Below are 110,084 nucleotides of genomic sequence, written 5' to 3' on the forward strand. Positions count from 1 at the left end.
TTTTGGTGTTTGCCTTATTCCGTTTTTTAATTGTCTTTTCTGTTTATTACATATGAAACAATGGAATATTCTGTTCGAAAGTCAGCAGATGAAAACTTTGGAGCTTATGATTTAATTGTGGGTTATGAAACAATTGATAAAACATTGAGTGAAAGCGATGTGGAGTATATTAGCCATCTATCAGGGGTAAAAGAAAGTGCCCCTATATTGTTCCCATACATAGGAGATAGAATGCTAGATATGGAAACTTATCCTATGTATATTGGAATGAGAGACGTTCCACTCTCTCAAGAATTTGAACATTACAGGCTTGCTAAAGGAACATTTCCTAAAAATGGAGAAGTTGCACTTTCTAAAAAATACATGATAAGAAATAATATCGATATAGGTTCAACGATCCGCATGGATTTCCCTTCCTATGGGATTCACGAGGTGCGTGTTTCCGGTGAGCTAGTGGATATCGAAAGAATGAGAAACGAGAGGGCTTTATTTCATATTGACTGGTTACAGGAGATAACGAAGAACCCAGATCAAGCTACCGCATTAATGCTATCCATAGATAAAGGGGTATCTAAAGAAGAGATTCACACACAAATCAAGTATCGTTTTCCAGATATAGAGGAAAATTTACAAATTGAAAAAGACATGGAATTAGAAAGCTTAGGCGGAATGAAGCCAATGATTCAAGTTCTATCAGCAATCACAATTTTTTCTAGTCTGTTTATTGTGGTAAGTACGCTACAAATTTCGGTTCATGAGCGTCAAAAGGAATATGCTGTCATACGATTAATAGGTGCTTTTAAGAAACAAATTAGTAGAATGGTTATGTTTGAATCGTTATTCATTGGAGTTTGTGGTTCTGTAATGGGAATGATCATGTCGTTAGGAATTACTTATTTGTTTAAAGGTCCAATTTCACTGTTCCTTGGTTTAGAAGCCACTGCCATGATTGTCCCTTGGAATATGTTACTTCTCAGTGGTGTATTAGGAATTGTAGTTACAATCATTGCGGGTATGTTTCCTTCCTATTTGGCAAGTAAAGTCTTACCTTTGGAAGCCTTACAAATGTCTAAAGCAAGCATAGCTACACAGAACACACACATCCCTTTTTGGTATCCGATACTATTAACGTTTTTCATTGTAGTTTCCTCCTTAACGCATTATTATTTGCAACAAACTTGGTTAACTGTGTCCATGATTGTTGTTTTATTTACCTTGTTTTTCTTTGGTATTCGTCATCTTTTAGTGCTTATCATTAAAATGCTTAGTACTATTTTACAAAGAGTTTGGAAAACAGATGGATGGATAGCAAAACTTTATGTTCTTAAGCATGTAAAGCGAAATGTAAAAATTGTTGGGGTGCTTATGTTAGCATCCATAGTAGCTATAAATGGAGTCATTTTACTATTAACCGTATACTTTAATTTAAATAAAGATTTAGAGCAAGAATTTCCTTTTGAAATGCTCATAACAACCGTAGAAGGAAATAAAGGTGGTTTTTCTGGAAGTATACTTGAGTCTATTCATGATCTGGAAGGGGTAAGTCCACTTCCAATCAGTTCATATGTAATGGCAATGATTAAAAATTTGAGTGAAGTAGAGCATAAAAGAGAAGCTAGCGATATATCTATAACTCTAGGGATGACGGTTGTTGGAGTTGATCTGAAAACATTACTCGAGCATTTTCCTATTACGGCAATAGAGGGTGATATGAACAAGGTTTTCAATGGTGGGGTTATTATAAGTAGAGAAGATGCCGAAAAGTTCGGGTATGGAATTGGTGATGAAATTGAACTATCACCAGTATTTTTGGAGAGTGAAAGTACACGTTTAGAGGTTACTGCTATCGTAGAAGAGTTCCCATTATACTCTAAGTCCTCACAATGGATTTTTACCGACATATCTACGATTGAGAGAGTATTTAATGTAGATGCGCTTCACTCGATTCATCTAAAATTTGATTCAAACTACGATCAGGAAAAACTGAAAGAACAAGTATATTTAATACAACAACATCCTGAAGCATCAAACATTATTATTTATGATCGGGTAGAAGAAATGAGTAAAGTATTTAATCAAGTGTTCCAAAGAATCTTGATTCTTTGTTCTGCAATTGCTGTTTTAGTGTTGATTGTCCTATTAGGTTTATCTAATAATATGGCTGCTAGTATACGTGAAAGAGTCACGGAGTTTTCAATCATGCGTGTTCTTGGAAGTCCTAACCGTCAGATTTTGAGGCTGCTACTAATGGAGGGGGGAATTCTTACATTTGCGGGAACGATTATTGGTATCACTGCTGGTATCATTCTTGGATGTCAACTGATAGCCATTCTAGAAAGCCCAATATCTTATAGCTTTCTGCTCTGGTTTTTGGTTCCAATAATAATAAGTCCTTTTGTGGGATTGTTTGTTTCTCTGTTTCCAGCACTATGGTTGATTAGGTTAGATCCTAATGCAACTTTGAAAGTGGAGTAATATCGAATTTATACTGGTGAGGAGTAGTTCAAAAAATCGTAATTACCAATGGCCCGAGTATAGGAACATCTTACGAAAGAATGGCAAGAAGCAGAGTTCTATGTGATATAAAGCCTGAATGCAGTGAACTTAAAATTTCGGTAAGCATAAGTGGATCATTTCCTTCCTCATTTTCTGCAATAGAGGAAGTCGATCATGGTAAATTCTTATATATGGATGCTTACCCAAGAGTGGAAATCACAGGTTTTCTGTTGAAAAAAGAGATTGGTTAAGACGCTGGAAACAAGTTGGAAGTGGTTCAACTTGGAGAGCTGTGAGCAATGATGTTGACTTTGTAGTATGGAAAAACTAATTTTGGGAATATAAAGGGATATTCAGAAGTTGTAAAGGTTTTTTCAACAAGTTGGTGAAATTGTTTCTGTCATGTAAAGGGAAATAATAACAACGGTTAAACGTGGCTGTCCATTAAGTCCTTAAAATAAAGCAAGTGGAGAAAAACGAACTGTCTTTCTCCACTTGCTTTTGTATTTTTCGGTTCTTCTTTGAAAGTAGCTGTCGGATACCTGCTACTTTCAGTATGTTGTGGACCAACGCGGCAACCCCAATTTGGATATGGACTATGTCGAATTTGAAGATTTCCTTTTGCCTTTCTTTATACACTTTGCGTTTAGTGGGCAATCTGTACAATCCTCACATTCGTATATTTTGAAACTGTGCTCATAACCAGATTGGTTCTTCTTGTTTTGATATTTTTTAAACGTATTTTCATTCCATTCGGGCAAATAAAATAATTCTATTGTTCATGATAGACCCTGTTTTTTGTATTTTTAATGTCCGTTTAATATTTGCGAGTTTTTCTTGCATATAGGTTCGGTAAGGAATGAGAAATTAGTAGATATATGTATTTACATGCATTCACATGCATTATTGTTTGGATAGCAAGGTACCGTCAAGAATTTTGTGTAAGCCCGTAGCTTCGGAATTGCTTGTTTAGTTTTTAACTTTCATCAACCCTAATTACCATATAAAAAATGTCAGAAGAGTTCAGTCAAGGGCGAGGTAAAAGCGAGGGCGTAGCCGAACTTGACGGGTTTTTCTAATTTTTTACAATATAGGATGGGTGATGAAGCTTATGATATGCACTAGCAAACCCTCTAAGCTTTCTAGTAGACCATTTAGAATTCATATCCTGAATCGTTAAATATACAATCTTTTCAGCTGCACTAACATCAGGAAGGCTATTCATCGGTCTTAGTCGTTTGCGTATATCCTTAATAGATCTCTCAATCCAGTTGGTCGTATAAATGACCCTACGTATGGCTGAGGGGTAATCCAAAAAAGTTAACAGCACAGGTAGATCCTTTTTCCCAAGATTGAATTTCTTTTGGATATTTCTTGGACCATTTACCTTTAAAAGATTCGAATTGAGAATATGCAGCTTCCTTGGTAAAGGATTTATACACTGCCTTGAGATCTTCAGCAATTTCAAATTGATCCTTTTTACGTACATGGTTTAACGTATTCCGTACCTTATGGATAACACAACGTTGGACATCTGCTTTAGGATAGACTGATTTAAAAGCTTCTTCTAGATCAGGTAGACCATCGAAACCCCCAAGTAAAACTTCTTGAACACCTCTGGTGTATAAATCCTGTAGCATTTCACGCCAACCTAGAGCACTTTCTTGACCACCGACATAGAAACCAAGGATCTCACGGTATCCATCTTCAGTAACACCAAGAGCAAAGTAAATAACTTCTTTACCAACGACATCGCGACGGAGCTTAATATACATTCCGTCTAGATAAAGGACTGAATATCTCTTGTTTAGTGCCCTTTGATGCCATTTGTGAATATCTTCTAAAGCAACATCTGTAATGTTACTAATCGTGGTGGGGGAGTATGTAGAGCCTAAGATTCTCTCAACAAAATTTCCGATTTCACTTGTGCTCATGTCACTTTGATACATCTTAATGATAGCTTCTTCAAGCCAACCATCACGTCGTTTATATGGCTCGAAAAGCTGGGTTTGAAACTCACCCATACGATCACGAGGAACCGCTAGGTTTTCTACTTTCCCATAATGTGTGTCTAGTGAGCGTTGGTAATAGCCATTTTTGCTGTCTTGAAGATCAGGTCTTTCGACCTGAAGAAAGTTATTTAGTTCTTCTTTCATGAGTATTTCTAGTTTTTCTTTGATAAAGTCTTTTAAAATATTATCCAGTTGATATAGGTGGTCGGAATTGTTTATACTTGATGACATAGGTAGGGTTCTCCTCTCTTTATGGAATGTCGACAATTCCGAGGATACCCTACTTTTTCTATGTTTTAAAGACTTTACACAAAATATTTTACGTCATCAAACTAATTATCTACTATATTTTAAATCTATTTAGCATTATCCCGTTTATTTTAGCAACTGTAATTACCATTACAGCTATTGGTTTTTTTCATAGGCCGAATGGAGATAATATAATCGTAGTCATTGCTCTTTCATTTGTGTTTTACCAATTCCTACTCTTTCAATTAATTAAAGGATTACAACATAAATGGATACATTTATTTACATGTATCACTGTTTGGATAGCAATTATATACTTATGGTATTTTTGATCAATTCCCAATCCTATAGTAAAATCATAATGGTGAACGTGAAGAAAGGTGAGTAGATGGAAAATTCAATGAAAGTCAGGAGAAGAGAATGAAGTTTTCTGCTATCTTGTATTTGTGTGGATGCCTGGTTGTCTTTTTTAGTGTAGTAGCTTTGGTTATGACGTTCTTTTCAGAAGGAACAGATGGAATGATGATCATTATTTCTATATTTGGAATTACAAATGGACTTATTTCTATAGGTGTTGGAGAAATCTTACATAGAATAAATAATAATGAGCGGGGGAAATCACTTAATGATTAATGTACCTAATTGTCCACAATGTCAGTCGACCTATACATATGAAGATGGAAACTTATTTGTTTGTCCAGAATGTGCTCATGAGTGGAACATGGAAGTAGAAACGACAAACGAAGAAACAAAGGTAATCAAAGACGCAAATGGACATGTCCTGAGTGACGGTGATTCTGTAACGGTTATCAAAGACCTTAAAGTAAAAGGAAGTTCATCTGTTATTAAGATAGGCACAAAAGTAAAGAACATACGCTTAGTGGATGGAGATCATGATATAGAGTGTAAAATAGATGGTTTTGGTGAGATGAAATTGAAATCTCAATTTGTTAAGAAGGCATAAATTCAGATATTTTTCTTTCCTCACATTATTGACAGAAAATTTAAACTATCTTATACTATTTTATAGCTTGATCAGTTAACCGGTTAAAAATATATAAATGAAAACGCTTAAAGGAGGTGGGACAAATGTAACAATGCAAGCAAAAAAGTATAGAAAAGATGAAAAGAAAAATGAGACTTTAAAGTTTATAAAGTTAACCGGTTAAAATGAAAATGATTACAGTGGTCCTATTTAGAGCAATGCGTTCAATATATACGATTTAATCTACAAATGTTCTATATAAGTAAAATAAGATGTAGAAGGTTAACCGGTTAGAGTGCGTGGGTATGCTCCATAAGAAGTGGATACAGCATGAACCACACGAGTTAAAGTGCAGATGGTGGACAAGAGTTGATTACAAAATAGGGGGTCTATGAAATGAAAATAGGTAGAAAAGTAACAGTAGCACTGATCGCCTTGGCTTTATTGCTAGCGGGCTGTACATCAAACAATGTGGATAGTGTTGCAGAACCTGTAGGAAATAACGAGGAGAATAAGGAAGTCATTACGCTCACTTATGCTCGGGGAGCAGACACAACGGGTACAGTAGACGCACTCATTAAAGCATTTAATGAGAAACATCCCCATATTCAAGTCGAGTATTTAGAGATGCCTAATGATACGGGAGCACAGCATGACCATTATGTAACGACATTTAGTGCTCAGGGTACTGAAATCGATATCTTCAGTGCCGATATTATTTGGCCGGCAGAATTTGCCCAAGCGAACTATGCTTTGGAACTGGATCGTTTCATTGAGAGAGATGGGGTGGACTTGAATACGTTCTTCCCTGGAACGGTTGAAGCTGTCACATTCAAAAATCGGGTTTGGGCGCTTCCTATGCTTACAGACGCGGGATTACTGTACTACAGAAAAGATATCGTTGAGCATCCTCCTAGTACATGGGATGAATTAATTGCCCTAGCTCAAGCGCATCAAGGGCAAGAAGAAACTGAATTTGGTTATGTGATGCAAGCCAATCAGTATGAAGGGCTGATCTGCAACGCGATTGAATTTATTGAATCTTATGGTGGTAAGGTGATTGATGAAGATGGCAAAGTGGTTGTCAACAGTCCCGAAACGATTAAAGGAATTGAAAAAATGATAGAAATTGCTAACTCCTTCATTGTTCCTAGTGACATTTTTAGCTTTAAAGAAACAGAAACGGAGAATGCCTTTATTGAAGGGAAGGCTGTCTTTGCAAGGAATTGGACGTATATGCAATCAATGGCAGCTAATCCAGAAGGCTCTAAGGTGGTAGATAAAGTAGGTTTTGCCTTACTCCCTGCTGGAGATGCGGGCTCGGCAGCCACATTAGGTGGTTGGGTTACTATGATTAATCGATATTCCAAGCATCCAGAAGAGGCGTGGGAGTTTGTTAAATTTGTCAGTAGTCCAGAAGGGCAGAAGATCTCAGCACTAATAGGTGGACTAGCGCCTACATTACCAGAGCTATATGAAGATGAAGAAGTAAAAAGTGTAGCCACATTATTTGCTAACGAGGAGTTTGTCGCAACACTTCAAAATGCTGTACCACGTCCAGTGACCCCTATTTACCCTCGTATTTCTGATATTATGCAAATTGAGCTTTCAAGAGCTCTGGCTGGACGGATTAGCGCTGAAGAAGCGACAAAAAACATGCAGGAGAAGATGGAAAACGCCTTAGCAGAATGATGATATGAGTAGGGAGAAGAGGTTCTCTTCTCTCTTTTTCACTAACGAAATAAGGAGAATCTTCATGGAGAGAAATAATAATAGGTATTTTCGATTGAATGAAAAACAACTCGGCTATATGATGGTTCTTCCATCTATTCTACTTATCGTTTTTATTGCTTTATGGCCAGTTGCGCAATCCTTCTATAATAGTCTATTTGATTATAGGTTAAATGATCCTAATCGTTCACAAAAAATGATCAGTGCTAATGTCGATCTAGAGCGGTATATAGACACTCATTATTATCTGCAAAAATCAGTAGAAAACTTGAAGGGGACTGTAGAAGGGGAACATGAAGTATTGATAGAATCGTTCATTCAATCCCTCCACGGGTTACATGAGCAGTTACGGCAAGAGCCGAATGTAACGGAACGCTATGAAAAAGTACAGGAGATTATACAAGCGCTGCAACCTGTAAGAGATCGTGATTTAAAATATGCCAAGATAGAGAATCAACTGAGTGAGGAGTATATGGCTTTCTTACTTACAACGGAAGAAGAATTTAGGCAGTTAGCTGAACATAGCAAAGATGAAGAGGTAGCTAGTAGCTTTATTGAAACTGCGGAAGAGCTTGTCCGCTTAGAAGATTCGATCTTATCCTCCAACTTTATTGGGCTGGCAAATTATCAGCGATACCTTCAGGATGACAGGATGTGGAGATCCTTATGGAACACGCTGATATTTACTGTTGTTTCCGTATTTTTTGAACTTATTCTTGGTCTATTTATAGCTCTATTGATCCATCGAGCTTTTATTGGGCGCAGCTTGGTTCGAGTTTCTGTCTTGATTCCCTGGGCAATACCCACAGCTGTATCTGCAATGATGTGGAGATATCTCTATGATGGACAAACTGGAATCGTAGCTCACTATTTTCATCAAGTAGGATTCATTTCAGACGCTAGTGTATTGCTATCGACGCAGCAGGGGGATTGTTTTCTATTATATTTGCAGATGTCTGGAAAACCACGCCATTTATGGCGCTTTTGTTGTTAGCAGGATTACAAAGTATTCCTCATTCTCTTTACGAAGCTGCTCAGGTTGACGGAGCTAGTCGAACTCAACAATTCTTTCGGATTACATTGCCTTTGTTGAAGTCAGCTATTCTTATCGCTCTTTTGTTTAGAAGCTTGGATGCTTTCCGAGTTTTTGATCTGATCTTCGTCTTAACAGGGGGAGGTCCTGCTAACGCGACAGAGTCCATATCTATTTATGCTTACAAAACGTTATTTTCACAACAGAATTTCGGGGCAGGCTCTGTGTTATCCGTCATTGTGTTTCTGTGTGTGGCTTTGATCAGCTTTTTATATATTCGATTTATCGGTTCTGAGCTTTTTGCTGGAAGAACAAGACACTAGGAGGTGCACTAAATGAGTAAAAAAGCAGGGATTAGTTTCTATGTTGCCTTAGCTGCTTTTGTTTTTATTGTGATGTTTCCGTTCATTTGGGTGTTTCTCACCTCAATCAAACCGCCAGGAGAAATTACATCATTTTCGTGGTTTACGAAGAATCCTTCATTAGGGTCCTATGAGGCAGCATTAACAAGTAGACCCTTATTAACCTATATGAAAAACAGCTTTATGGTAGCTACATTAACCACCATTCTTTCGATTACGTTAGCATCCTTATCTGCCTATGCCTTAACAAGACTGCCCATACGTGGAAAAGGAGTGATTTTTGGCGTCATACTTGCAGCATCTATGTTCCCGCAAATCGCGATTATTTCTCCAATCTATAACTTTATTACTGGACTTGGCTTGCGTAATACCTATACGGGATTGGTCATCCCTTATATTACGTTTAGTTTACCTATTGCCATCTGGATTTTATCCACATTTTTTAATAAGATTCCTTATGAATTAGAGGAAGCGGCTAAGTTAGATGGAGCGTCACCCTTCCAAACGTACCGAAAAATTATCCTTCCATTGGCAGCACCAGCGATATTCACTACAGCAATCCTTGTTTTTATTGGTGCTTGGAATGAGTATTTGTTTGCTTTTACCATTAATACGGCAGATGCTGCCCGAACGGTTCCTGTGGGGATTTCCATGTATCAGAGCCAGTTTAGCATCCCTTGGGGTGATATTAGTGCCGCTACAGTTATCGTCACACTGCCTATTGTTCTGGTTGTTCTTCTCTTTCAGAAGCGAATTGTATCAGGTTTAACAGCAGGTTCGGTGAAAGAATAGATTGAGCATGAAACAGAAGAATTGTGCAAGAATAGAGAATAAGGAGATGATAAGCATGACAAATGTAATGAAGGCAGCCATCTTAGATCAGCCTTTTTCTATAGAGGTTAAAAAAATATCCATACCAGAACCTAGACCTAATGAAGCTTTGATTAAGGTACATTGTATCGGAATCTGTGGTTCTGATGTGCATTATTATGAGCATGGAAAAATTGGGAGATATGTGGTCCAAGAGCCTATTGTTTTAGGACATGAGGTGGCAGGGACCGTTGTTCGTATAGGAGCTGAAGTGAAAAATGTAGAAGTGGGTGATCGGGTAGCGATTGAGCCAGGGGTTACTTGTGGACAATGCAAATATTGCAAATCAGGCCGGTACAATCTCTGCCCTGATGTTTCATTTATGGCAACTCCTCCCGTGGATGGAGCTTGGTCCGAGTATGTAACGATTCGCAGTGACTTTCTTTTCAAACTGCCAGAGGAAATGAGTTTTGAAGAAGGAGCTCTTTTAGAACCCTTATCGGTTGGCTTGCACGCCATGAATCGTGGGAGAGTGACCCCAAGTGATCGTCTGCTAATTACTGGATTGGGACCGATTGGACTGCTAACGATCCAAGCGGCAAAGCTTTATGGAGTAACTGAAATCTATGCAAGTGATGTGGAGCCTTTTAGACTAGAAAAAGCGCTTGAGCTTGGGGCTACAGCTGTTTTTAATCCGCTTAAAGAGGATCTTAAAGAGGGAATTCATTTGCAGACGAAAGGAGAAGGCGTCGATGTCGTTATCGAAACATCGGGAAACAGCAGAGTGATTTCCGAAACGATGACGATGGTAAATCGAGGGGGAAGGGTTGTACTTATTGGTCTTCCCATAGAAGAGCAAATTCCCGTTCATGTGCCTTATTTAATTGATGCTGAAATTGATATTTATGGCGTGTTTCGCTATGCCAACACGTATCCAGCAGCCATTCAGGCGCTAAGTAGATCCAACATTGATATTACGCGAGTCATTACGCAAAGCTATTCGCTCGATGAAATTAAAAAAGCTGTTGAATGTACGAGAACACAAAAAGACCGAAGCATAAAAGTGATGATTTATCCCCACAGGTAACCACAGTATTTCATTGACAGAAAATTGTAACTAGCCTATAATATTGTTGAGAGTTAATCGGTTAACAGGGGGCATTATGAGCAAAAAAACAACAATGCGTGATGTAGCAGAATATGCAGGTGTTTCTAAAGCAACCGTTTCTTATGTATTGAATGATGTGAAGAAAGTATCAGAAGAAACAAAGGAAAAAGTCCTTCAAGCCATCAAAGAACTAAATTATTCGCCTGATTTTACCGCCATTAGCTTATCGAAAAAAAGATCCATGTTAATTGGAATTATTTTGCCCTTAATCAACGAGTCCTTAATCTCTGTTATGAAAGAAAATACGTACTATAACGAGATGCTCAGTGGTATTGAACTGGTTGCTAGGCAAAATAACTTTGATATTCTTATCTCGGGAATAGGGAAGATTGAAGAATATAGAAATTGGGTACAAAAACGGAACTTAGATGGACTTTTATTCCTGGGACTCTTTCCCGAAAGTCTATATACCGAAATGAAAAATATAGATGTACCTACTGTCTTGATTGACACCTATGAAGAGTATACCGATATCTATCCTAATGTAAATATTAAGGATGAATTAGGTGGATACTTGGCTGTTCAACATCTAATTCAGTTAGGTCATCGTCATATTGCTTTTGTTGGTACAAATAACGAGAGTCCAGTAGATAAAAGACGCTTTGAGGGGTATCGCAGAGCCTTGCAGGAAGCGGGGATCTCACTGAATGATCAACTGATTTTTGAAGTCAAAGACCATTCTTTTGAAAACGGTTTTAAGATTGGAGAGAAGATTTTAAAGAGCCAGGAAAAGATTACGGCGATTTTTAGTATCTCCGATATCTTGGCGATAGGAATGATTAGTTCTCTTCATCAACATCAAAAGCGTGTGCCAGAAGACTACTCAATCGTTGGTTTCGATGATATCAGTGCAAGTCAATATATTGTCCCTAGTTTAACCACAGTAAAGCAGAATATTGTGTATAAAGGGCAAGTAGCGACGGACTTATTAATAGACATTATCGAAAAACGAATCGTTAAACCAAAGAAGATGGAGCTAGATGTTGAGTTGGTTGTCAGAAATTCAACAAAAAAAGTCAGATAGATAAAATAATATTTTTTCTATCTGACTGTATATAATAAATGTTAACCGGTTAAACTACCTCAAAATACTACAATGGCAAAGGGAGTGCACCTTATGAACGTAACCATTTGGAACGAGAATAGACATGAGCAGAAAAATCCCGAAGTAAAAAAGATTTATCCGGAAGGAATTCATGGACAACTGGCAAGCGTTTTAAATCAAGAGTTTGAGGTTAAGACCGCAACACTAGATGAACCAGATCACGGGTTAACGGATGAAGTCCTAAATAATACAGATGTTCTTCTATGGTGGGGACATTTGGCACACGGTGAAGTGAAAGATGAAATTGTTGAAAAGGTTCATCAACGTGTTTTAGAAGGAATGGGACTGATCGTTCTGCACTCTGGACACTTTTCGAAGATATTCAAAAAGCTAATGGGAACAACGTGTGATCTTAAATGGCGTGAAGCAGATGAAAAAGAGCGTCTGTGGGTAGTAGATCCAAGTCACCCTATTGTAGCAGGAGTAGGGGAGTATATTGAGCTTGAAAAAGAAGAGATGTATGGAGAGCATTTTGATATTCCTGCTCCAGACCAATTGATTATGGTCAGCTGGTTCGAAGGTGGCGAAGTATTTAGAAGTGCTTGCACGTACCAACGCGGGAAAGGGAAAATATTCTATTTCAGACCAGGACATGAAACCTATCCAACATATTATCACGAGGGTGTTCAACGTGTGATCAAAAATGCGGTGTACTGGGCAATGCCAACCGAGCGCCCAATGCCTGTCTATGGCAATGCCAAACCGCTAGAAGAAATTAAACCAAAAAATAAGGGTAGTAGGAGGAAATGAACATGAGCAAGCTTAAAGTTGGAGTGATTGGCTGCGGGAGTATTGCCAAACATCGTCATCTTCCCGAATATGCCAATCATCAAGAAGTAGAAATTATCGCTGTGTGCGATATTGTAGAGGAACGTGCTCGTTTTTTTGCGGAGGAATACAAGGCGAAATTCTATACAAAGTATCAAGAGTTGCTGGCAAATCCTGAAATTGATGCTGTTAGTGTGTGTACCCCTAATTATTTGCACGCTCCTGTTTCGATTGCAGCACTTGAGGCTGGTAAGCATGTTCTATGTGAAAAACCAATGGCTACTTCGCGAAAAGATGCAGAAGAAATGATTGCAACAGCGAAAAAAAACAACAAGAAGCTTATGATTGCTCATAATCAACGCTTTGTTTCTTCCCATCAAAAAGCCAGAAAGATGATTGAAAATGGGGAGTTAGGAAAAATCTATAGCTTCCGTACAGCCTTTGGGCATGGTGGACCTGAGGGATGGAGTGCAGATGGCAAGGAAAGCTGGTTCTTTAAGAAAGAAGAAGCCTTCATCGGAGCTATGGGAGATTTAGGAGTTCATAAGACTGATTTACTAAGATTTGTACTTGGTGAAGAGTTTGTTGAAGTAGGAGCTTTTGTAGAAACGAGTGCGAAGGAATTTGCTGATGTAGATGACACAGCCGTATGTATTCTAAAAACCGAAAGTGGAATCATCGGAACCTTAGCTGCAAGCTGGTCTTATGTATCAAGTGAAGATAACTCAACCCTGATTTACGGTGAAAATGCCATTCTTCGCCTCGAGGATGACCCTACGTATTCCCTGATTGTTCAATATAAGAATGGAGAGGTTGTTAAATACGAGCTAGGTGGTATTCAAACCAATGAGTCGGGTGGACAAAACAACTCCCATACCATCGATCAATTTGTTTCTTGTATTGTTCACAACACAGAACCTCCTGTATCAGGAGAAGAAGGAATGAAGTCTCTTCAAGTGGTTTTATCTGCTCTTGAATCAAAGGACACGAAGAGGATTATCAGAGTGCAACAATAACCACATCAATTTCAAAGTCCTTACCTGTGGGAAGCAGAGGTGATCTGTTTCCTATGGTAAGGACTTTTTTGTGTTTACCTGCTCAATTCTGCGATCGCTTTTGGAAATAAGATATCAGTTTCTAGATGAATATGTTCGAGCAAATCTGCTTCCAGCTCTTCTAATCGTTGATACGTCATTCGATAAGTCATGCAAGCATTAGGAGGTAGGGAAAAATCCCTAGTCACACTTCGCAACTCCCTTAACAGTAGTCCGACGTTTTCGTGATCATTTTCCAGTTCAGCTAAGAGCTGAGAAAGCTTTTCTGCGTTGGTAGCTGAAGGGGTCCTTTCCCATGCTTTTATGATTGGGAATACTTCCGTTTCTTCTATTAGAGAATGCTGCTCCAGCTCTGACTTGATTTGCTGAAAGAGGGTCTGAACATGAAAAAGCTCTACATGTACTGCCCCATGTACATGATGAATTTTGCTGACATAGGGACTTAATGCAGGAAGTTCAGTGTGTAAATACTCATGATGCTTACTTACGATATGATCAATCAGTTCTGAACAAGACTTCTCCTTCCACTGAGTGTCTTCCTCTCTTCTCTCCTGATTCTCTAAAAGATTTTCGTTTCCCATAGGATGTCCTCCTTTCTTTACTCCATTTGGCTAGTTATCTTCATAGTAATGGAATAACCTTCCTGAAAGCTGTGATTTTTGTCACATTGTGGTAAATGGAAGGGCTTCCGTTCTAAAATAAGGGTTTTTACGAAGGAGGATAGGGAAGTTCCCCGATAACCAAAAAAGCGCGATTCCTTTACGATAAGAATAAGAAAAAAAGCTATGGAGGAGGAAGCGAACATGCAACCCATTCAAAATCGGCAACACGAACAAATCGAAAGCAAATTTGATCGTGCTTTTGCCTCGAAATTTGCCAAATCAATGTTTTTAACTGTGACGGGGATCATTATTTTATCTTTTATTGCCACAAGAATGTTTACCCATGTTGACTTAAATCTATATGGATATATGGTGGGAACGGTTGTTTTTCTAGGAGGCTTCTTTTATCGATTTATTTCTTGGGGAGAAAGACCTCCAACCAAAATCATTATAAAAAAAGGGTTGAAATTACTTTTTAGAAAATCGACTCCTAAAACGTCAGCCGAACAGCTGGTGACGTACAGATTTATTTGGAATCGCGGCATCTTTCGTTGGACACAACATCTTTTGATCGGTTTAGGCTGTATCTTATCCTGTCTGGTGACTTTTCCCTTAGTGTTTGGCTGGATGTACTTCACGATGAGTGTGAATGGTTACTATACAGTCGTTGGGATGGGTGTTGATATCATGTCTGTCAAAGCGGATGGAATCATGGCTTTCTTCTTTTATAACGCCTTAAACATTTCCGCCTTTATGGTTATTGCAGGAGCCTGTATGGCGCTATACCGTCGCATCAAGAGCATGCAAGCCAGAGCAGAGCAAACCTTTGTCTATGATTTCATGCCCTTATACCTTTTGTTGTTTATCAGTATCACAGGGTTATTATTAACCTTCAGTAATGTCTTTTTAGCAGGATGGGGTCATCCGACTATGTCCCTGATTCATCAGTTTTCCGTTATTGTGACGCTGATTTACCTACCATTTGGAAAGCTGGCTCATATTCCTTTTAGACCTTTAAGTGTTTTTGCTAGAAACTATCGTGAGCATTATGGAGAGCAAGCGATGAAGGCATGTAAAGTGTGTAATAGTGAATTTGTTTCTACAGAACAATCAGCAGATGTCATCGAAGTTCTGCAACAAAACCAGATTCAATTTCAAACAGAAGAAGGCTATCATTTGGCAGAACTATGCTTACCTTGTCGTCGAAAATATCGGATCTCAAGATTTACAGGCATTCCTAGACACGAAATAAAGGTAAAGGAGTCGAATCAACATGCACAGGGATAAATTCTTTAAGGAAATAGAAAACCTCAATCACCCAAATGAAAAGCTGGTCAAGACTCATTGTAGTTATTGCGGAATGCAGTGCGGAATGAACCTACGAGTGGATACAAAAGAAAATAAAATCATCGGGGTAGAGCCAAGATACGACTGGCCTGTTACCTTAGGGAAGATGTGTCCGAAGGGAGTAACAGCGTATCAGCAAGTCAATCATCCTGATCGCCTTCTTCGCCCTCTTATTAGAGATGATGCTTCGAAGAAAGGAACAAAGGAAGGCTTTCGTGAAGCAAGCTGGGAAGAAGCGTATGACTTGATTGTGAATAACTTCAAGAAGCTTCAGGAGCAATACGGCAAGGATACTCTCTCCGTATTTAGTGGGGTTTCCATGACAAATGAAAAATGCTACCTCACAGGAAAATTTGCTCGAGTAGCCTTGCAGACACGATACATTGACTATAACGGACGTTTCTGTATGTCTAGTGCAGCAGGTGGATTTCTACGCTCCTTTGGAGTGGATCGCGGCTCAACCTTACCTTGGACAGATATTCATGAAACAGATTGTTTATTTGTAGCAGGAAGTAATGCAGCGGAATGTCATCCAACCTCTATGTTTCGCTTCTGGGAAGTGCAAAATCGAGGAGGGTATCTCATTGTTGCTGACCCTAGAGAAACGCCCGTGGCGAGAAGAGCCGATGTGCATCTCGATTTAAGACCAGGAACAGACTTAGCACTAGCGAATGGAATGCTTCATCTCCTCATTAAGAACGGCAAGATTGATGAAGCCTTTATCCAAGAGCATACCAATGGTTTTGAAGAAACGAAGGAAATCGTCAAAGAGTTTACTCCAGAGTACACCAGTGAAATAACAGGAGTGAGCCCAGAAAAGATCATTCGAGCAGCCGAAATCTACGGCAAGGCACCTAATGCCATCATCCTCTTTGCTCGTGGGGTTGAACAGCAGCATAAAGGAGTAGAAAATGTGAACTCCTATGTGAACATGGCTCTAGTTACAGGGAAAATTGGTCGCCCAAAAGCAGGAGTAGCCACTCTAACAGGGCAAGGAAACGGGCAGGGTGGACGTGAGCATGGACAGAAATCTGACCTATTACCAGGTTACCGTAAAATCACCAACCTGAGCATGTCAAGGAAATCTGTGAGATTTGGAACATGCCAGTGGAAGAGATGCCTAAAGAGGGCGTATCCGCTTATGAAATGATTGAACTGATGATGGATAAAACAATTCGAGGCTTGTTCCTCTTATGCTCTAATCCAGCTGTTTCAGCTCCAAACCTGAACTTTGTTCGTGAAGCATTTAGAAATTTAGATTTCATGGTTTGTAGTGATTTCTATCTGTCAGAATCAGCTGAATTTGCCGATGTCATCCTTCCGGCAACCACATGGGCTGAAGATGAAGGGACTGTAACCAACCTAGAAGGGCGTATCATCAAGATTAATAAGGCGCAAGAACCACTCGGAGAATCCAAGCCAGATTGGCAGATACAAATCGAGCTTGCTGAACGCTTAGGAAGAGGACAGTACTTTAGACACCTTACGACAGCAAGAGAGATTTCAGATGAGTTTAGATTAGCAACCAAGGGCGGCTATGCCGACTACTATGGAGCAACGTGGGAGAAAATTGATGAGCAGGATGGAGTCTTTTGGCCTTGTAAAGATGAAAAGGATGCAGGAACTCCACACATGTTCTTAGATAAAAAATTCTATCATCCAGATGGGAAAGCCAAAATCTTTGCCTTACCATACAGACCACCAGCAGAAGAGCCGTGTCAGGAATATCCGCTCCGCTTAACGACGGGTCGAGTGGTGTATCACTATCTATCTGGAAATCAAACAAGAAGAATTAAGTTCTTAAAAGATATGTGCCCAGAGCCTTATGTAGAAGTACATCCAGAGCTCGCGAGCAAATATCACATCCAGCATGAGGATAAGGTTCGTTTATATACTCGCCGTGGGGAAGCGATCTATAAGGTGAAAATAACAGAAGCGATTCGCAAGGATACGGTGTTTGTCCCTTATCATTTTGGACATGATGAGTCGATCAATCTTTTGACCATCGCTGCTTTAGACCCATTCTCCAGAATGCCTGAATTCAAAGCATGTGCAGCCGAGATGGAAAAGGTCGAAGAAACTATAGCGCAGAGAACAGAAGGATAGGAGGGCAAGCCATGAAAAAGCTATTGTTTATCGAAATGGATAATTGTATTGGATGTCGCTCATGTTTAGCCGCTTGTACACAATGTGGCGGTCATGAGGAGAGAAATCGAAACTATGTCATTGATGTTAATCCCTTAGTGAATCACCAAACCATTCCCTTAATGTGTTTACACTGTGTGAACCCAGCTTGTGCCAGAAGCTGCCCTGCTCAAGCCATTCAGATTCATGAAACAGGAGCGGTCTTATCGGCACTGGTTGAAAAGTGTATCGGCTGTCAGAACTGTACGATTGCCTGTCCGTATGGAATTCCTAAATTTGATGAAGAGCAAAATTTAATGTACAAATGTGACTTGTGTATCGACCGAACAAAGGATGGAATTCCTCCAATGTGTGCTAGTGTCTGTCCGACGAACACGTTGCAATGGATTACAGAGGATGAGCTGGCTCAAAAGAAAGAAAGCCATACCTTACAAAATGGAGAGTGGCAAGCAAGTCATCCGTTTTTAGAAAATGAAACGAATGTCAAAATGAACCTACCGGGAATCTTGCAAGGAAAAGTAAAGTTATTTTAAAGGATTGACCATCATTGTAATCAAGAGGAGCGTGAAAAATCATGGGAGATAAAAACAATCGAATTCCGTTTGGAGAGGACAATTATACTCACAACATCGATCGGAACAATGAACGGAGTCTTGATCGTCGAGGATTTATGAAAACAATGGTTGGTGCCGCAGGTTTATTTGCTTTATCGACTGTGCCATGGGGAGCTGTTGCCGCCAAAGAATTATTAGGACTTGGCAACAAAGAATATCCCGAGAAAGCCATTGCGAAGGTAAGTGAAATGAAGGTTGGGGATGCAGTGAATTTCACTATCCAGGCGATCATGATAAAGCATTGCTTGTGCGCTTAGGAGAAAATGAATACAAAGCGTATCAGAATGCCTGTACTCACCTGCTATGCCCTGTGTTCTGGGATCAGGGAGAAGGAGATTTAATCTGTCCGTGCCACAAAGGAAAATTTGATGTTCAGACAGGGGCGCCGACAGCAGGTCCTCCAACCAGACCTCTTCCTGAGATCGTCGTTAAGGTAGAGGCGGGAACAATCTATGCGACAAGGGTGAAGCGTTATGAAGAGAAGCTATAGAGGAGTCTTGTTGCTATGTGTTGTGTTGATGCTTAATATTATTTTTACACAAAAGGCAGTCCATCAATATTATTTTGAAAACTATGAGCAAACCATTATCTATGCGCTTTTAAACATCTTGATGTTTCCCATTGCTCTGTTCATTTATAAGAAAGAGAAGGGGAACGGAGCATCCAAGGAGGAGAAACGATGAAAAGCGAGGTCATGTTAGATTTATGCTTCATACGAGAACAGCAAGGTGACTTTGATATGGCTATTCAAGATGAACTGATGACCATCTTTGGAAATAAGCTGCATTGGTATTTAGATGCTAAAGCAGGTGAGGAAATTGACATTGTTGTAGCTGAGGTTCGTGGCATGGGACCATGGGCTTCTGAAGATGAAATCATGTATTTTATCGAGGGGAAAGCAAGTGAACATTTTTTCACTTGGCTTCAAGGGTATCGAATTCAAGTATTTCCGAAAGAGAAGGGGAGTGCATGCCGTGCATGTGCCAAGCATTGAGCAACTGGAAGGCTTTATCAATCAAAGAATCGAGATTTCAATCTATGGTGGAGAAGAGGAGGAAGTCCCGCCTGCTGTAGAGAAGAAGCTGTATAAATTAGAACACTGCCCAGATCAAACGCATCTTCGTTTCTATTTTGACCCTCATTATTTTATTGCCATTCCACTTGATAGCAGGTGCGAATATACAGAAAAAGAATGGTTGGCTTTCGACTCTGTCCAAGGGTTGCATTATAAGATTCGAAAGGTATAACCTAATGGGAGGAAGGAGGGATATAGATGGAACCTCTCGCAACAAATAAGAAAGTGACCTCGTATATCATTCAAGCTCAGGAAGAAGAGCTCAAGCGCATTGCTCATGAGCTTCACGAGGGTATTGCTCAAACCTTATATAGTACAGTGACGGGGCTTGGTGTCATCGAAGGTGTCTTGGACAATCAAGAGCTAAAGCATTATACTCATGATATGATCAATCAGCTGACACGTACCATCAATGAACTAAGATGGCTTTCGACAGAGCTATATCCTCCTTCATTAGATAGTATGGGACTTGTGTCCGCTTTAAAAGCCTATATGAAGGTCTACATCTCAACCTATGGTATTCAAATTCATATTCAATCATCAGGTGCTGAAAGAAGACTGCCGCTATTTCAAGAAATTACCCTACTTCGAGTCTGTCAGGAGGTGCTTAATAATAGTGCTAAGTATGCAGATACTAGCTCTATTCAAATCTCCTTTGCGTGGAAGGAAGAGGAACTAGTGGTGAGAATTCAGGATTTCGGTATAGGGTTTGACCTTCAAAAAACCTTAGAGAATAAAGAGTTATTAGGGATACCGGGAATGAAGCAACGAATGGAACTGATTAATGGCGAGTTCGAGATTGCATCCAAGCTCGGTAATGGAACGGTTGTTACATTAACTCTTCCATGTGAAAAGTAGGAGGGGATAAGATTGACAAAAATATTGTTAGTGGATGACCATGCAGTCGTTCGAATGGGACTCACTATGTTGCTGAATGCTCAGGTCGATTTTGAAGTAATTGGAGAGGCTTCAGAGGGGAATGAAGCCATTCAAAAAGCGTCTGAGCTTCATCCAGATGTCATTCTCATGGATTTAAGCATGCCCCATGGAAAAGATGGCTTAACTGCCACGATTGAACTGAAAAAGCAGCATCCTCAGATTGCCATTCTTATTTTGACCATGCATGATGATGAAGAATATCTCTTTCGAGCGATACAAGCAGGGGCTTCTGGTTGTATCTTAAAAAGCGCTCCGCATGATGAACTTCTTCAAGCCATTCGCTCTGTGGCGACAGGCAATGCCTACCTCTATCCTACTGCTACCAAAAGATTGATGGAAGAATATCTAGAGAGGCTGAAACACGGGGGAAATAAGGATAGCTATATGCAGCTCTCCGACAGGGAAAAAGAAGTGTTAACCTTTATCGCTAAGGGATATTCAAATAAAGAAATTGGAGAGCAGCTTATTATCAGTGTGAAGACGGTCGAAACGCATAAAGGAAATTTGATGGAAAAGCTAGGGCTAAAAACGCGGCCAGAATTAGTCAAATATGCTGTGAAAAAAGGTTTATTGGACTATGATGTTTAAATTTTAACGAATCGATGTGATGATCATGAATTTTGAAGAGCAAGTGATAAACGAGTGTCATCAATTAGCTCTAGAGATCCCTTGTGACTTTGTGGGAGTAGCAATCTATAACCACACACAAAAAGAACTGCAATGGAAATATGTTGTAGGAAATCGCAATGACAAGTACAAGCTGATTACTGTCCGCTATGGGAAAGGAATTGCAGGTACTGTTGTTCGAACGGGGCGTCCACTATCCATTTCTAATTTTCCAGAGGGCATCATCGGCAAACCCACTGAATATCCAATTATGCTAGCGGAAAAATTAGTGGCAGCGATGGGAACACCTATTGTCTACCGAGGAACACCATGGGGCGTACTTTTAGTTGGAAATAGGAATCAAACCGCGTTTACTTCTGACCAGTTAGAAGTAGTGAAAAAAAGAGCGGATCAAATCAGTCAGGGTTTGAGGGACGAATCAAGCTTAGATGTGTCTTCTAAATGGGGTAGTTAATATCAAAAGCATTAAAGGTGTGATGGTAGCCAATGACCAACGATAAGAGAATAATCGGGTATGAAGAAGGGACACTAAAAGGGAATTTTAGACAACCAACGACAGATTTTAGCACCATGATTAATGCCATGGATCAATCCGCCATCATTGCTGTGACAGATAAGCATGGAACGATCCAGTATGTGAATGAAAAGTTTTGTGAGGTTTCTCAGTATTCCAAGGATGAATTAATTGGTCAGAATCATCGAATTATTAACTCAGGGAATCACCCTAGAGAGTTCTTTCAGAATCTCTGGCAGACGATTAAGAATGGGCAGGTATGGAAGGGCGAAATTAATAATAGGGCAAAAGACGGAACGTTGTATTGGGTAGATACAACGATTATTCCATTTCTGGACGAAGAAGGGAATCCTTATCAATACTTGTCTGTTCGTCATGAAATTACAGAACATAAGAGAAATGAAGAAGAGTTGAAGAAGCTTCTTAACCAACTCCTAGACATAAAGTATGCCCTTGATGTTTCATCTATTGTGGCGATCACGGATACGAAGGGAGTGATCACTTACGTAAATGATACCTTCTGTAAGATCTCACAATACAGCCGAGAAGAATTAATTGGCCGTACTCATCGTGTCATTAATTCGAGATATCATTCCAAGGATTTTTTCAAAGACTTATGGCTGACGATTTCAAGTGGGAAGGTGTGGAAAGGGGAAATTAGGAATGAAGCCAAGGATGGAAGTTATTATTGGGTTGATTCCACGATTGTTCCTTTTCTAGATCAAAAAGGGAAGCCGTACCAGTACTTATCTATTCGTAATGATATTACAGACCGTAAAAGAGCGGAAGAAGAATTAAAGAAAATGATGACTAAGATCATCGATATTCAAGAAGAGGAACGCAAGAAATTATCCAGAGAGCTGCATGATGGACTGGGTCAGAACTTATACAGTTTATTAATTAGTATGAATATCCTTGAAACACAGGTAAGCCATCCCTTTATTGACACATTGAAGGATGAAGTGACCTCTCTTATTGAGGAAACAAGAATGCTAGCTTGGGAATTGCGTCCCTCTATTCTAGATGATTTAGGTCTAATCCCAGCGATTCGCTCCTTTGCTAAGCGCTATTCTGATTATTATCGAATTTATGTTCAGTTTGAATGCAATTTAAAAGAACGAATTCATATTCAAATAGAAACGGTGATTTATCGAGTGATTCAAGAAGCTTTGACCAATATTCGCAAGTATGCGAATGCCGATATGGCGATCGTCAGTGTCATAGCAGAAGGTGATCATATTGATGTTCAAATCGAGGATTTTGGTCAAGGATTTGATGTGAATAATAAAGTGAAGGGGATTGGATTATTTAGTATGGAAGAAAGGGCTCGATCGGTAGGGGGCACCTTAACGATCCAGTCTGCGATCGGTGAAGGAACCAAAGTAAGAATGAGGATTCCACTCCCCTTTCAAAATCATAGGATTTAAATAAGCTCAAATGAAAGGGAGTATGAAATCAAAATCAAATCAAATCAAAATAAAATCAATGAACCCCTGGCTAAGGACGCTGAAAACCTCACGTCTTCTAGCTCAGGGTTTTTTAGTATAGACATCAGAAAAGAGAACAGAATGGTCAGGGTTATCGCGAAGTGAAAATCAGCTATTCCCTCGTTAGATCTAAGGGTTTTCCCCGAATTACTTTTTTCTTCCTACCCCCTAAAATGAAGATATAAGATGCAAGTTTCTAGAGAGGAACTTATTGTAAAGAATACGAATTTGGGAGGAAATAGAGATGGGTAGAATTAGACAAGATTGGAACCCAGAAGATAAAGTGTTTTGGGAAAAGGAAGGTAGAAGACATGCCAGACGTAATTTATGGATTTCTGTACCAGCCTTATTGCTAGCTTTTGCTGTATGGCAAATATGGTCTGTCGTAGCGGTTAGCTTAAATGATATTGGTTTTAACTTTACCAAGGGGGAGTTGTTTACCCTCGCTGCCTTACCAGGACTTACAGGTGCGACATTACGATTATTTTATTCCTTTGTTGTCCCGATCTTTGGAGGACGAAACTGGACGGTCATTAGTACAGCGTCTTTATTGATTCCAGCACTAGGAATTGGTTATGCCGTACAAAACCCAGAAACATCGTTTATGACTATGGCGATTTTAGCTGCACTCTGTGGTTTGGGGGGAGGAAACTTTGCTTCTTCCATGGGGAATATTAGTTTCTTCTTCCCTAAGAGTGAAAAAGGAACAGCGTTAGGAATTAATGCAGGGATCGGGAACTTAGGGGTAAGTGCTGTTCAATTCCTAGCCCCTCTTGTGATTACAGCGGGTATTTTTGGAGCCGTAGCAGGAGCCCCACAACAACTAGCCAGTGGAGATGCAGTATGGATGCAAAATGCCGCCTTTATCTGGGTTATTCCTATCGTTCTTACTGTGATTGCTGCTATCTTCGGGATGGATAATCTGCCTACAGCCAAAGCATCTGTAAGTGAACAGGTTGCCATCTTCGGCAACAAGCATACGTGGTTAATGACCTTCTTGTATGTGATGTGTTTTGGTTCTTTCATCGGGTACTCTGCAGCATTTCCATTATTAATTAGAACAGAGTTTCCAGAGGTGAATGCCTTACAATTTGCTTTTCTAGGGCCGCTGGTTGGAGCATTAATTCGTCCGATAGGTGGTTGGATTTCAGATAAATTTGGTGGAGCGATTGTTACCTTTATCGATATTATTATCATGATCTTGGCTACACTTGGTGTTATTTACTTCTTAAATGCAGGTCATTTCACGGGATTCTTGATCATGTTCCTAATCCTTTTCACTACGACAGGGATTGCCAATGGATCGACTTTTAGAATGATTCCTATTATTTTCCCACCGATTCAAGCGGCACCTGTTCTAGGTTTCACTTCCGCCATTGGTGCATATGGAGCGTTCTTTATTCCTAAAATCTTCGGTTGGTCTTTAGAAACCACTGGATCAGCTACCTTAGCGTTATACTTGTTCATCGGTTACTATGTTGCCAGCTTATTTATTACTTGGTACTGGTATTCTCGTAAAAATGCTGAAATTAAATGTTAGTACAACTGGTACTTCAACATGATTTATCTGACATCATAAGGAGGACCTAGAGATGAGTGTTCGAGAGATCTTTTATTTTAAAAACCAAAGAACTAAGGTGTTGCACCTGACATGGATTGCCTTCTTCATTTCTTTCTTTGCCTGGTTTAATATGGCTCCTTTGGCGGCGACCATGATGGATTCGCTTGGCTGGCTGACCAAGGAGCATCTGGCAGCTCTTGCGATTCTCAATGTAGCTTTAACCATTCCGGCACGTATTGTGATCGGAATGGTTCTAGATAAATACGGGCCAAGGAAGGTATTTTCAAGTCTGCTTGTAGTAATGTCCATTCCTACATTTGCATTTGCTTTTGGGGATAGCTGGACACAATTGTTAGTCACCAGACTTCTTATAAGCTGTATTGGGGCGAGCTTTGTGATTGGCATTCGTATGGTGTCGGAATGGTTTCCACCGAAAAGTGTAGGATTTGCGGAAGGGTTTTATGCCGGATGGGGTAATTTTGGCTCAGCGGTAGCTGCAATGCTCTTACCTTGGATGGCGATTACGATGTTTGGGGGAGCAGATGGCTGGCGTTATGCCATTGCTTTTTCCGGAGTATTATGCTTGATTTATGGTGTGATTTACTTTTTCAGTGTGACAGATACACCACCAGGAAAGGTCTATAGAAAGCCGCGTAAAATAGCGGCAATGGAAGTGAGCAGCTGGGGAGATATGTTTCAATTGATTCTGTGGACTGTTCCATTAGTAGGAGCATTAGGTCTTCTTTCCTGGCGTTTAAAGGGATTGGGCTTTATTTCAGAAAGTTCACTTATGATCATTTATGGAATATTGGTTCTTGTGTTTCTGTATCAGGTGATTCAGATTCTACGTGTCAATGTGCCCATACTAAAAGCAGGTGTACCAGAGGACGATAAGTATAAATTTAAAAATGTGGCTGCTTTAAATACGACGTATTTTGCTAATTTTGGTGCTGAATTAGCCATTGTGTCGATGCTGCCCTTGTTCTTTCTCGTTACTTTCTCTCTAACCCCTACTTCAGCAGGGATGATTGCTGCTTCGTTCGCTTTTGTGAATCTTTTCGCAAGACCATTAGGAGGGTGGCTATCTGATCGAATGACGAGTCGCAAGAAAGTCATGCTCATGTATATGTTTGGGATTGGACTGGGCTTGATCGGTATGGGCTTGATTAATTCGGAATGGCCCCTTGTTTTAGCGATTGCTGTTACGATTATGACTTCCTTATTTGTTCAAGGAGCGGAAGGAGCAACGTTCGCGGTGATTCCTCTCATCAAGAAAAGAATCACGGGACAAATTTCTGGAATGTCAGGAGCTTATGGGAACGTAGGAGCTGTGGTTTATCTGACCATTTTCACCATGGTAAGCCCGCAAACCTTCTTTTTTATCTTAGCGGGGGGAGCCTTTGCCAGCTTCTTCTATTGCCTAATCTTCTTGGATGAGCCAAAAGGAGCTCACGGAGAAGAATATGTACTTTCTTCAGTAGATCGTGAAGCTTCTTAAGGAAAAAACAACATAGAAACGATGGTCTATCGTGGATAACTCTTTCTCTTCTCTATAGGAAAGGGTTATTTCCTTTTTGGTCAGGATGTTAGGGAATCGGATACATGAGATGAAAATATAGAAATTTCAGATAACTATTGACAATCCTTGCGAGGGAAGATATGATAAATCCAATAAAGGTATATACCAATTAGGAGAATAATCGGATGAGTGGATTCAAGAGAGAAGATGAAGTTCCCTTCTATAGACAACTCAAAGATAAAATCATCAATGATATTGAGAGTGGAAGGTTAGGCTATGGTGATAAGCTGCCCTCTGAGAGAGAGCTAGCTGACCAATTTAAAATAAGTCGTATGACAGCAAGACATACCTTGTCTATTTTAGAACGAGAAGGCATTGTGGAACGCAGGGTTGGAGCAGGGACCTTTATCACAAACAAAAAGATCGAAATCGATTTTATTACCTTTAACAGTTTTACGAAATCAATGCTAGGAAAAGGGTTAACTCCCAGCACTCAGCTCCTGTCTATCTATAAGCAACAAGCGAAGCCGTTATGGGTGAATAAGCTGCGTATTCCAGCAGAAGAAGAGGTTATTGTCATTAAGCGCCTAAGGCTAGTGAACGAAATGCCTGTGGCGATTGAAGAATCCGTTATTCCTTATCGCTATTGTGAGGGAATAGAGAAATATATGGAGGATGATCAATCCCTCTATCAGATCCTAGAAGAGAAGTACGGGATTGTCCTAGTCAAAGCCAAGCAATATATTCGAGTTGCCTTCTCTGATGATACAGAAAGTAAGCTGCTCAAAATCAATTGGAAGAGCCCTTGTATTCTACAAGAGGCAGTTGCTTTTGACAACAAGGGGAAGGAAATGGAGTTTTCTAGCTCTATCACACGCAGTGATATCGTGAATTATTATTCAGAACTAAATCTAAGAGAGTAGAATAGGCTGTCCATGTTTTTTCAGCCTATCTTTTTTTCAGGTAAAATGGTATATACCATTTAAGGGGGGAGGGGTAAAAAATGAAGGTCTTAGGAATTGGGGATAACGTTGTCGATACATATTTGGATCAAAAAATGATGTATCCTGCGGGAATGCCTTGAACTTTAGTGTGTATGCCAAGAAACTGGGAGTTAAGGCGGCTTATCTTGGAGTATTTGGTAGTGATCAAGCAGCGCAGCATATTCAGCAGACCCTGCAAAGCCTCAGGATAGATCTTTCTCAGTGCAGACAATACGAAGGGGAAAATGGCTATGCCTAGTAGACTTAGTAGAGGGAGATCGAGTGTTTATCGGAGGGAATCAAGGAGGGGTGCAGCAGGAGCATCCCATCCAGCTAGACACAAGAGATATAGCCTATATTCAGACCTTTGATTTGGCTCATAGTAGTATTTACAGTGGGATGGAACAAGAAATATATAAGCTGAAGGAAGCAGGGATCTTGGTTTCTTTTGATTTCTCTAATGAGTTTGATGAAGCTATTTTAGAAAGCGTTTGCAAACATGTGGACTACAGCTTATTATCCTGCGGAGAGCAGACAGAGGAAGAAGTAAAGGAATGGCTGGTAAAAGTCCATCGCTATGGAAGTAGATTAGGAATAGGGACCATGGGCTCCCGCGGTGCACTGCTTTACGATGGGCACCGCTTCTATAAGCAAGCTCCTCACTATGTACAGCCTGTGGACACCATGGGCGCAGGGGATTCTTTTTTTACCGCGTTTATTCTTCATTATGTGCAGGAAAAGAGCTTGGGATCGAAGGGGGATGAGGCTGTCCTTTTGACAGCCTCACTAGAAGCAGGAGCACGTTATGCCTCAAAAACCTGTTTGGTGGAAGGGGCTTTTGGTTACGGGATTTCATTCTAAACCTCAAGGATAGAGGTTGATGAATTCTATAAAAAACGTGAGTGAAGAAAAAAAGGAGGGATCAAGATGTTCAACAGTAAGAGCAGAGTAAGATGGGTCATAATCTTGATGGTAGGGCTCGTGTTGAGTGGTTGTTCAGGTTTTACTTCTAGTACAGGTTCGACAACAGCAGAAGATGGGATTGTAGAGCTGAAATTTTTGCACAAATGGCCTCAGCCTGAGTTTTCCCCTTATTTTGACGAGGTGATAAAAGAGTTTGAGAAGCAGCATCCCCATATCAGGATTGCGGTTGAAGCGGTAGCGGATGAACCAATCAAAGACAAGCTTCGGGTCGTGATGGGAGGAGGAGCTGTCCCTGATATTACCTTCTCGTGGTCAGGGGAATTTGCGAGGAAGTTTGTGCGTTCTGGTGTCGCCATGGATTTAACGGAGTATTTGGATGCAGACCCAGAATGGAGAGAGCGCTTTATTCCCGCCTCTTTGCAGTCCTTTTCGTTGGAGGGACGCAACTATGGAATTCCACTGCGCTTTAATGGAAAGTTTTTTGTCTATCACAAGGAAGTGTTTGAGCGGTATCATCTGGAGAAACCAACGACTTGGGCTGAGTTTATTCATGTCTTAGAAACATTGAAAGCAGCGGGAGAAACCCCGATTGTTCTAGGTAATTCCAGCTCTTGGGCAGCTATTCACTACCTAACAGGCTTCAATCAGATGCTAGTAGATGAAGATGTGATAACGAAAGATTATCATCCAAGCTCAGGAGAATTTACAGACCCAGGATACGTAGCAGCCTTGCGCTATTTGAAGGAGTTCCAGGATCAAGGATATTTCAATTCGAATGTAAATTCTAGCTCACATGATATGGCTACACAGCTATTTTTCTCAGGACAGGGTGCCATGATGTACCTTGAATTAGAAGAATTTCAGACAGTGGAACAGATGATTCCGGGGAAGTGGGATTTCTTCCAGATGCCTGATCTAGCAGATGGGAAAGGACACCAAAGTTTTGTAACAGGAGCCCCAGATGGATTTATTGTTTCTGCTCAGACAAAACATCCAAAGGAAGTCATGACTTTTTTGAAGTTCTTAACGAGTCAAGAAAATGCCGGAAAAATGGTCAACCAGCTGGGATGGCCCAGCCCAATTGATGGAGCAACGAATCCGACGAATACTCTTAAACAAGTAGCAGAAGGGGTCGAAGTAATCAAGGGGGCAGAGAGAATGGCAGAATGGCTAGATACGGATGTTCATGCAAGAGTCGCCGATGTCTATTTAACCAACATTCAATTGCTGCTTGATGGAACGAAGTCACCCGAGGAGATTATGCAAGAGGTGCAAAAGGTAGCGAAAGAAGTGCAGCAGGAAGTGGATTGAAGTGAAGACGTATCAAAATGCCAAATCAGCTCTGCTCTATATTCTGCCAGCCTCCCTCCTTATTCTAGTGTTCGTATTTCTGCCTATTGTGTTGAATGTATATTATAGTTTTTTTAGGTGGAGCGCTTTTGAGATGAACCGAATGTTTGTTGGTTGGGAGTATTATATCAGACTCATTCATGATCCAGTCTTCTATATCGCACTGAAGAATAATACCCTATTTGCTGTGATTTCCATCGTCTTTCAAGTGGGAATGGGATTAGTGATCGCTGCCATTCTAGAGGATAAGCTCATTCGAAGGTGGCAGCCTTTTTTTCGGACGGTTTTCTTTATTCCCTCCGTGATTTCCATAGCGGTAGTTGGCTTGCTTTGGCAATTGTTATATCATCCTGAGATTGGCTTGTTGAATCATACGCTACGGTTCCTTGGGCAAAGTGAATGGACCTATGCTTGGTTGGGAAATAGCACCACCGCTATATATGCCGTGGTGGCTGTGTCACAGTGGCAATACACAGGATACATGGTCATGCTCTTTCTCATTGCCATGCACAAAATTCCCGAAGAGCTTTATGAAGCGTCGATGATCGATGGTGCTAATCGACGGCATACTTTTTTTCATATCACCCTTCCTCAGCTGAAGGAAATGATCCTAGTCGGGATGATGATTACAGTCATTGGCGCCTTCAAAGTATTCGATGAGGTCTATATTATGACTTCAGGAGGACCGGGACGTTCCACTGAAGTATTGGGTACGATGCTCTATAGAGCTGCTTTTCGGAATGATGAGATGGGGTATGCTTCGACCATTGCCACGATTGTTTTTATCATTACCTTGGCTCTATCTCTGTTCCAAATGAAGCTTGTAAAGTCTGGGAAGGAGGTGTAAAAGAGATCAATGAAGTGGAGAAATCAACTCTTTCGTACAGGGGTTCTGATCTGGTTTAGCTTATACGTGATCGCTATCATTTACCCTCTGCTCTGGCTGACCATAAATGGTTTGAAGTCAAATCGAGAGTTTTTCTTGGATACATGGTCTCTGCCCCAAGAATGGCTTTGGGAAAACTATCTTGTAGCATGGAAAACAGGGATTGAGCAGTACTTTATGAACAGTGTTCTAGTTACTGTCATCTCGGTATCCCTTGTCCTCTTTCTTGGTTCCATGGCAGCGTATGGACTGAGTAGATTTCGTTTCAGAGGAATGAATATAGTGCTTTTGCTCATTCTAAGTGGTCTTATGCTTGCTCCACAGGTGAGCTTGATTGCACTCTATCAAATGCTTCAGTTCATAGGGATCTATAATACCTATTGGGCTTTGATTCTACCTTATGTTGCTTTTCAATTGCCGTTTGCCATTTTTTTAATGAGAGCTTATTTTCTTTCCATACCACGAGAGCTAGAAGAAGCCGCCATCATAGATGGGTGTAATACCTGGAAGGTTTATTGGCATATTATTCTCCCGATGGGGAAACCCATCCTGGCTTCAGCGGCGCTATTAACGGGAATGAATGTCTGGAATGAATTTATGTTTGCCCTGGTATTTGTAGAGGATTCGGCATTGAGAACAATCCCAGTGGGTTTAATGAATTTACGTAGCCAGTTAAATACCAATTTCGGAGTGCAATTGGCTGGATTAGCGATCTCAGCTTTGCCGATGATCATTGCCTTTATCATTTTTCAGAAGCAATTTGTTCGAGGATTATCTGCTGGGAGTGTAAAAGGCTAGGACAGTAAATGCGTAGTGTTATTTCATCTATCTAAATTGCATGCTAGCTAAAATGCACACAAAATGGTATATACCAAAAGAGGGGGAAGAGAAGATGTTAAAGTTTGATTCAGAATTATTCTGTCAGATCGTTGAGCACGATGCTCTAGCCATGAGAGAGCAAATTGAACGTGCGGTTGATGAAGTGAGTAAGCAGGGGTTTAAGAATATATTTCTTATTGGCGCAGGAGGAACCATTGCTCTCATGTATCCCTATGAATATATTTTAAAATCTAGCTCCTCTATAGAGGTTCATGCTGAAATTGCTGCTGAATTCTTGGTGATGAATCATCAGCATTTTGGCAAGGATTCTGTATGTATTTTTGCCTCGGTCACAGGGACGACAGAGGAAACGGTTGCTGCTGCTAGGTATTGTAAGGAGCAGGGAGCCACAACGATTGGCTTGGTCGCTGAACCGAATACACCCCTCACTGAATGGGTAGACCATTGCTTCACTATAGGGACGGAGAAGCATTCCTTCGACACATTTTTTATTCATTTGTATATGCTTGTTTTTCGCTTTATGTACAATCAAGATGAGTTTCCCCACTATGAGAAGTTTACTCGGGAAGTGGCGCTGCTTCCTCAAGGAATGCTGGCTGCCATGAAAGCTTTTGACACCCGAGCAGAGGCATTTGCGCAAGAGCATAGGGAAACGAAGTATCACATGCTGGTTGGGTCTGGAAACCTATGGGGCAACACGTATTCCTATGCCATGTGTATCTTAGAGGAGATGCAATGGATTCACGCGAAGTCGATTCATGCCGCTGAATTTTTTCATGGAACCCTGGAATTAGTGGAAGAGGGCACAAGTGTCATTATTCTCAAAGGGGAGGATGAAACCCGTCCTTTAGCGGAGCGTGTCGAAAAGTTTGCCCAGGAAATAACGAAGAACCTATTGGTCATAGACACCAAAGATTTTGATCTGCCGGGTATCAGCCCGGAATTCAGAAAATATTTTGCCATTAGTATCAATTGGGCGCTTCTAAGCAGGATTAGTGTATATCTTGAAAGAGAGCGAAACCATCCCTTAGATACAAGGCGGTATTATCGCAAGATGGAGTATTAAGACAGACAATGAACCTTGATCCCTCGTGGATGAAGGTTTTTTCTTCTTGTGCAGATTGGATTCACTGGGTATGATGAAGAAAATGAATTCTTGTATTAGCATTGTATTAGAGAGAATAATGAGGTGAGTAAATGATGAACATAGACATCCAACTTCTTCAAGAACAGGATGCTGAAGAATTGTATCAATTTGAATGCAAGTATAGAGCTTTTTTTGAAACAATGGTTCCAAGTCGGGGAGAGGATTACTATCATTTTGAATCTTTTTTGGGGAAGCATCAGGAATTATTGCAGGAGCAGCAGCAAGGGATCTCCTTCTTCTATTTAATCAGAAATGATGCTGGACAGATTGTCGGAAGAATGAATCTAGTAGATATTCATCCTATAGAACAAGTGGCATCTATTGGATACCGAGTGGGAGAAGAGTTTACTGGACAGGGAGTTGCTTATCAAGCGCTCAAACAACTGATTGAACGAGTGCAAGAGTCAACAGCCATTCAACAATTACAAGCAAAAACCACCATAAACAATATCGCTTCACAAAAAGTATTAGAAAAGAACGGCTTTCGGCAGGTTGTTGTGGATGAAGAGGAATATGAAGCCAATGAGGGAATCAGATTCGTGTATTATTTGTGGGTGAGAGAACAGTAGGAAAAAAGAAGAGCTCTTTCATCATATTTTTTTCTTGACTTACGATGATAATATTGTAAAATGATGGTATATATTTTGTAATACAAAGTTAATTAAAAAACATAGTTTATTGTTTTTTAAAGTAAAAAAAGAGAGGTGTTCGTGTATGAATGTAACAAAAGCGCTCGATGATATTTCCTACATTAAATCACTGTGTAAAGAAGCGAGAGATAACCTGTACGTTTCTCGTCCCTATTTTTTGTTGTTTGCTGTTCTATGGATGATTGGAAGCCTTATTCCCTTGATACCTGGAATTACCACAAGGTTTAGCTTGGATGGAAAGCATTGGCCGCTGTTATTTTTAATCGGATTAGTCGGTACACTGATCCTAAAAAGAATGAAGAAAGCAGAGCAAGTTCCCTTTATGATGCGTGTGTTAATTGGCAATTGGTCCCTATTATTTGTTTTTGCTGTAGCTGTCTTGTTTTGGAGTCCGGGAGGATATTATTCTTCTGTGCATATGTACGATTTCTGGCTCATGGTGGTAGGAGTTGCTTATCTTATGACAGGAGTCACTCTTCAAACCAAAATAGGTTGGGTCGGTGTAGGTTTTTTTGCGGTTTCAATGCTGTCTATGAATTTTGTTTTATCTATTTGGTATACAATCTTTTCTCCAGCGTACGGCACTTCAGTTGAACCGATCGTTTTCGGTACGAAGGCTTTCTTTTGCGGGATATTATTGCTGGTGACCTGGTGGTTATTGAATCGTCAGAAGGCTGGTGCCAGAGTTGAGTAATGAATTATTTGCCTCCCTAGATGACACGATTCACGCTAAGGCAAGGCTAGGATTATGACTTTGCTAGTGACCCAAGGCGAATGTGATTTTACCCAACTGAAGAAATTACTTGAGTTGAGTGATGGAAACTTATCTGCACACTTACGCATTCTGGAAGAGTCAGGGTATATTTCTGTTCAGAAATCTTTTATGGGCAGGAGACCAAAAACAACTCTTTCCTCTACTCCCAAAGGGCGTGAAGCTATTCTGCCTATCTAAACCAGCTAGAGGCTATTCTGAATCTACACAAAAAAGAAACCGAACAATAGCAAGACAATATAGTGAGCTATAAAAATAAAAGATTGATGAATGCTTCTCTTTCATCTATGATAGGTACGTAAGATTTGTTTGCTATATTATAGCTTTATTTTATAGTTTGGAAGTATAGGTGTCTGATCAAGACTTAATAGGGAATCTGGTGAAAATCCAGAACTGTCCCCGCAACTGTAAGTGTGGATGAAATGAGAATACCACTGTATACACGGCATGATGTCGTTATATGGGAAGGCTCAAAGTAAGAGGAAGCACAAGTCAGGAGACCTGCCTATTTTCCACTCGTTTCGTTTCTTCGGGGGGTGAGAAGGTGAAGCGGCAGAGTCTTGTACTAGATGATGATATCATGGGCGATTGATATTATCATTGTTGCGTAAGGTGATTGCCGTTCCTAGCTCTTTCTCCGTATTTGGAGGGAGAGCTTTTTTGTGTTAAGTCATGTTATGAAATGAAAAAGGGAGGGGAAATACATGTCCAACTATCAATGTAGCTACTGCGGATTTCAATATGATGAATGGTACGGAGATTCCAAAAACGGCGTCCCCACCAAAGTCCCCTTTCAACAGCTAGCAGGGACATTGTGTTCGCGCTGTGGAATCCAAGGAGAGCGGCACGTGAGACAACAGGGTCCAAAATACGAAGGGATTGAAGCAGAATACTATGATATGTTTTGTGGTAAAGCTGGTCATGCCTTTTATCTTCAATGGTTAAAGGAAACGAAAGCAGAACATGTTCTAGAGCTGGGGACGGGTACGGGTCAACTTGCTTTGGAGCTTCTCAAGCATGGGTTGTCGATAACGGGAGTGGATTGGAGCCCGGAAATGTTAACAGTGGCGAAAAAGAAGCTAGCTCGCATGAAAGAGGTTAACAGCGAACAAATTTCGTTCATTGAAGAAGATGTATTAGCGCTACAAGTAAATAAAACATTCTCCCATCTCATCATCCCTCATGGACTCTTTCAGCACTTTGTAACCGTCGAGGAGCAGAAGGCGTTGCTTGATGTGGTTCGCAGGCATCTTCATCCTAATGGAATGGTGGCTATTGATCTGGTGCTCCCACCTAGTGAAAAAAGATGGAGAAAAAGGCAACGAAAACAATTAGTCCAACAGAACCCTGTGTATCTGACAATCGAAAGTGAACTAGCATTAGCGCAACAGCTTGTGCATTACTCGATTACCTATGAGGTATATAAGAAACATGTTTTGGAGGCGCAATACAGGGTTGAAAGGGAGATGAGTGTCATCCATCCTAGAGAGCTTACGTATTTGCTTACCTTAGAAGGCTTTGAAGTGCTTGATGTAAGGATGAACTATCAGCCTATGAAGGATAGAAAATCCCACCACTTGCCAGAGTCAATGGCTGTCCCTCTAGAACGGACAAAAGCATTCTCTTTTAGCAAAACAGAAACTCTTGAGCAGATGTCAGAGGCGATAGAAGCCGGACTGCTTGAAGCGTATAGAGAGCATGCTTGGGAGGCAGGAGGCTACCCTTTTTTTAGAAATGTTCCAGATGAAGAAATAACAACCTATACTATTATTGCCAAAGGCAAAGCATAAGGAGAATCAATCAAATGAATAGAATGAACAAGTTCAAAATAATAGGGATTCTATGTATTATTTTCTTATTGTTAACGGCGTGTGCAACTAAGGAAACGGCAAGTGAGCCTGAGAAAATCACCGATTCCGTGGAAGAGGAAGTAAAGGATTACGGAGTTGTAGAAATTGAAAATAATGAACAAGTGTTGGTCTTCCATGAAGTGCCGCAAAGGGCGGTTTCATTAAATCAACATGTAACAGAGATTATGCTGGCATTAGGCTTAGAGAAGCATATGGTAGGAACGGCATATTTGGATGACGAAATATTACCAATCTATCAGGAAGCCTATAGTAAAATACCTGTTTTAGCGGATAAATATCCTTCCCAAGAAGTATTGTTAGGAGTAGAACCTGATTTTGTCTATGCAGGATGGAAAAGTGCCTATCTTGAAGATAATGTAGGAACAGTTGAAGAACTGGATAAATTTGGGGTGAAGGCATACCTACACCATTCGTCGACGAAAGTAGGGCCGACCCTAGACGATATTTTCTTAGATATACGTCATATCGCACGTATTTTTGATGTCGTTGAACGTGGTGAAGAAGTCATTGGAGAGATGACCAGCCAAATAGAGCAAATCAAACAGAGAATCCCGCAGGATAAAGAAGCTCTGAAGGTGTTTGTATATGACAGTGGAAGTGAAAATGCAGCATTTACAGTAGGACAAAACTTTTTAAATGCGATCATTAATATGGCTGGTGCAACGAATATCTTTCATGATTTAGAGAAAAACTGGGCTGAGGTGAACTGGGAGGAAATTGTGAATCGAAACCCTGATGTGATCATTATTGTGGATTATGGCGACGTTTCAGCAGAAGAGAAAAAAGCCCAGCTTCTTAAGCATCAGGCTCTCAAAAATGTGACCGCTATTCAACAAGAAAAATTTGTAGTCCTGCCGTTATCAGCAGCGGCAGAAGGAGTACGTGTCCCACAGGCACTCGATATTCTAGTCAGTGGGTTGTATCCGTGATTGTTAATAGGGTTTGCAAGTATATTCTTGTCATGATATCATAAAAATAGAAATAAGGACGGTGAGCCACACCGTCCCAAGTACAACACTTGGATGGGATTACCTCCAAGACTAGTAGAAATAACCCGTTCCTTGGCGACTAACCTGGGCGGGTTATTTTCGTTTCAAATAAGTAAGAAGTGCCAAGAAGAACAAACCAAGCATAATCACTTCTGATAACGAAAATTGCATAAATATCACCTCCAGATCGGAGGTTCTTTATCCCACCCAAGTTCAGTTGTACAAGGAATATTATACCATGGTAGGCATTAGGGAAAAAGGAATAACACCGACTATCTTTAGGTGATTTTGATATGAAAAGTACGAGTGCGCGGTCCATCAAATTCACAGAAGTAGATGCCCTGCCAGGTTCCTAGTAGCAAGCGTCCATTATGGACGATAACAAATTGGGATGCTCCCACTGTGCTAGCCTTCAGATGCGCCGCCGTATTTCCTTCCATATGTCGATCAAGGTCATGATGCCATGGATAGACTTCGTCAAAGCGGCGAATCATGTCCTTTTTTACATCTGGGTCCGCATTTTCATTAATCGTAATTCCTGCGGTGGTATGTGGGCAATAGACAACCACAGCTCCTTCTTGGATTCCATTTTCTAATACAAAGCTCTGCACCTGTTGGGTAATATCAATCATTTGGTCACGGTTATTAGTTTTTAGTGTGAGGGTTTTCAGCATGGGTTTCTTCCTTTCGTTCTAAGTATGTATAGATTATCATACCATCGATAAGCGCTTGCATACTAATCTGCACGGACTATCTGTCAAGTGACGAAAAATGTTCTTTTTTGAAAGCGTTATGAAAAAATGTATTGACTTCATTTCGCATTGTACATATAATCAATTCTATACTTATTATGGACTTGTTTAGATCAGCATTGGTGGGTAAGATACGATGACGAACAACGAAAGAATACTAAACGAATTAAAAGAGCAACGTATGATAGCTGCCATTAAAGATCCAAAAAGTCTTGATAAATTTCTAGAATCTAATCTAAAGGTTTCCTTTCTATTAACAGGAAACATTAATGTTATGAAAAGCTATGTTTCTCACTTGCAGAAGCATGACCGGATCGTGTTTCTTCACTTAGAAAAAATAAGAGGAATTAGCAGCGATCGAGAGGGTCTGAAGTTTATCTCTAATTATGTGAAGCCTGATGGCATTATTAGCACCAAGGCGAATATTATAAAACTAGCAAAAATTCTCGGAATCGTGACGATCCAACGCCTTTTTCTCATTGATACAGAAGCCGTAGAAAAAGGAATGATCGAAATTAATGAGAATAAGCCAGATATTATTGAAGTGTTACCAGCTTTGGCTCTTGTTCCTCCTGTCATGGAGAGCATTAGAGAGCAAACCAATACTCCCATTATTACGGGAGGCTTGTTATCGAATAAGGAGCAAATGCTACAGGCACTAGAAAACGGTGCGATGTGTGTTTCTACTGGTAATAGTAAGCTTTGGAATATTCGGTTCTAAATCACAAGTAAATAACTATGGAAATCGAGATCCGCAATTAGTACCCCTGAAAACAACAGGGGTAGCTAGTTGTGGATCTTTTTCATTATATATAGACAAGGAAAAGGGGGTGTTACCATGGCGTATCTGGGATATTTTTATGATGTAGAACTATACTTCAAAATCATTTTAAGTGCGGGCTTGGGGTTTTTGCTAGGTTTAGACCGCACGACAAAGAATAAGCCGGCTGGGATGAAAACCTACACGTATGTGTGTGTCGCTTGCACCTTGATCACCATTATCTCGATTGAGAGTGTTACTGCTTTTAGCGGGAGTACCAATAAAACGGTGATGGACCCCATGCGTCTAGCTGCACAAGTGGTATCTGGGCTAGGGTTCTTAGGAGCAGGTGTAATCTTAAAAGACGGTTTGCGAGTCAAAGGCTTAACCTCTGCCGCCATCATCTTTTTTTGTGGAGGTGTGGGCATTGGTATAGGGGCTGGATTCTACGGTATTGTTATTTTTTCCGTTGTAATGACCTATCTCTTTTCTGTAGTAGGCAACTTCTTCTGGAAAAAAAGCAATCAAAGGTTGAAAAAAGCTGTTTCTACTGAAAATACGCTGACGTTGTAAGAAATCATAGTCAACGAGATGAAGAAAGAGATAGAGCAGAAAAACAAATAAAGGATGGAGCATATGATACTAATTGGTCATAGAGGAGCTGCCATATGCGCTCCTGAAAACACATTACGATCTTTTGAAATGGCAATAGAAATGGGATGTAAAGGAATTGAGCTTGACGTGCAAATGACGAAAGATGGAGAATTTGTCGTGATTCATGACTACAGCGTGGATCGAACCACTAATGGGAGTGGCTATGTAAGTGAGCTGACCTATAAGGAGATAAGACAACTAGACGCTGGTTCATGGTTTGGTTTAGAATTTGCAGGTCAAAAAATCCCGTCTTTAGAAGAGGTTCTGACTATCATGCCACCCGATGCGTTGGTCAATATTGAATTGAAAAAAGAGCTGCATGAAGAAAATCATATGGAGGAGAAGCTAGTTCACCTCTTGAGGAGAAGCAATGCCATAGAAAACGTTGTGGTTTCTTCATTTGATCACATGTCCATAAAAAAAGTGAAGGAGATCGATCCAGAGGTGAAAACGGGATTGCTTCTCTATTCAAACCTCATCGATGTTTTTGCCTATCTGGAACAGAATCAATTAGAGGTGTATAGCATCCATCAAACGGAGGAATTCATTACCAACAAGTTTGTTCAGGAAGCACACAACAAGGGCTACAAAGTGTATGCCTATACAGTCAATGCAGCTCGAGCATTTAAAAAATGCATAGATGTGAATGTTGATGGGGTTATTACAGATGATCCACATATTGCCCAGCGTTTTGGGCAGAAAGCCTCATTAAAGTAATATATACAAAAATAAAATATACATTTTTGGGGGTTGAATCAATTGAATAAGTTATTTAAAGGACCAAAAGTTGATTTATCATTGTTCTTAACATCGTTTGGAATTACCTTGTTTTTGGCTGTATATATGGTGTTAAACCCAGAGGAAAGCTATAACAAGCTTATTTCTATTTTTAATTATATGACGCAGGAGCTAGGCTTTACTTATCTTTGGTTTACCTTTGGTGCCTTGGTCTTAGCACTGTACTTAGGATTTGGAAAGTATTCAACGATGAAGATGGGCTCTCAGACAGATACACCAGATTTCTCTACCTTTTCATGGATTGGCATGATCTTCACTGCTAGTACAGGCTCTAGTTTACTCTACTGGGGGATGATTGAATGGGTTTATTACATGCAGGCTCCTCCTTTTGGCGCTGAAGTTGGCTCATGGCAGGCGGCAGAATATGCTTCTGCTTATGGGATGTATCACTGGGGATTTTCGGGTTGGGCATTATATGCTATTATTGCGATCCCGATCGCTTATGTATATCATGTGCAAAAAAAATCAGTTCTGCGAATCTCAGAAGCTACGCGTGGTGTCTTAGGAGACCGTGTCGATGGGTGGTTAGGTAGATTTATAGACTTAGTCTTTGTCTTTGGTTTGATTGGTGGAGTCGCCACTTCAATGGGCTTAGGTACACCTATGCTCACAGCAGGAATCTCAAAACTACTCAACATCCCTCACACTCAGCAGCTAGAGATTATCATTATTACAGGTTGGACACTGACCATCGGTTTCTGTTTATATTTTGGCTTGAAAAAAGGGATTAAACTACTATCTGACTTAAATATTTATCTTGCTTTCTTTGTAATCGGTTTCATTCTATTAGCTGGTCCAACTATTTTTATTATCAATCAGAGTACGAGTGCCATTGGTCTATTAATGCAGGATTACATCCGTATGAGCTTCTGGACGGATGCTGTTGGCGGCTCTAATCATCCACAGGATTGGACCATCTTTTACTGGGCTTGGTGGGTGGTCTATGCACCTGCCATGGGCTTGTATCTAGCTAAGATTTCGAAAGGGAGAACGATACGACAAATTGTCTTAGGCTCTGTGTTATGGGGAACAATTGGATCGTGGGTTTTCTATGCCGTATTAGGAAATTATGCTATGGACTTGCATCTTACGGAGAAACTCAACATCATGCACATTTTCAGTGAGAGAGGGGCAGAATGGGCGATTACAGAAGGGATTGCCGCAGCACCACTAGGTACACTTTTGCTATTCTCCTTTGTTGTCCTCGCCTTTATTTCTATGGTGACAGGACAAACAACCATTGCCTTCACGCTAGCCTCTGTGACATCTAAGAACCTAAAGGATGATGAAGAACCAGCAAGATGGAACTCCTTGTTTTGGGCTTTGTTATTGGGAGGAATCTCGGTTTCCCTTCTCCTTATGCAAGCGTTAAAGCCATTACAAACGGTTTCTATTGTCACAGCCTTTCCATTAATGGGGGTCTTAGCATTGATTGTTCTTGCTTTCTTTAAGAACATAGAACAAGATTCTATAACGAAAAGGAAGGAGGAACAAAAGGACAGGATCACAAAAGAGAAGGTATCTTAATCTAGAAATTGACAATGAATGTGAAATGTCATATAGTATTACAAATTAATAAGAAAACATAAATTGAAACAATGATGAGGAATAGTAAAGTCATACTTAGTCTTTTACAGAGAGGGAGCCATAGGTGCAAGGTTTCTAAGGACGATGACTTGAACCCACCTCTGAGTTCTGTATCGAAAGATAGCAGCGGATCGAATCCGTTATCATGGAAAGAGAATAAAGCAGTGCTATCAGGCGGAGTAAAAACTCTATCTGATGGAAGTCTACTTTATTAATGTAGGGTGGTACCGCCAAAGCCTTGGTCCCTTTGTGGATGAAGGCTTTTTTCTGTTCATATTTTGTTTTACGAGTGTGACAATCAAATGGAGGTGTAGCAAATGACAAAAGAATTTGTTCAAGAAATAACGGATATGAATGAGGATTTTGCTAGGTGGTATACCGATGTAGTTACCAAAGCGGAACTCATTGATTATTCCAGTGTGCGTGGCTCCATGATTTTTCGACCCTATGGCTATGCTTTATGGGAAATGATCAAGAACGAATTGGATCAACGATTTAAAGAAACAGGACATGAAAACGTATATATGCCTTTATTTATTCCTGAAAGTTTGCTCCAGAAAGAAAAAGACCATATCGAAGGATTTGCTCCAGAAGTAGCATGGATCACTCATGGTGGATCAGAGGAGTTAACGGAACGCTTATGTGTACGCCCCACATCTGAAGTTCTTTTTTGCGATCATTATAAAAATATCATTCATTCCTATAGGGATTTGCCCAAACTATATAATCAATGGGTCAGTGTGGTTCGCTGGGAAAAAACAACCCGTCCTTTCCTGCGTAACATGGAATTTCTATGGCAAGAAGGGCATACCTGTCATGAAACGTCAGAGGAAGCACAGGAAGAAACGCTCCAAATGCTTGACATATACACTGAATTCTGTGAACATATCTTAGCCATCCCTGTTATAAAAGGAGTAAAAACAGAAAAAGAAAAATTTGCTGGAGCAACCTTCACTTATACAATTGAAAGCCTGATGCATGATGGAAAGGCATTGCAAAGCGGTACGTCGCATTATTTAGGAGATGGATTTGCCAAAGCTTTTGGAATTCAATTCACAAATCGAGAAGGGCGGCTCCAATATGTTCATCAGACATCTTGGGGACTGAGCAACCGAGTGATTGGAGCTTTAATTATGGTCCACGGAGATAACCGCGGATTGGTTCTTCCTCCGAAAGCGGCTCCTATTCAACTTATGATTGTTCCTATTGCTCAACATAAAGAAGGGGTTTTAGAACATGCCTATGCTTTAAAACATAAGCTTTCCACGATTGTACGTGTGGATATTGATGCTTCAGATAAAAAGCCGGGTTGGAAGTTTAACGAGTATGAGATGAAGGGGATTCCTATACGTTTAGAGGTCGGTCCAAAAGACATAGAGAGGCAGCAAGTCGTTCTAGTCAGAAGAGATACTGGGGATAAAATAGTGGTCCCTGTTGCAGAGCTTGAAACAAAAATAACAGAACTGCTGGAAGAGATTCAGAATCATTTATACCTCAAGGCGAAGCAGCATCGTGAAACAAAGACATCTGTAGCTGTTACGTTCAAGGAGTTCCAAGATCTACTTGAAAACAAAGCAGGATTTATTAAGGCGATGTGGTGTGGAGAGGATGCCTGTGAAGAAAAAATAAAGCAAGAAACGGGCGCGACTTCCAGATGTATCCCTTTTGAGCAGGAAGATCTGTCTGAGAAATGTGTTTGCTGTCAGAATAAAGCGAACCATATGGTGTATTGGGCAAGAGCGTATTAATTATAGAAGTAAAAAAGAAGTGTCAGATGAAGAGGTTCCTCTTTTCATCTGGCACATATGTCATTCCTTTGTTAGCACAATATCATATTTCGTGAAGAGCTTTGTAGTATAATTGAATGGTATTGTGAAAAGGGAGGCTTACGATGATCATAAAAGAATCACCCCTATCTAGAACAAAAACGAGAACAAAAAAGCTAGTGATACTGATCAGTCTTATGCTTGTTTTCTTAATGGGTAGTGGTTACGTGCTATTTGAAGTTTCCAAATCGAGAAGCTTTCAATTTTTTGGCGGATTAATAGGGAAGGTAGAAACCACAGAAAAGGTTGTCGCCTTAACCTTCGATGACGGTCCTGGTCCATACACAGAGGAGATCCTTCATATTCTACAGGAAGCAAATACGAAAGCTACGTTCTTTCTAACGGGCTTAGAAATTGAACAAAATAGAGAAGCGGCAGAAGCCATTGTTCAAGCTGGTCACGAGATAGGGAACCATTCTTACTCCCATCAGCGCATGGTCTTAAAATCACCTGCCTTTATTAAAGAAGAAATAGAAAAGACAGATGAATTGATACGTGAAGTGGGTTACGAAGGAGAGATTCATTTTCGCCCGCCTTATGGCAAAAGGTTATTGCTTCTGCCCTACTATTTAAAACAGACTGAACGTAAAACAATTTTGTGGAACATCGAACCAGAAACGTATCCAGAGATTGCGGTAGATTCTGGTAAGATTGTCGATCATGTGGTTGAAAATATTGAGCCAGGCTCTATTATTTTATTGCATGTCATGTACGAAAGTCGGAAGCCGAGCCTTGATTCCGTAAGAGAAATTATTCGCAAGTTAGAAGAGCCAGGCTATACATTTGTTACTGTTTCTGAACTATTGGAATTTGAGAAATAAATTCAACTTGACTTCACTCTCCTGTTGTAACTATAATAGTTACAACAGGAGAGTGAACCCTATGAAGATTAGCAGTCGTTTCACAATTGCTGTACATATTTTATCTCTGATATCCCTTGATCAAACCAATTCGTGTACCTCAGAATGGATGGCAGGGAGCGTCAATACCAATCCTGTGATCATACGCCGAATAACGGGTCTGCTTAAAAAAGCGGGTTTAGTCAATGTGCGCCCGGGAACAGGTGGAGCCTATCTGTTGAAGGATTTAGAGGAGATTACATTGCTGGATGTCTTTCGGGCAGTTGATGTGGTGGAGGAAGGTGAAATGTTTCATTTTCATGAGAATCCGAACCCGCAATGTCCGGTGGGAGCTAATATTCAATCTGTGCTTGAGCTTATTCTACTTAGAGCACAAAATGCAATGGAACAAATCCTAGCAGACATCAACATGAAGGAATTGGTAACGGATCTAAGTAAAAAAATTGGATAGAATTCATGTTCAATTTTTTTTATACTAGTTGTAACTTAAATGGTTACAACAAAGGTTTGAAGAGAGATGATGGAGCAAGTGTGCGAAGCAGCGAAAGATAGATACGGGCTTATCTCCTAGTAAAAATAGAAAAAGGAAAGGTAGATGATTTAGATGAAAATAGCTTTAATTGGAGCAACAGGAATGATTGGACAACGTGTTTTGGAGGAGGTGTTAAGTAGAGGGCATCATGTAACAGCCATCGTTCGTGATCCTGCGAAACTCAACAAAAAAGACGAGAATCTGCAAGTGGTGACGGGAGATATATTTAATGAAGAAAGTGTAGCCCAAGCGGTAGCTGGAAGCGAAATTGTGATTAGTGCTTTTGGTCCCCCTTTTGGAACAGGTGAAGAACATACCTTAGTTGACGCGACTCACTCTTTAATCAAGGGAGTCAAACGTTCAAGAGTTCCGCGTTTAGTAGCTGTAGGAGGTGCTGGGAGCTTAGAAGTTGCACCAGGAGTACAATTAGTGGATACTCCAGAGTTTCCTGATTTCGTTAAACCCACAGCATTGGCACATAGAGATGCTTTAGCCCTGTACCTTCAAGAAACGGAGCTGAATTGGACCAATTTAAGTCCAGCTGGCATGATTGAGCCTGGCGAGCGAACAGGAACCTACCGTATTGGAACAGACCAACTGGTGGTTAATGAAAATGGGGAAAGTCGTATTTCTGCTGAAGATTATGCTGTTGCTTTATTAGATGAAGTGGAAAGCCCTCAGTTTAGCCGTAAGAGATTTACAGTTGCTTATTAAATATATTGGTGGAGTTACTGCGGCTTTATTACCCTAATGAAAGGTTCCTCTAGAGGGATCTTTTTTTATCTTTTTGGTGATAGTAAAGAGCTAGGAGAGGCATTAACAGAACATGACTTGAAAATATAATTAATAAACTTGTATACTCTGTGATAATCTCAAAGCTTGCTAATAGCAGAAAAGTAGCTAATATGATGATGCTAAAAAGATAAGCAAAATATCCACTCTTCATTTTTAGGATGGTGCTTTAGTTTCTTTTATACGCAAACTTTGAAATATTAGTGAGCTAAGAGCACCGATAATAATAATAGCAAGAAGTGAAACTTCGTATTTCTCTAATTCAGAATAATTTACATACGTGTACGTTCCCATTGTCACAACGATTAAGAAACTTAGTATCTGCCCAATCATAATTTTCATGTTAAACCTCCTTTCTAAATACTAATATAATGACATAAAATTTTCCTTACAAAAGTATAAAGGATGGTAGCACTAAAGTAAAGAACAATGTCTTGGAGGTTTCTGATACACAAAAATCAAACCCTTCTTTAGACAAAAACTCCCTCCTCACCAATGGCAAATGATAAGGTGAAGGGGGAGTTTTAAGGTCTTTAGAGTTCACAAATCTTTGAGATACTTGTTATTAGAAACTTGCTTCTTTTTGGTTGCTTCCCTTCTTTTTCCTTATCAAGGAATCAAGAGAAAGCCATGAACTACCATTTAATACAAGGTGGATTGACATAGCTAATAAGGTTAAGTCAAATTCATATCCTGCCATTTCACCATTTCCAGTAAGACCAGCAGGAAATTTCACAGTAGCAATGGCTCCGATCATAATGATTCCAAATAGAAGGGAGAAAAGACGTGTTCCTAGACCTAGAATTAAGGCGAGTCCTCCTACAAGTTCACCATATGTGACGACATAAGCTAGGAAACCAGGAATACCAATACTTCCAAACCATCCTGCAAGGTTTTCTACCCCATTTTGAAACTTTTCTAATCCATGAATGAAGAATATAAGTCCTACGACCACTCTTAAAATAAAGGCACCAATCTCATACTTTTTTGTCATTTAATTTTTTCTCTCCTTTAATTACTTTAGTTTTTTTACGTACATGGCATTTATCTTTTCATATCTCACTTCTCACATCTCGCATCTCACTTCTCATATTATTAGAGTATTGGGATGCCTAGAATTGTATTCCTAGATAGCTTAGTGTTCCTAAATCATAGCTGCGATGGAGTACCTTGGGGGTAGAAGCTGGATCACCACTGCCAAAAGCAAGGAACAGCGGAACAAAATGCTCTGCTCTTGGCACAGCTAATTGGGCATGAGGAGCGAGTTCGTCATAGTTGAATAAGGAATCCAAATCTCTCCTTTGGATTTTGTTGATCAGCCATGTATCAAATTCAACAGCCCAATCCTCTGGGGTCTGCTGTCCCCACTTTATCTTTCTTAGGTTATGCACCGTTCCCCCACTTCCAACAACCAAAATATCCTCTTTCCCTAAGCCACGCAAGGCTTCCCCTATGCGGAATTGTTCCTTCATAGGAAGGGCTGGATTGACAGAAAGCTGGATCACAGGGATATTCGCCTCAGGATAGACTCGATGCAATAGGGTCCAAACACCATGGTCTAAGCCGCGTGTTGTATCTAATTGAACAGGAAGCCCTTGTTGTTCGAAGCGTTCTTTGAGCCTCAAAGCAATTTCGGTAGAGCCGCGGGCAGGGTATTGAATAGCATAGAGCTCATCAGCAAAGCCTCCAAAATCGTATATGGTATCATATTGATCCTCTCTAGATGAAATATGGATGAGATCACTTTCCCAATGAGCCGTAAAAATAACAATAGCTTTGGGACTGAATTGAGAGGATAAAGTTCCTAAAAACTGAGTATAGGGGGTATCTTCAAGTGCAATCATGGGCGATCCATGGGCTAGAAATAAAGCGGGTATCATTTGTACACCTCCTTTTAGTTACTTAATGTAAGTAAGTATAATAAAATTATTAATTTACGTCAAGTTAGTAATTTATTATATGTAATTAAGTAATCGAATACGTCTTTTGTGGTATGATAGAAATCATAGGGGGTGTGTACATTTGAATCAATCATCATTGTGTCCAAAACTGGAAAAAGGCATGCAAATCATAAGTAAACGTTGGACAGGATTAATTATTTATCAGCTTCTTTCTGGACCCCAACGCTTCTGTGCCATTGAATCTGCTTTTCCCATCAGTGGAAGGCTGTTATCAGAGCGCTTAAAGGAATTAGAGCAGGAAGGAATTGTTAAGCGGGATGTATTTCCGGAAACACCGGTACGAATAGAATATTCTTTGACAGACAAAGGGTTAGCTCTTGAGCCCATTATTCGAGATATAGAAAAATGGTCGCATACTTGGCTAGAACTGTAATGACTGGGGGAGAAGAATGAAGAATACATGGTTTTTTATGATCATTGTAGTCCTTGTTGTGGGCTATACTATTTATCAGGGGCAGACGGAAAAGAATCTGGAAGTGGATCAAAAGCCGCAAACAGGTTTTCAATCACCTTATTTTGAGTTAGAACAGCTGCATGGTGCCGAAAAGATTCAGCTTGCTGATTTGCAGAAGCCTGTGATGATCAATTTTTGGGCTTCATGGTGTGGACCCTGTCGCATAGAAGCTCCAGATTTTACGGAGGTTTATGAGAAATATCAGGATGAAGTAGAGTTTTACGCGATTAATATCACCAATAAAGATAAGCTAGAAAATGTAAAAAGCTTTGTAGAGGAATTTACTTTTACCTTTCCTATTCTCTTAGATCATGATGGGGCAGTAAGTGAGAGATATCAGATTTTTTCGATTCCAACGACCTTTTTTGTCAATAAGGACGGGATGATCGAGCATCGAGTGAACGGCATTATTTCCAAGGCAGAGCTGGAATTGCAGCTTAAGAATTTGGTGGGGAGATAAGATGTTTACGATACCTGAAAGCATTCAAGTAGGCCCCTTTGTTTTGCCCCTGCCGTTCCTTTTGTTGGTCATGACGGCTTTACTCTCCACCTATTTCATCTATAGAAAGTGTCAGCATAAGGATCTGACCTATAAACAATGGTTTGATATTGTCACGAGCGGGATTGTGGCGTATCTTTTGGTATGGAAGCTCTCTGCCCTCTTATGGGACCCCATGATGCTAGTTAGAGATCCGTGGATGGTGCTGGTTCAGGATGGAGGAGTGGCAGGGAAAATAGGAGGGGGTGTGATAGGGCTTTATGTGCTGCACCTCTCTACTAAAAAAGAAAAGGTTTCCTTCCTTCTGACCCTTGATCTCTTCGCCTATTGGTTGTTGATCACCTATACTCTCTATGCGCTTCTACTGCCAAACTATGGCTACCCTACTTCGCTTCCTTGGGGTGTTCATTTCGAAGGTTCACAATATGCCTACCATCCTGTTCACTGGTATTCATTCATTGTTGGAGGACTTCTCTTAACCTATCTTCATCGTCAGCAATCCACTTTTGGGACAGGAGAATATACCTCTTATGTTCTATTATTAAGCGGTCTAGGTTCTCTATTTATTTCAAACTTCACCTTCCAGAGCGCTTTTCTGTTGGGACTTTCGATGCAGCAATGGATGTTTATGAGTATGGTGCTTTTCGGAGTAGGCTTCAGGCTGGCAATCAAAAAGGGAAGCTAGCTGCTTCCCTACGAGTTTTTGGGACGAATCATCAAGAGCAAAATAGTAATCAGGGTGAAGGCTGTTAAGGCGAGGAAAGGTATCGTGATAAAGCCCAGCCAATTGATATATTGAGCATGGCAGGGAACGCCTTGTGCACAGGGTTTGATGGCAGCAAAGCCGGGAACCTTTTGAACTAAATAATGGTACAAGGAGATGCTTCCTCCAATAATGGAGAGAGGAAGGACATATTTCTTGATCCTAGTATCCTCATAGAAAGCGGCAATACCCAGAAACACAGCTAAGGGATACATGGCAATCCGCTGGTACCAGCAGAGTTCGCAGGGGATAAACAAACGAATTTCACTAAAGTATAGACTTCCTAGAGTAGCGACTGTTGCTACTAACCAGGCTAGATACAAGTAGAGGGACGAACGATTGGCAGAGGATCTCATCTTATTTGCTCTCCAATCCTTGCTCAATAAGCTCCACAATTCGTTCATAGTCGAAAGGATTTTCAACCATCGTACCATTAATGAAGATGCTTGGAGTTAACTCAATCTGATATTCATCAACCAGTTTTTGGTCAAGCTGTACCTCTTGCAGAAAGGTTTGCTTCGCCAGATCATCCTTGAAGGCCTGGATATCAAGATCAGGTACGGACCTCTGAGCAATTTCTACGAGTTTCTCAGGGGTTACCCATAAATCATCGTGATTGATATGATCAGGTTGTTCATGAAACACCTCTTTATGGAAGCTCCAGAAGGATTCAGGAGAATGCTTCCAAACCGATTCACTAGCTAGAGCAGCCAAGGTAGACTCTTCCCCATGGAACAAGACATTAATGTAGGAAAAGCTTATTTTTCCTTGATCGATAAAATCTTTTTGTAATTGAGGAAACACATTCTCACTCCATGCCTTACAAGCTGGACATTTGTAATCTCCAAATTCCACAACCGAAACCAAGGCATTAGGGTCTCCTAGCGTGGGTTGATTTTCAATAGGAGGAGGGGTGTCGAAGCTGATTTCGTTCTTTTTCTCCTCTTCCTGGGAGTTTAGAATGACAAAGGCGGAAAGGGCGATAATGATTCCTAGGGTAATGAAAATTAATAATTTCGTATTCACACTGCTTGTTGAACGGTTATTTGACACTAGACGTACACCTCTCATTACTAGATCGTAGTTTTATCTTATTTTTACATCAAGTTCTACCAAAAAAGTCTACAAACAAAAAGAGAAACTTCCCATAATATAGTATACAAGAAATGAGTAGGAAAAGCATACCCTTTATCAAGGGGGGATTACACAATGGGGAACATGGTCTTTATTGCCCTAATTGGGTTTGTATCATGCTGTGCGGGAATGATCATAGGAGGCATTTTTTCTACATTATTTAAGAACCTTCATCCAATCTTTATTCCTATTATTTTTTCTCTTTGTACAGGTTTTATCGTAGGTTTAGTCACGATAGATATTTTGCCAGAGAGCATCCATATAGGAGGATATTCACCAACGATCATCGGGTTGCTCTTAGGAGGCTTTTTCTACAAGTACTTACATAAGATCTCTCATATCATTTCGATCAATACCAAGGATTCATTACTAAAAACGGGACTTGTCATGGCACTTAGCATTTCTCTGCATAATTTTCCGAGCGGGTTAGCGTTAGGGGCAAGTGCCAATGATACGTTTATCCACTCGATGATTATGACCATGATTTTACATACCATTCCTGAGGGGATTGCAATCATGACTCCCATACTACTTGCAGGCTATTCGATCGCAGCTCTGATTCCTATTAGTCTCTTTGTTTCGTTTCCTGTAGGACTTGGAGCTTTGTTAGGGAGTACCGCTTTATTTGAAGCAACGTGGGTTTTTTCCATTCTGATTAGCCTGTCTATGGGCATTGTTCTTTTTATGACGATCAAAGAAATCTTTCTAGAATCCTTGAAGAAAATGAATGTCTGGCTCTGTCTGTTTTTTGGCATGAGCGGCTTTCTGCTTATTGTGTGGCTATCTAGTCATCATCACCATATGTAACAATTGAAATGATTTTACTATAGGAGGCAATCATCGATGAGTTTGACTCAACACTCTATTTCAAGAATTGAATTAGTAAACTACGAAGAGAAGCATAATGAGGTCCTTTATTCTTTTCAGCTACCACCAGAACAAGGGCAATTTACGGGACTACCCCAGGAGATGCTTCCGGTAATAAAAGAAAGTGCGTGGAAGGTTCCTATTGTTATTATGCACAATGAGATTCCAGTAGGTTTTTTTATCTTAGAAACAGGACAGCGGGTAAAGGATCATACAGATGAAGCACATGCCATGCTACTCACTGCGTTTTCTATAGATCATCGTCATCAAGGACAAGGCTTTGCCAAGCAAGGGTTGTTGCTCTTACCCGACTTTGTATCCCGCCATTTTGCGGAGATCAGAGAGGTTGTCCTTGCGGTGAATCATAAGAATACAGCGGCTTTTCACCTCTATACCAAGGTAGGCTTTCAAGACCAAGGAAAAAGAAGAATAGGTCCACTAGGCGAACAAATTATTTTGCATCTACCTATCACAAAAAATATTTAACTGTCTAAATCCTTTGAGATCAAGGAAATGAACCTTGATAGTAAGGGATTTTTTACTGAATAAGAAAGTATAAATTTTTGTATAATCTTTAATAAAAATTTATACTTTCTGGCAGCATGAAAAGCTTCCTCTAAAGAAGGACTAGAGGACCTCTTCGAAAGGGCTTCGATAGAAGCTTTTTTTATTTTTTTAAGGCTTTGTAAGAGGAATGTAAACGGGATGTTAATTTTCTGTAAATCTATCATAATTTGCTAGGTTGAGGCATATGATTATGATATGTTTTTAACATATAAGGCAAAAGGGGGATGAAAGATGTCCAAGGCATCCTTGGAAGAAATCACACTTAGAAGGACGCTATCTAAAGAAATAGAGCGAAAAAGAGCTCTAAAAAAAGAATGGAGGTTGTTTTTCGAAGGTCTATTGTACATGCTTCCTGCACTTATGATTCTGGGCTTGTTTTTGTTTTATCCCATGTTAAAAACCTTGTATTACAGCTTCTTCATTACCAATCCAAGGGGAGATACGGTGCTGTTCGTGGGCTTGGAGCATTATCTTCATTTGCTTCAATCGGAGAGCTTTCGTCAGAGCATGATTCAGACGTTTCTTTTTGTTCTCTATACCGTACCCACAGGCGTGATACTTGCCTTGTTTCTAGCGGTGATTGCGAATGAAAGAGTACGGGGAATTGAGTTTTTCAGAGTTATTTTTTCCTCCACCTTAGGGGTATCGGTGGCGGCGGGGGCGACTATTTGGCTCTTCCTGTTCCATCCCAGTATCGGATTATTTAATCAGGTACTGCAAAGCATTGGGCTGAGTCCCGTTGCCTGGTTAACCTCGAAAGACTGGGCTTTATTTTCCGTCGCGATTCCAACCATATGGATGAGCGTAGGGTTTAATTTTATTATTCTGCTGGGAGGACTACAAAACATTTCAGATGAATTGTATGAGAGTGCTCGGATAGATGGAGCGGGATATTTTACCCAACTATTTAAGATTACGCTTCCGATGCTTTCTCCCACCTTATTTTTTATTGTGACGGTCACCTTAATAGGTTCGTTTCAATCCTTTGGACAAATTCATATTCTTACAGGTGGAGGACCAAATGAAGCGACAAATATTATTGTCTATTCCATCTATAAGGAAGCTTTTGAATTTTCAAGGTTTGGGACCGCCAGTGCACAAGCGATTCTCTTATTTATCATAATCTTGGTGTTCACAATTCTACAGTTCAAGGTCGGAGAACGGAAGGTGCATTATCAATGATACGAAAACTAGTGATCTATAGCTTGCTCTTCATATCTGCCTTTGCTCTTTTTTTTCCCATCTTGTTTGCTTTGCTTGCCAGCTTTTTAAGCTCGGCAGAATTGCATAGCGGAAACTATCTTCCTTCCAGCTTGCATTTAGATAATTATCGGAATGCCTTTGCCAGTGTTCCGTTGACTAAATTTCTAGTGAATAGCTTTATCGTTTCATCGACGGTGACGATTGGACAAGTGATCATTTGCAGTCTGACCGCCTTTGCGATTGTCTTTATTCCTTTTCGAGGGCGCAATTTCTTTTTCTTTTTGTTTATTTCTACGCTGCTCATCCCGTGGGAAGCTGCCATGATCCCCAATTTTGTCACGATCTTAAAGCTACAGTGGTTAAATACCTATTCAGCTATGACTCTTCCTTTTTTAACCACGGCTTTTGGGATCTTCTTGTTAAGACAGCATTTTATGACCCTTCCAAAAGAGCTATATGAATCCTCTCAATTGGATGGTTGTTCCCGTTTTCGATTCTATCTTTCTTTTGCTTTACCCTTATCAAAACCGATGATCATAGCTCTGGCGATTTACTCTTTTTTGACGACATGGAATATGTACCTGTGGCCTTTGTTAGTAACGAGCAATGAGTCAGTACGTACTGTACAAATTGGAATTAAAATGATGATCTCTCAAGAATCATCCACCTCGTGGAACATGGTCATGGCAGGAGTTATTATTATTCTTATTCCAACCTTGCTTTTACTCATGCTAGGAATCAAGCATATTCGTCGAGGCTTAATGTCTGGAGCGTTAAAAGGATAATCATTAAACTGCTTTGCTAAAAATAAGGAGGAAATCAAAATGAAAAAATCAATTCAAACTTATGGACGCTGGGGATTTATTAGTATGCTGGCTCTTATTCTTCTTGTAACCACCGCTTGTAGTGCTAGTACGAGCGGAGAAGTGAAGAAAACAGAGGATGGGCGAGTCGTTGTTGATTTATGGTATGCCTTAGGAGGAACAGCAGGAGAAGCAGTGGTAGAGATGGTCCAAGCGTTTAACGAATCTCAAGACAAGTATTATGTTGAGGCTGCTTTCCAAGGGAGCTATGAGGAATCTCTGACTCAATTAAGACAGGTAGGAGGAACAGCTCAGGCTCCGGCGCTCGTACAGGTCTTTGAAGTGGGAACGAAATATATGATCGAAAGCGGATTTATTGAGCCTATGCATACCTTCATTGAACGAGATCAATTTGACCTAAGTGGATTTGAGCAAAATATACTAGGCTATTATCAGGTGGATGGGAAGCTTTACTCCATGCCATTTAACTCCTCTAATCCAATCATGTTCTATAATAAAGAGTTATTTAGAGAAGCAGGGTTAGACCCAGAAAACCCGCCAAAAACCTATAGCGAAGTACGCGAAGCAGCGAAAGTGATTCGAGATCATTTCGGAGGAAAAGTAGATGGTTTTTCAGTAGTTACTCATGGTTGGTTTACAGAGCAAATGATTGCTAATCAGGGAGCGCTTTATGTTAATAATGAAAATGGGCGTGGTGGTGAGCCAACAGAATCCTTGATTCATCAAGAAGCGGGTCAACATTGGTTTGGTTGGTTAGCAGCGATGAAGCAAGATGGCACCTTAGGGAATTATGGGCGTAACTGGGATGATCACCGTGCGGCTTTCAAGGCTAGAACAGTAGCTATGTACTTAGATTCTTCAGCTTCTACAGCGGGCAATGTGATGGAAGCGGAATTTGAAGTAGGAACAGCGTTTTTACCTGTTCCAGATGGAATGGAACCCCAAGGAGTGATTGTCGGGGGAGCAGCGCTATGGATGATGAAGGGAATCGCAGAGGAAACACAGGAAGCAGCGTGGGAATTTATTAAGTTCTCTGCTCGTCCCGATGTACAAGCGAAATGGGCTGCAAGCACAGGATATTTCCCTATTACAAAAGCAGCTCATGAAGAGCCTGTCCTACAAGATATTTATGCCAAGCATCCACAGTTTGTCACAGCCGTTAAGCAATTACAAAACACGACGTTAACACCTGCTACACAAGGAGCGTTAATGGGAGTCTTCCCTGAAGTGCGTGAGCATGTTGTGAATGCTATTGAAAGCTTACATGATGGAGCCGATCCAATGAAAGCCTTAGAGAAGGTACAAGAGGAAATCAATAGAGAATTAGAAAACGATAGGAGGACGAAGAAATAATCTTCATCCGCCGACAGAGTTCTGTGAAATCGTTTCTTTCCCTTGGACAGCGTTTGTGTCCAGGGTTTTTTTTATTCTTTTTCCAGTTAGATTGGTTCCAATGACCCCTACGAGAATGACAATGGTTCCTATCACATGATAGTAGTGCATGGCTTCCTGTAGAAGCAGGACGCCAGCAAATAAGGTGATCAAGGTGGCTAGATTGTTGAAGACACTCACTTTGAAGGCTTCCATCTTAGACAAGGCATAATTGGTTAAAAAAGAAGTACACAATGTAGAGAGGATGCCAAGATACAGAATGGAGAAGAGAAATCCTCCGTTCGATAGTGGAGTAAAGAAACCAGATAAAGTGCCCTTGATGACATGCTGTACAATCGCCATCGTATTAAACGCAATGAAACCAATCCCTGCCATGATATAGGTCAAAGGAAAGAGAGAATACTTCTGGGTTAACTTTCGAGCTAAGACACTGTAGGCAGCCGACGATAAGGCAGAAAGCAGGATGAGAATTGTTCCAGTCATACTAGACGAAGAATGAACGTTCACTCCATTCATCACCGAAATATAGAGGACTCCACTGACCGAGAGACAGATAAAGAAGATTTGCCACCCCGCAGAACGTTCCTTGAGAAAGAGGGCGGAGAGAATCATGGTCAGAATAGGAATGGTAGCAAAAATAATCCCTGCTTCCGAAGAAGTGGTGTAGACCAGCCCATAAGCCTGAAAGGTAAAAAATAAAGTGGGGTAGAGGAGGGCTAATGGTAAAATGAGTAGAAAATCCTTCACTTGGATGCGAAACCTAGCTTTGCTGGAAAAAAGAAAGAGGGACGCCACTAGGAAAGATGCAGTGAACCTGTGGGCTAAGGTATCCATTGGTGTAGCTGATTCTAAAGCGATTTTTACAAACATAAAAGAGAAACCGATAATAATCGAATACCCTAGAGCTGCGACATACACTTTTTGATTTATTTTCATTTCAAGCACTTCCTCCGTTTTCTGTTTTTTTGCGTATTTCTATCGTAACGGGTAGAAGATTCCTATACAATGAGGATATAGTATAACTGTACCGGTACAGATGGGAGGGTGAGATGTATAAGTATCAAGCCTTATTTCAAAGAATGGAAGAATTAATTCAGAACGAACAATATAAAACAGGAGCAAAACTTCCCTCGATTCGCTCCTTGGCTGAGCAATATGTCTGTAGTAAAAGTACGGTTATTAAGGTATTTCAAGAGCTAGAAAAGAGACATTTGGTCTATTCTGTACCTAAAAGTGGCTACTATGTTGTCAAAAGAAGCTTTGAAGGAAAGGAGTCCAAGGGAACAAAGATCGATTTCGCGACTTCGGCTCCAGATTGGAGTCACTTCCCTTATGTCGACTTTCAACATTGTATCAATAAAGCGATTGATACCTATCAGCATGAATTATTTGTCTACGGTACTCCACAAGGTTTACCGTCATTGATTGAGATCGTTCAGAAGCAGCTTGAAGGCTATCAGGTGTTTGCGAAGTCGGAACAGATTTTTATTACCTCAGGTGTACAACAAGCGTTGGCGATCCTTAATAGCTTGCCTTTTCCTAATCGTAAAACCAAGATTCTCATTGAGCAACCGAGCTACCATTTGTTAATTCAGCATGCTGAGATGAACAATCTTCCTATGCTAGGTATCCGTCGTTCAGCAGAAGGGCTTAACTTCGCAGAGCTAGAAAAGCTGTTTCGTGAGGAGGATATCAAATTTTTCTATACCATGCCTAGATTCCACAATCCTTTAGGAACCTCCTATTCCCAAAAGGAGATGAAAGAGCTGGTACGCCTTGCAGATCAATACGATGTCTATCTTGTTGAAGATGATTATTTAGCAGATTACGAGCAGGATTCGAAGATTGACCCGTTGTATGCGTATGATGTAAATGAACGTGTCATCTATCTGAAGAGCTATTCCAAAATCATGTTTCCTGGCTTGCGTGTGGGGGTAGCAGTCGTACCAAGAGCCATCATGGAAGCCTTTCAGCAGTACAAAAAAATACTAGATATTGATAGCTCTATGATTTCACAAGCAGCGCTAGAGATTTATATTAAGAGCGGAATGTTCGAGCGCCATAAAAAAAGAATCCGAGAGTCCTATATCTCTCGGGCTAGGCTGCTTTATGAAGCGTTAGTGAAGCATCAGAATGATCGCTTTACTATGGGAAATAGAAACCCTTCCTCTTCCCTCTGTATGCATACACATATTGTGTTACCTTCAACAACGAATATGAACCAGTTTATGCGTAGATTAGAGAAAGAAGAAGTCCTGATTGAATCTGTGAATCGGAATTATATGAACGGCTTCCCTCAGGAAAAAATCGTGAAGATCAATGTATTCAATGTAGAGGAGTCTATGATTGAAGAAGGGGTGAGGAGGTTGGTACGGTCAAGGTGAGTAAAAAAAGTAGCTCTTCTCCTTTGGGCAAGGTTGAGCTACTTTTTTCTTGATGTAAAGTGGAGCAGGAGGTTGGATGGATGAGAATTTAATGTTAAGGACTTTTCATAATCCTAATCTTTTCAACAGGGTTGAAATGAACCGCCTTATTTTTCCCACCTCTTCAAATCTACAACTCTCCCATTTAAGACAACGGAGGGAAGAGCTTGAATTCCATAGGTCTTGGCTAGAGCTTCCCATTCAGGCTTACTCTGTTTTTGATTCAAGTCATATTCGATCACTTCACACTTAGGACAAGCTAATGTATTGACTTGTACAAGAATCTCCTGACATAGATAAGATCCTGCTGTAAATACCTCGATTTTTCCATTCATGTTTGTTTCCCTTCTTTCCCATGTAATCTAGTTAAAATAGGGCATGTTTCCTTAGAAAGGGGCAACTCCGAAGCAGGGTGATGGGTAATAAGCTCTAATAAGGCTTTGAAGTTTTGCAGTTGCTTGATTTGTTCCTCAATAGCTTGAACCTTCATTTGGGCTGCATGGTACATTTCTTCTGTTGGAGTGAAGGAGGAACTCTTATGTAGGGCTAGCAGCTCTTTAATTTCATGAAGAGTAAAGCCAACCCGCTGAGCGTTTTTTATAAAATCAATATCCTCTACTGTTTCGGCTGTGAACATTCGATAGCCTGCTTCCGTTCGTTCAGCCGTTGGAATAAGTCCCTTTTTTTCATAGTATCTTACCGTTTCAATATGCACATTGGCAGCCTTAGCCACTTGACCAATGGTTAAACGCTTCATGATGTGTAGCCCCCTTCTATGTATAGTATCTACTGTACTATGGTTTAGGGTCAAGGTTAACTTTTATGGTTTACTTTACTAGAGGGTTTTTAAACACTTTGTTAATCTTAATATCAAAGGATACTATAGAAGTCGGGTCTATCTCATTCTTAGTAGCTTTTAAATCATTTTCACCACTAATAAGGGACGCATCCATTTCAGGAGTTATAGAGTTTTCTTTACGATCTTGATCATTTTCGTCACTAACATGCTGAACACCAATTCCATATTCCCCTAATTCGGGTACAATAAAAGATAACTGTTGCCCTTCTGAATTTACATCAATTTTTTTATGAATGAACACTCCATAGCCGTTATACTCAAACCCGTTGTCGCTGTCCATACTTTCGGCTGGAAGTATTCCTATATTGAGTTCCATATTTTTGTCAGCACTAATGTTAAATATAACTTCCTCACCTTTGTTCCATGTTTCTCTTCCAATGACAAAAACCCCTCCCTCTATCAGTTGTACATCAAAATGTGTTCCATCGGATACAATGGTGGGAATGATCGTTGCACCAGTTGTTGTAATAATGGAATCTTGCGTAGAAGGTGTTGTAGTAGCCGTAGTCGCACAAGCAGTTGCCACCAAAGCTACCAAAATAATTGCCAACACTGTCACCAAAGAGGTTGATTTTTTCATTTTCATAATAGACACGATCCTTTCTTCAAGTGCATTTCTGCTAAAGCCGCTTATTAATGGAATAAAGTAACGCTTTTTTTCTTCCAATTCAATCAAGGTCAAGGCATAAGCTGTTTTTTTTGTTTCTCCCAGTTTCCGCATGACCGTTTCATCACAGCATAATTCAATGTCGCGGTTTACCAGCACATACATTAACCACACAAAAGGGTTGAACCAATGCACACATACGGCGGCGATCAGCACCAGTTTTGTAAGCGTATCAAAGCGGCGAATATGCACAAGCTCATGGGTAAGGACATACTGTAATTTTGTTTCTTCTGTCCAGTCGGTTTTCTTCGGAAAAAGGATCACAGGGTGGAATACGCCATAGGTCAGCGGAGTTATTATCCGGTCACTCTGCCGTATTTGAATAGATCGACGCAAAGGATGCTCCCGCAACCAGCGAACGGCAAAGTCATTTTCAACGGGAAGGGACATTCTAAATTCCCTATAGTAATAGATGTAGGCTACAGTGAAAAACAACACGCAAGCGCACAACCCTGCAAACCAAACAATTTCAATAGGTGAAATGGATACGGCTACTGTGCCAATTTCAATAGGTTCCGCCGTGCTCAGAATACCCGCTACATTTTGGGTGCTTGTCATCCTGGCAGAAGAGGATTCGGGGATAAATATATGATTTATCATATCGATCCCGGTGTAGAAGCTAAATTGGGATGGAATCGAGAACGGTACAAGCAAGCGGAGAATGACAACGCCCCATAAAAAAAGGAAAGTCTTTTTCGGAAGCTTATGTAAGGTAAAGGAGCGGATGAGTACAATTGCCACAATTAGAACAGATGCAGAAAGGCTCATTTGAACAATACTCATAATTTTGCACCTCACTCCAAATCATTGACAATCTGCTTTAATCTTTCGATTTTCTCTGCGGATAGTTTTTTTCTGTTCAGAAGGGAAGCAAAAAGTAAATCCACAGATCCATCAAAAACTTTGTTAATTAGTTCGGTTGTTTCCTGTTCCTGCACCTGCTCCTTTGGAATTAAGGCATGGCACAGAAAATTTGGTTCCCTGCGTTCAATCGCTCCTTTCGCAATACACCTCTTGATAAGCGTATAGGTGGTATTCTTGTTCCAGCCTACCTGCTCTTTGAGAATGTTCGAAATTCCCTTGGCGGTCAAATCCCCCTTCTTCCACAGAACCTCCATTATCTTCAATTCGGAGTCAAATAATTTAATGTCCATAGCAACACTCCTCTAAACTACTGTAGTAGTTTCTATTATGGCTACATACTACTACAGTAGTCTATTGTTGTCAACAAGAGATAACTAAAACTCCAACGTTTAACTACAGGAGATTCTCCTTCACAGTAAAGTAAGCGAATATGTTACACTTAAACTGCAAAATATCGAAAAAAAACTTCCTTCTTTCAATGAGGTGTATGATGGAAAATAATCCAGCAAAACAAATCTTTGTAGAAATTGAGTTGGGTCATGGTAATCCGTCGCTAGCACAGATCTTATCTGAAACAGCTCTATACGAACGGGAATATGAAAACGATAAGCTTCTTGTCCATCAAATACTAAATATATCTAGTACGAGCGAAAAACACAGCAAATTTTTAGTCATCTTTAATCTTTACCGCGATAGCAATCATCTCGGAGAAAAAATCTCGTATTAAGTCCAGTGAGGTTAGATACATGAAAAAGATGCGAATCAAAGAAATGGCTGAGAAATTAAATATCTCTGCACGAGCCATCCGTTTTTATGAAGAGAAGAGTCTATTAACACCGCTGAAGGATCCTCAGAATCAATATCGCTTATTTACTGAAATGGATGCTCGACGCTTGCAGGCAATTTTGTCCCTAAGAGAAGTCGGGATGTCCATTGAAGAGATTAGAACTCTATTAGAGGAAATCGATCGAGGGGAAGATGATGAGCTCCTCTACTCTTTAGAGCTTCAACGCTCGATGATGTTTTCCCAAATGGTTGAATTAAAGCAGCATATTGATACGACAGATCGCATGATTGAGCATTTGAAAGCACAACGTTCTCTGGATTGGGAGCATATCTTTGAACTGGCGAATGGGGTAAAAAGGTTGCGTGATGTACGTGCCAACTGGAGAGATCAATGGGATTTTGATCGTCAGGCAGCGATTCACGATGAATTAGTCTTCAACCACAGTGAAGGGTTTAATAAGCATCCAAGCTATGAACAAGCCCTGCGAATGGTGGTAGAGTGGGTGAAGCCTCATGAGAGAGAACGTGGCTTAGATATTGGAACTGGTACGGGCAATTTAGCTGGCTCTTTTCTGGCAGCAGGAATTGACATGGCGGGGATTGATCAGTCCAAAGAAATGCTAAAGCACTGTCAGCAAAAATTCCCTCATCTAGAAACTAAATTAGGAAATTTCCTAGCGATTCCTTATCTTGACCACAGCTTTGATTTCGTTGTCACAAGCTATGCTTTGCATCATCTAACGGATGAGCAAAAGCTATTTGCTCTTGTTGAAATGAAAAGAGTGCTCAAGCCTCATGGACGCATTTGTATTGTGGATCTGATGTTCGAGAATGAAAAGAAACGAATAGAGCATCTAGATAAGCTTAGAGGAGAGGGGCATGAAGAGGTCATTGCAGAGATTGAAGATGAGTATTTTGCTGATCGTTCGATCCTGCTCAACTGGTTTGAACAGAATGGCTATTTGACGAAGATGCAGCAGCTTTCAGAGCTATTGCATATCCTGTATGCTGTTCCTATTCGACCGGGTTACTAGAGTCGGATCATAAAGTCTTTCAAGCTTGAGTGCTCACTAGAATGTTCAATTTGTATTCTTTCTTTTTAAATATGTAATGATGAATTGCAGAAACATGCCCAGAACAAACCCAACGATACTTGCGACCAATAAAGTGGACATAAAATCATGAATAGTAGGATTAATTAAGTTAGCAAGCATGATTACATTAAGTAGAGTCACAAATAATAGTACAAATTTGTGTTTCATTATGAATGTTTTCAATGTGCTCCCTCCTTCTTTTTTCAGATCAATTTTATAACATTATCAAAATTTATTCAAAATAGAGAGTAAATAGGCTGTTTTTCTCTTGACCTTTCCTTTACGTGATCGTTTATCCTCCAATGTGTAAGACACATTCAAGGAGGGTTTTTTTTATGAGAACATTAATCAAGGGAGCTATGATTCTAACGATGGAAGAAGGAGTCCCGCCTTTTCAGGGCGATCTATTGATCGAAGGGACACAAATTGCAGAAGTGAAGGAGAGCATCACGGCAGACGTAGATGACGTGATCGAAGCAGAAGGAATGGTGGCAATGCCGGGCTTGGTGAATGCCCATCAGCATTCCCCTATGAGTTTATTGCGAGGATTTTCGGATGATCTCAAGCTCATGGACTGGTTAGAGCAGAAAATGCTACCGGCTGAGGCGAACATGACTCCTGAGGATATTTACTGGGGGCTCAGCTTTCCATGGCGGAAATGATCAGGTCAGGAACGACGACATTTGCCGATATGTATCTACATATGGATCAGATCGCCTTGGCAGTAGAAGAAGTAGGGATGCGTGCTTCGCTAACAAGGGGCTTAATCTTCCTAGAAGAGGATCAAGGAAGAAGAATGGAGGAGGCACTGGATTTAGTCGAGCGTTGGTCAGGTCAGGCAGAGGGCAGGATTACAACGATGCTCGGACCTCATGCGCCCTTTACGTGCCCACCTGAACCTTTACGTGAGGTCATTCTTTTAGCTCAACAGAAAAAGCTGCCCATTCACATCCACCTAGCGGAAACCAAGGAGGAAGTGCAGAAGATGAGAGAAAAGTACAACAAGACTCCAACGGAATACTTGTATCATCTGGGCTTGTTTGACCAGCTTCATGTGCTGTTAGCGCATGGTGTCCATCTCCATCATCGAGATATCCAACGGCTCAAAGGATGAGAGGCGGTGTGGTTCATAATCCTGTGAGCAATCTTAAGCTAGGGTGCGGTATTGCCCCAATCAAGGAGATGCTTGATCAGGGGATTACGGTTGGGTTAGGAACAGATGGGGCTGGAAGTGCGACCACCCTAGATATGTTCGAAGAGATCAAAGCAGCGACATGGCTGCAAAAAGTGGACTATGGAGATCCCACCATCCTCTCGGCTCAAGAGGTCCTACGCCTCGCGACAATCGAAGGGGCGAAATTATTACAGATCGATGATCAAGTGGGAACTCTTCAGGTGGGCAAAAAAGCAGATATGATCCTAATTGATATGAAAAAACCGCATTTACAGCCCATTCATCATCTAGAGTCTTTATTGGCGTATAGTGTCACTGGCGCTGATGTAGATACCACTATTGTGAATGGAAGGATTCTCATGAAGCATCGCAGGCTTCTTACGATCAAGGAAGAGGAGCTATATAGACAGGTAACCGAACGAGCCAAGAGAATCGTGTTCGGCATTTAATTCCTGATTCACTCCATCTTTTGAATCCATCTCCACATTTTTGAGCAACCTAGTAAAAATTGGAGAATCGATGAAAGGGATGGAGCAACGTGAGGCATATGAGGCATGTGTATCTACTATTGATCTGTATGATCGTTCTAAGTGGCTGTCAAGCTTTGCTTCAGGATGAGCAGAATAGGCAGGAATTCCACGGCACGGCTCTTGATGCTGAACCAGAAGAGGACCGTTATCTTGTTGTGTATAAAAAGAAGCAACATCGTGGGTTAGTGCAACGGATGGGAGGGAGAGTGCTAAGAGGTACGAAGCACCTTCCTCTGGAGATTACTCGTATGCCAGAACAGACAAGAAAAGCCTTAGAAAAAAATCCAAACATCCTCCTTATAGAGAAGGATCAGAAAGTGAAACTGGTGAATGAGGTTCAAGATTGGGGAATAGGAGCACTCGCAGTTCAAGTGCCTGGGGGTATCAATATAGTGGAAAAGGAGTTAAAGTAGCTGTACTTGATACAGGAATTGAACGAGAGCATCGAGATTTGAAGATTGCTGGAGGGGTTTCATTTATTACGAAAGAAGGAGAAGGGAATGCTTTTTTGGATCACCATGGTCATGGCACTCATATAGCGGGAATCATTAGTGCGCAACATAATGGATTTGGCGTCAAGGGGGTCGCTCCAGATGCGGAAGTCTATAGTGTGAAGGTCATTGATGCCAGTGGTACAGGATATTTATCTGATGTATTAGCTGGTGTGGATTGGTGTATTACGAATAAGATGGATGTCATTAATATGAGTTTTGGGCTGGATTCACATTCAGAGGTATTGCAGCAGATTCTCGATACGGCGTATCATTCAGGGATGGTGATTGTAGCCGCTGCGGGAAATGAAGGAAACCAACGGGGAACAGGAGATAATGTCGCTTACCCCGCGAGACATGACAGTGTTATTGCCGTTGCTGCCACAACAGATCGGTATGTTCGAGCCAGCTATTCTTCAACGGGTCCAGCTGTTGAATTAGCAGCCCCTGGAGAAGAAGTTTTATCTACCTATATTAACGGACAGTATGCCTATTCAAGCGGAACCAGCATGGCGGCTCCCTATGTCACAGGAATCGTAGCTCTGCTGAAGGAAGCAAGACCGCAGTGGACTCCAGAGCGTTTGCGTTCATTTCTTCATGAAACAGCGCTTGATTTGGGCACTCCCGGGGTTGATAATAGATATGGACATGGCTTCGTACAATTTGTTCTACCACCAGAAGAATCCAAAGATCCTCCAGTGGTAGAAGAACCTGTTCAGCCTCCCAAAGTCGTGCTTCCTTCACCACCTTCCAATGTACAAGGAATGGCATACGAAGGGAGGGTAGAATTGTCTTGGAATCCTTCGCCAGAAGAACATGTGGCAGGATATTTTATTTATATAGACGGAGTACGGTATAATCAAGAGCCTGTTCAAGCTAGCCACATAGAGGTTTCCCCTCTAACCAATGGCAAGACGTATCGTTTTACGGTGACAGCAGTGAATACTGAGGGGGATGAATCAGATCCATCTGGGGGAATTGATCTTAAACCGATGATTCCTGTGACCTTTCATGATCTTTCTGTTTTGCATTGGGCTTATGCTGATACCATAGAAGTTGGTGGACGGGGCTGGATGACAGGAACAGCTCCACATATTTTTTCACCCAACAAAGGATTAACACGTGCCGAGGCGGCGATGATTCTAGTCCGCGCTCTACAATTAGAACCGCTAGCAGGAAAAAACGTTCATTTTCGAGATGTAGGGGAAAAATATTGGGCTCGAAAAGAAATTGAGATTGTCGCTCAGCATGAAGTGATGACGGGCAAATCCAGCGATCAATTCGCTCCCCTAGACATCGTGACCCGAGAAGAAATGGCTCTTATTTTGTATCGGCTCTTTTTCAAGGATCAGAAGGGTGGAGAAGAGCTTCCATTTGTCGACGTTCAGATAGGGCATTGGGCATATAATGCCATTAAGGTAACGGTGCATCATGGAATATTTGTGGGGAATCAAGATGGGACCTTTGCACCCAAGGAAACCCTGTCACGTGTTCAGATGGCAGCCTTGCTTTATCGAGTGTCCCCTTACTTTTTTTAAGAGATATTGGAGAGGAAGAAACACATGCGTTTGTCTACTTTGTTGATCAATTGTCTGGCGGTCGGAATAGGGGGAGCCTTAGGAACTCTATTCCGATATGGCTTAAATGTATATACATTGAGCAGTGAATACCCACTAGGGACCTTATTAGAAAATGGAATAGGCAGCTTCTTATTAGGAGTGCTTGCTGGCTGGTGTCTGCATCAAAAAGTGGCAGAATGGCTTAGAGTAGGGTTAGGAGTAGGGGTGTGTGGAGGATTTACCACCATGTCAACCTTTGCAGCAGATACCTTTTTCCTTGCTCAATTCGCGTCTACTCCAATGGCCCTCTTGTATGTTCTTCTTTCTCTATTTGGTGGAGTGATTCTAGCCATGCTTGGAATGGTCTATGGAGAAAGAAAGAGTCTACAAAGCACGAAAAGAACGGAGGAAGATTCTTAAATGAACTTATTGTATATCATGTTAGGGGGTTCCATCGGAGCCATTTGTCGTTATCTTGTTGGGCTTGGCTTCATGAGGACATGGCAACATCCGCCTATTCCGACAGCCATGCTGGTGGTCAATTTGCTAGGATCACTAGGATTAGGATTCGTTTATGGCATATATATCGAACAACTTACCATTTCTCCCTATGAAGATCTTATTTTTCTTACATTGGGACTTGGTTTTTTTGGTGCGTTTACCACCTTTTCTACCTTTAGCGTGGAAACCGTTCAATTGCTTCGTAGCCAAGAGTATCGTAAGGCGACTGTTTATATGACCTGCTCCATTCTAGGAAGTCTCCTCTTTTTCCTTCTAGGAATCTCTCTTGGCTGATTCCTCTTTTTCTGCTTTTTCCCCTCAGCAAATTACAGCTTAATCCATGTGTTAAAAAAAGACCATCGTCTCTCCTTCTAATGTTAGATCCCCTCCTCTTAACCCATTATATGGACTTTTTCATATAGTCTTGATTTATTTGGAATTAAATGTTACTATAATATCTATATATTGGCAAATTGTAATCATTACGATTATAATAGAGGAGGGAGACCAAATGAGAGATAAATTTGAGCTACTACTTTCTTTGAAATTGCTAGAATACGAGATTACAGAACTGACACTATACTCAAAAGAATGTTGCGACTGCTTTGAGCTGTTAAAAAACAAGTTAGATGACCTTTGTCAATTTATTGTAAGTGAGGAAAAAGTAAATCAATGGAATGTGTGGGGAAGTCATCAGGAGATCCAGGAATATTCCAATCGAGTCAGGGAAGCCTCTGTCAAAGCATTATGTGATATTGAGAAGTATCAATCAATCTGTACATGTAAGAACGAGTTAGATATAAGCAGCTATCTAACCAAATTATCCAAGACGGTAAAAAAAGAGCTTGAGGTCTATCAAATGGATTCAACGTCCAAGGTTCTATTTATCGGTTCGGGCGCTTTTCCTCTTTCAGCCCTCACGATTGCCAAGGAGATTAAAGCCGAGGTTCTTTGCGTGGATATTGACCTTGAGGCTGTAGAGCTGGGTCAACAGGTAGCTAAGGCTCTTGGACTTGAATCATTTGTTCATTTTACGAATAAAAATGTGAAGCAGCTTTCTTTTTGTTCAGAAGCGACTCATATTATTATTGCCTCACTCGTCCCAGATAAGATCGAGGTTTTAGAGGATGTTAAGGACTGTATGCAAAGCAGTGCCAAGATCATTATGAGATATGGGAATGGCTTAAAATCAATCTTTAACTACCCCTTAGAGCAAGATCTCTCTGCTGAATGGGTTCAGACCAGAATTACAGAAAGTACAACGATCTATGACACGCTTATACTAGAAAAGGCAAAATCTTTGATTTCATAAACATGATAAAAGGAACGTGATACAAGTGAAGAATCAGGGAAGCATGATTGTGGACAATCTTAGTGTCGCTCGGGAGCAGTCTTTCGGTTCTACCTTGATTGTTGGAGCCGGTCCTGCCGCCATTCAGGTGGCAGTTCATCTCGGAAAGGGCTGGTGTACTCAGCTAGGAGTGATCAACAGACAAAGTCCCCATACGACACAGCTCAAAAAAGAATTGGAGCAGGGGGACTATATCTTGAAAGCCAATGTCCAGGATGAAAAGAAGCGTCATCTTGCAGGAGCTGTTCGACTTGACCAATTTTATGAGGGCTTTGAAACCATAGAGGACAGGTGGGATACTCTTATTCTATGTACGCCGAGTGATAGTTATATCGAAGTGATTCGTGAATTATCCCTAGATAGATTAAGTAGGCTTGGAACCATTCTCCTTATTTCCCCAAGTATAGGCTCTAATTTATTAGTTAGAAGTGAGCTAGGGCAGGCAAAGGAACGAATTGAGGTGATTAGTTTTTCTACCTATTATGCAGCAACGAAGCTAGACCCACAAGAAACTAGCATACTGGTTTCTTATACCAAGGCATTTAAAAAGAGAGTTTATATTGGTTCAAGTCATCCTCTTAGCTCCAAGGTGTTTGAGGTACAACGATTAATGGAGAGTTTGGGTATTCAATGCACAATTGACCGGAGCCCATTGGAGGCGGAAAGTAAAAGCATTACGACTTATGTACATCCTCCTCTATTTATGAATGAGTTTTCTCTAAGGGAGATTTTTCAGACGGAAAAGTCCAAGAAATTTATGTATAAGCTTTACCCTGAGGGACCCATTACGCAGCATACCATAAGGGAAATGCTTCATTTATGGAAGGAGATCTCTGCCTTAATTCTCAGCTTTGGTGGAAATCCTATTAACCTTCTCAAGTTTTTAAATGATGATAATTATCCTGTACACGAAACAACCCTTTCCCGTGAGGATATTGAAGGGTTTACGAGATTTGAGTCCATTAAGCAGGAATATTTACTCTATATTCGATATACGTCCATTCTTATCGATCCTTTTTCAACCCCTGATGAGAATGGCAGGTATTTCGATTTCTCGGCTGTGCCCTTCAAGCAAATTAGTCAGGATCAGCAGGGAAAATGGATTCTCCCCAGAATCCCTTATGAAGATTATAAGAAACTTAAACTACTCTATGGTTTAGCCCAAAAAATGAATCTACCGATGCCTCAGACAGAAGAACTGATGAAACGATTTGAAAAAGCCTTTAGTGAGCTTGTCAGCTCAAGGGGAAGGGACTCATTTCCTTCCTCCTTGTTCCAAGACACTACGCAGGATGAAATTGAGGCGATTTGGAGTGAATGGAGAGAACAATGAAAAACGGTGTCATCTTAGCTATATTTTCATCCCTTGTGTTTAGTATTATGAATGTGCTAGTGAAGGCGGTTAGTGAAACCATTCCAACCGCCGAGATTGTTTTTTTTCGTAGCTTTATAGGCTTAATCGTGATTTATATCCTCATGCTGAAAAGCAAGGTGATCTTTTCAAGAAAAGGAATCCCGATGCTTGCTCTGCGCGGAGTTCTGGGAGCGCTCTACTTGTTAGCCTACTTTCATACGATTGCCAGTATTCCTCTGACCGATGCGAGTATTTTGGTCCATTTATCACCTGTATTTGTCATTTTGTTGTCCGCTGTTTTTCTTAAGGAGAAGATGTCTAAGAGAACCTTTGCTTTGTTACCCTTAGCCTTTCTCGGAGCCTTCTTCCTAGTCAAACCTTTTCAGTATTCATCCTATTCGATGGATGCCCTCATTGGGATTCTCAGTGCTCTATTTGCTGCGGGGGCTTCTATTTCGATTCGTTATTTAACTAAAAAACACCATGCCTATGAGATTATCTTTTATTTCCTTGCCACGGCTACACTTGTTTCCATTCCTCTGATGTGGAATCAATTTGTTGTACCAGGGGCGGTGGAGCTGTTGTATCTATCTCTTATTGCTCTTGTTTCCTTGTTGGGCTTAGTCGTTTTAACCAAAGCCTTCACTCATGAAAATGTGATCGTCGTTGAGGTGGTACGGTATATTGGTATCTTTTTCAATGCAGTATGGGGCTTTATTTTTTGGACAGAAATACCGGATCTATTCACCGTAATAGGTGGAATTCTTATTATTGCAGTATGTATCGCCTTATCTCGAAAAAAGAAAGAGAAAACAGAGCAGGTAAAAGCGGAACAGGGACTGGTGACGAAGTCTTCTTGATTTTACTCCCATGTCAAAAATAGACTAGGGCTTTCCTGGTCTATTTTTTTGTTTATTTTTTCGTGTTTTTTCAACAAAAATTGACAAAAACATACATCTCAAGTAAAATGGAGTCAAAATGGAATTCATCCAAGCAGGGAGAATGATGATGGACATCAGTCATTATTTAACGAACATTTTTTTTATTATGTTAATCATTCTGCTCTATCATTGTTGTATATATAAAAAAATTAGAAAGTTCCGTCGAATCTATCATTATCTTGTATTGGGAGTCTTGTTTTCACTTGCAACGATCCTATGTATGTCTTTTCCTTTTGCTTATTATGAAGGGTACATTTATGACTTGCGGCCTGTGGCGCTGACGCTTAGTTTTTTATACGGGGGAATGCCAGCTGGAATAATGACGGTGATGGCAATGATCATCTATCGTTTTTTCCTAGGGGTTACAGATGGTTTATGGTTAACCATTTTTTTAGGTGTTAGCTTAATCCCAATCTTTTATTACATTCTTCCCCTCTATCACCGTTCAGTCTTTCGACGTCGAATTATGATAGCCATCCTAATTAGCTCCTTTTTTTCATTTGGTATCACCCTTATCGCCATCCTTGTTAAATTCCTGAGAGGTCCTTTTTTTACTGATGATTTTATCTCCTTCTTTCTTTATTATTGTTTCTTTCAAACCATCGTCAATTGTTTCATTATTCTACTAATTGAGCATTTGAGAGAAAATGATAGAATCAAGCTGGAAGTACAGCAGGCAGAGAAATTAAGGTTGGTTAGTGAGCTAGCCGCATCTGTGGCTCACGAAATGCGCAATCCAATGACGGTCGTGCGAGGATTTCTACAGCTTTTTAAAATGGATAAAGTGATTTTAGAATCTCATAGTAAATATCTCGATATTGCTATAGCGGAATTGGATCGTGCCGAAGCCATCATTACCGACTACCTTTCCTTTGCTAAGCAACAAACCTCTCAAGCGGAAAGAATCGAGCTTGGTCATGTGATCGAACAGGTGATTGAAATCATGACTCCGCTCTCTCATTATCATAATGTGTCCATCGACAAACGAATTGAGCACAATTGCTATGTCTACGCGGATGTGTCTAAGATGATGCAATGTATCATTAATATCCTCAAGAATAGCATTGAAGCCATGCCGAATGGTGGAGAGCTTGTTGTTCAATTGTATGCCGAAGAGCAGCAAGTGCTCATTGTCATTGAAGATAATGGAGTGGGGATGACGCAGGAACAGCTCGCGCGATTAGGCAAACCGTTTAATACGACCAAAAAAGATGGAACAGGGCTAGGAATGGTTGTTGTGTACAGCATTATTGAAAGCCTACAGGGGAAAATAGCGGTGAAAAGTGAGGAAGGCAATGGAACCCAAATCTCCATTACCCTTCCGAAGCGTTCTTAGTTCACTTGGGGGATAATCCATGCATCAAAAAATGAATCGTATTCTCGATCTCTTGTGCATCATCCCAGTCCTTTTCAGGAAGCACCAGAAAGCGTGTGATTAAATAGCCTATAATATTGGTCATGGTGATACGAATGACCGTATCGCTGGGGAAATCAATGATTTCCCCTTTTTCTTGAAAGTGCTGAACAATGCTCGTGAATTTGTGATAGACATTTTCTGTGAACACTTGGCGATATTGTTCCTTTAGTTCATCGTGAAACGGGATCTCTTGTAGAAAAATTTTGATAATCGGAAAATGTTTTTTGACAAAATCTAAGCGATTGGTGATCAAAAGCCGCAGAAAGTCTTCATAGCTTTGATGTTCGTTAGTAAATACTTCTCGCACAAACCCTTTGGCAAAAAAGGGCGCGACCACTTTCACTAAGGTAGGAGTTACAATGGAGAAAAGTAACTCTTTTTTTGTTTTATAATGTCGAAAAATGGTTCCTTCTGCTACGCCTGCTTTTTTGGCAATTTCATTCGTTGAGGCAGCAGCAAAGCCTTTTTCCGAAAATACTTCGATGGCGGCTTCAATAATCTTCGATTGTTTTTCACTTAGCTGTAGATCCTCATCATTTATCTTTAATAGTTCTTCAATCCATTCTCGCTCGGACATTCTGTTGACTCCTTTTTCTCTTCTCGTCTTCATATAGCCCATTATAGCATGAGATCTTCTTCTTTCGCTGAAGTATACCTATAGCTTGCGATGCTTTTTTAAGGCTAGAACATTTAAGATCATAAATCCGAAGGAAAAACCAAGCAGGACGTAGACATCCTGATCGATATGAGCCCACCCATTGCCTCTAATCATAATCTCTCTTAGCGCATTAGCTCCATAAGTGATAGGCATGAAGATGCTGAGCGAACGCAGCCAAACAGATAAACTATCTACATTAAATAATCCAGAGAAAAAGATTTGAGGAATAATCACTAAAGGAATAAATTGAATCATCTGAAGCTCATTGTTGGCAAAAGCGGACAAGAGTGTGCCTAAGGTTAAGGCTGTCATGGCGAGTAGAAATGTAATCAATAAGACGTAGAGAAAGGAACCCTCCATGTTAATCCCAAGGACTTGTACAGCGAACCATGAAATGATCGTCGCCTGTATGGTTGTAAATAATCCAAATCCAAGTACATAGCCTGCGACAATCTCCCACCTTCTTAATGGCGTAGCGAGAAGGCGTTCGAGAGTTCCACTGGTTCTTTCGCGAAGAAAAGAAACTCCGGCTAGTAAAAAAACAAAGAAGAAGATGAAATAACCAATCAGGACAGGACCAATGTAATCAAATAAACGCATTTCCTCTGATCCATAGACATAAGTAATGATAGGCTCTGGGAGCTGTTGGTTGGGCTGAATCTCTTGAAAAGACTTGTGTATCATCATCAAGATAGCTTTGCTAAGGGTAGGGTCGCTCCCCTCAAGGATAATGGTAGGTGTCATCTGCTCTAATGTGATGAAAGCATCGACCTTGCTTTCTTGTATTTTCTGCCGTGCCTCATCGGGGCTTTTTTCTTCAATGATGGCTCCTTGCTCACTGAGCTTTTCTTGAACAAGCGGAGGGACGTCGTGTACAGCGATGGTTGGTACATAGTCATCGGTATGAAAGACCAGATACATTAGGGTCAGAATGAGCAGAGGAGCCAACAGCATCAGGGCTAATGTTCGTTTATCTCTAAAAAACTGTTGAATAATTCGAATGACAATCGCTTGAATTCTCATGCCTGCTCACCTCCAAAATAGACAAAGGCTTCTTCAATGGTTAGCGCAGAGGCTTGTTTTTTCAGCTCGTCTGGTGTGCCAATGGCAATCAGTTGTCCTTCGCGAATCATTCCTAAACGCTGACATTTTTCCGCTTCGTCCATGACGTGAGTGGTGACCACCAAGGTGGTTCCCTGCTGGCGCAATCGTTCTAATTCTTTCCATATGGTTTTTCTCAGCACTGGATCAATGCCCACAGTAGGCTCATCAAGGATGAGAATATCAGGCTGATGCAAGAGTGACGCAGCGAGAGATAATCTTCTTTTCATTCCTCCCGAGAATTGATGCACCGCTTTTTTTTGATCTGCGCTTAACTGAACAAGCTCTAGTGTATGCTGGATTCTTTGTTTGCGTTGATCTGCTTTTAGACCATAGATTTTGGCAAAAAATCTAGATTTTCTCGTGCGTTCAACTCAGCATATAGAGCATCTGATTGTGCCATATAGCCAATTCTTTTCATCATATCGAGATCAGGCATTTTCGTTCCAAGAACAGAAACGACACCTGAAGAGGGCTGATCAATCCCCGCTATCATCTTGACGAGTGTTGTTTTTCCTGCTCCTGAGGGACCTAATAAACCAAAAATTTCACCTTCTTGTACATCTAAAGTAATCGAGTTTAATACTTCTCTTTGACCAAATCTCTTACAGATCTGCTGGACTGAAATCGACGTAGGGTTCTTTTGCTGAACCATAAAAAGCCCTCCTTACATAATAATGAGTGAGTACTCACTATTAATATACAGGAAGAATTGCTGTTTGTAAAGTGAGTACTCACTCATTTTATTCTTGAATAAAATCTTATCAGCTGCTCAGCACTTTGAACTAAAAGTGATCTCGTCTGATTCATGGCTTCAGAAAGGGGAATGGTTGATTCAAAATGCTGAAAACAGCCGTGACTCCATGATCATACAATTTCTCAATTCCTTGCCCCACGGAGCCAGCTAAGACAATCGTAGGGACACCATACTTTTGTGCCATTTGAGCTACACCACAGGGCGTTTTTCCATGGGCTGTCTGACCATCGACCTGTCCTTCTCCAGTAATCACTAGATCGGCTTGGCTGATTTCCTGCTCTAGTTTGGTCAGCTCCATTACAACCTGAACACCAGATCTTTGGGGGGCATCTAGAAAGGCAAGGAGAGCCCCAGCTACTCCTCCAGCAGCCCCACTCCCAGGAAGGTGATGTATGGCGATCCCCATTTGCTGAGCGATGACGTTGGCGAAATGCTGTAAGCCGTGGTCTAGCTGGTGAACCATATCAGGAGTCGCTCCTTTCTGAGGTCCAAAGATAGCCGAAGCTCCTACTGGTCCAATCAAGGGATTGTCCACGTCACAGGCCATAATAAAATTACTCTCGGCGAGACGTGGATCGCCATGCTCTGTCGTAATCTCTACGATCCGTTCTAATTCGGCTCCTCCATCATGAATAGGTTGCTTCTCCTTGTCCAATAAGCCAAATCCAAGGGCTTGAAGCATGCCTGCTCCTCCGTCATTCGTTGCACTTCCACCTAAGCCTAAGATAAATCGTCGACAGCCACGATCTAAACCAGCCTTGATCAATTGCCCAAAGCCAAAGGTAGTAGTATAAAGTGGGTTTCTTTCCTTTTCATCAAGTAAATAGAGTCCTGAAGATTGAGCTAGCTCAATGACACAGGTGATTCCATCTCCTAGAACTCCGTAAGCAGCTTGGATTTCTTTTCCCCTTGGATTTTTTACGGTGGCATAGAAGAACTTTCCTCCTGTTACCTCAATGAGACACTGTAGAGTACCCTCTCCTCCATCCGCCATAGGGATGACCTTGACTTGGCTCTGAGGCTGAGCAAGAAGAATGCCTTCCTTCATGGCGTTTCCTACTTCTTGTGCAGATAAGCTCCCTTTAAATGAGTCGGGTGCAACGATCACCTTCATGTGCTAAACCTCTTTTCTTACAAGTTTTGTTAGCTTTAGTGTACTGTATCTTTCTGCGCCTGAACAAGAAGTAAGAAGTAAGAAGTAAGAAGTAAGAAGTAAGAAGTAAGGCGCGGGAGGAAAAGTGAAAATAGAAAAGAACGAAAAAAATCATCATGGTTTTTAGTAGGAGGAATATAATTGACAAGGAATAGAGTTCAGCATACAATATTAAAATGAAAATAAGAATGATTACGAATAGAAGGAGAAAGAGAAATGAAAAAAATAAGTGGTTCAAAAGTGTTTGTGCTTTTCATTGTCAGTGTATGGATGCTCGTCATGGCAGGGTGCACAGCGGAGGAAAGTGGCGGAAATACTGCGCCAAATAGTGAAGTTGAGAATAAGAATGGAAGTTCAGCAGATGAACAGGAAGAGAACAAAAGTGTGACTCTTTTGTACACCTTCAAAGCAACCAGCTTAGATCCTCATAACGGAAGCATTCCGCTTCGTGCTGGAATTACTGAAACCTTAGTGAAGCTGGATGAAAACCTACATATTGAAGGCTGGCTTGCTACAGATTGGAAAATGCTTGATGAACTCACATGGGAATTTGCGCTTCGTGATGGCGTAACCTTTCACGATGGCACGCCATTAACTGCCGAGGCTGCCAAAGCCTCCTTTGAAAGAGGCTCAATGCCAGTGAATCCTTGGCTCGTTCCTTAAAGATCGATTCGATGTCAGCAGAAGGTCAGCTGTTAACAATAAAAACAACAGAGCCTTATCCAGCTCTTCTTTCTGAACTACTTAATCCATCGGCTTCTATTGTGAATGTAGAAGCGGAACAACGTATGGGGACAGAAGCCTTTAACAGTGCACCAGTTGGAACAGGACCATTTAAAGTGAAAAGCTTTGCTCCAGAAATAGAAATCAATCTTGAGCGTTTTGATGAGTATTGGGCAGGAAAGCCTAAGCTGAAGGAAGCCAAGTTTGCCTTTAATGAAGATCCCAATGTTCGTGCTCTCGCTCTTCAATCAGGAGATGCTGATATTGTCTATAATCTTCCTGCGGAAAGCATGGACGTCATTCAAAAAAATGAGAAGTTAACGATTGAATCAGTAGCTAGCTTACGAGTGCATTTCATTTTATATAATCAAAGAAAGGCACAAATGCAGGATCACAAAGTGCGCAAGGCAATCAATCATTTGCTAGATCGTCAAAGTGTGGCAGAGGATATTATGTTGGGGCATGGGACCGTAGCGAATGGTCCTTTCAATAGTAACTTACCGTTTGGCAGTCAAGAAGCTGCCGTGAAGCATGATGTAGCTCAGGCGGTAGCCTTACTGGAAGAAGCGGGATATCAAGCGGGAGCAGATGGCAAGCTCATGAAGAATGGGCAACCTCTAACCGTAGAAATGATTACCTATAGAGGAAGACCAGAGCTTCCGTTAATGGCACAACTTCTTCAATCCGAAGCGGCGAAAGCGGGAATTACAATGAACATTACCACAGTAGAAAATGTCGATAGTTATTTAGTCGAAAACAGTGAATGGGATATCGCCACATACAGTAATTTAAGCGCTCCACGTGGAGACGGTGGATTCTTTCTGAATAGTGCCTATCTACAAGGTGGTTCTCTCAATGCAGGACATATCCATCTGCCAGAGCTAGAGAAGATGATTCATCAACTTAACGCCACAGCAGAGATGGATGAGAGAATTGAAATCACAAAGCAAGCGGTAGACCTTATCAACCAAGAGGTTCCTCATAGCTTTGCGGTATATCCTAATATAATCGTTGGTATGAATAAGCGTGTGGTGGGATGGAAGCCTGGTGCGGAAGAATATTATCTTCTCACTTATCAGCTGGATGTAGAGTAAGTGGCTAGTTGATTACAAAAACGTAAAATATATAGTACCAAAAGAGCCGTGGGGACGAAAGACGTTCTTACGGCTTTCTTTTCTTATGTATCTAATTAGAACATTGTCAAAAATAATTCAATATTTACCTTACAAATTTCTACAAAAAAACCAATCATGCCATGATACAATAAGGTGGATCAAAAAAAGACGAAAATCGTTTGTCTGTGGAGAAGCGACACTCAAAAAAAGAAGAAACAGGTCGAAGAAATAGAGAGAGAAACCTGAATGGAAGGAGTCTATCAAATGAGCAAGGAAGAGAAAGCCATGTTAGTATTAGATCCTCAGCAGGATACACAAGGGATGAACTATAGTGCCTTGATTCCAAATCAAGCACAGCTATACCAGCATAAGGAGAAAAAAGAAAACCAACTTAGATGCGAGTATACCTTAGAGAAAACTCATGGGAATCCTCGGTTATATATTAATCTATGTGAGTATCCAAAAAGCTAACGACTGACCTTCATTAGATAGCATTAGATCGTTAGGATTATAAATAGATCATAAATCATAATAAAAATAAGAATAGCCTGTCTACTAGGACAGGCTATATTGCATGGAGGAAATATTCAATCAAGCTTTGTTGGTTATTTTCTGCTCCTTACTCACTTCTACACGTGTATTGCCCATAAATAGAATGGTGATCGCCGCTAGAGAGATAGGAATTAAGGCAAGCAGAAAAGTATAGGTGATCGAGCTGGCGATTGCTGCTGCGATTTGATCGACAATCGTATCAGGCAATAAGGCGCGTTGATCAGGTTGAAAGATTTGTTGTGGCTCCTTTAAATCAATCAGAGGGGCTCCAGAAGCATCATATAAGTCCTGAACGTTCTCAAACGCTTGAATATTATTGTTGAATACTTTGTTCTGAATCGCTCCGAATATAGTTACGCCAATCGTCATCCCTAGAGAACGAATAAAGGCATTTGTTGAATTAGCTGAACCGCGGAAACGAGGCTCTATATGATGGATGGAAGCAGAAGGCAATAAGGAGAAGGAGAACCCCACCCCAAAACCAGCGATGACCATATAGAAAATTAACAATCCACGCGCCGTATCCTGCGACATTCCACTCAATAAAAACATGCCGAGAAAGAAGAAAATAACAGAAACGATCATGAGATTACGAAAGCTTGTTTTGGTTTGTGACATCCCTCCAATCATACTTCCTACTACGGAGCCAAGCATCATCGGTGTTAGAACAAATCCTGCGTTCGTGGCAGAGCCTCCACCCACTGCTTGAACAAAGATCGGCACAAAGACAGCTAAGATAATAAACGTGCCTCCATAGAGAAAAGCTATGATTTGCGAGGTGGCATAAAGCCGGTTTTTAAACATCCAAAAAGAGATAATAGGCTCATCCACTTTTCTCTCAACAAGAAAAAAGAGAACCAGAAATACCGTAAAGATACTAAATAAGCTGATAATCTGAATGGAATCCCAAGCATAGGCTCTGCCCCCTAATTCTAAGGCAAACATTAAGCTCACAACGGAGATGATCAGAGTGATCGCACCAGACCAATCAATTTTGTGTTTTGAATGTTCATGCGTTTCCTTATAGTAGCGGACAATAAAAAATAAAGCCAGAACACCAATCGGTACATTAATATAAAAAATCCAATGCCAGCTAATTAAATCGGTAATCAAAGCCCCTAATAGAGGTCCTAGTACACTTGCCGTACCAAAGACAGCTCCAAGTAACCCTGTCATCTTGCCCCGATTCTGCGGAGGAAACAGGTCAAAGACAATGGTAAAAGCAATAGGGAGCAAGGCGCCTCCTCCGATTCCTTGAATCGCCCTAAAAATAATAAGCTGCTCCATTGTTTGCGCCATTCCACATAGCACAGAGCCAAATAAAAAGGCAGACAACCCAAAAACGAAGAAACGCTTACGTCCGTACATATCAGATAGCTTCCCGTAGATGGGCATTCCTGCCATAACGGCAACCATATAAGCGGCAGTGACCCAGACGAAGCGGTCAAAGCCTCCTAGATCTGAAACGATCGTGCCCATAGCGGTAGCGACAATGGTATTATCCATGGCAGCCATGAGTATTCCAAGCAGTAAGCCTGCGATGACGAGCTTTCGATTACTATCCTCTGAAACCATACTTTTCTCCTTTCTTTGCTGCACATTTTTTGTCATGTCCTCGTATTCCTGATAAAATCAATCTGATGGAAGTCTTCTTTATAGTAAGCGAATGATCTTGGTAAGTAATAGAAATAATCATAATCAGGAGGGTGCGCTTTGTCAAGAAATTCAGCGAAGCCCTTGGATGGTTTGTTTGCCATGATATCATCTTATAGAACAAAGGGATAGGAAGGGAGCAGATGCTCATGAAGCTGACAGTTACTCCAGCAGCAATAGAATGCTTTAAGGAACAGTGGGGATTTAAAGAGGGACAGCATATTCGCTTTTTTGCAAGATATGGTGGGTGCGGATCGGTCCAAGCCTCTTTTTCTATGGGAATTGCCCAAGAAGAGCCCAAGGAAATCGCTCTTTCTACTGTTGAGCAAGGAATGATTTTTTACGTTGAACAGGAAGATATGTGGTACCTAAATGGTCAGAATCTACACGTGGATTATCAGCCTGAAACGGAGGAGATTCACTTTCAAGTGTTGTAAGTTCAAAAACCTGCTAGTCAAAATAGACGGGCAGGTTTTTGCTTTCTACAAAATCGGAGAGAGGAGCGAGAAACGGACTCCTTCAGCCGGATATAAAAGGAACGCTGCATATATAATGCTGGAGTTAGTTCTGTAGAGTGGAGAACATCCTCTTCAAAAATAGCCGTGAGTTGTTCAGCCGTATCGCTATGATAGAGGAAGGCATTGACTTCAAAATTCAAACGAAAGCTGCGCACATCAATGTTTGTTGTCCCGACAGAGGCAACTTTACCATCAGCGACTATGGTTTTAGCATGTAGAAAGCCATGCTGGTAAATATAGATCTTAGCTCCTGCTTTCAGCAATTCCCCAGCATAGGAATAAGTGGCCCAGTAAACAAAAGGATGGTCAGGCTTATTTGGAATCATTACCCGCACATCCACCCCAGAAAGGGAGGCAATACGCAGGGCTTCTAAGAAGCTATCATCGGGAATAAAGTAGGGAGTCTGTAAGTAGACGTATTTCTTGGCGGAGAGAATCGTTTTGATCAATCCATTCTTGATTTTCTCCCATTCGGTATCGGGTCCGGTAGACACAATTTGGACTCCCGTATCGCCGTAGGTTTTCTTACTAAAATAATAGTAGTCCATGAAGGCGACCTTTTGTTTGGAGGCTTGATTCCAATCTAACATGAAACGCGACTGAATATTGTTCACTGAATCGCCGATGATTTTCAAGTGAGTATCTCTCCAGTAGCCGAATTTGGGATGAAGCCCTAGGTACTCGTTGCCGATATTAAACCCGCCAATATAGCCAATCCGCCCATCAATAATAACTAGTTTACGATGATTTCGGTAATTGATTCTCAGGTTCAAAAAAGGGATTTTCGCCGGAAAAAAAGGTTCTAAGAGAGCGCCTGACTGCCGCAGCTTGTGAATGAAGGATCTCGTTAGTTTTCTAGAACCGCGATCATCATATAGCAGTCGTACCTCTACACCTTCCTTGGCTTTCTTCATTAGTGCCTGAGCAATTTTTTCTCCCAACTCATCACTGCGAATTATATAATAGAGCATATGAATATGTTCTTTAGCGGATTCGATGTCCTTCAGGAGCAGATCAAACTTTTGCTGCCCATCTGTCAGTATTTGAACCTCATTATTTTGAGTGAGAGGAGCTTCATCATGATTCAGGTTCATATAGATTAAATCGCGATACTCTTCAATGATTGAACTCTGGAATTGAGCAGGGTTGGTTTCTAATTGCTCCATCTGCGTACGCACGGCTTGTTTGATATAGGGTTGTACTTGCTTATCCCACTTAAAGATTCTTCTTCGACTAAGGTTTTGACCAAAAATAATATATAAGATGAAGCCTAAAATCGGGGTAAAGTATAGGATCAATAGCCATGCCCAAGTTGCACTGACATTTCGCCTTTCCAGAAAGATCACGATGATGGCGAGCAGAATATTAATGATACTGACAAATCCTAATAGGGTACTCAGTTGAAAATCAAACATGACTTCACACTCCGGTCATTGTCCAGATTCATGTACGGCTTGAATATAAACCCATAAAGGAGGGGTATGATGATCCCATTCATTCAGGTTATGGATCGATTAGCAAGTGGTAAAAACGTCCTTATTTTTTTGGGTACTCAGCTAGTATGCCAGCTTCTCCTTCTCTTTGGAACGGGGAAACGCATTGAGCAAAAAGCAGGAGAGCCCATTCTTGATCTCCGCTTTCAGTATACCCATGAGCAGGTGATGTTCTTTTTTACCCAGTTAGGAGAGGCTGGGCGTGCACTTCACCTGTATAATCAGCTCCTTGATTTCGTCTTTCTGTTCTTTTATTCTATCGGCTATGCCTTACTTATTATGTACCTTGTCAAGAAGTTGAACAAAGAAACAAGCTGGATCTCCTCAGCTTGCCTGCTTCCTTATCTGCTTGCTTTTTTTGACGTGCTGGAAAACACGGGGATCATCTGGATGCTCAGGGCTTATCCTGATCTCTCCATAAATCTAGTCTATGTCGTCAACCTTTTTTCCATCCTCAAGCATCTAGTCACTCTGATTGTATTGGCGACCGTTCTTCTTCTTGCTCTTCTTGTCGCTAGAAAGTATCTAAGGGAAAAACAGCAAGAAAAAACAAGTAGAAGGTAAGGGTTTTAGTCGGGGATCAAGAGGGTGAAACAATGCCTTTTTCTTCTAGGAAGGAATAGACCTGCTTAATGTTAATAATCCCTTCTGCCGCGATTTCATCTTGAATGACAATAAGAGGATAGAAAAACTCTTCATCAATAACTCTTTGAGCTAATTCCTTCTCTTTTTCGTTTTGTGGTTGATAGATATCTACATATTTTATATGAAAGGAAAGGTTTTCATATTTTCTGTTGAGCGCAGAGTCTAACCATTCTGCGGTATCCTTGGAAGAAGGAGCACCCACACAACTGGCACAAATTTGCTCAGCTCCGTATACGTATACATCAATGTTTTTCATCATAGCTAACGCCTCCCGTTCGTTTGGGTAGAGCCTAAACTCTACTTAGTATCTACAGTTCAGTTTATCATTCTCCAGTGCGGTTTGGGTATTTTTTTCACAAGAACAGGCGTTGTTCTAGAAAGATTCTCTTACGTCCCTACCCCATTAAATTCGCCTTCAAAAAATGATCCACCACATAAGCGGAAGCACCCAGAGCGGAGGAGTAGGAGGAGCGTTCGGTAAAAGTGATTTGTACATTTTCCCGCATATAGCAGAGTACGCTTCTCGATTACCTCTAGCAGCGGTTGCTCAATCCATTCCTTTGCCATCGCTAGCCGATTGCCCATAATGATGTGCTGCGGATTAAAGGTATTAATAATCGTATTAATGCCGACACCAAGGTAGTAGCCAATCTTGTTGAACAGCATGATTGCCTTCTCTTCCTTCATGCTCGCTAAATGGATTAATGTTTCCAGAGTGATTTCCTGCTCTGGAGGAAGAGGAAGCTCTGCCTGCGTGGCTTCACGTAGAAGTGCCGCTTCTGAGGCATAGAGCTCCCAGCATCCCCTACTGCCGCACTTACATGAGCGCCCGTCAGCTTCCACCACCATGTGCCCCATTTCACCAGCAAAGCCATTGTTGCCTCGATAGAGCTCATTTTGCAGAATCAGCCCTACCCCAATTCCGATTCCTCCACTGACATAAATCATATTGTCCACTTCTTTTCCCACTCCAAATCGTTTCTCTCCATAAGCTCCTGCATTGGCTTCGTTCTCAACGATCACAGGAAGGGTAAAGTGCTGTTCGAGATCTTTTTTTAACTCGACATTTCTCCAGCCTGCATTGGGAGCGATAAGGATGCGTCCTTCGTGATCAACAATCCCAGGGGCTCCAATTCCAATTCCGATCACCTGATAAGGACTTTCAGGGGCAGCTTGGATCAGCGAATGGATCATTTCTTTCAGTGCTTGGAGAGTCAACTCATAGCTTGAAGTGGTGATGCTGACTTTTGCTTCATGAATCATGTTCCCTTGAAGGTCTGTGAGAATACCCAGGATGTAATGGACACCTAGATCAATTCCGATAGCATAGCCTGCATTCTGATGAAACAGAAGCATAACAGGTCTTCTTCCCCCACTTGATTCTCCTGGTCCTGTTTCGTAACATAATTGTTCTTCGATCAGCTCGTTCACTAAAGAAGATACGGTTCCTTTGGTTAACCCTGTGTATTGGGCAATATCTGCCGTGAAAGAGGGGCTTGTTCTTTAATCATGTGCAGGACAAGTGATTTATTGCTTAATTTAACGGTTTGTTGATTCCACGTCATTTTCTATTCTCCCTGAAAAGTGTTGTTATTCTACGATTCTCTTTCTATTCTTATTCTCCTTTATACCATGTTCTCAATACTTTGACAAACTTAGTTCATTCACTAGACAAACTAAGTTAAAGGTGCTACACTTAGTTCAATGGATAAACAAACATAACAAACCCATAGGAGAACCCTTAAATGAAAGGGTTTACACGATAAGGGAGGGGGAACCGATGTGATACAGACTGAAGAACAAAAGGATGTTCAGATCAAGTTGGCTAGAGTGCGATCCTTGCTTGAGGAGGAAAACGCCGAGGCTGTCTTTTACCGAAGAATCGATCATTTCGCTTGGTTAACAAGCGGGGGAGATCATGGCATTCCCTATAACAGTGAAAAAGGAGAATGTGCTCTCCTTGTTACTCGACAAGCTTTTTATCTCCTGACCAATCCTATTGAAAAAAGAAGAATTTTAGAAGAGGAGCTTCATGCTCTCGAAATTGAAGTCGTTGAATATCCGTGGTACGAATCAGTAGAAACAAAAGCTCACCAATTGGTAGGGCAAGGGAAAATCATTTCGGATTCCGAGGGGGCAGGAATGACGTTAGAGCCCTTCAAGCTGGCACAGCTACGGTTCTCCATGACCTCTCTAGAAAGAACAAGGTATCGCTATCTGGGGTCAAGGGCGACTGAACTACTGGAGAATTACTGCATGAGTGTGCATCCTGGGTACACAGAACGAGAGCTGGCAGCTGGCTTGAACAAGATCCTTCAATTAGAAGGATTGATGCCCACGGTGACCTTAGTTGCTTGTGATGAGCGAATCGATCGCTACCGTCATCCTATTCCGCAAAACAAACGTTTTGAACGAAGCTGTATGGTGGTTTCTTGTGTACGCTACAAGGGATTAATTGTGGCATTGACTCGAATGATTCATAGAGGTCCGCTTTCTGTTGAAAGGAAGGAAACTTTTCTAAAAACCATAACAATCGATGCCGAGCTGATTACCGCTACTAGAGAAGGAATGGATACCGCTTCTTTTTTTGACCATATCAAAAAGGTGTACGCCGAGGCAGGCTATCCCGAGGAATGGAAGCTTCATCATCAAGGAGGAGCCATAGGATACCAGAACCGTGATTACCTTCTGACTCCATCGACTTCATACAAAATGGAGAAGCACCAAGCCTTTGCTTGGAATCCTTCTATTACGGGAGCAAAATCTGAAGATACGATCATAATCGGGGAACAGCAAGCGGAAATCATCACCACTTCTCCTAGCGGCTGGCCCAACATGAAGGTGACCGTTTCTTCAGGGCAAACCCTTTCACGACCCCTGATTTTGGAAATATAGACATAACCACAAAACATATATATTGGAGGGAATAAACATGAGTTATTTTACTGCGATACAGCCGATTCAATACGAAGGAGCCACATCTCGAAATCCCCTTGCTTTTAAACACTATAATCCTACAGAGCTAGTTAATGGACGAACGATGGAAGAATGGCTGCGTTTCGCCGTTTCCTATTGGCATACATTCACGGGAGATGGATCAGATCCATTTGGAGTAAGCACGATGCAAAGACCTTGGAACCATTATCAAGGGCTGGACTTAGCCAAGGCGCGGGTAGAGGCGTCCTTCGAAATGTTTGAGAAGCTGAACGTCCCCTATTTCTGCTTTCACGATGTAGATGTGGCACCAGAGGGAAATACTCTGCGAGAAACCTATCGAAATTTGGATAAAATCGTGCAAATGATCAAGGAATATATGAAAACGAGTCGGACGAAGCTTCTCTGGAATACAGCCAATTTATTTACGCATCCTCGTTATGTTCATGGAGCGGCTACTTCTCCCAATGCTGAGGTCTTTGCTCATGCTGCGGCGAAGGTAAAAAAAGGTCTGGAGATCGGAAAGGAACTGGGTGCTGCGAACTATGTTTTCTGGGGTGGGCGTGAAGGGTATGAAACCCTGCTTAATACAGATATGAAACAAGAAGTAGATCAGCTTGCCCGTTTCTTTCATTTGGCTGTCGACTATGCCAAGGAGATTGGTTTTGATGCTCAATTCTTAATTGAACCTAAGCCGAAGGAGCCGACCAAGCATCAGTATGATTTTGACGTGGCTACTGGATTAGCCTTCTTACAAAGCTATGGCTTGAAGGAACATTTCAAATTTAATATAGAAGCAAATCATGCCACATTAGCAGGGCATAGCTTTGAGCATGAGCTTCGAGTGGCACGAATCAATGGGATGTTAGGCTCTGTTGACGCGAACCAAGGAGATCTCTTATTAGGCTGGGATACAGATGAGTTCCCGACAGATCTGTATTCGACCACCTTAGCTATGTATGAAATTCTTCTGAATGGAGGGCTTGGTTCAGGTGGGCTTAATTTTGATGCGAAGGTGCGCAGAGGCTCTTTTGAACCGGAAGATTTATTCTATGCTCATATTGCTGGGATGGACAGCTTTGCCGTTGGCTTGAAGGTAGCCAATAAGCTGCTGGAAGACCGAGTCCTAGAAGACTTTATTGCCGAACGTTACCGCAGTTATACGGAAGGAGTCGGTCTAGAGATCATGGAGGGCAGAGCCAATTTGCACACCCTTGAAAAGTACGCCTTAGAGCAAACAGAGATCAAGAACAGATCAGGCAGACAAGAGCTTCTTAAAGCAACCATTAATCAATATATAATAGAAGTAAAACGTTAATAAGGGTGGAAAGAAGGGTGGAAAGAGATGAAATATGTCATCGGTATAGATGTAGGCACCAGTGCAGTTAAGGTTATATTGCTTGATCAACAGGGACGGGTTTGTCAGGAAATATCTAAATCGTATCCGCTTCTGCAAGAAACCGCAGGGCATAGCGAACAGAATCCCGAGGTGTGGGTGGACCAGACAGCAGAAGCACTTCGGGAGTTGGCAGGGCAAATGACCGAGCCTATAGAAGCGATTGAAGGCATCAGCTTCTCTGGACAGATGCATGGGCTTGTTCTGCTAGATGAACAGCAGCAGGTCCTGAGAAATTGCATCCTCTGGAATGACACAAGAACCACAGAACAATGCAAACAGATCTATGCGCAAGTGGGCGAAGAAAAGCTTCTCTCGATCACCAAGAACCCCACGCTGGAGGGCTTCACCCTGCCCAAGCTGCTCTGGGTTAAGCAACATGAGCCGCACGTATGGAAAAAAGCAAAGATTTTCTTATTGCCGAAGGATTATCTGCGCTTTCGTATGACAGGGCAGATTCATAGCGAATATTCGGATGCGGCGGGAACCCTTTTGCTAGATGTCGCTGAGAAGAAGTGGAGTCAGGAAATCGCTTCTCTCTTAGAGATCCCAGTAGAGCTCTGTCCCCCTTTAGTCGAATCCCATGAGTGTGTGGGTACATTATCTACGGAATTTGCTCAGCACACAGGTCTCTCTCCACACACTAAGGTATTTGCAGGAGGAGCAGATAATGCCTGCGGAGCGATAGGAGCTGGGATCTTATCTGAAGGCAAAACCCTATGCAGTATTGGAACATCAGGAGTGATTCTATCCTATGAAGAGTCCAAGGATCGAGAGTACCAAGGGAAGGTACACTATTTTAATCATGGGCAAGAGAATGCCTATTATTCGATGGGAGTTACCCTCTCTGCGGGATATAGCTTACAGTGGTTTAAGGAAGTCTTTGCGGGGAATGAAGGCTTTGACACCCTCTTCCAAGGAATTGAGCACGTACCTATTGGCTCCAAGGGGCTTCTCTTTACTCCTTATCTTGTCGGGGAAAGAACCCCGCACGCAGACGCTGCGATTCGAGCCAGCTTTATTGGGATGGATGCGTCTCATCAACGAATCGATTTTATTCGTGCGGTTCTTGAGGGGATTACCTTCTCTTTACTAGAATCTATTGAGATCTTTCGCAAGAAGGGAAAACAAATCGATACCGTGATTTCAATTGGCGGGGGAGCCAAGAATGAAGCGTGGCTCCAGATGCAGGCAGATATATTTAATACGAACATCGTGAAGCTTGACACTGAGCAGGGTCGCTATCGGAGCAGGAATGTTGGCAGCATATGGTTGCAAATGGTATTCTACTCTTGAGGAGTGTGTGAATCTGTGTCTTTCTACCGCACACACCTATGGGCCGATTCCCGAGCATGTAGAGAAATACCAGGAGCTCTATCCGCTATATCGTCAAGTCTATACGCAGACGAAAGAGCTGAACGAAGCACTACAGGTATTTAGACGGTGAATTCGGTCTAGAATAGAAGGGTTATCGCCCAGAATAGAACGTAAAAGATAGGAAGCGAGAGAAAGAATAGAGGAGGTATATAGCATGTCCATTGCATTGCAGGAATCTACTCAATTACACAATGGTGTTCAAATGCCTTGGCTTGGTTTAGGTGTTTGGCAGGTGAAAGAAGGAAATGAAATCGTGTCGTCTGTTAAGCATGCCCTGCAAGTGGGGTATCGCAGCATTGATACCGCAGCGATTTACGGCAACGAAGAAGGCGTAGGAAAAGCGATTGCTGAAGCAGGAATTCCACGAGAAGAGCTCTTTGTTACAACGAAAGTGTGGAATGCCGACCAAGGCTATGAATCGACTCTACAAGCTTTCGAGGAAAGTAAAAAGAAGCTAGGCTTAGACTATATTGATCTCTACCTGATTCACTGGCCCGTCAAAGGCAAGTACAACGATACCTGGAAGGCGTTAGAAAAGCTCTATAAGGATGGGCAGGTCCGAGCGATTGGAGTGAGTAACTTCCAAATCCATCATCTACAGGATCTAATGTCCCAGAGTGAGATCGTCCCTATGGTCAACCAAGTGGAGTACCATCCTTTATTAAATCAAAAAGAATTGCTTGCGTTCTGTCAGGAGCATAAAATCCAATTAGAAGCATGGAGTCCATTAATGCAAGGAAATCTGGACTTGCCGTTATTACAAGAGCTAAGTGGAAAGTATCAAAAATCAGCAGCCCAAATCGTCCTGCGCTGGGATCTACAAAATAAAGTAGTCACCATTCCTAAATCGATTACAGCTCACCGAATGGAAGAGAATGCTCAAGTCTTCGATTTTGAATTATCCACAGAGGATATGGCGAAGCTTGATGAGTTGAATCAGAATCGCCGATTTGGTCCTGATCCTGATAACTTTGATTTTTAAATCGTCATATAAAATAGAGGTTCATTAAAGTGAAAAACTGTAACTGTATCAAATCTATACCATGATACGGCTACAGTTTTTTGCTTTTTTAGGGTGCGAAAGTTTATATTTTCCTAAAAAAAGTCTATTTTGTTATGTTATATCGGATTACTCGGAGAAAAAAATAAAAAATTTCATGGCGCAACAAATTTCGACAAAATTTTCTATAGAACGATGGTATTATATCAAGAGTGTAGAAATTCAATGAATTTAGAAATATATGGATTGTGATGTCAGAAAAAGGATGGACATGGAGGTTTTTGACGTGGGAAGTCGTACAAATAGAGTTCGCTTAGCCATTGTTTTGGGAGTCGTTTCTGCTGTATTCATTATAAGTGGAATCGCCAAGCTGCTAGGCTTCTAAGCATAACAAACAAGAGATAGCGACAGGTTTAGGGGGAAATTATGAGTACAGTACATTTAGTGGTTGCGGATGCCAATCAAGAGTATGTAGACCTCTTGTTTCAATACATCCGAACTTCAGAAGAACATCATAAATTTATATTAAAATCTTTTTCAACCTCTGAGAATGTGACTAGATTCCTAGATCAACACAAAGGTGCTTACCTTCTCTTGGTGACTCCAGAATTGTTGCCACCAGAGCTACATAAAAAAGACAATGTGATGCTGTTAGTGGAAGATCATCAGCCACATGAAGAATATATAACCATTAATAAATTTCAACCTTTAAATTTGCTCTTATCCAAGGTTTGGGCTTTTCACCTAGAGAAGAATGGGTTAGCCATTTCTCATCAGTTTTTAAGTAAAAAGACCAAGATTGTTTCTTTTTACTCGGCAAGTGGAGGAGCAGGGAAAACAACTGCAGCGATCAATTTCTGTAATCAAGCTGCCTCGCAGGATTATCGAGTGTTCTACCTTAATTTAGAATTATACCATTCGGTTCACTCTTTATTTCCAACAGAGGAGAAGGCAGAAGGTCTTGACACCTTGTTGTACTATGTGAAAAGTCGCTCAAAGCAACTCGTAGCGAAGATAGAAGAGTTGAAACAGACCCAAACCTTCACCAAGATTGACTACCTCTCTCCAGCGAATGGTCAAGAAATGCTGGATCTAACCAAGCAGGATATAGAGTTCTTGCTCCAAGGGTTCATTGATCTGGGCTCCTATGATTTTATTGTCCTTGACTTAGAATCGAGTTTGCATGAGCGCATCGTCCAATCCCTTCAGATGAGTGATCTGATCATCTGGGTGACCGTCGATGATCTGTTTCAAGTAGATAAAAGCAAACAAAGCATCGAGCATTAGAACAAATCGCCAAGGATGATGAAGGAAAAATCTATCGAAATACGACCTTCATTGTGAATCGTTATACGGGTCAGAGCTATAATCGGGAGCTATATGAAGAGTTTGCGATTAAACTGGAGCTGCCTTACATTCCTGAATGGAAAAATGTCATGCAAAGCGACCGACTGTGGTCTTCAACTCCTTATAATGAAGCCATGCTCAAGCTGTTTCGGTTTATTTCTCCCAATGAATAGGAGTGCCTAAGATGACAGATATGGAAATCGTTCAGAAACTAAAAGCAAGGATACGTGAAAACCTAGATCTATCTAGCTCTACCTCGGATGAAGATTTATTTGAACAGATTGAGCAAGTCGTCTTTCAATATGCGAGGGAGGAGTACCTTACAGCCAGTGAAAAATCTGATTTAGTTAAGCAAATTTATAGTTCTTTTCGTGGGTTGGACGTCTTACAGCCACTTATTGATGATAACACAATCACGGAGATTATGATTAACAGTGCGGATGAGATTTTTATCGAGCGTGACGGGCGTGTTGTTCAAGTACCGCTTCGCTTTGAGAGTCAAGCACGATTAGAAGATATTATTCAGCTTATTGTGGGAAAGGTCAATCGGGTGGTTAATGAATTTTCCCCTATTGTAGATGCCAGGCTGTTAGATGGCTCGCGTGTCAATGTTGTGTTACCTCCGATCGCTTTGAAGGGACCTACCATGACCATTCGTAAGTTCCCCGAAAGCCCGATGACAATCGATATTCTCATCGGAAAAGGCTCTCTTCCCAGAAGTGCAGCAGATTTTTTGCGCTGTTTAGTGGAGGCAAAATACAATATTTTTATTGGTGGGGGAACAGGGTCAGGAAAGACAACCTTCTTAAATGCCTTGTCCAATTTCATTCCAGAAGACGAGCGGATTATTACCATCGAGGATTCAGCAGAGCTGCAAATCAAGAATGTGAAGAACCTAGTCGCCATGGAAACAAGAAATGCCAACGCTGAGGGAAAAGGGGAGATCAGCATTCGTCAACTGATTAAGTCCTCTCTGCGTATGCGACCCAATCGAATTATTGTCGGAGAGGTGCGTGGCGCTGAAGCGCTCGATATGCTCCAAGCCATGAACACAGGTCATGACGGCTCTCTCTCCACAGGTCATGCCAACTCCACCGAAGATATGCTTAGCCGCTTGGAAACCATGGTTCTAAGTGGAGCTCACCTGCCTGTCGAAGTGATTCGGAAGCAAATCTGCTCCGCAATTGACATTATGGTGCATCTCACGCGAATCCGAGATAAATCAAGGCGAGTGACAGAGATTAGTGAAATCATTGGGATGGAGAATGGGGAAATCAAGCTCAACCGCCTTTATGAATTCGTCGAAGAAGGGGAAACCGCAGACGGAAAGGTCATTGGCGAATTGAAGCATACAGGAAATACATTGCATGATACGATGAAGCTACGAATGGCTGGAATACGGGACCTCTCGTACTAAATCGTTTAACGAGATAAGTAGGTGAAAAGATGAACATGGATATTATTCTGATCGCTCTAGTTGCGGTGATCGTCACCATAGGGATCTTCGTGATCCTAGATCGGAAAAAAAAGAACGAGAAGACAATAGATGAAATAGAAAAGCAATCGCCCACTACCATTAAGACCAAGCCTGTGGCAGAGGGGAAGCTCGCGGCTGTAGATTATGGAGTCTATATCATGTCAGCGGGAGAAAAAATCTTTTATATTCTGGTCTCAGGAGCTGTCTTCTTTCTCATTGGCTTCATATTTTATCAGAACCTTATTGTTTCTGGAGTGCTTGCACTATTAGGTTTTTACTATCCGAAGCTACGAACTAAGCAACTCGTAGAAAAGAGAAAGCAAGAGCTTTCCATTCAATTCAAGCATGCCTTATACTCCTTAGCTTCTGCCTTAGCCGTCGGAAAATCGGTTGAAAATGCTTTTCGAGATATTGTAGAGGATCTTAAGATGCTCTTTGGACACACAGATGTTCATATTATTCGTGAGATCGAACTTATTAATAGAAAAGTAGAGAATGGCGAAACGATTGAGAACGCGATTGCTGATTTTAGTGCGAGAGCCAAGCTCGAAGATATTCAAAGCTTCTCTGACGTCTTTATTACCTGCAAACGCACAGGTGGAGATCTAATAGAAGTGATCAGAAAAACCGCCAATATTATTGGAGAAAAGCTAGAGATCAAACAAGAAATATCAGTCTTAATTGCTCAGAAAAAATTTGAATCGCAAATATTAACAGTTGCCCCTCTAGCATTTGTTGCCTTACTCAGCTTTTCTTCACAAGAATATATGGAGCCGCTCTATCAGCTGAGGACTGGGGGAGTCTTTGTTATGACGGGTGCCCTCATCGGAGTTGCTTTTGCCTATTGGTTAAGTACAAAAATTATGAATATCAAGGTGTGAAACAATGCTAATATTACTATCCATTGCGGCTCCTCTCGTTTTATTGGTTCTCTTTCTAGCTGTTAGTGCAGGACAGCAGAACAAAGAAATCGTAGCGAACTATCCCAAGGATTTTAAGCTGCTAGGCTTAGCGCCTGCTTCCCTTCGCTTACTAGAGATCCTGCGTATGAATGAGAACAGCTTGCTTTATCGAAGAGTTCATCAGAAGATCATTCTGATCTATGGACTGAAAGATGGAATTTATTGTACCAAAATGTATTTGGCTCAAATCGTATCAGTGCTTATGGTTGTCTTGTTCGGAGGTTTAATCGTTGGGATATTGGATGGAGGAAACATTGAAGTCTTGTATTTTGTCCTGATTGTTTTGCCGATTATAGCCTATGCCCTGATTCGCGAACTAGAAACGAAAATCAAGAAACGAAGAGAAAGTATATTACTAGATTTAACGGAGTTTGTCAGTAAGTTAGTCCTCCTGATTAACGCGGGAGAAACCATTCAAAAAGCGATTCTGCGTTGTATTGAACAGAAAGAAGAGATGGATGTAAGCCCATTCTATACCGAGCTTCTTGAACTGAAGAATGAATTACAATTGAATCGCTCTTTTGCTCAAAGTCTAGAGGATTTTGCTAAAAGATGTGGAGTGCAGGAGGTTTCTGTCTTTGTAACAAGTGTCCTTCTTAATTATCGAAGAGGAGGCAATGAACTGGCAGACTCCTTACGTGGTTTATCCCATGAATTATGGGAGAAACGTAAAGTATTGGCGAGAACAATTGGGGAACAAGCATCTTCTAAGCTGTTGTTCCCTATGGTCCTGATCTTTTTAATTATTCTTGTCATTATTGGCTATCCAGCCATGCAAATGATGAATTAATAAGGTTATTACATTCTGTAAAGGAGGTGAGATGGATGTTAAACGCAATAAAGAAGTTCTGGAATGATGAAGAAGGTTTGGGGACATTAGAGATCTTATTAATTGTTGCTGTTTTAGTAGGGCTAGCTGTCCTATTTAGAAAAAGAATTATTGAGTGGGTAAACAAAGTAATCGGTGAAACAGGTGATTACCTCGAGCAAGATAAAAAGGTAGAAATCAAATAGTAACTAATCTACCAAGTTACTAGATTTCACTAACATCAGGAGGCAGAAGAATGCAAATTAAAAAAAGAATTTTCACAGGGATTGTTGTATCAGCGGTGGCATTAGGAAGTGTCATGGGCGCTGGTGCAAGCTCTTTATTAGAAAACATTCAAGCACAGCTTAACCATGAAATTAAATTTGAACTAGATGGAAAAGGCTGGACGCCTAAAGATCAATCTGGGAAAAGAATTGCTCCAATTTCTTACCAAGGAACTACATATCTACCTGTACGAGCGGTATCCGAAGCGGTTAATGTCGCTGTAGACTGGGATAGTAAGACGAAGACTATTACTTTAGGTGAAAAGTCTACTTCTGTTCTAATTACAAAGGAGCCAATTAAAAAAAATAATCGCGCAGATATTACGACAGATAAGGCATTTACTATTCAAAATGGTAAGGATTATAAAGAGGGTATAATCATAAGAAACCTTACTATGTCGGAAAGTCATACTACTCTAATACCTAATGGTAGATATCAAGTAGCTAGTCTTACTTTAGTAAAAGTTAATGAAACGAATAGGGAAGTTAAAGTTAAAATATTTAATGGAGAAACCCTATTAAAAGAAATTACTTTAACAGATGCAGCGGATCAAAATATCCAAAATATTGAAATTGAAATCGGGGGAATAAAAGAGCTTAAGCTTAGTATGAGTGGAGAAACATGGGGTGAAAACGAAAACGTGTTTCTCACCGGCTCTTATCGCTAATATTCTTTAAATAATTAGCTAGTCATTAAAATGATTAAACCAAACCGCTGAGCAATCAATGACAACATCAGCGGTTTGGATCACACATCTATAGGAGAGAGGATCGTATCGATCGATGAACATATTTCAATTTAGAAAAGACGAGAGAGGTAGTTTTACGATCGAAGCGGCCATCATATTTCCAGTTATATTTTTTGTCACTATTATGTTTATCATCTTTAGTCTCTATATTTACCAAAAAGTCCAGCTGTACTACATAGCCAACCAAATGGCTGAAAGAGCTGCCTATGTGTGGAGTAATAGTCACAAAGATCCTATAACAGGTGAAATACAAGGCGCTTCAGGAGCGATAACTCCTGATAACACCAAAGAATTTTTGAACAGAAATCAACGAGATGGCTTATACTGGCGAGTTGGTGAACTCTTGGGTATCGTGTACGGTGCCGTGACAAGAACGGAATCCCCCGCCCAAACCGCCATGAATTTTAGTAAAGGAAGTGCGGTCGGAGCCTCAAGTTCTAAATCTGGGGAGAAGCTGACGCGCATCATCGACTCTGGAATGCTCCCGGCAGGAGTATCAGGCAATATTACATACAAAAACTATGTTGTATATCGCAGTATTGAAGTAGAATTATCCAATCCTTTGAAGCTTCCTCCCTTCTTGGAAAAGATCGTAGGAAATTCAGTAAAAGCACAGGCTACATCGACCATCACTGAACCAGTCGAATTTATCCGTAATGTTGAATTTGTCCGCATGTATTCCAAGCGAGTCAAAAAACATTTTTCGAACCAAAGTCAAGTCGAATCCCTGATGAAAGAATAGAATAATAGATGACCCGGAGGTATTACATTGAAGTGTTTGATGAGAAAAGAAAAGGGATCTGTAACGATCTTCTTAATCATTATAATTGCAGCTGTTTTTTTCTTTAATGCCGTCTTAATTGACTATGCACGAATTATGGCAGCCAACAAACAAGCAGAGCTGGCAACCAAAGCAGCACTTCGTTCAGTAATGTCTGGATTCGACTCGACGTTGCTTCACTCATATGGACTGTTTGCCCATGATTTAACTGAGGAGGAACTAGATCAACTCATCGAAGATATTATCAAAGGCAATCTAGCGGAAAAAGAGGAAGGCTACTTTCAATTTGTTGATACACAATTTAACGACATTACAGTATCACGAAAAGGAGAAATTGCCCGTCCAGACATCTTTGAATACCAGATTCTAGAGGACATGAAATACAAAGCCCCTGTAGAATTTACTATAGAAGTGGTGAATAAGCTGGGACCGCTGGCGAAAGCCCTGAAAAAATCCACTGAAACTGTAGAAGTGTTAAGTGAAATAGACAAAATCTATAAAAAACGCGAAGATCTAATAAAAAAGATTGAACAAAATAAAAAGCAGGTAGATGAAAACACAAAGCTATTAATCGCTGAAATGGATAGGCTCCTACCCAATAGGCTACCCTATGGCTTAGAGGGGTTTCCAGTAGCGAAAGAGGACATGGAAATCGTCGTTGTAGAGAAGTTTAGTGACATTATCTATGGTTATCAGGTATACGTCTATAATAAACTATTCTACTATCAACAGCTCCAAGACAATGCTAGTAAAGGTTCTGAGGAAGAAGTAATCTTTGGATTCTATGAAGAATATGAAAAAAATGTTGCCCGTTTCTGGAGCAACCAAAAGGTAAGTAAGCTTATCGATGATAATATCAAATTGCTGACTAAACGAAAAGAAATGTTGACTGAAGCCAAGGAGCTTAATGCGAAAGTAAGAGCAGAAATTGAGAAAGCAGGAAGCAATCCAGATCTGGCTAGTTATGATCGAGTTGGTAACGAACCGCGTCAATCGGCAGGTGAAATGAGCCAAGGGGATACCGAGAAATTAAATGGCATTACCGGTAATGCGGGTTCAACTATCCATGTGGATGAAGACGAATGGTACGACAAGTATATAGAGGAAACGGATAAGCAGATTAAGGTCTTGGAGGAATTGGAAGTCCATTACACGAACTATAAGAAACGTTCGGATCAGGAAATTCCAACCAGCAGAAATCCATCGCCCGATACTGCCCGATCCATTGCTAGCTCGCTCTATAAGGAATTAAAAAAACTGGAAGAGTTCTATATCCAGTTCAAAAAGAATCCATTTGAGATGCCTGCACGTGAGATGAAGGGAGTACCATTGGATGAGAAAGAAAAAAAGAAAGCAGAAGAGGAGGCGGAGCTTGGTCTGAAGGAAGTACTGCGCATTCTTGAAGTCTTACAATCTATAGATCAAGCAGCAGGCGAAGTGCGTAATAATTATAACCGGCTAGAAGGGTATCATTCGAGCTATTCACAGTTCTTGCAAGAGTTTAAGAGTATTCAAGAAGACCCTGCAAAACAAAAGGTAAATGATGACCCTAAAAAAGCCACAACGCAAGCTACCGACCAAATGACGACCCTATTTAAGGGTATTGCTAATCTCTTAGAGGATATGCGAGATGAGTTGTATGTCAATGAGTACGCATTACTCTACTTTAATAATTTTGACAGCTTAAAAAAACAAATTGACTCTTTGAAATTAACCAACTCCTTGTCTTCCCTTGGAAGTGGAGAGGAAGTTGATGTAGAGCAATTTACTACAATCTTAGAGGATTTATCTAGTGTCATTACGATTTTTGATGTAGATAAACAAGAGGTTGAATATATTATTAATGGAATGCATAGACCGGGAGCAAATGTAGCTCTTACCTATACTGAAATATTTTTAATTAGACTTGCAATTCGTACTTTGGAGGGGTTAGTACAAAATGCGTCATTTCATCCATTAGTCGCATTTGTGAAAGCAATAGCTTATGGGATTAAACATTCTGTACAAGATATGATTAAGTTGTTGATGGGTGAATCTATTGAGCTTTCGTCTTTATTACCCCAAATTAAGACCACATATAAAGATTATCTTCGTTTACTTTTACTACTTCATTTAAATAGAGAGAAGAGGTATGTACGAATGCAATCCTTAATGAGTTACCGTGAGGGGGATAGCTCTGATGGTGGAGGTCAAATTACTTTTGATTTAAGGGAAAAAAATACGTATTTTGCAGTAGAAGCTGAAGCTTCTGTAAAACTATGGTTTTTACCAGGTATCGTGCGTCAACTCAATGTAGTAGGGGTATTAGAAGGTAAATTGGATGAGGAAAATAGGTATATTATTCAAAAGAAAGTGTCTAATTATTACTAAATTGTAGAAAGAAGGGATAAGAATGGTTCATTTAAAGAAAATATTGTTATTAATGGTTATATTATTGATCAGTATAAGTGTATTGAGTGCATGTGGTAGCGAAGATTCAACCTCTGATGCTATAGGAAATGAAGTAGAGTCAGCAGTGGATAACACAGAACAAAAAAAAGAAAAGGGAAAGAACGATTTTAATGAGGTTGAGTTAGAGATTATAGGTGAAAAAACAAAAAAAAGCGATTATTTTGAGATTACACTACATTCAGCAAAAATCGCTGATCATATAGAAGATTACACTTTTGATGATGGAGAATTACGAAGTGCATTTTCAGGAACTGGTAAATTCTTAATAGTTGATGCTAGTGTAAAAAGCATAAAAATAGATGATGGTTTTACGAAATTACCCCACTTTTGGATAACTGATGAAGAAGGAAGTACCAGTCAAGCAGGTGCAGTAATTGATGATATTGATGATAAAATACAAGGGTATAGATATACTGAGGTAGGACAAGTAAATGAAGGAAAGTTTTATTTTGTAGCACATGATTTAGAAAAATATACTTTGATAATAAATAACTATGACAGTAATGATACAAGTCTTAGTTGGGATTTTAAAGTTAAAGAATAGAAATTTGAAGTGAAAAAGAACGGCTAATTCCCGTATCGAAAGGATTATCAACGAAAGGCGATGCGGGAAGAAAGCTAACGACAGTAAGTAAAGAGGAAAGAAAAATGGAAAATAGTGAAATTGTCTTATATGTTCTTTTAGGAATATTTTTGCTCATTGCATTCTATACGGATGCACGAACTTCAAAAATACCCAATTGGTTAACAGTAAGTGGTGCAGCAATAGGTTTTCTCTACTATTTAATTGTAGATGGATGGGGTGGCTTGCTCTTTTCCTTTGTCGGTTTTTTAGTAGGGTTTGGAGTCATGTTTGTTTTATACCTCATCAAAGCCATAAGTGCTGGAGATGTTAAATTATTTGGTGCTATCGGGGCATTAACGGGGCTTGAAATTACATTGTATGGAATGATGTATTCCATTTTTTATGCGGCATTTATAGGGATCATTATATTACTATTTAAAAAAGAATTTTGGATTAGAATTAGAAATATTTTTTACCGTATTCTAAATTTAATTATGTTTCGAGACTATAAATCAATCGTAGCGATTGATAAAAAAGAAGCAATGACATTTCCGTTCATGTATGCTGTTTTACCAGCCATGATCACAACAATATATTTATATATAACAATATAGAAAGAGAAGGGGCAAGGAAGTATGGGAAGGTTTAAAAAAGAAGATGGAAGCATCACTTTAGAAGCAGCGCTTGTCTTCCCTTTCTTCATATTCTTTATCATATTTTTAATAACCATGATTCAATTGGCTAGAGTAGATATTGCACTAGAGAATGCTGTGTCAGAATCGACTAAACAGATCTCAACACATCTGTATCCGGTCTATACCAGTTATGATTGGTTTTCACAAACAAAATATGGGAAGAAGACCCATGAAATATATGATAAGGTTTCTGATACAGCGATTAAGGCTGACAGTATCCTGACAGAGTATGAAAGTTTGTTTCCAGAACCTATACATTTGTACACTCAAAAACGCGATCAAATGATAGGGCATGTGAATGAGGCTGTCTATAGTGCATTCAAACCAGCCGTGGTTGCCTTTGCTGATGAGAGTATAATTGATCCTGAACGGTTAAGAGTCACTGGCATTACAGCACCAAATCTTAGAACTAAGGATCGATTATATTTTGGAATAGAGATAGAATACACCTTTACCTTCCCCGTACCTTTCATTGAAAAAGATGTAAAGATCAAAAAGAAGGCAATGGAAAGGGTATGGATAGGGAATCCCTAAGGTTGGAAAATGAGAGTATGTATTTGATGAGAACTGATAGACAAATGAAATAGATCGACTATTAGGAGAAGAATAAATGAAAAACGCAAAATGGTTAGTATTTATATTGTTAGTTAGTATTATGACATTTGTGGGTTGCACAAACAAAGAGGATGTATCAACTAATCAAGAAACAGAGGGAAAAAGTAATCTAGTAGAAGATGTAGATGTTGAAGTGGAGGCTGAAGAGGAAGAAGATAACATACCCTACTTTACACATGAGGAAATTAAAGAAAAATGGAATAATGCCGCAGATAAACTAGGTGTTAAAGATAAGATTGGTGAATTTAAGATAGTGGAAGTGGATGATTCAAAAACATATACTTATCAATTTAACGATGGTTTGGAACTTCGTTTACATACTGATTCGGACCATAAGAAGATATATTTTGTAGTTTTGGCAAAAAGAGATAAAGTAAATCCTACTATAAAAGGTCGTTTTGACAGATTGGTAATATATACAGTATATCCAGAAGCATCAGATGAAGAAGTTGAATATATTTTAGATAATATAGAGAACGAAACAGTATATTTTGAAGATCATAATATTAGATTTTGGATTATGTTGGATAAAATTGTTGGTGGATATTATCTTCCTTAAGTAGACCTTTTCGCTACATAAAAAGAGATCTAAGATGTTAGATATTTGATAAAAGAAAATATAGTGTTATTAAAATAATCATAACAGGGAGTGAGATCATTGAAAAAAAATAATTTATTCATAGTGCTACTCATGGTCAGCATCCTTACAATTGTTGGATGCTCTAATAAAGAAAATGTAAATGTAGATAATGAAGTTGAATCAACCGAAGATGATAAAAGATCTTTCACATTAGAAGAACTCACAAACAATTGGGCTCAGGCATTAGAGAAGCTTGAATTGGATTATACGGAATATACGCTTGAAGGAAAAAATGGAACTGATTCGGATGGGAAAGAGGCTCAAGATATTTTCGTGTTTGATGAAGTTAGAGTTGTATTTACAGGAAGGGAGCTAGATGAGCTTTGGGGGATATCTTTAAAGCATGAACCGAATTTATCTCCTGATATTAGAGATCTCTTTTACAAAATAGCAATTTATGCTGTAATGCCTAATGCCTCTGAAAAAGATGTTCAACACATTTTTACCGAAATAGAAACAGAAGAAGTGAAAGAAGTTGCATTTACTAAAGAAAAGAAAATGTTCATTAAAAATGGAAATGGTAGCTTCTTAGCTAGCTATTATATTAATTAAGTCAGAGGTCACGGTGGTTCCCAAAAAAGCAATATATATTAACAGGACATAAATCCTCTACAAACCAAAGGAGTGTCTAAAATCAAAAAAACAACCCTACTCTTGTTATTATTTACACTATTTCTTTCACTGTTATCGATCAATATGGCAGGAACAGCAGAAGCAAACTCAGACCTAAAACTATCTATTGATGGAAGTCCAGCAAACTTTCCTGATGCTAAACCAATGATTAACCAAGACAAAAGAACCATTGTCCCAGTTCGTTTCATCTCAGAGGAGCTAGGCTACCAAGTTGACTGGAACTCAGATAATCAAATGGTCACAATTAAAAGTACCGACAAAACTATCTCCTTAAAAATAGGAGAAAGCAATGCAACGGTGAATGGATCAACAATGACCTTCGATACAAGAGCAACTGTTTCCAATGGAAGAACCTATGTGCCATTACGTTTTATAGCTGAAACGATGGGAGTGTTTGTAGGGTGGGACGGGAAGACAAGTACAGTGATTATTGATACGACGAGAAAACCAGAGCCGTCTACTGCTACTCAACAGCCATCAAACAGAGGGCATGGTCCAACAGTAAGGTTTGATGAAAATGGAGTTCCTATTCCTAGAGATGGGATTTGGCACCCAGACGAGAACCCAAGTTGGGAAGGAAAGATAGTGAACGATTAGTTCCAAATAAACATAGAATAAGTAGTAATAATTGGAATCAATTATTAAATATCAAAAACCAAAGGAGAGTGTAAAAAATGAAAAAAACTATAGTAACCTTACTAACCATTGCTTTATTCTTTTCAATTGCTTCCATCAGTATGGTAGGGATAGCAAAAGCAAACTCAGACCTAAAAGTAACGATTGATGGAAAACTAGTAAACTTCCCAGATGCTAAACCAATGATTAATAGAGATAAAAGAACCATTGTTCCAGTTCGCTTTATTTCTCAAGAATTAGGTTATCAGGTCGATTGGAACTCTACAACGCAGATCGTTACAATAAAAAGTAAAGATAAAACCATCTCCTTGAAAATAGGTGAAAGCAAAGCAACAGTAAATGGAACAACCATGACTTTTGATACAAGAGCCACTGTTTCCAGTGGAAGAACCTATGTGCCATTACGTTTTATAGCTGAAACAATGGGAGTGTATGTAGGATGGGATGAGAAGACTCGTACAGTGATTATTGATACGACAAGAAAACCAGAGCCATCAACAACCACTCAACAGCCATCGAACGGTGGTCATGGACCTACAGTAAGATTTGATGAGAATGGAGTTCCTATCCCGAGAGATGGAATTTGGTATCCGACAGAAACCCCTAGTACTGAAGGGAAGAAAGCCCCTAATTAATATATGGGTAATTCAGGATAGGTGACTTAATTTGAAGAAAAAAATTAACTATGTAATTAGTATTATAGTGTTAATTGCAATTGTTAATCCCATTTTTGCGAGCGAATGGCACATGCCTCGTAAAAATCAGGAACGAACAGGGGTTGTAAATGACCATGAATTAGAAACGCCACTTAGCCGAAAATGGTCGTATAATGCTGGATGGTCAATTTCATCACCATTAGTTGCAGGTAGTTTTATTTACCATTTAGCAGATGCACATGTATATAAAATTCCTGTGAGTGTAGAAGGAAACAATGGAATTCTTAGTCATAATAAAACTCAAAAAGTAAAAGTAAGTGGTGCAATACATACAGGGAGTGATCCCACATATGATTCTCGAAACAATCTTTTATTCATTGGGAGTGGGGACAAATCACTAGTAATGGTTAATTCCAATGATTTATCAATAAAGGATGTTGTAAATACTGAAGTAAGATTAGTTTCAGCACCTCATTTACTTAGCAATAACACAGTTGCTTATGCATCGGCAACAGAAAGGGATGGTTCGTCATCTAAAAATGCAATGATATATATTGTAAAATATGACCCTAATTTTATTGAAAAACCTAAATTTAAAGACTATCAATTTGACCAGTTAATGAACAATTCTAATGCAGAAATTACAGGTACTTTTGCAGATATGGGTGGGGACCGATTTCTAGTTCCTTATAATATTAAAGGTAAGGATGATAGAGGATATGTTGTAGCTTGGCAGGCGCATACCTCTGGGGTGGGACCTCCTTCTTTATCGCCTCTCTGGTATAGGGACACTAAGGTTGGTGTTTCAACAACTCCTGTCTATGATAAAAGTCGTGATAGGGTCTATTATGTAGACAAAAGAGGAAACGTTTATGCAGTAAATGCTAGTAATGGTGCACCTTTGATACCGGGGAAAGACGGAATAATCTATCCTAATAATCTAGGTTCCACCCTAAGCAACAACTCCCCTGCCTATATAAGAACATCTTAGTCGTCCCTTACCGATACACTGAAGTAAGTGGAGGTTTTCAAAAAAATGGTAAGGTGTTAGGCATAGATGTTACAACTGGGAAGAAGTTATGGGAGTATACCCTACCTGATGACACAGATAATGTAACAACCTCCCCAATTGTCGTAACGTTTGGCAATGATGCGGAACAAACCGAGGTTCATTTTGGGACGGCGAAAGGGAAGCTTGTTAAACTATCCAATATCGAAGGGGGACAAGCTGCTTTAAAAGCAGAGATTCAGAGTATTCCTGATTATCCTGTAAGAGAAGATATCACAAGCTATTATCAAGGGGTAGGATTATCTTCTGGAATTGTGGCAGCAGGTGGATTGTATTTATTTGGAATTAATACGAGGCAGGTTCCAAATGAAAAAGGTCTCGGAAGTCTGTTCGCCTACAACACCACCCGTGCAGACTTTTATGTTGAGAGCATAGAAGGAAGAAAAAGCGTGTCTAAAGGGGATCAGTTAAATACTAGAGTTAAAGTGGGGAACAGGGTTAAAAAAGACTTTCCTAAGGTTGAAGTGACCTTAGAACTTCATAATAATAATGGTCTTGTTCGGAAGTTGGGTTCAAAAGATGTCAATTTCTCAACAGCCTACGATCAAAAGAATCAGGCTACTTTCAGCTGGGAAGTTAACGAAGAACCTGGTAATTACAAGCTTGTTGCTGAGATCAATCCAGCAGGACCAAATAGAATAGTGGAATCTGACTATACGAACAATAAGGCAGAGGCTTCTCTTGAAGTAGGGAAAGAGCCTCAAAAAAGGATTTGTACACCTAATGAGAAGGACGCTATGTCTACGATTACAGAAACATGGTGCAACGGTGTTGATGAAGAAGGAATACCTATTTGTCGAGATCAAGATATTGAAATAACGTTGGACATCGATGAGCTCCTTGCGTATGCTACCAAAGTTAAAGAAGACCAATCCCTCGAAAAGCTCCCTGAAATAGGTGGGAATGTTGAAATGAAAGCGGGACAAGGCTTTGTTATTGAGGTAGATAGTGCGTTAAATTACTACCCACCACCAAACGATACACAAAAGTATCCGGGTTCGTTCCGCGTGTCTCTTGTAGTAGACAATGATCCAAACATTTACGAATTAGAACCTACTAATGGTGATAGAAGTCATATAAATACTTGGTATTTGAAAGAGGCATGGCTTCCCATGTTTGAAGGAGAAATGGTATATAACGTTCAGCCAAATGGTAACTATATTTCTGGTGGTAGAGCGTATTATACCAAGCTAGACCAAGCAGATGGCATGATTGCCTACAAAATAAAAATTGAAACAGTAGGACCAGGATTAAATCTATCTGAGTGCCTTGATAAAGAAATAAAAGTCAAAGGCTCCATCTTCGACGACATCTACGTCCGTCGAATCAACCCAGCAAAACCGTTCAACCACTTACAAAACAGCTCCCAAATAGGTCCTACATGGTCAGGTACAACCATTCTGGATAACTACGCCAAATGGTGGACAGGGGAAAGGGATTTGCCTGATAACAACTATATCTACAAAAGATTCAAAATCAAAAATGGCAATGAAGAAAACTTAGAATAATGAGAAACTTACAGAACAAGCAAAGAAGGGGATGCAGATGGCGAAACAAATATATGGATTGAATTACGATTATATCGAAAAGCATGGGACCTACCTCCTTCTGGATCGTGCAGAAGGGCTTAGCAGTGAGGACCTGGCAGCTATTCAGATCAAGATGATTCAATCCAACCCCATTCCTAGATTGCTAGATTTAGAGGTAGAAGAACGAGATTTTCAAGTGAAGCTACGCTACAAGGTGACAGGAAAACGGATGCTGGCTCATGTCTTTAAGGGACAGAAGATCAGCCTGAATCAGTATTTTCACTTACTCTTAACCATTGTCACTACGACTGAAGATAGCAAAATCTATATGTTAGAGGATCAGAATTACGTCATTCATGAGGATTTTATCTTCATGGGTCAGGATATGAACGACCTTTATTTCACCTATATTCCTTTGAAGCAGAGCTTGAAGTCTACTACAACCCGTGAAGAGATTAAGAATCTAGCTATGAATCTAATCGGAGCTATTGAATCGATTCAGGGTAGTGGCTTTCAGGAGCTTATGAATTACTTCAAGGAAGAGAATTTCTCGATGAGTGGATTGAAGAAGAAGCTTCACGTTCTTATCCAAGCAGGAGACAGTGGCAGTGCAGAGGGAACAGCCGTAGGCGTGGTCAGTGGACAAGCGGCAGTAAATCCTTCATTTACTCCTCAGCAACCGTCTGTAACGCCTCAGCTGGACAAGCAGATGGCACCTCCTTCCCAAGGGGGGGCGTCGTCAAAACCAGCAAAACCGGTCAAACAGGCTCCTGCTCAGAAGGCTGCGCCTGCACCTCAATCGAAGTCACAAGGCAAGCAGAAAGGCACGAAGAAGGCGGAGCAGCCGGTCGTGCTTCAGGAAGCGGTAGGCTTTCGGGAGGATGGCAATATTGAATCGTTGACTCAACGAGGCATTGTCTATACGGGTTGTTTCGCTGTCTTAGCGATTGGAGCGCTATGGAGCTTTTACTTAGATTATCCGAGTGAAGGATTTCTCTATCTTTCCTTAGGCTTTACTCTTCTTATTCTGGATCTTGCCTTTGTTCTCATGTTTGTCTGGCGTCCAGGGGTGAGAGCGGCGAAGCTAGCACCTGTTGCTTCTAGTCCGGCACCAGCACCAGCGCGAGCGAATGCAGAGAAGGGAGTCCCTCGAACACAGGTGGTTCAGAAGGATATTGAACCTAATGTTCCTGAGCAGTCCGCTTTGTATGAGCGACAGCCTGCGGTACAGGAACCAGCACAGCGTGAGGTGGCAAGAGCACAGGAGCAAGCAGCGGCAAGCTACTATGATCAGCTACAGAATCAGACAACGTTATTGTCTGGGCGGGATGAAACGGTCTTTCTAGCAGAGGAAGAGGGAGCGGCACAAGGAGCGGTCGTGCCTCCACATCTCGAAATAGAAAGAGAGGGCAAGTCAGAAAGAATTGATCTTCTCACGAGTTCTTTTATTGTTGGACGTAATCCTCAGACGGTTCATTATGTGGAGAATACCAATGGAGTGTCCCGAGCTCATTTTGAAATCACGAGTCAGAATCATTTGTTTTATGTCAAAGACTTAAGCTCTAAGAACGGGACGAACCTAAATGGTCAGAAGCTTGTGCCTTATAAGGAATATGAGGTGCGTAATGGAGATGTGATCGCCATTGGGAAAAGCGTAGAGTATGTCTTTAGACAAGGAGCCAGGGGCTAGTGAGTTCTTCCTTTTTTCAGTGGCGGTATGGGATTTCCACACATCAGGGACCGAAGCTGGTGAATGAAGATAGCTGTTTTCTTCGAGTGGGAACAGAGGAGGGAGCCGATCATTTTGCTCTTGCCTTAATGGCAGATGGAATGGGAGGCTTGGACGCTGGGAATGTGGCGAGTAAGCTGGCGATTGAACAGGTCAAGCGATGGTGGGATGAGCATATTGCCCAGTTGATGCTGGCAGAAGAGCCCTTACGGATGCTGAGAAAGGAATTTTGTACTTTGTTCCCTCTGATTAACCAACGCATTTGGGAGCATGGCAGACAGCAGGGCATTCGCTTAGGAACCACCTTTTCCATCCTGGTTCTTTATGCAGGCTCCTACCTTATTGTCCATGTGGGAGATAGTCGAGTGTATCATTTTATGGCGGAGGATCAGGAGCTGATTCAGGTGACGGAGGATCATTCCTGGGTCGCCTCACAGGTCCGTCAAGGTCGGCTGACCAGAGAGGAAGCTCGGATCCATCCTCGGCGCAATTTGATTACTCGTTGTTTGGGGGCAGAGCCTGATATGCAGGTGGAGTGCTTTGAAGGAGAATATGGGGCAGGGGATACCTTCCTTGTCTGTACAGATGGATTTTATACACCGTTTCGTGATCAGGAACTGCTTTCCTTGTTGCTTCAGGTTCAGACAGAACAGGAGGAGCTGCAATGGAGCAGTGATGAACTGGTTCGTTTGGCACTTCAAGCAGGAGCCGATGATAATATTTCGGTCATTCTCTTAAGAGCAGAAGAACAAGTGGAGGGAACGGAGCCTTTACAAGAAAAGCGAAGCCTTTTCTCTTTTTTCCGGGATAGATAATATTTTTCGACATTTTTAGGGTTGAATGAGTGGGAGGAGAAGACGTTGAATCAAGAAATGACAACACGATTACAAGCAGGAATGATCTTAGGTCAGCGCTATGAAATTGAATTGATTCTAGCAAGGGAGGCATGGGAACGGTCTATCTTGCCAAGGATTTACGCTTGAAGGGCAAGCGCTGGGCGATCAAGGAGATTATTATGCCTGTCGAGTTTCATCAGCAATTTATTGACGAGGCAAAAATCCTTGTCGAGCTGGATCATCCTAATTTACCGCAGATGGTAGATTACTATCCGCCAGACCAAGACGGTTTTAGTTATTTGGTGATGGACTATATTAAGGGTGACACACTGATTGAAAGGTTTGAACAGCAGAATCGGGATATTCCCTATACCCAGATTGTTGATTATGCGATTCAAATCTGTGACATCCTGCACTATTTACACACTCGTTCTCCTCAGCCTATTATCTACCGGGATTTGAAGCCTTCGAATGTGATGGTCGATGCAGAGGACAAGATTCGCCTGATTGATTTTGGTATTGCCCGCAATTATAAGCAGGGGAAAAAATTCGATACCATGCTCGTTGGAACGGTCGGATTTGCTGCTCCAGAGCAATTTGATGAAAAGGCGCAGTCGGATCATCGGACAGATATTTTCTCTCTAGGAGCGATGATGTATTTCCTTCTAACAGGCGGAAAGTATTTGTATTCGACCCAAAAGCCTTTAGATCAGGTACGATCCGATCTGCCACGAGAATTAGTGGAGATCATTAATCAGGCGGTGCAATTTGAGATGGCTGAGCGCTTTGCCAGCGCCTTGCAGTTTAAGCGGGAGCTTGAGCAGCTTTGCTCCTATTCCGCACCTCAAGCACCAGAGCCTGAAGAAATAGAGCTATCTGAAACCAAGACACTGAAGAATCTTTCACTTGCTTCCTTGAAGCTTCCTTTTTTCCGTAGAAAGGAAGAGAGCAATGAGGCTCAGAGCAGTACAAGCTATGCCCATATTCCGCACCGAGTCTTGTTCTACTCACCTAAGGGTGGGGCAGGGGCGACGAGCCTCGTTCTGCAATTGGCAACGGCATGGAAGGCGGCGTTAGTAGAGGTGCAGTATCCTTATGGAGAGCTTTCGGGAAGATTGCAGATTCCCACCACCTACACCCTTGCGGATGCAGTGGAAGGAAAGGAAGAAGAAGCGGTTTACCAAGGTCAGTACCTTTTTTCTCCTCTGGTCTATCCGATGCATAAGGAATGGAATGATACGGTGGTAGAGTCTTGGCTGATGAAGAGTCAGCGTGCCTTTGGCAATCGGATGATTTTTGCCGATTTACAGAGTCGTTCCTCCTTGAATGTTCTGGAGAAAGCGAGTCGCTGGGCAACCCGAGTGGTTTGGGTGGTTCAGGATCATGAATCTGACTTAGGCTTAGCCGAAACCCAGCTTCATTTCTTGCGCAAGATGCGGGTGGATATGAAGCAGTGGAAAATCGTGGTACAACGCACGGAGGGAAAATCGTTGAATTGGGCAGGAGTGCTGGGCATGCCTGTATACTATGGTGAGCTGAAAGCAGGAAAGTGGAGCAAGCCATTACTGAAGGAATTGGAAAAAGGGATTCTATGATTCTAGTTATCTTGTTGATGTATCATAGCTTGAATATCTATACGGATCTGAGGTTTCGGAGGACGAAAAACCTCTGGCATCTCTTGTTTTTAGTCGGAGCTATTCCATTTATTGTACGAACCTGTCTTGGACTTGAGGGCATGGAGATCCTCGCCTACTTGTTTTGGGGCGTATTGCTGTGGTTATTGCTTGGCTTGTTCTTAGAAACGTTTCGTTTTTTTTCCCCGGGAGATACCAAGATGCTCTTGGTTTCTGGGATATGGATCACCTCTACACAGCAGGGGGACTATGTCGTTGCTGGGTATGCCTTTGCCTTTTTTACAACGCTCTTCTTGTTTTGTCTTGGTTTGTATTATTTTTTGAAAAACAATGCGATCCATACCTTATGGCTCTCCCTGCGAAATCGCTTGCCGATCAAGGTGGGGAATATGCCTGGGGCGTTGCCTATTGCTCTGGGGACATGGGTGGCTGTCCTGGTTCTGGCATGGTTCCATTAATAGAAAGGGAGTGAAAGTGGATGCAGTCTCCAAAGATTTTAATCATTGTTCTTATCTTTTGTCTTTTTACTTTTTTAAGTTTGGATCTGATGCACGTTGCCATGACCACTCACCAATCACGTGATGGAGCCAGAGATATGGTTGAAAATGTGCTGTATGAATCGCTGGAGATAGGGACGCTTCGAACAAGACATGTGGTGCGCATTGATCCAGAGAAAGCCACCGAGGTGCTTCCTAAGTGGACTAAGAAAAATATCGGTAAAAACGCACAAGTAGAAGCCTTTTTCCATCCAGAACGGATGCCTATGATTGCACTTGAAGTGAAGGTGCCTATGGAAAGCGTGACCTTGAAGGCAACGGACAAATTTACGCAAGAAGATATACCTGAGGATGATAAAAAGCTGGAAGTGAAAACCCGAGTCATTGGTATTTGGGATGATAAATAATAGAGGAGTGAAACACATTGAAACGAATGGTATTAGCTTTGGTTCTGGGCTTTTGTTTGATTTGTATTTTGTATTTAGCCTATGACCTAAAGGTTCAAACGGAGGTTAGACCTACTGTGATTGCGGTAACTGTTCAGGATATACCGCCATATACACAGATTGAAGAAGGAATGCTGACAGAGATTGAATTACCGGCAAGAAGCATCCCGCCTACAGCGCTACATTCAAAAGAGGAGATTATTGGCAAGTGGACACAGGTCGATTTTGGCATTCCAAACAACAGCTTCTTCTATGAGAACAAAGTGGTCACGCAGGAGGAACTACTAGATGCCGAACGCATGAAGCTAGGCGAGAATAAAAGACTTTACACCATGACGGTTGATTTAGAGAAGAGTGCGGCAGGAAATATTATTCCAAACGTATTAGTAGATATCTGGTTTACAGGTCGAGGCTATGGCAATGAGGTAGTGAGCGGACGGGTGTACCAGAATGTACAGGTGATTGGGGCGAAGAATCGTCAAGCAGAAAACATTATAGTTAAGAATGTGTCGGGACAGGAAAACAAGGTGGAGCTATTCCCGACGATCATTCAGCTAGCGGTGAGCGATGATCAAATTGATTTACTAGCCAAAGCGGAGCAGCTAGGGCAAATTCGTCTGGTTCCTAAGAGTGGAGCAATTGTCCGCTGGGGTGAGGACGGCAATGAAGTTCCTGTGGCAACGGAAAAAGATCCCTATGATGTGAAGGAAGAAATTAAGAAGCTTGCCAAAGGAAACGGAATTTAGTGGAGATAAGTCGAGTTAAAGCAACGATAAGGGAGAGAATTTGATTGATATACATTTATACGGGATACGAACAACTAAATCAAATGATTAAAAGTGAGTTGCTGGCACAAAACAAAGAAGCCAATATCTTATCTAATGCCAATTCAATTTACGAGGTGACAGAGGGATTTCTTATCTTTTCATCCTTTCTCTTTACGGGTGAAAATGAGAAAAAGGAAATGGATCAATTCCTAGAGAAGCTTCAGCGTACTCATGTGGAATATATTTGCATCACACCTCAACAAGAGTGGATCAGAGAATGGGACGAAGAAAGGACTTCAAAGCATTTCAATCCATGATTGAAAATGAAGATGAATTCGTATGGAATGATTG

115 protein-coding genes, 7 pseudogenes, 1 riboswitch and 1 other annotated feature are annotated in these 110,084 nt (G+C 40.9%); of the genes and pseudogenes, 99 read left to right on the plus strand and 23 right to left on the minus strand.

The window, feature by feature from the left end; all coding sequences use genetic code 11:
• The first annotated feature begins 60 nt into the window (after nucleotides 1–60).
• A complete protein-coding gene (locus JCM10596_RS06350) occupies nucleotides 61–2,475 on the plus strand; it encodes an ABC transporter permease (protein ID WP_148302523.1) in 2,415 nt (804 codons plus the stop codon).
• A 617-nt stretch (nucleotides 2,476–3,092) separates the two neighbouring features.
• Here the strand turns inward: JCM10596_RS06350 and JCM10596_RS31250 are convergent.
• Complete coding sequence (locus tag JCM10596_RS31250) at nucleotides 3,093–3,257, minus strand: transposase (protein ID WP_159102326.1); 165 nt, start codon at nucleotides 3,255–3,257, stop codon at nucleotides 3,093–3,095.
• Between the two features lie 314 nt (nucleotides 3,258–3,571).
• A pseudogene (locus JCM10596_RS24225) lies at nucleotides 3,572–4,739 on the minus strand (IS256 family transposase).
• A gap of 438 nt (nucleotides 4,740–5,177) precedes the next feature.
• Between JCM10596_RS24225 and JCM10596_RS06365 the strand changes: the two are divergent.
• The 9 genes and pseudogenes from JCM10596_RS06365 (at nucleotide 5,178) to JCM10596_RS06405 (ending at nucleotide 13,735) form a co-directional block, all read left to right on the plus strand.
• The gene (locus tag JCM10596_RS06365) at nucleotides 5,178–5,390 is read left to right on the plus strand and encodes a hypothetical protein (protein WP_025026391.1); all 213 of its coding nucleotides are present in this window, start codon (nucleotides 5,178–5,180) and stop codon (nucleotides 5,388–5,390) included.
• Nucleotides 5,383–5,721, plus strand: coding sequence for a zinc ribbon domain-containing protein YjdM (locus JCM10596_RS06370; protein WP_025026392.1), 339 nt, complete (start codon nucleotides 5,383–5,385; stop codon nucleotides 5,719–5,721). Before JCM10596_RS06365 ends, JCM10596_RS06370 begins: the two co-directional genes overlap by 8 nt.
• A 417-nt stretch (nucleotides 5,722–6,138) precedes the next feature.
• Nucleotides 6,139–7,434: an ABC transporter substrate-binding protein gene (locus JCM10596_RS06375; protein WP_025026393.1), complete on the plus strand. Its 1,296-nt coding sequence runs from the start codon at nucleotides 6,139–6,141 to the stop codon at nucleotides 7,432–7,434.
• Between the two features lie 64 nt (nucleotides 7,435–7,498).
• Nucleotides 7,499–8,829 (plus strand): annotated as a pseudogene (locus JCM10596_RS24230) (carbohydrate ABC transporter permease).
• A 12-nt stretch (nucleotides 8,830–8,841) separates the two neighbouring features.
• Entirely contained in the window at nucleotides 8,842–9,660 is an 819-nt protein-coding gene (locus tag JCM10596_RS06385; protein WP_025026394.1) for a carbohydrate ABC transporter permease, read from the plus strand.
• A 55-nt stretch (nucleotides 9,661–9,715) separates the two neighbouring features.
• Entirely contained in the window at nucleotides 9,716–10,765 is a 1,050-nt protein-coding gene (locus tag JCM10596_RS06390; RefSeq protein WP_034680702.1) for an NAD(P)-dependent alcohol dehydrogenase, read from the plus strand.
• A gap of 76 nt (nucleotides 10,766–10,841) precedes the next feature.
• Nucleotides 10,842–11,870 (plus strand): LacI family DNA-binding transcriptional regulator, encoded by a 1,029-nt coding sequence (locus tag JCM10596_RS06395; protein ID WP_025026396.1) that lies wholly within the window; start codon nucleotides 10,842–10,844, stop codon nucleotides 11,868–11,870.
• Between the two features lie 93 nt (nucleotides 11,871–11,963).
• On the plus strand, nucleotides 11,964–12,701 hold the full coding sequence (locus JCM10596_RS06400; protein WP_025026397.1) for a ThuA domain-containing protein: 738 nt from the start codon (nucleotides 11,964–11,966) through the stop codon (nucleotides 12,699–12,701).
• A 2-nt stretch (nucleotides 12,702–12,703) separates the two neighbouring features.
• Nucleotides 12,704–13,735 carry a Gfo/Idh/MocA family protein gene (locus JCM10596_RS06405; protein WP_025026398.1) on the plus strand — a complete coding sequence of 344 codons (1,032 nt, stop codon included), beginning with the start codon at nucleotides 12,704–12,706 and terminating at the stop codon, nucleotides 13,733–13,735.
• A 74-nt stretch (nucleotides 13,736–13,809) separates the two neighbouring features.
• Here JCM10596_RS06405 and JCM10596_RS06410 read toward each other — a convergent pair whose 3' ends face one another.
• A complete protein-coding gene (locus tag JCM10596_RS06410) occupies nucleotides 13,810–14,355 on the minus strand; it encodes a hemerythrin domain-containing protein (protein WP_025026399.1) in 546 nt (181 codons plus the stop codon).
• 222 nt (nucleotides 14,356–14,577) lie between these two features.
• On the opposite strand from JCM10596_RS06410, the gene JCM10596_RS06415 reads away from it, so the two are divergent.
• From JCM10596_RS06415 to JCM10596_RS06525, 25 genes and pseudogenes are all read left to right on the plus strand, one after another.
• Complete coding sequence (locus JCM10596_RS06415) at nucleotides 14,578–15,663, plus strand: membrane protein (protein WP_025026400.1); 1,086 nt, start codon at nucleotides 14,578–14,580, stop codon at nucleotides 15,661–15,663.
• Nucleotides 15,650–17,829 (plus strand): annotated as a pseudogene (locus JCM10596_RS24235) (molybdopterin oxidoreductase family protein). Before JCM10596_RS06415 ends, JCM10596_RS24235 begins: the two are co-directional and overlap by 14 nt.
• An 11-nt stretch (nucleotides 17,830–17,840) precedes the next feature.
• Entirely contained in the window at nucleotides 17,841–18,401 is a 561-nt protein-coding gene (locus JCM10596_RS06425; RefSeq protein ID WP_025026401.1) for a 4Fe-4S dicluster domain-containing protein, read from the plus strand.
• Between the two features lie 41 nt (nucleotides 18,402–18,442).
• A pseudogene (locus JCM10596_RS24240) lies at nucleotides 18,443–18,972 on the plus strand (Rieske (2Fe-2S) protein).
• Nucleotides 18,956–19,165 carry a hypothetical protein gene (locus tag JCM10596_RS06435; RefSeq protein WP_025026402.1) on the plus strand — a complete coding sequence of 70 codons (210 nt, stop codon included), beginning with the start codon at nucleotides 18,956–18,958 and terminating at the stop codon, nucleotides 19,163–19,165. The pseudogene JCM10596_RS24240 and the gene JCM10596_RS06435 overlap by 17 nt, the downstream one beginning before the upstream one ends.
• Nucleotides 19,162–19,476: a hypothetical protein gene (locus JCM10596_RS06440; RefSeq protein ID WP_025026403.1), complete on the plus strand. Its 315-nt coding sequence runs from the start codon at nucleotides 19,162–19,164 to the stop codon at nucleotides 19,474–19,476. The genes JCM10596_RS06435 and JCM10596_RS06440 overlap by 4 nt, the downstream gene beginning before the upstream one ends.
• Nucleotides 19,457–19,729 carry a hypothetical protein gene (locus JCM10596_RS06445; RefSeq protein ID WP_025026404.1) on the plus strand — a complete coding sequence of 91 codons (273 nt, stop codon included), beginning with the start codon at nucleotides 19,457–19,459 and terminating at the stop codon, nucleotides 19,727–19,729. Before JCM10596_RS06440 ends, JCM10596_RS06445 begins: the two co-directional genes overlap by 20 nt.
• A 26-nt stretch (nucleotides 19,730–19,755) precedes the next feature.
• Nucleotides 19,756–20,415 (plus strand): sensor histidine kinase, encoded by a 660-nt coding sequence (locus JCM10596_RS06450; RefSeq protein WP_025026405.1) that lies wholly within the window; start codon nucleotides 19,756–19,758, stop codon nucleotides 20,413–20,415.
• A 12-nt stretch (nucleotides 20,416–20,427) separates the two neighbouring features.
• On the plus strand, nucleotides 20,428–21,084 hold the full coding sequence (locus JCM10596_RS06455; protein ID WP_025026406.1) for a response regulator transcription factor: 657 nt from the start codon (nucleotides 20,428–20,430) through the stop codon (nucleotides 21,082–21,084).
• A 25-nt stretch (nucleotides 21,085–21,109) separates the two neighbouring features.
• Nucleotides 21,110–21,577, plus strand: coding sequence for a GAF domain-containing protein (locus tag JCM10596_RS24245; protein WP_051541203.1), 468 nt, complete (start codon nucleotides 21,110–21,112; stop codon nucleotides 21,575–21,577).
• Between the two features lie 116 nt (nucleotides 21,578–21,693).
• The gene (locus tag JCM10596_RS24250; RefSeq protein WP_199900119.1) at nucleotides 21,694–23,064 is read left to right on the plus strand and encodes a PAS domain-containing sensor histidine kinase; all 1,371 of its coding nucleotides are present in this window, start codon (nucleotides 21,694–21,696) and stop codon (nucleotides 23,062–23,064) included.
• 304 nt (nucleotides 23,065–23,368) lie between these two features.
• Nucleotides 23,369–24,664, plus strand: a complete 1,296-nt coding sequence (locus JCM10596_RS06470; RefSeq protein WP_025026409.1) for a NarK family nitrate/nitrite MFS transporter — start codon at nucleotides 23,369–23,371, stop codon at nucleotides 24,662–24,664.
• Between the two features lie 52 nt (nucleotides 24,665–24,716).
• Nucleotides 24,717–26,183 (plus strand): NarK family nitrate/nitrite MFS transporter, encoded by a 1,467-nt coding sequence (locus JCM10596_RS06475; RefSeq protein ID WP_025026410.1) that lies wholly within the window; start codon nucleotides 24,717–24,719, stop codon nucleotides 26,181–26,183.
• 206 nt (nucleotides 26,184–26,389) lie between these two features.
• Nucleotides 26,390–27,127, plus strand: coding sequence for a GntR family transcriptional regulator (locus JCM10596_RS06480; protein ID WP_025026411.1), 738 nt, complete (start codon nucleotides 26,390–26,392; stop codon nucleotides 27,125–27,127).
• Nucleotides 27,128–27,284: 157 nt separating this feature from the next.
• The gene (locus JCM10596_RS29715; protein WP_199900116.1) at nucleotides 27,285–27,446 is read left to right on the plus strand and encodes a PfkB family carbohydrate kinase; all 162 of its coding nucleotides are present in this window, start codon (nucleotides 27,285–27,287) and stop codon (nucleotides 27,444–27,446) included.
• Nucleotides 27,410–28,048, plus strand: coding sequence for a PfkB family carbohydrate kinase (locus JCM10596_RS24255; protein ID WP_199900117.1), 639 nt, complete (start codon nucleotides 27,410–27,412; stop codon nucleotides 28,046–28,048). Before JCM10596_RS29715 ends, JCM10596_RS24255 begins: the two co-directional genes overlap by 37 nt.
• A gap of 66 nt (nucleotides 28,049–28,114) precedes the next feature.
• Nucleotides 28,115–29,422 carry an ABC transporter substrate-binding protein gene (locus JCM10596_RS06490; protein ID WP_025026412.1) on the plus strand — a complete coding sequence of 436 codons (1,308 nt, stop codon included), beginning with the start codon at nucleotides 28,115–28,117 and terminating at the stop codon, nucleotides 29,420–29,422.
• A 1-nt stretch (nucleotide 29,423) separates the two neighbouring features.
• On the plus strand, nucleotides 29,424–30,308 hold the full coding sequence (locus tag JCM10596_RS06495; RefSeq protein WP_025026413.1) for a carbohydrate ABC transporter permease: 885 nt from the start codon (nucleotides 29,424–29,426) through the stop codon (nucleotides 30,306–30,308).
• A gap of 9 nt (nucleotides 30,309–30,317) precedes the next feature.
• On the plus strand, nucleotides 30,318–31,145 hold the full coding sequence (locus JCM10596_RS06500; protein WP_025026414.1) for a carbohydrate ABC transporter permease: 828 nt from the start codon (nucleotides 30,318–30,320) through the stop codon (nucleotides 31,143–31,145).
• A 94-nt stretch (nucleotides 31,146–31,239) separates the two neighbouring features.
• Entirely contained in the window at nucleotides 31,240–32,253 is a 1,014-nt protein-coding gene (locus JCM10596_RS06505; RefSeq protein ID WP_025026415.1) for an SIS domain-containing protein, read from the plus strand.
• Between the two features lie 134 nt (nucleotides 32,254–32,387).
• A complete protein-coding gene (locus JCM10596_RS06510) occupies nucleotides 32,388–32,903 on the plus strand; it encodes a GNAT family N-acetyltransferase (RefSeq protein WP_025026416.1) in 516 nt (171 codons plus the stop codon).
• Nucleotides 32,904–33,048: 145 nt separating this feature from the next.
• Nucleotides 33,049–33,678 carry a hypothetical protein gene (locus JCM10596_RS06515; RefSeq protein WP_025026417.1) on the plus strand — a complete coding sequence of 210 codons (630 nt, stop codon included), beginning with the start codon at nucleotides 33,049–33,051 and terminating at the stop codon, nucleotides 33,676–33,678.
• A gap of 54 nt (nucleotides 33,679–33,732) precedes the next feature.
• A complete protein-coding gene (locus JCM10596_RS24260) occupies nucleotides 33,733–33,936 on the plus strand; it encodes a transcriptional regulator (protein WP_439644809.1) in 204 nt (67 codons plus the stop codon).
• 150 nt (nucleotides 33,937–34,086) lie between these two features.
• Nucleotides 34,087–34,279, plus strand: a riboswitch (cobalamin riboswitch).
• Between the two features lie 181 nt (nucleotides 34,280–34,460).
• Nucleotides 34,461–35,546, plus strand: coding sequence for a methyltransferase domain-containing protein (locus JCM10596_RS06520; RefSeq protein ID WP_025026418.1), 1,086 nt, complete (start codon nucleotides 34,461–34,463; stop codon nucleotides 35,544–35,546).
• Nucleotides 35,547–35,560: 14 nt separating this feature from the next.
• Nucleotides 35,561–36,556: an ABC transporter substrate-binding protein gene (locus JCM10596_RS06525; protein WP_025026419.1), complete on the plus strand. Its 996-nt coding sequence runs from the start codon at nucleotides 35,561–35,563 to the stop codon at nucleotides 36,554–36,556.
• Nucleotides 36,557–36,894: 338 nt separating this feature from the next.
• Here the strand turns inward: JCM10596_RS06525 and JCM10596_RS06530 are convergent, their stop codons facing one another.
• On the minus strand, nucleotides 36,895–37,290 hold the full coding sequence (locus tag JCM10596_RS06530) for a secondary thiamine-phosphate synthase enzyme YjbQ (protein ID WP_025026420.1): 396 nt from the start codon (nucleotides 37,288–37,290) through the stop codon (nucleotides 36,895–36,897).
• Between the two features lie 214 nt (nucleotides 37,291–37,504).
• Here JCM10596_RS06530 and JCM10596_RS06535 point away from each other — a divergent pair, with 214 nt between their 5' ends.
• The 8 genes from JCM10596_RS06535 to JCM10596_RS06570 all read left to right on the plus strand — a co-directional run bounded on the left by JCM10596_RS06535 (nucleotide 37,505) and on the right by JCM10596_RS06570 (nucleotide 45,099).
• The gene (locus JCM10596_RS06535; protein WP_025026421.1) at nucleotides 37,505–38,089 is read left to right on the plus strand and encodes a glycerol-3-phosphate responsive antiterminator; all 585 of its coding nucleotides are present in this window, start codon (nucleotides 37,505–37,507) and stop codon (nucleotides 38,087–38,089) included.
• Nucleotides 38,090–38,206: 117 nt separating this feature from the next.
• Nucleotides 38,207–38,701 carry an MgtC/SapB family protein gene (locus tag JCM10596_RS06540; protein ID WP_025026422.1) on the plus strand — a complete coding sequence of 165 codons (495 nt, stop codon included), beginning with the start codon at nucleotides 38,207–38,209 and terminating at the stop codon, nucleotides 38,699–38,701.
• A 63-nt stretch (nucleotides 38,702–38,764) separates the two neighbouring features.
• Nucleotides 38,765–39,499: a glycerophosphodiester phosphodiesterase gene (locus JCM10596_RS06545; protein ID WP_025026423.1), complete on the plus strand. Its 735-nt coding sequence runs from the start codon at nucleotides 38,765–38,767 to the stop codon at nucleotides 39,497–39,499.
• Between the two features lie 42 nt (nucleotides 39,500–39,541).
• Entirely contained in the window at nucleotides 39,542–41,107 is a 1,566-nt protein-coding gene (locus JCM10596_RS06550) for a BCCT family transporter (RefSeq protein ID WP_025026424.1), read from the plus strand.
• A gap of 62 nt (nucleotides 41,108–41,169) precedes the next feature.
• Nucleotides 41,170–41,417: a binding site (T-box leader), on the plus strand.
• Between the two features lie 67 nt (nucleotides 41,418–41,484).
• Nucleotides 41,485–42,915, plus strand: a complete 1,431-nt coding sequence (gene proS / locus JCM10596_RS06555) for a proline--tRNA ligase (protein WP_025026425.1) — start codon at nucleotides 41,485–41,487, stop codon at nucleotides 42,913–42,915.
• Nucleotides 42,916–43,058: 143 nt separating this feature from the next.
• Nucleotides 43,059–43,814 carry a polysaccharide deacetylase family protein gene (locus JCM10596_RS06560; protein ID WP_025026426.1) on the plus strand — a complete coding sequence of 252 codons (756 nt, stop codon included), beginning with the start codon at nucleotides 43,059–43,061 and terminating at the stop codon, nucleotides 43,812–43,814.
• A gap of 61 nt (nucleotides 43,815–43,875) precedes the next feature.
• Nucleotides 43,876–44,304: an Rrf2 family transcriptional regulator gene (locus JCM10596_RS06565; RefSeq protein WP_025026427.1), complete on the plus strand. Its 429-nt coding sequence runs from the start codon at nucleotides 43,876–43,878 to the stop codon at nucleotides 44,302–44,304.
• A 153-nt stretch (nucleotides 44,305–44,457) separates the two neighbouring features.
• Nucleotides 44,458–45,099: an NAD(P)-dependent oxidoreductase gene (locus JCM10596_RS06570; protein WP_025026428.1), complete on the plus strand. Its 642-nt coding sequence runs from the start codon at nucleotides 44,458–44,460 to the stop codon at nucleotides 45,097–45,099.
• A gap of 234 nt (nucleotides 45,100–45,333) precedes the next feature.
• On the opposite strand, the gene JCM10596_RS06575 is transcribed toward JCM10596_RS06570, so the two are convergent.
• From JCM10596_RS06575 to JCM10596_RS06585, 3 genes are all read right to left on the minus strand, one after another.
• The gene (locus JCM10596_RS06575) at nucleotides 45,334–45,519 is read right to left on the minus strand and encodes a hypothetical protein (RefSeq protein ID WP_025026429.1); all 186 of its coding nucleotides are present in this window, start codon (nucleotides 45,517–45,519) and stop codon (nucleotides 45,334–45,336) included.
• Nucleotides 45,520–45,742: 223 nt separating this feature from the next.
• Nucleotides 45,743–46,171, minus strand: coding sequence for a DoxX family protein (locus JCM10596_RS06580; protein ID WP_025026430.1), 429 nt, complete (start codon nucleotides 46,169–46,171; stop codon nucleotides 45,743–45,745).
• 118 nt (nucleotides 46,172–46,289) lie between these two features.
• On the minus strand, nucleotides 46,290–47,057 hold the full coding sequence (locus JCM10596_RS06585; RefSeq protein ID WP_025026431.1) for a dioxygenase family protein: 768 nt from the start codon (nucleotides 47,055–47,057) through the stop codon (nucleotides 46,290–46,292).
• Between the two features lie 142 nt (nucleotides 47,058–47,199).
• Here JCM10596_RS06585 and JCM10596_RS06590 point away from each other — a divergent pair, with 142 nt between their 5' ends.
• From JCM10596_RS06590 to JCM10596_RS06600, 3 genes are read left to right on the plus strand one after another with little or no spacing between them, the layout of a single operon-like run.
• Nucleotides 47,200–47,511 (plus strand): winged helix-turn-helix transcriptional regulator, encoded by a 312-nt coding sequence (locus JCM10596_RS06590; protein ID WP_025026432.1) that lies wholly within the window; start codon nucleotides 47,200–47,202, stop codon nucleotides 47,509–47,511.
• Nucleotides 47,512–47,527: 16 nt separating this feature from the next.
• Entirely contained in the window at nucleotides 47,528–48,052 is a 525-nt protein-coding gene (locus tag JCM10596_RS06595) for a TlpA family protein disulfide reductase (protein ID WP_025026433.1), read from the plus strand.
• Between the two features lies 1 nt (nucleotide 48,053).
• The gene (locus tag JCM10596_RS06600) at nucleotides 48,054–48,776 is read left to right on the plus strand and encodes a prolipoprotein diacylglyceryl transferase family protein (protein ID WP_025026434.1); all 723 of its coding nucleotides are present in this window, start codon (nucleotides 48,054–48,056) and stop codon (nucleotides 48,774–48,776) included.
• An 8-nt stretch (nucleotides 48,777–48,784) separates the two neighbouring features.
• On the opposite strand, the gene JCM10596_RS06605 is transcribed toward JCM10596_RS06600, so the two are convergent.
• Together JCM10596_RS06605 and JCM10596_RS06610 are read right to left on the minus strand one after the other, a co-directional pair.
• The gene (locus JCM10596_RS06605) at nucleotides 48,785–49,210 is read right to left on the minus strand and encodes a disulfide oxidoreductase (RefSeq protein ID WP_025026435.1); all 426 of its coding nucleotides are present in this window, start codon (nucleotides 49,208–49,210) and stop codon (nucleotides 48,785–48,787) included.
• A gap of 1 nt (nucleotide 49,211) precedes the next feature.
• The gene (locus JCM10596_RS06610; protein WP_025026436.1) at nucleotides 49,212–49,907 is read right to left on the minus strand and encodes a DsbA family protein; all 696 of its coding nucleotides are present in this window, start codon (nucleotides 49,905–49,907) and stop codon (nucleotides 49,212–49,214) included.
• Nucleotides 49,908–50,063: 156 nt separating this feature from the next.
• On the opposite strand from JCM10596_RS06610, the gene JCM10596_RS06615 reads away from it, so the two are divergent.
• The 5 genes from JCM10596_RS06615 (at nucleotide 50,064) to JCM10596_RS06635 (ending at nucleotide 54,802) form a co-directional block, all read left to right on the plus strand.
• Nucleotides 50,064–50,795, plus strand: a complete 732-nt coding sequence (locus JCM10596_RS06615) for a ZIP family metal transporter (RefSeq protein ID WP_051541206.1) — start codon at nucleotides 50,064–50,066, stop codon at nucleotides 50,793–50,795.
• A 36-nt stretch (nucleotides 50,796–50,831) separates the two neighbouring features.
• Nucleotides 50,832–51,341, plus strand: coding sequence for a GNAT family N-acetyltransferase (locus JCM10596_RS06620; protein WP_025026438.1), 510 nt, complete (start codon nucleotides 50,832–50,834; stop codon nucleotides 51,339–51,341).
• A 312-nt stretch (nucleotides 51,342–51,653) separates the two neighbouring features.
• Nucleotides 51,654–52,604 carry a carbohydrate ABC transporter permease gene (locus JCM10596_RS06625; RefSeq protein WP_025026439.1) on the plus strand — a complete coding sequence of 317 codons (951 nt, stop codon included), beginning with the start codon at nucleotides 51,654–51,656 and terminating at the stop codon, nucleotides 52,602–52,604.
• A complete protein-coding gene (locus JCM10596_RS06630) occupies nucleotides 52,601–53,410 on the plus strand; it encodes a carbohydrate ABC transporter permease (protein ID WP_025026440.1) in 810 nt (269 codons plus the stop codon). Before JCM10596_RS06625 ends, JCM10596_RS06630 begins: the two co-directional genes overlap by 4 nt.
• Before the next feature lie 39 nt (nucleotides 53,411–53,449).
• Nucleotides 53,450–54,802 (plus strand): ABC transporter substrate-binding protein, encoded by a 1,353-nt coding sequence (locus JCM10596_RS06635; protein ID WP_025026441.1) that lies wholly within the window; start codon nucleotides 53,450–53,452, stop codon nucleotides 54,800–54,802.
• Between the two features lie 3 nt (nucleotides 54,803–54,805).
• Here JCM10596_RS06635 and JCM10596_RS06640 read toward each other — a convergent pair whose 3' ends face one another.
• A complete protein-coding gene (locus JCM10596_RS06640; protein WP_025026442.1) occupies nucleotides 54,806–55,777 on the minus strand; it encodes a DMT family transporter in 972 nt (323 codons plus the stop codon).
• 113 nt (nucleotides 55,778–55,890) lie between these two features.
• Here JCM10596_RS06640 and JCM10596_RS24265 point away from each other — a divergent pair, with 113 nt between their 5' ends.
• On the plus strand, nucleotides 55,891–57,225 hold the full coding sequence (locus tag JCM10596_RS24265; RefSeq protein WP_034680710.1) for an aminotransferase-like domain-containing protein: 1,335 nt from the start codon (nucleotides 55,891–55,893) through the stop codon (nucleotides 57,223–57,225).
• 146 nt (nucleotides 57,226–57,371) lie between these two features.
• Here the strand turns inward: JCM10596_RS24265 and JCM10596_RS06650 are convergent, their stop codons facing one another.
• From JCM10596_RS06650 to JCM10596_RS06665, 4 genes are all read right to left on the minus strand, one after another.
• Nucleotides 57,372–57,599, minus strand: a complete 228-nt coding sequence (locus JCM10596_RS06650) for a hypothetical protein (RefSeq protein WP_025026443.1) — start codon at nucleotides 57,597–57,599, stop codon at nucleotides 57,372–57,374.
• Nucleotides 57,596–58,021, minus strand: coding sequence for a heavy metal-responsive transcriptional regulator (locus JCM10596_RS06655; protein ID WP_025026444.1), 426 nt, complete (start codon nucleotides 58,019–58,021; stop codon nucleotides 57,596–57,598). Before JCM10596_RS06655 ends, JCM10596_RS06650 begins: the two co-directional genes overlap by 4 nt.
• 70 nt (nucleotides 58,022–58,091) lie before the next feature.
• Complete coding sequence (locus JCM10596_RS27570) at nucleotides 58,092–59,573, minus strand: M56 family metallopeptidase (RefSeq protein WP_025026445.1); 1,482 nt, start codon at nucleotides 59,571–59,573, stop codon at nucleotides 58,092–58,094.
• An 11-nt stretch (nucleotides 59,574–59,584) separates the two neighbouring features.
• Complete coding sequence (locus JCM10596_RS06665) at nucleotides 59,585–59,944, minus strand: BlaI/MecI/CopY family transcriptional regulator (RefSeq protein WP_025026446.1); 360 nt, start codon at nucleotides 59,942–59,944, stop codon at nucleotides 59,585–59,587.
• Between the two features lie 200 nt (nucleotides 59,945–60,144).
• Between JCM10596_RS06665 and JCM10596_RS06670 the strand changes: the two genes are divergently transcribed.
• Both JCM10596_RS06670 and JCM10596_RS06675 read left to right on the plus strand, forming a co-directional pair.
• Nucleotides 60,145–60,381, plus strand: coding sequence for a hypothetical protein (locus JCM10596_RS06670; protein WP_025026447.1), 237 nt, complete (start codon nucleotides 60,145–60,147; stop codon nucleotides 60,379–60,381).
• Between the two features lie 28 nt (nucleotides 60,382–60,409).
• Nucleotides 60,410–61,474, plus strand: a complete 1,065-nt coding sequence (locus JCM10596_RS06675; RefSeq protein WP_025026448.1) for a MerR family transcriptional regulator — start codon at nucleotides 60,410–60,412, stop codon at nucleotides 61,472–61,474.
• Between the two features lie 45 nt (nucleotides 61,475–61,519).
• Here the strand turns inward: JCM10596_RS06675 and JCM10596_RS06680 are convergent, their stop codons facing one another.
• Entirely contained in the window at nucleotides 61,520–61,717 is a 198-nt protein-coding gene (locus JCM10596_RS06680; RefSeq protein ID WP_025026449.1) for a hypothetical protein, read from the minus strand.
• Between the two features lie 152 nt (nucleotides 61,718–61,869).
• Here JCM10596_RS06680 and JCM10596_RS30080 point away from each other — a divergent pair, with 152 nt between their 5' ends.
• The 10 genes and pseudogenes from JCM10596_RS30080 to JCM10596_RS06720 all read left to right on the plus strand — a co-directional run bounded on the left by JCM10596_RS30080 (nucleotide 61,870) and on the right by JCM10596_RS06720 (nucleotide 70,771).
• Nucleotides 61,870–62,196, plus strand: coding sequence for an amidohydrolase family protein (locus JCM10596_RS30080; RefSeq protein WP_234410428.1), 327 nt, complete (start codon nucleotides 61,870–61,872; stop codon nucleotides 62,194–62,196).
• Between the two features lie 29 nt (nucleotides 62,197–62,225).
• Nucleotides 62,226–63,157 (plus strand): annotated as a pseudogene (locus tag JCM10596_RS24275) (amidohydrolase family protein).
• An 89-nt stretch (nucleotides 63,158–63,246) separates the two neighbouring features.
• Nucleotides 63,247–63,651 carry a hypothetical protein gene (locus JCM10596_RS27575; RefSeq protein ID WP_148302524.1) on the plus strand — a complete coding sequence of 135 codons (405 nt, stop codon included), beginning with the start codon at nucleotides 63,247–63,249 and terminating at the stop codon, nucleotides 63,649–63,651.
• Nucleotides 63,582–65,267, plus strand: coding sequence for a S8 family peptidase (locus JCM10596_RS27580; protein WP_081791934.1), 1,686 nt, complete (start codon nucleotides 63,582–63,584; stop codon nucleotides 65,265–65,267). Before JCM10596_RS27575 ends, JCM10596_RS27580 begins: the two co-directional genes overlap by 70 nt.
• Nucleotides 65,268–65,291: 24 nt before the next feature.
• Complete coding sequence (locus JCM10596_RS06695; RefSeq protein WP_034680713.1) at nucleotides 65,292–65,708, plus strand: fluoride efflux transporter FluC; 417 nt, start codon at nucleotides 65,292–65,294, stop codon at nucleotides 65,706–65,708.
• On the plus strand, nucleotides 65,709–66,083 hold the full coding sequence (gene crcB, locus JCM10596_RS06700; RefSeq protein ID WP_025026451.1) for a fluoride efflux transporter CrcB: 375 nt from the start codon (nucleotides 65,709–65,711) through the stop codon (nucleotides 66,081–66,083). It begins immediately after the preceding gene.
• A gap of 217 nt (nucleotides 66,084–66,300) precedes the next feature.
• Nucleotides 66,301–67,101: a nicotianamine synthase family protein gene (locus JCM10596_RS06705; RefSeq protein WP_025026452.1), complete on the plus strand. Its 801-nt coding sequence runs from the start codon at nucleotides 66,301–66,303 to the stop codon at nucleotides 67,099–67,101.
• 25 nt (nucleotides 67,102–67,126) lie between these two features.
• Nucleotides 67,127–68,473, plus strand: coding sequence for an opine metallophore biosynthesis dehydrogenase (locus tag JCM10596_RS06710; protein WP_025026453.1), 1,347 nt, complete (start codon nucleotides 67,127–67,129; stop codon nucleotides 68,471–68,473).
• The gene (locus JCM10596_RS06715) at nucleotides 68,470–69,354 is read left to right on the plus strand and encodes a DMT family transporter (RefSeq protein WP_034680716.1); all 885 of its coding nucleotides are present in this window, start codon (nucleotides 68,470–68,472) and stop codon (nucleotides 69,352–69,354) included. The genes JCM10596_RS06710 and JCM10596_RS06715 overlap by 4 nt, the downstream gene beginning before the upstream one ends.
• 118 nt (nucleotides 69,355–69,472) lie before the next feature.
• On the plus strand, nucleotides 69,473–70,771 hold the full coding sequence (locus JCM10596_RS06720) for an ATP-binding protein (protein ID WP_025026455.1): 1,299 nt from the start codon (nucleotides 69,473–69,475) through the stop codon (nucleotides 70,769–70,771).
• 1 nt (nucleotide 70,772) lies between these two features.
• Here JCM10596_RS06720 and JCM10596_RS06725 read toward each other — a convergent pair whose 3' ends face one another.
• The 4 genes and pseudogenes from JCM10596_RS06725 to JCM10596_RS24290 all read right to left on the minus strand — a co-directional run bounded on the left by JCM10596_RS06725 (nucleotide 70,773) and on the right by JCM10596_RS24290 (nucleotide 74,482).
• The gene (locus JCM10596_RS06725) at nucleotides 70,773–71,429 is read right to left on the minus strand and encodes a TetR/AcrR family transcriptional regulator (protein WP_025026456.1); all 657 of its coding nucleotides are present in this window, start codon (nucleotides 71,427–71,429) and stop codon (nucleotides 70,773–70,775) included.
• A gap of 78 nt (nucleotides 71,430–71,507) precedes the next feature.
• Nucleotides 71,508–72,533, minus strand: a complete 1,026-nt coding sequence (locus JCM10596_RS06730) for an ABC transporter permease (protein ID WP_025026457.1) — start codon at nucleotides 72,531–72,533, stop codon at nucleotides 71,508–71,510.
• A pseudogene (locus JCM10596_RS24285) lies at nucleotides 72,530–73,266 on the minus strand (ABC transporter ATP-binding protein). The gene JCM10596_RS06730 and the pseudogene JCM10596_RS24285 overlap by 4 nt, the downstream one beginning before the upstream one ends.
• A 151-nt stretch (nucleotides 73,267–73,417) precedes the next feature.
• Nucleotides 73,418–74,482: a glycerate kinase family protein gene (locus JCM10596_RS24290; RefSeq protein ID WP_369345610.1), complete on the minus strand. Its 1,065-nt coding sequence runs from the start codon at nucleotides 74,480–74,482 to the stop codon at nucleotides 73,418–73,420.
• Between the two features lie 255 nt (nucleotides 74,483–74,737).
• On the opposite strand from JCM10596_RS24290, the gene JCM10596_RS30770 reads away from it, so the two are divergent.
• The 3 genes from JCM10596_RS30770 to JCM10596_RS06750 all read left to right on the plus strand — a co-directional run bounded on the left by JCM10596_RS30770 (nucleotide 74,738) and on the right by JCM10596_RS06750 (nucleotide 76,830).
• Nucleotides 74,738–75,184 (plus strand): ABC transporter substrate-binding protein, encoded by a 447-nt coding sequence (locus JCM10596_RS30770; RefSeq protein WP_267879674.1) that lies wholly within the window; start codon nucleotides 74,738–74,740, stop codon nucleotides 75,182–75,184.
• Between the two features lie 11 nt (nucleotides 75,185–75,195).
• On the plus strand, nucleotides 75,196–76,338 hold the full coding sequence (locus JCM10596_RS24295; protein ID WP_267879675.1) for an ABC transporter substrate-binding protein: 1,143 nt from the start codon (nucleotides 75,196–75,198) through the stop codon (nucleotides 76,336–76,338).
• A gap of 285 nt (nucleotides 76,339–76,623) precedes the next feature.
• Nucleotides 76,624–76,830 (plus strand): hypothetical protein, encoded by a 207-nt coding sequence (locus JCM10596_RS06750; RefSeq protein WP_148302525.1) that lies wholly within the window; start codon nucleotides 76,624–76,626, stop codon nucleotides 76,828–76,830.
• 120 nt (nucleotides 76,831–76,950) lie between these two features.
• Here JCM10596_RS06750 and JCM10596_RS06755 read toward each other — a convergent pair whose 3' ends face one another.
• The gene (locus JCM10596_RS06755) at nucleotides 76,951–78,486 is read right to left on the minus strand and encodes an MDR family MFS transporter (RefSeq protein WP_025026459.1); all 1,536 of its coding nucleotides are present in this window, start codon (nucleotides 78,484–78,486) and stop codon (nucleotides 76,951–76,953) included.
• Nucleotides 78,487–78,713: 227 nt separating this feature from the next.
• Between JCM10596_RS06755 and JCM10596_RS06760 the strand changes: the two genes are divergently transcribed.
• Nucleotides 78,714–79,001 carry a HesB/YadR/YfhF family protein gene (locus tag JCM10596_RS06760; protein WP_025026460.1) on the plus strand — a complete coding sequence of 96 codons (288 nt, stop codon included), beginning with the start codon at nucleotides 78,714–78,716 and terminating at the stop codon, nucleotides 78,999–79,001.
• A gap of 17 nt (nucleotides 79,002–79,018) precedes the next feature.
• On the opposite strand, the gene cls is transcribed toward JCM10596_RS06760, so the two are convergent.
• Nucleotides 79,019–80,497, minus strand: coding sequence for a cardiolipin synthase (gene cls / locus JCM10596_RS24305; RefSeq protein WP_051541209.1), 1,479 nt, complete (start codon nucleotides 80,495–80,497; stop codon nucleotides 79,019–79,021).
• Nucleotides 80,498–80,566: 69 nt separating this feature from the next.
• Between cls and JCM10596_RS06770 the strand changes: the two genes are divergently transcribed.
• Nucleotides 80,567–81,139, plus strand: coding sequence for a hypothetical protein (locus tag JCM10596_RS06770; RefSeq protein ID WP_025026461.1), 573 nt, complete (start codon nucleotides 80,567–80,569; stop codon nucleotides 81,137–81,139).
• 16 nt (nucleotides 81,140–81,155) lie between these two features.
• Here JCM10596_RS06770 and JCM10596_RS06775 read toward each other — a convergent pair whose 3' ends face one another.
• Both JCM10596_RS06775 and JCM10596_RS24310 read right to left on the minus strand, forming a co-directional pair.
• Nucleotides 81,156–81,479 carry a YuzD family protein gene (locus JCM10596_RS06775; RefSeq protein ID WP_025026462.1) on the minus strand — a complete coding sequence of 108 codons (324 nt, stop codon included), beginning with the start codon at nucleotides 81,477–81,479 and terminating at the stop codon, nucleotides 81,156–81,158.
• Between the two features lie 128 nt (nucleotides 81,480–81,607).
• Complete coding sequence (locus JCM10596_RS24310; RefSeq protein WP_369345611.1) at nucleotides 81,608–82,651, minus strand: ROK family protein; 1,044 nt, start codon at nucleotides 82,649–82,651, stop codon at nucleotides 81,608–81,610.
• A 351-nt stretch (nucleotides 82,652–83,002) separates the two neighbouring features.
• On the opposite strand from JCM10596_RS24310, the gene JCM10596_RS06785 reads away from it, so the two are divergent.
• The 30 genes and pseudogenes from JCM10596_RS06785 (at nucleotide 83,003) to JCM10596_RS06930 (ending at nucleotide 110,050) form a co-directional block, all read left to right on the plus strand.
• On the plus strand, nucleotides 83,003–84,115 hold the full coding sequence (locus JCM10596_RS06785) for a M24 family metallopeptidase (RefSeq protein ID WP_025026463.1): 1,113 nt from the start codon (nucleotides 83,003–83,005) through the stop codon (nucleotides 84,113–84,115).
• A gap of 37 nt (nucleotides 84,116–84,152) precedes the next feature.
• Nucleotides 84,153–85,472 (plus strand): xylose isomerase, encoded by a 1,320-nt coding sequence (xylA, locus tag JCM10596_RS06790; RefSeq protein WP_025026464.1) that lies wholly within the window; start codon nucleotides 84,153–84,155, stop codon nucleotides 85,470–85,472.
• 27 nt (nucleotides 85,473–85,499) lie between these two features.
• Nucleotides 85,500–86,997, plus strand: a pseudogene (gene xylB, locus JCM10596_RS24315) (xylulokinase).
• An 84-nt stretch (nucleotides 86,998–87,081) separates the two neighbouring features.
• A complete protein-coding gene (locus JCM10596_RS06800; RefSeq protein ID WP_025026465.1) occupies nucleotides 87,082–87,909 on the plus strand; it encodes an aldo/keto reductase in 828 nt (275 codons plus the stop codon).
• Between the two features lie 444 nt (nucleotides 87,910–88,353).
• Nucleotides 88,354–89,214 carry an AAA family ATPase gene (locus JCM10596_RS06810; protein WP_025026466.1) on the plus strand — a complete coding sequence of 287 codons (861 nt, stop codon included), beginning with the start codon at nucleotides 88,354–88,356 and terminating at the stop codon, nucleotides 89,212–89,214.
• A gap of 53 nt (nucleotides 89,215–89,267) precedes the next feature.
• On the plus strand, nucleotides 89,268–89,447 hold the full coding sequence (locus JCM10596_RS06815; protein WP_025026467.1) for a hypothetical protein: 180 nt from the start codon (nucleotides 89,268–89,270) through the stop codon (nucleotides 89,445–89,447).
• Nucleotides 89,448–89,458: 11 nt separating this feature from the next.
• Nucleotides 89,459–90,691 (plus strand): TadA family conjugal transfer-associated ATPase, encoded by a 1,233-nt coding sequence (locus tag JCM10596_RS06820; protein WP_025026468.1) that lies wholly within the window; start codon nucleotides 89,459–89,461, stop codon nucleotides 90,689–90,691.
• Nucleotides 90,692–90,720: 29 nt separating this feature from the next.
• Complete coding sequence (locus tag JCM10596_RS06825) at nucleotides 90,721–91,632, plus strand: type II secretion system F family protein (protein WP_081791935.1); 912 nt, start codon at nucleotides 90,721–90,723, stop codon at nucleotides 91,630–91,632.
• A 4-nt stretch (nucleotides 91,633–91,636) separates the two neighbouring features.
• Nucleotides 91,637–92,503, plus strand: coding sequence for a type II secretion system F family protein (locus JCM10596_RS06830; protein WP_051541210.1), 867 nt, complete (start codon nucleotides 91,637–91,639; stop codon nucleotides 92,501–92,503).
• A 35-nt stretch (nucleotides 92,504–92,538) separates the two neighbouring features.
• Nucleotides 92,539–92,727 carry a Flp1 family type IVb pilin gene (locus tag JCM10596_RS06835; RefSeq protein ID WP_034680722.1) on the plus strand — a complete coding sequence of 63 codons (189 nt, stop codon included), beginning with the start codon at nucleotides 92,539–92,541 and terminating at the stop codon, nucleotides 92,725–92,727.
• A gap of 50 nt (nucleotides 92,728–92,777) precedes the next feature.
• Nucleotides 92,778–93,473, plus strand: coding sequence for a stalk domain-containing protein (locus JCM10596_RS06840; protein ID WP_025026472.1), 696 nt, complete (start codon nucleotides 92,778–92,780; stop codon nucleotides 93,471–93,473).
• 115 nt (nucleotides 93,474–93,588) lie between these two features.
• A complete protein-coding gene (locus tag JCM10596_RS27585) occupies nucleotides 93,589–94,296 on the plus strand; it encodes a TadE/TadG family type IV pilus assembly protein (RefSeq protein ID WP_025026473.1) in 708 nt (235 codons plus the stop codon).
• Between the two features lie 27 nt (nucleotides 94,297–94,323).
• A complete protein-coding gene (locus tag JCM10596_RS06850) occupies nucleotides 94,324–96,705 on the plus strand; it encodes a hypothetical protein (protein WP_025026474.1) in 2,382 nt (793 codons plus the stop codon).
• A 22-nt stretch (nucleotides 96,706–96,727) separates the two neighbouring features.
• Complete coding sequence (locus JCM10596_RS06855) at nucleotides 96,728–97,330, plus strand: hypothetical protein (protein WP_025026475.1); 603 nt, start codon at nucleotides 96,728–96,730, stop codon at nucleotides 97,328–97,330.
• A gap of 104 nt (nucleotides 97,331–97,434) precedes the next feature.
• Complete coding sequence (locus JCM10596_RS06860; protein ID WP_025026476.1) at nucleotides 97,435–97,965, plus strand: A24 family peptidase; 531 nt, start codon at nucleotides 97,435–97,437, stop codon at nucleotides 97,963–97,965.
• Between the two features lie 21 nt (nucleotides 97,966–97,986).
• Nucleotides 97,987–98,580 (plus strand): TadE/TadG family type IV pilus assembly protein, encoded by a 594-nt coding sequence (locus tag JCM10596_RS06865; protein ID WP_025026477.1) that lies wholly within the window; start codon nucleotides 97,987–97,989, stop codon nucleotides 98,578–98,580.
• A 76-nt stretch (nucleotides 98,581–98,656) separates the two neighbouring features.
• On the plus strand, nucleotides 98,657–99,220 hold the full coding sequence (locus tag JCM10596_RS06870; protein WP_025026478.1) for a hypothetical protein: 564 nt from the start codon (nucleotides 98,657–98,659) through the stop codon (nucleotides 99,218–99,220).
• Between the two features lie 99 nt (nucleotides 99,221–99,319).
• Nucleotides 99,320–99,853 (plus strand): hypothetical protein, encoded by a 534-nt coding sequence (locus tag JCM10596_RS06875; RefSeq protein ID WP_025026479.1) that lies wholly within the window; start codon nucleotides 99,320–99,322, stop codon nucleotides 99,851–99,853.
• A 72-nt stretch (nucleotides 99,854–99,925) separates the two neighbouring features.
• Entirely contained in the window at nucleotides 99,926–100,531 is a 606-nt protein-coding gene (locus tag JCM10596_RS24325) for a copper amine oxidase N-terminal domain-containing protein (protein WP_025026480.1), read from the plus strand.
• A 77-nt stretch (nucleotides 100,532–100,608) separates the two neighbouring features.
• Nucleotides 100,609–101,205: a copper amine oxidase N-terminal domain-containing protein gene (locus tag JCM10596_RS24330; RefSeq protein WP_025026481.1), complete on the plus strand. Its 597-nt coding sequence runs from the start codon at nucleotides 100,609–100,611 to the stop codon at nucleotides 101,203–101,205.
• Between the two features lie 31 nt (nucleotides 101,206–101,236).
• A complete protein-coding gene (locus JCM10596_RS06890; protein WP_025026482.1) occupies nucleotides 101,237–102,217 on the plus strand; it encodes a hypothetical protein in 981 nt (326 codons plus the stop codon).
• 53 nt (nucleotides 102,218–102,270) lie between these two features.
• Nucleotides 102,271–103,803, plus strand: coding sequence for a hypothetical protein (locus tag JCM10596_RS06895; RefSeq protein WP_025026483.1), 1,533 nt, complete (start codon nucleotides 102,271–102,273; stop codon nucleotides 103,801–103,803).
• Between the two features lie 37 nt (nucleotides 103,804–103,840).
• Nucleotides 103,841–105,514, plus strand: a complete 1,674-nt coding sequence (locus JCM10596_RS06900) for a DUF6382 and FHA domain-containing protein (RefSeq protein WP_025026484.1) — start codon at nucleotides 103,841–103,843, stop codon at nucleotides 105,512–105,514.
• Nucleotides 105,514–106,368 (plus strand): PP2C family protein-serine/threonine phosphatase, encoded by an 855-nt coding sequence (locus tag JCM10596_RS24335; protein WP_025026485.1) that lies wholly within the window; start codon nucleotides 105,514–105,516, stop codon nucleotides 106,366–106,368. The genes JCM10596_RS06900 and JCM10596_RS24335 overlap by 1 nt, the downstream gene beginning before the upstream one ends.
• Before the next feature lie 45 nt (nucleotides 106,369–106,413).
• Nucleotides 106,414–106,536 carry a hypothetical protein gene (locus JCM10596_RS30775; protein ID WP_267879676.1) on the plus strand — a complete coding sequence of 41 codons (123 nt, stop codon included), beginning with the start codon at nucleotides 106,414–106,416 and terminating at the stop codon, nucleotides 106,534–106,536.
• Nucleotides 106,500–107,984, plus strand: a complete 1,485-nt coding sequence (locus JCM10596_RS27590) for a serine/threonine-protein kinase (RefSeq protein ID WP_081791937.1) — start codon at nucleotides 106,500–106,502, stop codon at nucleotides 107,982–107,984. Before JCM10596_RS30775 ends, JCM10596_RS27590 begins: the two co-directional genes overlap by 37 nt.
• A complete protein-coding gene (locus tag JCM10596_RS27595) occupies nucleotides 107,981–108,481 on the plus strand; it encodes a hypothetical protein (RefSeq protein WP_148302527.1) in 501 nt (166 codons plus the stop codon). Before JCM10596_RS27590 ends, JCM10596_RS27595 begins: the two co-directional genes overlap by 4 nt.
• Before the next feature lie 20 nt (nucleotides 108,482–108,501).
• Nucleotides 108,502–108,927 carry a hypothetical protein gene (locus tag JCM10596_RS06920; protein ID WP_025026487.1) on the plus strand — a complete coding sequence of 142 codons (426 nt, stop codon included), beginning with the start codon at nucleotides 108,502–108,504 and terminating at the stop codon, nucleotides 108,925–108,927.
• 26 nt (nucleotides 108,928–108,953) lie between these two features.
• Entirely contained in the window at nucleotides 108,954–109,712 is a 759-nt protein-coding gene (gene cpaB / locus JCM10596_RS06925) for a Flp pilus assembly protein CpaB (protein ID WP_234410430.1), read from the plus strand.
• A 44-nt stretch (nucleotides 109,713–109,756) separates the two neighbouring features.
• Nucleotides 109,757–110,050, plus strand: a complete 294-nt coding sequence (locus JCM10596_RS06930) for a hypothetical protein (protein ID WP_025026489.1) — start codon at nucleotides 109,757–109,759, stop codon at nucleotides 110,048–110,050.
• Nucleotides 110,051–110,084 lie beyond the last annotated feature (34 nt).

This window comes from Caldalkalibacillus mannanilyticus JCM 10596 (assembly GCF_000615945.1).
Classification (GTDB): domain Bacteria; phylum Bacillota; class Bacilli; order Caldalkalibacillales; family JCM-10596; genus Bacillus_AT; species Bacillus_AT mannanilyticus.

Excerpts from the sequence above, each read along its gene's own strand:
- JCM10596_RS06520 (WP_025026418.1), top strand. The coding sequence starts at position 34,461 with ATGTCCAACTATCAATGTAGCTACTGCGGATTTCAATATGATGAATGG.
- JCM10596_RS06730 (WP_025026457.1), bottom strand. The coding sequence starts at position 72,533 with ATGAGAATTCAAGCGATTGTCATTCGAATTATTCAACAGTTTTTTAGA.
- JCM10596_RS06775 (WP_025026462.1), bottom strand. The coding sequence starts at position 81,479 with ATGATGAAAAACATTGATGTATACGTATACGGAGCTGAGCAAATTTGT.
- JCM10596_RS06500 (WP_025026414.1), top strand. The coding sequence starts at position 30,318 with ATGAAGTGGAGAAATCAACTCTTTCGTACAGGGGTTCTGATCTGGTTT.
- JCM10596_RS06560 (WP_025026426.1), top strand. The coding sequence starts at position 43,059 with ATGATCATAAAAGAATCACCCCTATCTAGAACAAAAACGAGAACAAAA.
- JCM10596_RS06385 (WP_025026394.1), top strand. The coding sequence starts at position 8,842 with ATGAGTAAAAAAGCAGGGATTAGTTTCTATGTTGCCTTAGCTGCTTTT.
- JCM10596_RS06640 (WP_025026442.1), bottom strand. The coding sequence starts at position 55,777 with ATGAAAATAAATCAAAAAGTGTATGTCGCAGCTCTAGGGTATTCGATT.
- JCM10596_RS06675 (WP_025026448.1), top strand. The coding sequence starts at position 60,410 with ATGCGAATCAAAGAAATGGCTGAGAAATTAAATATCTCTGCACGAGCC.
- JCM10596_RS06760 (WP_025026460.1), top strand. The coding sequence starts at position 78,714 with ATGAAGCTGACAGTTACTCCAGCAGCAATAGAATGCTTTAAGGAACAG.
- JCM10596_RS06835 (WP_034680722.1), top strand. The coding sequence starts at position 92,539 with ATGTTAAACGCAATAAAGAAGTTCTGGAATGATGAAGAAGGTTTGGGG.
- JCM10596_RS06695 (WP_034680713.1), top strand. The coding sequence starts at position 65,292 with ATGCGTTTGTCTACTTTGTTGATCAATTGTCTGGCGGTCGGAATAGGG.
- JCM10596_RS06800 (WP_025026465.1), top strand. The coding sequence starts at position 87,082 with ATGTCCATTGCATTGCAGGAATCTACTCAATTACACAATGGTGTTCAA.
- JCM10596_RS24250 (WP_199900119.1), top strand. The coding sequence starts at position 21,694 with ATGATTAATGCCATGGATCAATCCGCCATCATTGCTGTGACAGATAAG.
- JCM10596_RS06820 (WP_025026468.1), top strand. The coding sequence starts at position 89,459 with ATGACAGATATGGAAATCGTTCAGAAACTAAAAGCAAGGATACGTGAA.
- JCM10596_RS06870 (WP_025026478.1), top strand. The coding sequence starts at position 98,657 with ATGAAAAACGCAAAATGGTTAGTATTTATATTGTTAGTTAGTATTATG.
- JCM10596_RS06865 (WP_025026477.1), top strand. The coding sequence starts at position 97,987 with ATGGGAAGGTTTAAAAAAGAAGATGGAAGCATCACTTTAGAAGCAGCG.
- JCM10596_RS06370 (WP_025026392.1), top strand. The coding sequence starts at position 5,383 with ATGATTAATGTACCTAATTGTCCACAATGTCAGTCGACCTATACATAT.
- JCM10596_RS06630 (WP_025026440.1), top strand. The coding sequence starts at position 52,601 with ATGATACGAAAACTAGTGATCTATAGCTTGCTCTTCATATCTGCCTTT.
- xylA (WP_025026464.1), top strand. The coding sequence starts at position 84,153 with ATGAGTTATTTTACTGCGATACAGCCGATTCAATACGAAGGAGCCACA.
- JCM10596_RS06625 (WP_025026439.1), top strand. The coding sequence starts at position 51,654 with ATGTCCAAGGCATCCTTGGAAGAAATCACACTTAGAAGGACGCTATCT.
- JCM10596_RS24260 (WP_439644809.1), top strand. The coding sequence starts at position 33,733 with ATGACTTTGCTAGTGACCCAAGGCGAATGTGATTTTACCCAACTGAAG.
- JCM10596_RS06470 (WP_025026409.1), top strand. The coding sequence starts at position 23,369 with ATGGGTAGAATTAGACAAGATTGGAACCCAGAAGATAAAGTGTTTTGG.
- JCM10596_RS30080 (WP_234410428.1), top strand. The coding sequence starts at position 61,870 with ATGAGAACATTAATCAAGGGAGCTATGATTCTAACGATGGAAGAAGGA.
- JCM10596_RS27595 (WP_148302527.1), top strand. The coding sequence starts at position 107,981 with ATGATTCTAGTTATCTTGTTGATGTATCATAGCTTGAATATCTATACG.
- JCM10596_RS24295 (WP_267879675.1), top strand. The coding sequence starts at position 75,196 with ATGTCAGCAGAAGGTCAGCTGTTAACAATAAAAACAACAGAGCCTTAT.
- JCM10596_RS06830 (WP_051541210.1), top strand. The coding sequence starts at position 91,637 with ATGCTAATATTACTATCCATTGCGGCTCCTCTCGTTTTATTGGTTCTC.
- JCM10596_RS06435 (WP_025026402.1), top strand. The coding sequence starts at position 18,956 with ATGAAGAGAAGCTATAGAGGAGTCTTGTTGCTATGTGTTGTGTTGATG.
- JCM10596_RS06505 (WP_025026415.1), top strand. The coding sequence starts at position 31,240 with ATGTTAAAGTTTGATTCAGAATTATTCTGTCAGATCGTTGAGCACGAT.
- JCM10596_RS06410 (WP_025026399.1), bottom strand. The coding sequence starts at position 14,355 with ATGGGAAACGAAAATCTTTTAGAGAATCAGGAGAGAAGAGAGGAAGAC.
- JCM10596_RS06705 (WP_025026452.1), top strand. The coding sequence starts at position 66,301 with ATGAGAGATAAATTTGAGCTACTACTTTCTTTGAAATTGCTAGAATAC.
- JCM10596_RS06575 (WP_025026429.1), bottom strand. The coding sequence starts at position 45,519 with ATGAAAATTATGATTGGGCAGATACTAAGTTTCTTAATCGTTGTGACA.
- JCM10596_RS06810 (WP_025026466.1), top strand. The coding sequence starts at position 88,354 with ATGAGTACAGTACATTTAGTGGTTGCGGATGCCAATCAAGAGTATGTA.
- JCM10596_RS06395 (WP_025026396.1), top strand. The coding sequence starts at position 10,842 with ATGAGCAAAAAAACAACAATGCGTGATGTAGCAGAATATGCAGGTGTT.
- JCM10596_RS06600 (WP_025026434.1), top strand. The coding sequence starts at position 48,054 with ATGTTTACGATACCTGAAAGCATTCAAGTAGGCCCCTTTGTTTTGCCC.
- proS (WP_025026425.1), top strand. The coding sequence starts at position 41,485 with ATGACAAAAGAATTTGTTCAAGAAATAACGGATATGAATGAGGATTTT.
- JCM10596_RS06720 (WP_025026455.1), top strand. The coding sequence starts at position 69,473 with ATGGAATTCATCCAAGCAGGGAGAATGATGATGGACATCAGTCATTAT.
- JCM10596_RS06750 (WP_148302525.1), top strand. The coding sequence starts at position 76,624 with ATGAGCAAGGAAGAGAAAGCCATGTTAGTATTAGATCCTCAGCAGGAT.
- JCM10596_RS06565 (WP_025026427.1), top strand. The coding sequence starts at position 43,876 with ATGAAGATTAGCAGTCGTTTCACAATTGCTGTACATATTTTATCTCTG.
- JCM10596_RS06375 (WP_025026393.1), top strand. The coding sequence starts at position 6,139 with ATGAAAATAGGTAGAAAAGTAACAGTAGCACTGATCGCCTTGGCTTTA.
- JCM10596_RS06515 (WP_025026417.1), top strand. The coding sequence starts at position 33,049 with ATGAATGTAACAAAAGCGCTCGATGATATTTCCTACATTAAATCACTG.
- JCM10596_RS06365 (WP_025026391.1), top strand. The coding sequence starts at position 5,178 with ATGAAGTTTTCTGCTATCTTGTATTTGTGTGGATGCCTGGTTGTCTTT.
- JCM10596_RS06770 (WP_025026461.1), top strand. The coding sequence starts at position 80,567 with ATGATCCCATTCATTCAGGTTATGGATCGATTAGCAAGTGGTAAAAAC.
- JCM10596_RS06585 (WP_025026431.1), bottom strand. The coding sequence starts at position 47,057 with ATGATACCCGCTTTATTTCTAGCCCATGGATCGCCCATGATTGCACTT.
- cls (WP_051541209.1), bottom strand. The coding sequence starts at position 80,497 with ATGTTTGATTTTCAACTGAGTACCCTATTAGGATTTGTCAGTATCATT.
- JCM10596_RS06620 (WP_025026438.1), top strand. The coding sequence starts at position 50,832 with ATGAGTTTGACTCAACACTCTATTTCAAGAATTGAATTAGTAAACTAC.
- JCM10596_RS06530 (WP_025026420.1), bottom strand. The coding sequence starts at position 37,290 with ATGCTGAAAACCCTCACACTAAAAACTAATAACCGTGACCAAATGATT.
- JCM10596_RS06670 (WP_025026447.1), top strand. The coding sequence starts at position 60,145 with ATGGAAAATAATCCAGCAAAACAAATCTTTGTAGAAATTGAGTTGGGT.
- JCM10596_RS30770 (WP_267879674.1), top strand. The coding sequence starts at position 74,738 with ATGAAAAAAATAAGTGGTTCAAAAGTGTTTGTGCTTTTCATTGTCAGT.
- JCM10596_RS06540 (WP_025026422.1), top strand. The coding sequence starts at position 38,207 with ATGGCGTATCTGGGATATTTTTATGATGTAGAACTATACTTCAAAATC.
- JCM10596_RS24265 (WP_034680710.1), top strand. The coding sequence starts at position 55,891 with ATGTATAAGTATCAAGCCTTATTTCAAAGAATGGAAGAATTAATTCAG.
- JCM10596_RS06415 (WP_025026400.1), top strand. The coding sequence starts at position 14,578 with ATGCAACCCATTCAAAATCGGCAACACGAACAAATCGAAAGCAAATTT.
- JCM10596_RS06635 (WP_025026441.1), top strand. The coding sequence starts at position 53,450 with ATGAAAAAATCAATTCAAACTTATGGACGCTGGGGATTTATTAGTATG.
- JCM10596_RS06580 (WP_025026430.1), bottom strand. The coding sequence starts at position 46,171 with ATGACAAAAAAGTATGAGATTGGTGCCTTTATTTTAAGAGTGGTCGTA.
- JCM10596_RS06400 (WP_025026397.1), top strand. The coding sequence starts at position 11,964 with ATGAACGTAACCATTTGGAACGAGAATAGACATGAGCAGAAAAATCCC.
- JCM10596_RS06855 (WP_025026475.1), top strand. The coding sequence starts at position 96,728 with ATGGTTCATTTAAAGAAAATATTGTTATTAATGGTTATATTATTGATC.
- JCM10596_RS06350 (WP_148302523.1), top strand. The coding sequence starts at position 61 with ATGGAATATTCTGTTCGAAAGTCAGCAGATGAAAACTTTGGAGCTTAT.
- crcB (WP_025026451.1), top strand. The coding sequence starts at position 65,709 with ATGAACTTATTGTATATCATGTTAGGGGGTTCCATCGGAGCCATTTGT.
- JCM10596_RS24330 (WP_025026481.1), top strand. The coding sequence starts at position 100,609 with ATGAAAAAAACTATAGTAACCTTACTAACCATTGCTTTATTCTTTTCA.
- JCM10596_RS06840 (WP_025026472.1), top strand. The coding sequence starts at position 92,778 with ATGCAAATTAAAAAAAGAATTTTCACAGGGATTGTTGTATCAGCGGTG.
- JCM10596_RS06510 (WP_025026416.1), top strand. The coding sequence starts at position 32,388 with ATGAACATAGACATCCAACTTCTTCAAGAACAGGATGCTGAAGAATTG.
- JCM10596_RS06595 (WP_025026433.1), top strand. The coding sequence starts at position 47,528 with ATGAAGAATACATGGTTTTTTATGATCATTGTAGTCCTTGTTGTGGGC.
- JCM10596_RS27585 (WP_025026473.1), top strand. The coding sequence starts at position 93,589 with ATGAACATATTTCAATTTAGAAAAGACGAGAGAGGTAGTTTTACGATC.
- JCM10596_RS24290 (WP_369345610.1), bottom strand. The coding sequence starts at position 74,482 with ATGAAGGTGATCGTTGCACCCGACTCATTTAAAGGGAGCTTATCTGCA.
- JCM10596_RS06405 (WP_025026398.1), top strand. The coding sequence starts at position 12,704 with ATGAGCAAGCTTAAAGTTGGAGTGATTGGCTGCGGGAGTATTGCCAAA.
- JCM10596_RS06490 (WP_025026412.1), top strand. The coding sequence starts at position 28,115 with ATGTTCAACAGTAAGAGCAGAGTAAGATGGGTCATAATCTTGATGGTA.
- JCM10596_RS06545 (WP_025026423.1), top strand. The coding sequence starts at position 38,765 with ATGATACTAATTGGTCATAGAGGAGCTGCCATATGCGCTCCTGAAAAC.
- JCM10596_RS06650 (WP_025026443.1), bottom strand. The coding sequence starts at position 57,599 with ATGAATGGAAAAATCGAGGTATTTACAGCAGGATCTTATCTATGTCAG.
- JCM10596_RS06450 (WP_025026405.1), top strand. The coding sequence starts at position 19,756 with ATGGAACCTCTCGCAACAAATAAGAAAGTGACCTCGTATATCATTCAA.
- JCM10596_RS06535 (WP_025026421.1), top strand. The coding sequence starts at position 37,505 with ATGACGAACAACGAAAGAATACTAAACGAATTAAAAGAGCAACGTATG.
- JCM10596_RS06825 (WP_081791935.1), top strand. The coding sequence starts at position 90,721 with ATGAACATGGATATTATTCTGATCGCTCTAGTTGCGGTGATCGTCACC.
- JCM10596_RS06525 (WP_025026419.1), top strand. The coding sequence starts at position 35,561 with ATGAATAGAATGAACAAGTTCAAAATAATAGGGATTCTATGTATTATT.
- JCM10596_RS27590 (WP_081791937.1), top strand. The coding sequence starts at position 106,500 with ATGGGAACGGTCTATCTTGCCAAGGATTTACGCTTGAAGGGCAAGCGC.
- JCM10596_RS06725 (WP_025026456.1), bottom strand. The coding sequence starts at position 71,429 with ATGTCCGAGCGAGAATGGATTGAAGAACTATTAAAGATAAATGATGAG.
- JCM10596_RS06900 (WP_025026484.1), top strand. The coding sequence starts at position 103,841 with ATGGCGAAACAAATATATGGATTGAATTACGATTATATCGAAAAGCAT.
- JCM10596_RS06920 (WP_025026487.1), top strand. The coding sequence starts at position 108,502 with ATGCAGTCTCCAAAGATTTTAATCATTGTTCTTATCTTTTGTCTTTTT.
- JCM10596_RS06715 (WP_034680716.1), top strand. The coding sequence starts at position 68,470 with ATGAAAAACGGTGTCATCTTAGCTATATTTTCATCCCTTGTGTTTAGT.
- cpaB (WP_234410430.1), top strand. The coding sequence starts at position 108,954 with ATGGTATTAGCTTTGGTTCTGGGCTTTTGTTTGATTTGTATTTTGTAT.
- JCM10596_RS06655 (WP_025026444.1), bottom strand. The coding sequence starts at position 58,021 with ATGAAGCGTTTAACCATTGGTCAAGTGGCTAAGGCTGCCAATGTGCAT.
- JCM10596_RS06665 (WP_025026446.1), bottom strand. The coding sequence starts at position 59,944 with ATGGACATTAAATTATTTGACTCCGAATTGAAGATAATGGAGGTTCTG.
- JCM10596_RS06755 (WP_025026459.1), bottom strand. The coding sequence starts at position 78,486 with ATGGTTTCAGAGGATAGTAATCGAAAGCTCGTCATCGCAGGCTTACTG.
- JCM10596_RS06570 (WP_025026428.1), top strand. The coding sequence starts at position 44,458 with ATGAAAATAGCTTTAATTGGAGCAACAGGAATGATTGGACAACGTGTT.
- JCM10596_RS06605 (WP_025026435.1), bottom strand. The coding sequence starts at position 49,210 with ATGAGATCCTCTGCCAATCGTTCGTCCCTCTACTTGTATCTAGCCTGG.
- JCM10596_RS06425 (WP_025026401.1), top strand. The coding sequence starts at position 17,841 with ATGAAAAAGCTATTGTTTATCGAAATGGATAATTGTATTGGATGTCGC.
- JCM10596_RS06440 (WP_025026403.1), top strand. The coding sequence starts at position 19,162 with ATGAAAAGCGAGGTCATGTTAGATTTATGCTTCATACGAGAACAGCAA.
- JCM10596_RS06390 (WP_034680702.1), top strand. The coding sequence starts at position 9,716 with ATGACAAATGTAATGAAGGCAGCCATCTTAGATCAGCCTTTTTCTATA.
- JCM10596_RS06615 (WP_051541206.1), top strand. The coding sequence starts at position 50,064 with ATGGGGAACATGGTCTTTATTGCCCTAATTGGGTTTGTATCATGCTGT.
- JCM10596_RS24245 (WP_051541203.1), top strand. The coding sequence starts at position 21,110 with ATGAATTTTGAAGAGCAAGTGATAAACGAGTGTCATCAATTAGCTCTA.
- JCM10596_RS06480 (WP_025026411.1), top strand. The coding sequence starts at position 26,390 with ATGAGTGGATTCAAGAGAGAAGATGAAGTTCCCTTCTATAGACAACTC.
- JCM10596_RS06475 (WP_025026410.1), top strand. The coding sequence starts at position 24,717 with ATGAGTGTTCGAGAGATCTTTTATTTTAAAAACCAAAGAACTAAGGTG.
- JCM10596_RS06860 (WP_025026476.1), top strand. The coding sequence starts at position 97,435 with ATGGAAAATAGTGAAATTGTCTTATATGTTCTTTTAGGAATATTTTTG.
- JCM10596_RS27570 (WP_025026445.1), bottom strand. The coding sequence starts at position 59,573 with ATGAGTATTGTTCAAATGAGCCTTTCTGCATCTGTTCTAATTGTGGCA.